This window comes from Pseudomonas sp. Tof1, assembly GCF_055390395.1.
Genome location: NZ_AP024344.1, coordinates 3,193,340 through 3,308,682, shown reverse-complemented (window position 1 = coordinate 3,308,682; position 115,343 = coordinate 3,193,340). Strand labels below are relative to the sequence as shown.

Sequence of the window (115,343 nt, the reverse complement as noted above, 5' to 3'; positions counted from 1 at the left end):
AGTCGAAGGGCTGATCGGCCTGTTCGTCAACACCCTGGCGATCCGCGTCGACCTCGGCGCGCAGCCGACCGCCGAGGCTTTGCTGGCCCGGGTCAAGACCACCACCCTGGGCGCCCAGATGCACCAGGACCTGCCGTTCGAGCAGGTGGTGGAAGTGGTCAAGCCGGTGCGCAGCCTGTCCCACAGCCCGATCTTCCAGGCGATGCTGAGCTGGCAGGACATGGGCGGCAGCGACCTGGCCCTCGGCGACCTGCGCCTGGAAGGCCTGGACGCGGGGCATACCCTGGCCAAGTTCGATCTCTCGCTGGACCTGGGCGAAGTCCAGGGCCGCCTGCTCGGTTCGCTGGAATATGCCACCGCGCTGTTCGATGAAGGCACCATGCGGCGTTACCTGGGCTACTTCCAGCGCCTGCTGGAAGCCATGGTCGCCGATGACCGGCAGGTGCTGGAAAGGGTGCCATTGCTCGATGACGCCGAGCGTGAACAGTTGCTGCGGGGCCTCAACGCCACCGAAGTGCCGTATCCGAGCCACAGCACGATTCACCAGTTGTTCGAGGAGAGGGTGCAGGCGCAACCGCAGGCCATCGCGGTGGCCTTCCAGGATCAGCGTTTGAGTTATGCCGAACTGAACCGCGAAGCCAACCGCCTGGCCCATCGACTGATCGGCCTGGGCGTCGGTCCGGACGACCGGGTGGCGATCTGCGTCGAGCGCGGGGTGGAAATGATGGTCGGCCTGCTCGGCGTGCTCAAGGCCGGTGCGGCCTATGTGCCGCTGGACCCGGCCTATCCGGCCGAACGCCTGGCCTACATGATCGAGGACAGTACGCCGTCGGTCCTGTTGACCCAGCGTGCATTGCAGGAACGCCTGCCGGCACTGGAACTGACGCGGTTGCTGCTCGACGCCGACCAGCGCCAGGCCTTCAGCGAGCGCGACGACAACCCGGTGGTCCCGGATCTGGGCGTACGCAACCTGGCCTACGTGATCTACACCTCCGGCTCCACCGGCAATCCGAAGGGGGTGATGATCGAACACCGCGGGCTGGTCAACTACAGCGTCGATGCCGCGCGCCTGTTCGGCCTGACCCCGGCGGACACCGTGCTGCAGCAGAACACGCTGAACTTCGACCTGTCGGTGGAGGAGATCTTCCCGGCCCTGTTGGCCGGTGCCACCCTGGCGCCAAGCCGGGAGATCTTTGGCAGCGAGGGGACGCAGGACTACGGCATCCGTCCGACCTTCCTGCACATGACCGCCGCCCACTGGCACACCCTGGCCGCCGAATGGCACAGCCAGCCGCAACTGGCCGCGCGCTGCCTGGCCGATGTCCGGCTGATCAACGTCACCGGCGATGCGCTGTCGGCGCAGAAACTCAAGCTCTGGGATGAAGTGCGCCCGACGCATACCCGGCTGATCAACACCTACGGTCCGACCGAGGCCACGGTGTCCTGCACCGCGGCCTACGTCAGCCATGATGCCGAGGCCGGCAGCGAGGGCAGCGGCAACGCCACCATCGGCAAGCCGATGGCCAACACCCGGATCTACCTGCTCGATGCCCATCAGCAGCCGGTGCCGTACGGTGTGGCCGGCGAGATCTTCATCGGTGGCGATGGTGTGGCACGCGGCTACCTGAACCTCGAACAGGTCAACGCCGAGCGCTTCCTGGTCGATCCGTTCAGCGACCAGCCTGATGCGCGCATGTACAAGACCGGTGACCTGGCCCGCTACATGACCGACGGCCGTATCGAGTACCTGGGGCGTAACGACTTCCAGGTCAAGGTCCGCGGTTTCCGCATCGAACTGGGCGAAATCGAGTTGCGCCTGGGCAACTGCGCCGGGGTCAAGGAAGCGGTGGTGATCGCCCGGGAAGACAACCCCGGCGAGAAGCGTCTGGTGGCTTATGTGGTCGCGCAACCCGAGGCAAGCCTGGACGCCGCCAGCCTGCGCGCGGAACTGGCGCCGCAACTGGCCGAGTACATGCTGCCAAGCGCCTTCGTGCTGCTCGACGCGTTGCCGCTGACCCCGAACCGCAAGCTCGACCGCAAGGCCCTGCCGGCCCCGGCGGAGGAGGCTTTTGCCAGCCGTGAGCAGGTCGCCCCGCAAGGCACTGTCGAAACGGTCCTGGCGCAGATCTGGCAGGACCTGCTCAACCTGGAACAGGTGGGGCGTCACGACCACTTCTTCGAGCGGGGTGGCCACTCGCTGCTGGCCATGCGCCTGATTTCCCAGGTGCGTCGACGCCTGGGCGTCGAACTGAACCTGGCGGACATCTTTGCCCAGCCGGAACTGGCGGCACTGGCCGAGGTGCTGGCGCACGCCGCCGGCAGCAGCCAGCTGCCGATCGTGCCGGTGTCGCGCGAGCAGGCCCTGCCGTTGTCGTTCGCCCAGCAGCGCCTGTGGTTCCTTGCGCAACTGGACGGTGGCAGCGCGGCGTATCACATCCCGGCCGGGCTGCGTTTGCGTGGCAGCCTGGACCGTGTTGCGCTCAAGCAGGCGCTGGATCGTATCGTCGCCCGCCACGAAGCGTTGCGCACCACCTTTATCCAGTTGCCGGGGCAACAGCCGGAGCAACGCATCGCCCCGGCCGACATCGGTTTCAACCTGCAATGGCAGGTGCTGACCGGGCAGGCCCAGGCGGAAGAAGAGCTGCGGTCCATCACCGCGCAAGAGGCTCGCGAGCCCTTCGATCTGGTGAACGGGCCGCTGGTGCGTGGGCGGCTGGTGCGCATGGCGGATGACGACCATGTGTTGCTGGTGACCCTGCACCATATCGTTTCCGACGGCTGGTCCGCCGGCGTCCTGACCCGTGAGCTGGGCACGCTCTACGAGGCTTTCCGCCAGGGCGCGGAAGATCCGTTGCCGGCCTTGCCGGTGCAATACGCCGACTATGCGCTGTGGCAGCGTCGCTGGCTGGAGGGTGAAGTCCTGCAACGGCAGGGGCAGTACTGGCAGCAGGCCCTGGCCGGGGCGCCGGTTCTTCTGACCCTGCCGAGCGACCGGCCACGGCCGGCACAGCAGGACTACAGCGGGCATACGGTGGGCCTGGCCCTCGACGCCGAGCTGACCCGCGACCTCAAGGCGCTGAGCCAGCGCCAGGGCAGCACCCTGTTCATGACGGTGATGGCCGCCTGGGCCGCGGTGCTCAGCCGCCTGTCCGGCCAGGACGACGTGGTGATCGGTACGCCGGCGGCCAACCGCCAGCAGGCCGAGGTGGAGGACCTGATCGGGTTCTTCGTCAATACCCTGGCGATCCGTGTCGACCTCTCGAGCGCACCGAGCGTCGAGAGCCTGTTGCAACAGGTCAAGCAGCAGACCCTGGCCGCCCAGGCGAACCAGGACCTGCCGTTCGAGCAGGTGGTGGAGGTGGTCCGGCCGCAACGCAGCCTGGCCCACAGCCCGATCTTCCAGGCGATGTTGTCCTGGCAGAACACCGAGGATGTCGATCTGGCGCTGGGTGACATGGCCCTGCAGGGCATCGGGGTGACCAGCAGCACGGCCAAGTTCGACGTGCTGCTGGACATGACCGAAGTGGGCGACCGCCTGTTCGGTACCCTGGAGTACGCCACGGCATTGTTCGACGAAGCGAGCATGCAGCGCTGCCTGGGTTACCTGGAAGCCATGCTGCGCGGCATGGCGGCCGATGAACGGGCGCTGATCGGCGAGATCGCCTTGCTCGACGAGGCGCAGCGCCAGGAACTGCTGGACGGTTTCAACGCCACGGCGGTCGACTATCCGCAAGACCTGACCCTGCACGGGCTGTTCGAGGCACGGGTCGCCGACTGCGGTGAAACGATCGCGGTGGTGGATGAGCAGGGCAGCCTGAGCTACGACGCGCTCAATCGCCAGGCCAACCGTATCGCCCACCGCCTGATCGGCCTGGGTATCGGCCCGGACGACCGGGTAGCGATCTGTGTCGAACGCAGTCAGGCGATGGTCGCGGGGCTGCTGGGGATTCTCAAGGCCGGTGCCGCCTATGTGCCGCTGGATCCGGACTACCCGATCGATCGCCTGACCTACATGCTCGGCAACTGCGCGCCGGCAGTGATCCTCACCCAGGAGTCGCTGCGGTCGGTGTTGCCACCGAGTGACGTACCGGTCCTGTTGCTCGATCCGGCCCAGGCCGAGCATGAGGGGTTGCTGGCCCAGCCAGACCATAACCCGCTGCGCGCGGACGTTCGTCCCGAGCACCTGGCCTATGTGATCTACACCTCCGGCTCCACCGGCCAGCCGAAAGGCGTGATGAACGAACACCGCGCGGTGGTCAACCGCCTGCTGTGGATGCAGGACGAATACGGCCTGGACGCCTCGGATCGGGTGCTGCAGAAGACCCCGTTCAGCTTCGACGTGTCAGTCTGGGAGTTCTTCTGGCCGCTGTTCAACGGTGCGCGGCTGGTGATGGCACGCCCCGGCGGCCATCGCGATCCGGCCTACCTGCGGCAGGTGATTGGCGAGCAGGGCATCACCACCTTGCACTTCGTACCGTCGATGCTCGACCTGTTCCTGGCCCACGGCCAGACGCAGCAGAGCGCTCTGCGGCGGGTCATGTGCAGCGGCGAGGCACTGCCAGGGCACCTGGTGCGGCGCTTCAAGCAGCAGTTGCCGCAAGTCGGCCTGTTCAACCTCTATGGGCCGACCGAAGCGGCGGTGGACGTGACCGCCTGGGATTGCGCCGGACCGCTGGAGCAGACCCCGGACAACACCCCGATCGGCAAGCCGGTGGCCAACACCCGGATCTACCTGCTCGACGCGTACCGTCAGCCGGTGCCGCGAGGCGTGGCCGGGGAGCTGTACATCGCTGGCGTGCAGGTGGCGCGTGGCTATCTGAACCGTCCTGAACTGAGTGCCGAGCGGTTCCTCGACGATCCGTTCGGTGACGGACGCCTGTATCGCACCGGTGATCTGGCCCGCTATCTACCGGACGGCAACATCGAGTACCTGGGCCGCAACGACGACCAGGTGAAGATCCGTGGCTTCCGTATCGAGCTGGGGGAAATCGAAGCGCGCCTGGCCGCTTGCGCCGGAGTCAAGGAAAGCGTGGTGCTGGCACGGGAAGACAACCCTGGCGAGAAACGCCTGGTGGCCTATGTCACGGCGCAACAGCCGGAAACCGTCCTGGCGGTCGAAGCGCTGCGTGGTCATCTGCAGGCCGTGTTGCCGGAATACATGGTGCCGGCGGCCTATGTGCAGCTCGATGCGTTGCCGCTGACCCCCAATGGCAAGCTGGACCGCAAGGCCCTGCCGGCCCCGGACGCTGGCGCGCTGATCAGCCGTGAGTACGAGGCCCCGCAAGGCGAAACCGAAAACCTGCTGGCGCAACTCTGGGCCGAACTGCTCAAGGTTGAGCGCGTCGGGCGGCATGACCACTTCTTCGAGTTGGGCGGCCATTCGCTGCTGGCGGTAACGCTGATCGAACGCATGCGCCAGATCGGCCTGAGCGCGGACGTGCGGGTGCTGTTCGGCCAGCCGACCCTGTCGGCCCTGGCGGCGGCGGTGGGTGGCAACACGGAAGTCGTGGTGCCGGCCAACCGGATCGCGGCCGGCTGCGAGCGCATCACGCCGGACCTGTTGCCCCTGGTCGACCTGACTCAGGAGCAGATCGACCGGGTGGTGGCGAGCGTGCCGGGCGGTGCGGCGAACGTGCAGGATATCTACCCGCTGGCGCCCTTGCAGGAGGGGATTCTCTATCACCACCTGGCGGCGGAGCAGGGCGATCTCTATCTCCAGCAGGCGCTGTTCCACCTGCGGGACCGCGAGCGGCTGTCGGCCTTTTTCGACGCCCTGCAGGGGGTGATCGGTCGTCATGACATCCTGCGTACCGCCGTATTCTGGGAAGGCCTGGACGAGCCGGTGCAGGTGGTCCTGCGTCAGGCACCGCTGGTGCTGGAGGAGTTGCCGCTGGCTGCGCAGGACGGCGATATCGACGAGCAATTGCGCAAGCATTTCGACCCGCTGCACTACCGCCTCGATGTGCGCCAGGCACCCTTGCTGCGCCTGGCCTGTGCCTACGACGCCAGTCGGCAGCACTGGGTGGCCGTGCTGCTGTTCCATCACATGGCACTCGACCATACCGCGCTGGAGGTGGTGCAGCACGAGATGCAGGCCTATCTGCTGGGGCAGCAGGCGCAGTTGGGCGCGCCAGTACCGTTCCGCAACTATGTGGCCCAGGCGCGCCTGGGCAGCAGCCAGGCCGACCACGAAGCCTTCTTCCGCGAGATGCTGGGCGATGTCACCGAGCCGACCCTGCCGTTCGGCCTGCAGGAGGTACAGGATGGCAGCGCCATCGAGCAGGCCCGCCGGGTGGTCGACCAGGCCTTGAGCCAGCGTCTGCGCCAGTGCGCCCGTCATCTGGGCGTCACTGTAGCCAGCCTGCATCACCTGGCCTGGGCCAGGGTGGTCGGCGGGGTCAGCGGTCGCGAGGACGTAGTGTTCGGTACCGTGCTGATGGGCCGGATGCAGGGCGGCGAGGGTGCCGATCGCGCGCTGGGGATGTTCATCAACACCTTGCCGCTGCGCATCGAGGTCAATGCCCGTGATGTCCGGGCAGGCGTCCGGGCGACCCATGACCGCCTGACGGACCTGCTCGCTCACGAGCACGCGTCCCTGGCCCTGGCCCAGCGTTGCAGCGGCGTGGCCGCGGCGACGCCGCTGTTCAGCGCGTTGCTCAACTACCGGCATAGCGCCGTGCAGGCCGACAGTCAGGCGCTGTCGGCGTGGAACGGGATCGAGGGGCTGGGCGGCGAGGAGTGGAGCAACTATCCGCTGACGCTGTCGGTGGATGATCTGGGTGAGGATTTCGTCCTGAGCGTCGCGGCCCTGGAGGGTATCGGTGCGCAGCGGGTCTGCGACTACATGCACACGGCCCTGGTCAACCTGGCGGCGGCCCTGGAGCAGGCGCCCCAGACGCCGTTGGCTGAACTTACGATCCTGCCCGATGCCGAGCGCGAGCAACTGCTGGTGAGCTTCAACGCCAGCCATCGCGACTACCCACGGACACAGACCGTGCACGGGCTGTTCGAGGCCCAGGTCCGTGCCCGCCCCGAGGCGTGTGCGGCGATCCACGACGGCGTGGCGTTGACTTACGCCGAGCTCAACGCCCGAGCCAACCGCCTGGCCCGGCACCTGCGTGGCCTCGGCGTGCAGCCGGGCGACAGCGTGGCGATCCTGCTGGCACGCAGCCATGACCTGCTGGTCAGCCAATTGGCGGCGCTCAAGTGCGCGGCGGTCTATGTACCGCTGGACATCAATGCACCGCTCGAACGCCAGGGCTTCATGATCGAGGACAGCCAGGCACGGGTCCTGCTGACCCATAGCCAGGTGTCGCTGGCGACCTCGGCACAGCGGGTGGAACTGGACCGTCTGGACCTGTCCGCTCTGGATCCGGATGACCTGGGGATCACCCAGTCCAGCGAAAGCGCGGCGTACATCATGTACACCTCCGGCTCCACCGGCACCCCGAAAGGCGTGCTGGTGCCGCACCGGGCCATCAGCCGGCTGGTGATCAACAACGGCTACGCCGATTTCAACGAACGGGATCGAGTGGCCTTCGCCTCCAACCCGGCCTTCGACGCCAGTACCCTGGATGTCTGGGCGCCGCTGCTCAATGGCGGCTGCGTGGTGGTGATCGGCCAGGACGACCTGCTGTCCCCGGCGAACTTCCAGCGCCTGCTGCTGGAACAGTCGGTGACGGTGCTGTGGATGACCGCCGGGTTGTTCCATCAATACGCTGCCGGCCTGGGTGAAGCGTTTGCCCGTCTGCGCTACCTGATCGTCGGCGGCGACGTGCTGGACCCGGCGGTGATCGCCCGGGTACTGGAAAACAGTGCCCCCGAGCATCTGCTCAACGGTTACGGCCCGACCGAAGCCACGACCTTCTCCGCGACCTACGAAATCACCGCGGTCGGCAACGGGGGCATCCCGATTGGCCGCCCCGTGGGCAACACCTGCCTGTACGTGCTCGATGCCCAGGGCCAGCCGGTGCCGGTGGGTGTGGCAGGGGAGCTGTATATCGGCGGACAGGGCGTGGCCCTGGGTTACCTGAACCGGGAAGAACTGACCCGGGAAAAATTTCTGGTCGACCCATTCGACAGCGAGCCGAATGCCCGCCTGTACCGCACCGGCGACCTGGTGCGCTGGCGCGCCGACGGCAACCTGGAGTACCTGGGCCGCAATGACGCCCAGGTGAAGATTCGCGGTTTCCGGGTCGAACTGGGCGAGATCGAAGCCCGCCTGGCCGAGTATCCCGAGGTCAGGGAAAGCGTGGTGCTGTGCCGCGAGGATGTTCCGGGCGACAAACGTCTGGTGGCTTATATCAGCTCGACCGGAGAGTCGATCCCGGCGGAGGCGCTGCACAGCTACCTGCAAGGTTTGTTGCCCGAGTACATGGTGCCGGCGGCCTACGTGCAACTTGATGCCTTGCCCCTGACCGCCAACGGCAAGCTGGACCGCAAGGCGTTGCCGGTGCCGGATGCCCAGGCGCTGGTCAGCCGCGGCTACGAGGCGCCGCAAGGCGAGGTCGAAAGCCGATTGGCGGCACTCTGGGCCGAACTGCTCAAGGTCGAACGGGTGGGGCGGCATGACCACTTCTTCGAATTGGGCGGTCATTCGCTGCTGGCGGTGCGGCTGGTCAGCCAACTGGCTGCCGTCGGCTTGTCCCTGTCGCTGGCCGAGTTGTTCCAGCACGCGACGGTCGCGCAGTTGGCTGCCCTGCTGGGCAGCCGGGCCGAGCCCGCAGGGGTTGAGCAAGTGGTGCCGGTACGCACCACCGGCAGTCAACGGCCGTTGTTCCTGGTACACGAGTTCACCGGCCTGGACCTGTATTTCCCAACCCTGGGCCAGCATATCGACAGCGATATCCCGGTCTATGGCCTGCCTGGCGTTCCCCTCGGGCAGCCGCAGTTGCAGACCCTGGAATGCCTGGCGAGCCGTCTGTTGAACCTGATGCGCAGCGTCCAGCCGCAAGGGCCTTATCGTCTGGCCGGCTGGTCGTTCGGCGGCTTGCTGGCCTACGAGATCGCCATCCAGTTGGAAAGCCTGGACGAGGAGGTGGAGTTTGTCGGCCTGATCGATACCTACATGCCGCGCCTGGTGGATCAGGGCCGCGAGCGCTGGAGTCCGCACAGCGCGCATCGCCAGCATCTGCTGGAACGCTGTGAATCGTTCTGGAATGCCCAGGGGGTGAGCGAGGAAACGCTGGCGGCACTGGACGTGGTGCGTTCAAGGCTGCAGGACTTCGATTTCGAAGGGCTCCTGCAACATTGCCGCGAGCAGGGCGTATTGCCGCCGGAACTCGCCGTGTACGAGGCCGAGTCTCTGTGGCGGTACCTGGATCGCGAGGTGGCCCACGGGCATGCCCAGGCCCACTACACCGTGTTCCCCACCAGCGTACCGGTGCACCTGTTCACCGCCACCGAGCTGGCCCACGATGCCGTGCCCCATGACGGTTACCTGGGGTGGGACGCTGTGCTGCCGCGCAGCCAGCTGCAGCGTATCGAGGTCGCAGGCGATCACCAGAGCCTGATGCAGGCACCGCATATCCAGGGCCTCGCAGGGGCGCTCAATACGGCGTTGGCTGCGCTGGCCGGGCGTTCGGCGCCAGTGCGCGCCAAGCACCAGCCGTTGCTGACGATCCAGGGCGGGCGCGGCGATCACACGCCGGTGTTCTGCGTACCGGGGGCCGGCGACAGCGTCACGGGCTTTATCGGCCTGACCGACGCGTTCGGTGCGCATTGGCCGATCCATGGCCTGCAACCGCGCGGGCTGGATGGCCGCACGGTGCCGTACGGTTCGGTGGAAATTGCCGCCGAGGCCTACCTGCGGGCGCTCGACAGTGTGCAACCCGAAGGACCGGTGCACCTGCTCGGCCATTCCTTCGGCGGCTGGGTGGTGTTCGAGATGGCCCTGCGCCTGGCGGCTCGGGGGCGCGAGGTGGCCTCGTTGACCCTGGTCGACAGCGAATCGCCAGGCGGCAACGGTGTGGTCGGCAGGCCCTACACGTCGATCGGTGTGCTGGAGCGCCTGATCGAGACTATGCAACTGGCGGCGGGCAAGTCGATGGAAATCGACCGGGCCGCCTTCGAGGCACAGGGCGATGCCGATCAACTGCAGCTGTTGCATGCCGGCATGGTTCGCGCCGGGCTGCTGCCGCAACGCTCGGCACCGGACTCGATGCGCGGGCCGGTACGGGCCTTCGGTTCGGCCTTGCGCACCCGCTACCAGCCGTCGGCGGTCTATACCGGCCCCGTGCGCCTGGTGCTGGCCGATGACCCGGTGCTGGACGCGGCGGGCAACCAGCGCGAGCAGCAGGCCATGGTCAACGGCTGGCGGCGTTGTGCCCCGGACCTCACCGTATGGCGTGGGCCGGGTAACCATTTCACCATCCTCAAGGCGCCACATGTGCAGCATCTGGCGAGTTGGTGGCGAAGCTTCCATTAACCCAACCTCTTGAAATCCGGCGGCGAGGTCGCCGGGTCAACCTCCAACGCATTCGTGGCTTTCTATGAAAAAGTTGAAGTTTCGCAAAGTGGTAATCGTGACAGTGCTGCTGGTCCTGGCGGCGATTGTGTTCTACAGCGTCCAGGCACCGGCCAAACCGCCGGAGTATCTGACCGCCAGTGTCGAGCGCACGGACATCGAGAACTCCGTCCTGGCCAGCGGGGTGCTGCAGGGCATCAGGCAGGTCGATGTCGGCGCGCAGGTGTCCGGCCAGCTCAAGTCCCTGAAGGTGAAGCTGGGCGACAAGGTCAAGGAGGGCCAGTGGCTGGCGGAAATCGACCCGGTGGTGCTGCAGAACGCCCTGCGCCAGGCGCAGGTCAATGAACAGAACCTGACCGCGCAGAAACAGGCGGCGGCGGCGCAGCTCAAGGATGCCAAGTCCACCTACGAGCGCTACAAGCAATTGCGCGAGGACGATGCGATTTCCAAGCAGGACTTCGAGACCGCGCAATCGAACTTCGAGGTCCGGACCGCCAACCTGCTGTCGTTGGAGGCCCAGATCAGGGATGCGCGGATCCAGGTGGAAACCGCCAGGGTCAACCTGGGCTACACCCGTATCGTCGCGCCCATTAGCGGCGACGTGGTGGGCATCGTCACCCAGGAAGGCCAGACCGTGATCGCCAACCAGCTGGCGCCGGTGATCCTCAAGCTCGCCGACCTGGACACCATGACCATCAAGGCCCAGGTCTCCGAGGCCGACGTGATTCATATCAGCCCGGGTCAGGAGGTGTATTTCACCATTCTGGGGGATGTCGACAAGCGCTACTACGCCAAGCTGAGGGGGACCGAGCCGGCACCGCAGAACTTCCTGGAAACCCAGACCGCCGGTACGCCCAAGCAGAATACCGCGGTGTTCTACAACGCCTTGTTCGATGTGCCGAACCCCGATCACCGCCTGCGCATTTCCATGACCGCCCAGGTGCATATCGTGCGTGACCGGGCCAAGGAGGTACTGACGGTGCCGGTAGCGGCCCTGGGCGAGAAGAACAAGGACGGCACGTTCCCGGTGCGGGTACTCGACGCGCAGGGCCAGGCCCAGGTGCGCAACGTACAGACCGGCATCAACAACAATGTCCGGGTGGAGATCAAGACCGGCCTGGCCGAGGGTGACAAGGTGGTCATTGGCGAGCCGTCCGCGACACCTGCGGTAGCGGGGGCCTGACCATGAGCCGGCCTCTGTTGGAACTCAAGGGGATTACCCGCCGTTTCGTCGCCGGCGAGAAGGACTTCGTCGCGCTCAAGGACATCAACCTGACGATCAATGCCGGTGAACTGGTGGCGATCACCGGCGCCTCGGGCTCCGGCAAGTCGACCCTGATGAACGTGCTCGGCTGCCTGGACCAGGCCAACACCGGCAGCTACAAGGTCGACGGGCGCGAAACCGGCAGCCTGACGGACGATGAGCTGGCGCAACTGCGTCGCGATCACTTCGGTTTCATTTTCCAGCGCTATCACCTGTTGCCGCACCTGGCGGCCAGCCAGAACGTGGAAATGCCGGCGGTCTACGCCGGCACCGGTGAGAGCAGGCGCAACAGCCGTGCCCATGAACTGCTTGAACGCCTGGGACTGGCGGCGCACCTGGAGCACCGCCCCAACCAACTGTCCGGTGGCCAGCAGCAGCGGGTCAGTATCGCCAGGGCCCTGATGAACGGCGGCGAAATCATTCTCGCCGACGAACCCACCGGGGCCCTGGACAGCGCCAGCGGCAAGGAGGTGATGAAGATCCTGCTGGAGCTGCATGCGGCCGGGCACACGGTGATCCTGGTCACCCACGATGACAAGGTCGCTGCCCATGCCGAGCGTATCATCGAGATCCGCGACGGCGAGATCGTCAGTGACCGGCCCAACCCGAATCGTCCGGTGGAGGGCGGGAAAACCGCGCAGCGCCCACCGGCCAAGCCCCGGCAGGGCAACCGCCTGATGGCCGCTCTCGCACTGTTCCAGGAGGCTTTCGTGATGGCCTGGGTGGCGCTGATCTCGCACCGCATGCGCACCTTGCTGACCATGCTCGGGATCATCATCGGCATCACTTCGGTGGTGTCGATCGTGGCGATCGGCGAGGGGGCCAAGGAGTACGTGCTCAAGGATATCCAGGCGATCGGCAGCAACACCATCGAGATCTTCCCCGGCAACGACTTCGGCGACAACAAGGCGGGGTCCATCGAAACCCTGGCGCTTTCCGATGTGGCGGCCCTCAACAGCGAGTACTACATCGACAGTGCCTCGCCGAACATCGGGCGCAGCCTGCTGGTGCGCTACCGCAATATCGATGTGACGGCGACCGTCAGTGGGGTCAGCCCCAGCTACTTCCAGGTGCGTGGCATCAAGATGGGCCTGGGGGTACCGTTCAACCAGGATGACGCAAGGCGCCAGGCCCAGGTGGTGGTGATCGATCACAACACCCGCATCCGCCTGTTCGGCGCCTCGGCGGACCCGCTGGGCCAGGTGATCCTGGTGGATAACCTGCCGTGCACGGTGATCGGCGTGACCGAGGACAGGAAGAGCATTTTCAACACCAGCAAGAGCCTGAACATCTGGATGCCCTTCGAAACCGCTTCCGGTCGCGTACTGGGCCAGCGCTTCCTGGACAGCATCACGGTGCGGGCCAGGGACGGGCAGCCGAGCAAGGTGGTCGAGGACAACATCAACAAGCTGATGGAAAGGCGTCACGGCACCAAGGACTTCTTCACCTACAACCTCGACAGCGTCATGCAGACCGTACAGAAGACCAGCCAGTCGCTGGCCCTGCTGTTGTCCTTGATCGCGGTGATTTCCCTGGCGGTGGGCGGTATCGGCGTGATGAACATCATGCTGGTGTCGGTGACTGAACGAACCCGCGAAATCGGCATCCGCATGGCGGTGGGGGCGCGCCAGTCGGATATCCGCCAGCAGTTCCTGGTGGAGGCGGTGATGGTCTGCCTGCTCGGCGGGATCATCGGCATCAGCCTGTCGTTCGGGATCGGCTATGTGTTCTCGCTGCTGGTCAAGGAATGGAAGATGGTGTTCTCGCTCAGCTCGATCGTCACCGCCTTCATCTGTTCGACGCTGATCGGCATCGTGTTCGGCTTCGTGCCGGCGCGCAATGCCGCCCGGCTCAACCCGATCGAGGCATTGGCACGCGATTGAGCGAACCGCAGGAGCTCGCGCGGCTCCTGCCCGGCGCCCCGGAATGTCCCCATTTCCCATGCCAGACAGGCCACTGTCGCTGGGGTTAAATGCAGGCCACGAAAGGGCGATGTGGCAGGGCGGGCGCGGTTCCCGTGCCCGTCCCCGTATTGACCCGATGTCCTCATTTCCCCTGACACCTGTGCTCGGAGTCTGCGAGAGCGTTATGCCTATCGCCAAACCTGCTGCCCGCTTGCTGCTGCCCGTGCTGTGCGCGGCGCTGCTGGGCGGCTGCACCCTGGGTCCGGACTACCAGCGGCCACAGGTGAAGGTGGCGAGCCGCTGGTATGCGCCGCTGCCCCATGGCGCTTCGGTGGTGGGGCTGGACGACTGGTGGCGGCAGTTCAATGACCCGGCACTGGCGGCGCTGCTGCGCCTGGCCGAGGCCGACAGCCCGTCCCTCGACCAGGCGTTGGCCCGCATCGCCCAGGCCCGTGCGACCCTGGACGGCAGCCTGGCCGATGGCCGGCCGCAACTCAACGGCGGCTTGAGCAAGGCGCGGGCCGGCGTCAGCCAGCGTGCCCTGAACAAGGTCGGCAGCACCTCCGGGGCGACCCTCGATGCGAGCTGGGAACTGGACCTGTTCGGCAAGCTGCGCCGCAGCGACGAAGCTTCGCGCCATCTGCTGCAGGCCCGGGTCGATGACTGGCATGACGCCAGGGTATCCCTGGCGGCTGAGGTCGGTGATGACTTCGTGCAGTACCGCGGCTGTCAGCTGTTGGTCAACGCCTACCGCGACCAGGCGCAATCCCAGGAACAGACCGCGCGCCTGACCCGGCTGTCGCACCAGGCCGGTTTCACCTCCGCCGCCGATGCCGCGCTGGCCGATGCCAGTGCCGCTGCGAGCCTCGCGACCCTGACCAATCAGCAAAGCGCCTGCGATGTGCTGCTCAAGAGCCTGGTGGCCCTGTCCGGCAGCAGTGAGGACAAGGTGCGTGAAGTGCTCGGCGATCTGCCGCCGCGCCTGCCGGAGCCGGCCTTGCTGGATGTGCGGGAAGTGCCCGCCAACCTGGTTCGCCAGCGTCCGGACCTGGCCGCCAGCGAACGCGAACTGGCGGCCGCCAATGCGCAGATCGGAGCCGCCCAGGCCGACCGACTGCCCAGTCTCGGCCTGGTCGGCTCCTTGGCCGTGGGCACCACCACCGGCCAATACAGCCGAACCTGGAGCCTGGGGCCGCAGCTCAGTGTCCCGCTGTTCGATGGCGGCAAGCGGCGGGCGGCCGTGGACTCGGCCCGGGCCGGCTATGACTCGGCCCTGGCAACCTATCGGCAGACCCTGCGCACGGCCGTGCTGGAGGTCGAACAATCGCTGGTGCGCCTGGACGCCGCGCGCCGCTCGGAGGCCGATGCCCGGCGCGCCACGCAAGGTTACGAGGCGTATTTCCAGGCCGTCGATCGCAACTGGCAGGCCGGCAACGCCAGCCTGCTCGACCGTGAGCTGGCACGACGCTCGGCGTTGTCGGCGCAGATCGAACTGATCACCCTGCAACAGAACCAGGTGCGCTACTGGATCGCCCTGTACAAGGCCCTCGGCGGCGGCTGGCAGGACCGCGACGGGCTGGCGGGCGAAGTGCCGAAGCGGGGTGGGGCATGAGGCTGACGGCAGGCCATGGCCTGCTGGCACTGGCTGGGCTCGCGCTCTCGGGATGGCTGCTCTTCGGTCGCGCCGCGCCGGCACCGGCGGCCACGCCCGTGGTGGCTACCAGCCTGAGCGTCGAGGCGGTGCAGCCGCGCCGTGAAGACTGGCCACAGGTGCTGGTGGCCAGCGGAGCCCTCGCGCCCTGGCAGGAGGTGCTGATCAGCGCCGAGACCGGCAGTTTGCGCATCGCCAGCCTGAACGCCGATATCGGCGACCGGGTGCGCAAGGGGCAGGTCCTGGCCACCCTGGCCGATGCCAGTGTGCAGGCCGACGAAAACAAACAGAAGGCCGCGGTGGCCCAGGCGGCCGCACAGTTGCAGGAGGCGCGCTCCAACGAGCGACGCGCGGCGGTGGTCGGGCAGAGCGGCGCCTTGTCGGAGCAGCAACTGGAGGAGTACCGGGTCAAGGTACAGACCGCCGAGGCCAACCTGGCGTCGGCGAACGCCGATCTGCGCAGCACCCGCATCCGGCTCGCGCAGACCCGTATCGTCGCGGTGGACGATGGCATCATCTCCGGGCGCAAGGCTTTGCTCGGCGATGTGGTGGCCGCCGGCAGCGAATTGTTCCGGATGATCCGCGCCGGTCGCGTCGAATGGCAGGCCGAACTCGATGCGCGGCAGTTGCCGCAGGTACGCGCCGGACAATCCGCCGAGCTGGAACTGCCGGATGGCACGCAGGTGCGGGGGCGGGTGCGCCTGGTTGCGCCGGTGCTGGACAGCAAGACCAGCCGCGCGCTGGTCTATGTCTCCTTGCCCGGCGACTCATCGGCACGGGCCGGCATGTATGCCAGCGGCCGCATCGAGCTGGCCGACCGCGCGGCGCTGACCGTTCCGGATACCGCCGTGGTCCTGCGCGATGGCCGCTCCTATGTGTTCGTGCTGGGCGAGGACATGCATGTCACCCAGCAGGGGGTGGAAGTCGGGCGCCGGCGCGGGCGGGCCGTGGAAATCGTCGCCGGGCTGACCGAGCAGGCGCGGATCGTGCGCAGCGGAGGCGCCTTCCTCAGCGACGGGGCCAGCGTGACCCTGGTCCACAAGGCGGACGAGCGATGAACATCTCCGCACTGTCGATCCGCTACCCGGTACCGGCGGTCATGCTGTTCGTGCTGCTGACCCTGTTCGGCGTGTTTGGCCTGGATCGGCTCGGCATCCAGGACTTTCCGGACACCGACCTGCCCACGGTGGTCATCAGTGCATCGCTGGAAGGGGCGGCGCCCGAACAACTGGAAACCGAGGTGGCGCGCAAGCTCGAAGACAAGCTGACGTCGCTGCGTCTGCTGCAACATGTGACGACCTCGATTACCGAAGGCAGCGTCAGCATCAACGTCACCTTTGCCATCGACAAGGACGGCAACGAAGCCCTCAACGAAGTGCGCAACGCAGTGGACAGCGCCAGGGCCGAATTGCCGGCGAGCCTCGACACGCCGTCGGTGTCGCGCCTGACCACCAATACCTCGGCGCTGCTGACCTACGTGGTCGATGCCCCGCGGATGAACGAGCAAGCCTTGTCCTGGTTCATCGACAATGAATTGAGCAAGCACCTGCTGGCCGTGCGGGGCGTCGCCAAGGTCGTCCGGGTCGGCGGGGTGGATCGGGAGATCCAGGTCGACCTCGATCCGGCCATGATGGCAGGGTTGGGGCTTGGCGTGACGGACGTGGCCGCTCGCCTGCGGGCGATGCAGAAAGACAACTCCGGCGGCCAGGGCGATCTGGGCAGCGGCCAGCAGGCCCTGCGCATCCTGGCGGCGATCGACGACCCGGCGCAGCTCGGCACCGTTCGCCTGCCCACCGGCGATGGACGCATGGTGGCTCTGCAGCAACTGGGCTCGGTCCGCGATACCCATGCCGAGCGCAGCACCCGGGCCTTTCGTGACGGCAAGCCGGTCATCGGCTTCCAGGTGATGCGTTCCCTGGGTTTCTCCGATATCGGGGTGACGGCGGATGTGCGTCGCGCGATCGACGAATTCGACGTCCAGCATGCGGATATCCGCATCCAAGAGGCGAGCAACAGCGTCGCGCCGGTGCTGGAGAACTATCGCGGCTCCATGACCCTGCTGTACGAGGGCATGCTGCTGGCCGTCCTGGTGGTCGGCTGGTTCCTGCGTGACTGGCGGGCCACCCTCGTCGTGGCGACCGCGCTGCCGTTGTCGATCATTCCCACCTTTGGCGTGATGTATTTTGCCGGTTTCACCCTCAATACCATTTCCCTGCTGGCCCTGGCGCTGGTGATCGGCATCCTGGTGGATGATGCCATCGTCGAAGTGGAGAACATCGCCCGGCACCTGCGCCTGGGCAAAAGCCCGCGCCAGGCGGCGATCGAGGCCTCCGACGAAATCGGCCTGGCGGTGGTGGCGACCACCGTGACCCTGGTGGCGGTGTTTCTGCCCACGGCGTTCATGGGCGGGATATCCGGCAAGCTGTTCCGCCAGTTCGGCGTGACCGCCAGCGCGGCGCTGCTGTTTTCCCTGCTGGTGGCGCGCATGCTGACGCCGATGATGGCGGCCCATGTGCTCAGGGCCAGGTCCCATGTAGAGCAGGATGGCGGCTTGATGATCCGTTACCTGGGCTGGATCCGCACCAGCCTGAGCCGACGCCGGACCACCATGGCCCTGGTCGGCCTGCTGCTGCTCGGCTCCCTGGCGCTGATCCCACTGTTGCCCACCAGTTTTCTGCCGGCCCAGGACAATGCGCGCAGCACCATCAGCCTGGAACTCGTGCCCGGCAGCAGCCTGGAGCAGACCGCCGCCATGGTCTTGCAGGCCGATGCCCGCCTGCGCACGATTCCCGAGGTGGCGCATGTTTTCGCCGCGGTGGGCAGCGGCGATATCTCCGGCGGCGGCAATCGCAAGGCGAGCCTGACGGTCGACCTGCTGCCACGCGACGAGCGCGCCCTCAAGCAGTCCGCGGTCGAGGCGAAGATGCGCGAGGCGCTGCGCAGCCTGCCCGGGGTGCGGGTCAATGTCGGCGGCGACCGCAGCGGGGAACGCCTGGACATCGTCCTGGCCAGTGACGATGGCGACCTGCTCGAACGCACCGCCAGTGCTCTCGAACCCCAGTTGCGCCAACTCAGGGGGATCGGCAACGTGACATCGAGTACCGCGGTGCAAAGGCCGGAGATCCAGATGCGCCCCGACTACGTGCGCGCAGCCGAGCTGGGTATCAGCAGCCAGGACATTGCCGACACCTTGCGCATGGCAACCTATGGCGAATATTCATCGTCCCTGGGCAAGGTCAACCTGTCCCAGCGTCAGGTCGACGTGCGGGTTCGCATGCAACCGCAGGTGCGCACCGACCTGGAGCGCATCGCCCAGTTGCGGGTCAGGGGCCACGACGGCCAGGTTGCGCTGGCATCCCTGGGCGAGATCGGCATGGGCAGCGGGCCGGCGCAGATCGACCGGCTGGACCGCCTGCGCAACATCACCCTGTCCATCGAACTCAATGGCCGCAATGTCGGCGAAGTGATGGATGAAGCCCGGCAACTGCCGGGCCTGCAGCACCTGCCCGGGCAAGTGAAGCTGGTGGAGCAGGGCGAGCTGCAACTGATGAGCGAACTGTTCGGCAATTTCAGCCTGGCCATGGCCGTCGGCGTGTTCTGCATCTACTCGGTGTTGGTGCTGCTGTTTCATGACTTCATGCAGCCTTTCACCATTCTTTCGGCCTTGCCTCTGTCGCTGGGCGGCGCCTTGTTGGCCCTGCTGCTGGGTGGCATGAGTTTTTCCATGGCGTCGGTCATTGGGCTGTTGATGCTGATGGGGATCGTGACCAAGAACTCGATCCTGCTGGTGGAGTACGCAATCATGGCCCGCCGGGACCAGGCCATGCGTCGCCACGACGCCTTGATCGATGCCTGTCACAAACGCGCCCGGCCGATTCTGATGACCACCATCGCCATGGGCGCGGGAATGTTGCCGACGGCATTGGGCTGGGGCGGGGAATCGGGCTTTCGCCAGCCGATGGCCGTGGTGGTGATTGGTGGCCTGCTGGCTTCGACGGTCCTGAGCCTGCTGGTGGTGCCGGTGATTTTCACCTATGTCGACGACGGGCTCGAAGGGATCAAGCGGCTTGTGCGTGTACCCCGATAGGCGGAATGGACCGCCATCGAGGTGCTTTCAATAACCGGGAAATGGATTCAGAGGGCATTTTGCAGCGTGTTGGAACTCTCCGGGGCAGCCTTGGCGTCGGCCGAATGCATCCAGCGGATCAGCGAACGGCGACCGCCGATGCCCATCTTGATGGAGGCGCGCTTGAGGTAGCTTTCCACGGTATTGACCCGCAGCGCCAACTGCTCGGCCAATTCCGGAGCGGTGCGCCCGGCGAGCAGGCCGACGCAGACTTCGGTTTCCCGGGAGGACAGGTTCACGCCGAACATTTCCAGGCGTTCGAGGAAGCGCTGGCGCAAGGCATCCAGACCGCTGCCATCCAGCTCCTCGGTCGCCGAAAGGTCTTGGGGGTGGCTCGGTGTCGGCAACAGGGCCTCGACATGTTCGCCGATTATCGGCAGCAGGACGCAGGAAAACTCCTGGAGGAACGCACATTCCTGCGGGGAAAAACCTGGCGATGGCGCGGGGCGGTAGAGGGACAGGGCGTAGCAACGACTCCGGGTACGACAGATCAGGTGCAGGTGGTTGGGGCGGGTGTGCATGGTGGAGGCGTGTTGGCAGCAGGTCAGTTCGGTTTGCGGCCACGCCCCGACAGCGTCATCGACGGGCGGCGCGGGCCATTTGACCGCAGCGGCGTTCATCAGGGTATCGGTGCAGATCGGGCTGATGCCCACGCCGCCGATGCTCGAACTGGTCGGATCGGCGGTATCGAGGCGCAGTTCGGTGATGTGCGTGGCATCGACCGGCAGTTGTGCCGTGATCAGGTCATGCAGCATGCGCGGAAAATGACGATTGCCAGTACTGGCAATCACCTTGCCGACAGAGGGGAAAAGCCATTGCAGATTCATCAGGTCTCCATTTTGCTGTTGGGCACAACCGCAGGGCGCCGCCCAAGGTTCCATGAGATTTTTCGGGTACGTATCAGTGGGTCGAGGTCATCAGTTGGCTGGGGCTGGGTGAACGCAGTGCGCCGTCGTCGAAAGTCCGCAGTGCGGCCATGGGTGGCGGTCTTTCGGTCAGGCGTTGCACATGATTGATCCTGAGTATTCGGTGGTAGATGGCTGGCGTGCATTCCAGCGTGCCGTAGATGACTTTTTCGCCTTTGCTGCCTTGCACGACATTGCGTCGGGCGACCGTCCAGCCGGAGCGTTTTAGAACTTTCTCCATCAGGGCGTCGACAATGACTTCATAAGTACCGATTTCTTGAGTGGAGGCGAACTGCAACATGGCCAGGAACAGCGCGACGGTGCGCAGGTCAACTTTGGCTTCGGTAAAGCCGCTGTCCGAAGTGTCGCTGTTCAACAAGGCAAAGCGACTGGCTTCCCAGCAGTCGATCAGGTTTGGCCTGGAGCGATCATCGCTCAGGACGAAGTTCAATGCACCACAGATCAGGGTCGGTTTATAGGAGGGGCGAAGTCTGACACAACCGGTCACTTGAACGCCTTTGTGGGTATAGAGGTAGAGGGCATCGTCATCGTCGTATTCGTCGAATTCATATTCACTGCCGCAGTAGCTTGCAATATGCCACTTGCGTCGATCGATAAAGGCGGCCTTACGAATACTGAGTATTTGCTCTAATACATGGGAGGGGAGTTCAGAGTAGCTGGCGACAGCGACATGCACCTTGGAAAAAATATAAGAGGTCCAGGAAAACAGGTACGAGTGAGGGGCATAACCAATCATAAATGCGTCGCGAGGAGGAGATAGATGCATATTGTTATTGATCCCGGGTAAGCGCGGCAACTGTACTTAAGTGCAGCTGCCGGCTGAAGGAGAACTGCTGTCTAATTACCATCGTCCGAATACCGAGCTCGCCGCTCATTATCAGGCTCGCACCGATCGCATGGCGGAATTTACGATTCTGTGACAGCGATCACGAATTGCTCGTGACTCGAAGTGCCGAGGGTGATTATTCATCAAATTGAAACAAAGGCAAGGTGCACCCGCCTTTAATCGGCGAGGCAGGGAAGAACGACTTTTCCAGACTGCGGAACAAGTCGAGCGGAAAATAAATCCATTGCGGAATTTTTAGGGGGCGTGTCATGTACTACGTTGTAATTGCGATGTTGACAGTATTGCTGGTACCAGGTCCGACGAACTCGCTGCTGCTGCAGTCGGGGGTCATTCGTGGTCTGGGGACTTATTCACTGAAGTTGGTTCTCGCCGAATGGACGGCCTACCTGATCCAGATCACCGCGTGGGGAGTCTTCATCGATGCGCTGACGCAGGATCACGCATGGGTGGTGGTGCTGACCAAGAGCCTGGCGGTGATGTTCCTGTTCTACATTTCCTTTAAGTTGTGGTTTTCGGCGCAGGTCGATGCCTCCGGAAAGCCTTCTGCCATCTCGGTTTCGGCTATGTTCGTGGCGACCCTGACCAACCCGAAAGGGCTGTTTTTCGCCTCATTCGTGGCCCCGCCAGGCACCTTCCTGCATCTGCAAAGCTACCTGGAATTCATGGCCGTCTTTTCCCTGGTGATTCTGCCCGTGGCTCTTGTCTGGGTGAGTCTGGGGGCGTTTTGCGAACGCAATTTCTCAGCGCTCCTATCGGGCAACAGGGTCAATAAATTCGTTTCATTGGTCATCGGGCTGTTTGCCAGCATGGCCTTTTACAACTTGGCCTCGAAAGTCATCCTGGCCTGAAAGATTCCTGGCGCAATGCTGGAAAAGATCAAGACGATAACCGGGTCGGCCTCGGCGGTGAGAGACCCGCGGGGAAGGAAAGAGGGGCTGACTCGGGACTATCGGTTAGAAAATATTGTAGCGAATGGCCTTGACCATGGCCTGTCTGATATTGGTGCAACCCAGTTTCTCGGTAATTTTCTTGGCGTAGAATTTCACCGTGCGTTCAGTGATATTCATGATCAGGCCAATCTCCTGATAGTTCTTGCCAAGGGCCAGCCAGTGTAGAAACTCGATTTCCCTGGGGCTCAGTGACAGCAACTCTTCCTGGTTCTCTTCAATTGGCCGATGCTGATGGATGATGGTACTGATTGCCTGGATCAGGAACAGATTCGAGTGAATGATGCGTTCAAAGTCAGGGTCGCCTTCGACACAGGGCAAGTGCAATGAACCGAAAGCACTGCCGGGCTCATGAGTGGGAATGCTGAAGCCCTGGTCGATACCATAACGGGCGGATTGCTCGAAGACTTTGTTGGGAGTACGGGCACGGTCGTGTATCGTCGCCCAGAAAAAAGGGGATGAGGTGATGGCGGCATTGGCCATGACCGGATCGGACTTGTAGAGTGCCTGTTTGCGATAGGTGTCGACCCATTCTTGCGGATAGTTTCCATGAATGGAAATTTCGCCGTTTTCGATTAAGTGCGAGTCGGCGTAGACATAGGCGAATCGTGTTATTTCCAGCTTTTGAAGTGCCCAGCTCAAGACTTCGACATAGGTTTTTTCGCTGGCCCCAGGCATGTTGTTTTCAACTTCTCTAGCCAGATCAAACGTATGTTTGATTGTGCGGAGTTTGGGCATGAGAAACGGGCTCCGGTCAGCTCAATGTGCGCCGATTTATGCATCCGTAGTGGGGGGTGACATCTGTTTTATAACATCGACGAAAAACCATTTCAACATGTGTCAAAGTGAAATCATCCAGGGTAAAAAACCGACTGAATCACTCATGTTTGACGTCATTCCCTTGCCTTGACCGGCCAGGGTGGTCAGGTCCTTCGCGACGATTCAGTCCGTACCGGAGGAACTGTGTGACCGCCCAGTCACGAACAAGTTCCTCGGCAGGGCGTCCCGGTTCATTCGCGAAGAACGGAACACGGCAGTTGGCTCCCTCCAAGGGATGACAGCGTCCTGGCCCAGGCTGAATCTTGCCAGCACACGGACGTTACGTTTGTATCGCTTCAGTTCTTTGGGCGGCATAATGCCACTGCCTTGGGCACACGGATGTGCCCGCTGTTTACCATCCCCCCGCGCTATCCGAGGTTCGCCAGTATGCAGTTCATTGACGATTCCGATGCCATGTACCGCCTGCTCATCCAGAGCGTGGTGGACTATGCCATCTACATGCTAACTCCCGAGGGCATCGTCGCGAACTGGAATCCCGGCGCCGAGCGCGCCAAGGGGTACACCGCCGGGGAAATCGTCGGCAAGAACTTCTCGCTGTTCTACAGCGAGGAGGAGCGTGAGCGCGACCAGCCGGCGCAGAACCTGGAGATTGCCCGGCGGACCGGCCGCTTCGAGGACCAGGGCTGGCGCCTGAAGAAGGATGGCAGCACCTTCTGGGCCCACGTGGTGATCGACGCGATTCATGATGACCACGGGCAACTGATCGGCTTCGCCAAGATCACCCGGGACATCACCGAGAAGCGCGACAACGAGCTGCAACTGATGGAAGCCAAGGTGCTGGCCGAGCAGTACAGCGCCGAGATGGCCTCGCTGTCGCGCTTCCTCGACTCGGTCATTTCCAATATTCCCGCCAGCGTCATCGTCAAGGACGTGCAGACCAACCGGGTGCTGCTGGCCAACGACCAGGCCGAGGCGCTGTTCGTGCCGAACGGCGGCAGCATGGTCGGCAAGCTCATGGCCGACTGCCTGCCGGCGGAGTCGGCCGCCTACATCGAACAGCAGATGAGCCAGGACCTGCGCATCGGCCAGGTCAGGACCGTCGAGACCCTGGTCAATACCAATCGCGGCCCCAGAACCCTCAGAAGCCGCACCGTGCTCAACCAGGACCCCGGCAATGCCTCCGAGTACGTGCTGTTCGTCGCCGAGGACGTCAGCGTCGAACTGGCCGCGAACGCCAAGATCCACCACATGGCCCACCATGACGCGCTCACCGGCCTGCCAAACCGCGTGCTGTTCCACGAGCGGCTGAGAAACGCGCTGCAGCAAGCCAAGGGCACGGGCAGGATCACTGCCACGCTGTGCCTGGACCTGGACGACTTCAAGAACGTCAACGACGCCCTCGGCCACGGTTTCGGCGACAAGCTGCTGCGGGTACTCAGCGCGCGCCTGCGGGCCGAACTGCGTGACAACGACACGCTGGCGCGGCTGGGCGGCGACGAATTCGCGGTGATCCTGCCGGATCTGGAGACGGCCGAGGTCGCCGAGATGACCGCGCAACGGCTGATCCAGGCGATTCGCCCGGCGTTCCTGATCGACGGCCACAGCTGCTCGGTCGGCATGAGTATCGGTATCGCCCTGTCGCCGCAAGACCACCATCATCCCGAGCAACTGATGGGCTACGCGGACATGGCGCTGTACGAGGCCAAGCGCAACGGCCGCAGTCGCTTCGAACGCTTCAGGCCGCAGCTGGACGAAGCGGCACGCTATCGTCGCACCATGGAAACCGACCTGCGCACGGCGCTGCACTTCGGTCATCTGCAACTGCACTACCAGCCGATCGTCACCCGGTGCGGCAAGGAGATCTCCGGCTACGAGGCACTGCTGCGCTGGCGGCACCCGACCAAGGGGATGATCATGCCGAGCGACTTCATTTCCATGGCGGAAGAGACCGGCCTGATCCACGAGGTCGGCAACCGGGCCCTGAACCTGGCCTGTCAGGAGGCGGCCAGTTGGGGCACGGAGCAGACCGTTTCGGTGAACCTGTCGCCGATCCAGTTCAAGAACCCTGGCCTGGTGGATTCGGTGGCGCTGGCCCTGGCGGACGCCGGCCTGGCACCGTCACGCCTGGAGCTGGAGATCACCGAATCGGTGCTGCTGGACAACAGCGAAGAGAACGTGAACATGCTCCGGGCCCTGAAGGCCCTGGGCGTGGCCATCTCCCTCGATGACTTCGGCACCGGCTACTCGTCACTCGGTTATCTGCGCTCGTTCCCGTTCGACCGGATCAAGATCGACATGTCGTTTGTGCGCGAGATGGCCCATAGCAAGGAAGCGCTGGCGATCATCAGGGCCATTACCGGCATGAGCAACAGCCTGCTGATCAAGACCACCGCGGAAGGGGTGGAGACTGCCCAGCAGGTGGAGCAACTGATCATCGAAGGTTGCTCGCACTTCCAGGGCTACTTCTTCGGACGGCCGATGCCGGCGGACGAGCGGCTGGGGAGCCTGTCCCCGGAGGCGGACGAACGCTTGTCACCAGCGGCCTCCCTGTAGGAGCGGGCTTGCCCGCGAAAGAGTCCTGAAGTCTTGCCGGCTGGCGGTGGTGCACGGCCCCGCGCTCAGCCTGCCGGGCTGTCTGCGTATCGTCTATGCGCTGGATGACGACTCGCTGCACACGCGCCCATGCGTAAGCTCCATCTGGCTCATTCACTCAGAGTGCGCCTTTCCACAACTCGTCAAGATGGCGAAAACCCCAGGCCTCGGGCGACTCCCGGCCCACGATCCTGTCCGCACCGCAGACCTTGGCAAGGTCGACGATTCGGGGCAGGATCGGCGTACGGCCCTTGGTCATGAAGAACACCTTGACCTTGGGCGTGAGCAAAGAGCGTTCATGCTGCTCCGTCACCACCCCCAGCGCGCCGCTTTCGAGCCGTACCAGGGAGCCGACCGGGTAGATACCGACCGTGCGAACGAAGGCCTTGAAAACGTTCTCGTCGAAATGTCCCTGCCATTCCGCCATCTTGTGAATCGATTCGGCAGGGCCCCAGCCTTTCTTGTAGGGGCGATCGGAGGTGATGGCATCGTAGACGTCACACACCGCGCCCATCCGGGCGAACAGGCTGAGTTGCTCGCCCTTGAGGTTGGACGGATAGCCTGAACCGTCGATCTTCTCATGATGGTGGAGGCAGACATCCACGGCCAGCGCACTGACGTGATGGCAGAGCACCAGAATCTCACCGCCGGCCTGTGGATGTCGACGGATCAATTCGAACTCGGCGTTGTCGAGCTTGCCGGGCTTGTTGAGAATCGCATCGGGTACCGAGGCCTTGCCGATGTCGTGCAATAGGCCGGCAATGCCCGCTTCGTGCACCAACGCCTCGGACAGTCCGAGTTGGCGGGCCAGGGCGATCATCAATGCGCACACCGCCACGGAGTGCAGGTAGGTGTACTCATCGGCCGTTTTCAGCCGGGCCAGGCTGATCAGGGCATTGGGGTGTCGATGAATGGAGTGGGCGATATCGTCCACCACTGTATCGACGTCATCGAGATCGATCACCGCCCCCATCCGTGCATGGCTGAACATCTCCACCACAGCCGCCTTTGACCGTTCGCAAATCCGCCGGGCCGAGGCCAGTTCATCCTCCATGCTCGAACGGATCACCACGGTTTTCTCGGCGATGTCCTCAAGGCGTTCATCAGCCTGTTGTGCCGCCTCCTCGGGTGAGAGGCTGAGCGCACCAGGGGGTATATCGAGTCCCTTGTCGGTATCGATCCAGACCTGAGAAACCGAAGAGTTCAGAATCTGCTTGAGATCCTGCTCACTACTGAGCAGAAATCGCCCCCTCAAGAAAGGATGGTCCATCCAGGAGCCGCACAGTTCCTTGATGTACATGCCAACACAAAGATCAGTGGTTTTTATACGTTTCAACATGGCAGACAGCCTGTATCCAGGTAAGCACTCAAGTCCTGCGATTGAAAGCAACTCTCATTCGATGGCCAGTATTACGCCATCTCAGTCCATTGTTTGGGCCAATGCCTGTTTATAGTCAAGATAGACGTTGGCTGCGCAGGTCAGGAACGCCTGCTCCCACAGAGGCCTGAGTTACGATCCTGGGCACGCTCGCCTTGCTGGCCTTCAATGAAATAAACCTTTTGCCATGTGGTGTAGTCAATTGGAATAAGGGCCCCGTTTTCAGTGGGCCAAGGCGTTGGCTGTGAAACTGCAAGCAGCCCGCCCACCCCGATTCATCCCTAGGAGGCAACCATGGCCCGAGCCCTCTGGAAAGGTGCGATCAGCTTCGGTCTCGTGCATATCCCGGTATCCCTGAACACTGCCGTGCATGCCCAGGGCGTGGATTTCGACTGGCTCGACAAGCGCAGCATGGACCCGGTGGGCTATAAGCGGGTGAACAAGGTGACCGGCAAGGAGATCGAAAAGGACAACATCGTCAAGGGCGTGGAGTACGAAAAGGGCCGCTATGTGGTGATCAGCGAAGAAGAGATCCGCCAGGCCCGACCCGCCGCAACCCAGACCATCGATATCTTCTCTTTCGTCGAGGCCAGCGAGATCCCCTTGCAACACTTCGATACGCCGTACTACCTCAGCCCGGACCAGCGCGGCGGCAAGGTCTATGCCTTATTGCGCGAAACCCTTCACAGCACTGGCAAGGTCGCCCTGGCCACGGTGGTGCTGCACACCCGCCAGCACCTGGCGCTGTTGCGGCCACTGGACGCGGCGCTGGTGCTGATCACCCTGCGTTGGCCCGATGAAGTGCGCGGGCTGGACACGTTGGAGCTGGACAGCAGTGTGACCGCCAGCAAGCTGGACAAACGTGAACGGGAGATGGCCAAGCGGCTGGTGGAAGAGATGAGCGGGCCCTGGACGCCTGACGATTACCATGATGCGTTTCGCCAGACCATTCTCGACCTGGTTCAGGAGAAAGCCAGCAAGGGCAGGATCGAGACCGTGGACAAGGGCGAGGAGGGCGGCGAGAAGGGGGCGGATATTATCGACCTGACCGAACTGCTCAAGCGCAGCCTGGCGGGGGGCGGTGGCGCCAGGACGAAGAAGAAGCCGGCGGCGAAACGACCCCGCCAGGCATCCTGAGGGTGAAGGCGCAGGCCCGCCGACCTGTTCGCGAATAAATGCGGCCCCCCGCTTTATCCGCGAACGCGCCTGTTGCCGCGAGCCGGCCGGCAGCCCCTCAGCCGATCCCCAGTTGCCGGCGCATACGCACAGTGATCGACTGGCGCACCTTGGCCATCTCCGCCCACGGGTCATCCACCTCGGCCAGGCGCTCATGCAGGTTGCCGATGTTCCACTGGTTGGCCCCCTTGAGCTGCGTCAGCTCCTCACGCCAGATCGGCACCGACACCGGCAATCCTTCGCGGGCGCGCAGCGAATAGGCGGCGACGGTGGTCGCCCCTCTGCCGTTGCGCAGATAGTCGATGAAGATCCGCCCGATCCGGTTCTTCGGCCCTGACACGGCACTGAGCCGATCCGGAAACAGCCCTGCCAGGTGCTCGACGATGGCGTGGCAGAAGTCTTTCACCTCATCCCATCCCGCTCGCCGGGTCAACGGCACCACCAGGTGCATGCCCTTGCCGCCACTGGTCTTGAGAAACACCTTCAGGCCCAGCTCGTCGAGCAGTGTCAGGGTCAACCGAGTGGCTTCGAGCATGGCCTTCCACGGCAGCGCCGGGTCGGGGTCGAGGTCGAGGACGAAGCGGTCCGGCTGGTCGAAGTCCTTGTCGGTAGCGTTCCAGGTGTGCAGTTCGAGCATGTTCATCTGCACCGCAGCCAGCAGACTGTCGGCGCGATCGAACACCATCGCCGCCTGTCCGGCCTGTTCCTTGCCATAGCTGACCACGCCGGGAAGGTGCAACTGCCCGGCATGTTTCTGGAAGAACATCTCGCCGCCCAGGCCATCCGGTGCGCGCACCAGCGCCACCGGCCGATCCTTGAGCTGTGGCAGCAGCCAGCCGGCGACCTGGGCGTAGTATTCGGCGATCTGCCGCTTGGTGGTGCCGGTGGTCGCGTCGATCACCCGGTCGGGGTGGGTCAGACGCAGGCTGCCCGTTTCTGCGGGCGGCGCCTGCACAGCCTTTTTGCCGGGCTGGGCCAGTTCCCGGTCGACGCCGCTGGCCGGTTTGTCATCGCGCAGGCCGTGAAAGACCGAATGACGCACCACGCCGTCCCGGGTCATCTGCGCATAGGCAACTTCCGCCAGCAACTGCGGCTTGAGCCAGTGCACATCGCAGGCTTCGGCGCCGGTCGGTGGATTGGCCAGCGCCGGCTTGCCGGTTTCCAGCGGCTTGAGACGCCCATGAATGCTCGCCAGCGTCACGGCGCTGAAACCGGTACCTACCTTGCCGGCGTAGCGCAGTTCGCCACTGTCGGGGTCGTGCAGGGCCAGCAGCAGGGCCCCGAAGGAGGTGCGGCGGCCCTTGGGCTCGGTATAACCCACGACCACGAACTCCTGGCGCCGCTTACACTTGAGCTTGATCCAGTCACTGCTGCGACGGCCCCGGTAAGGACTGTCGGCGCGTTTGCCAATCAGGCCTTCCAGTTCCAGGCGACAGGCGCTGTCGAGCAGCGCCTCGATCGGCTGATCGAAATCGGCGGAAAACTTCAGTCGTTCGGAGCCGTTGTGTTCGAGCAATTGCGCCAGGGTACCGCGCCGATCCTGTATCGGTAGCGGGCGCAGGTCCTTGCCGCCGAGGAAGGGCAGATCGAACAGGTAGTAGGTGATGCGCTCGTCACGCTCGGTGTCGAAAGCATTCTGCAACGCCTGGAAATCGGCAACGCCGTGACGGTCCAGGACGACCATCTCGCCATCGAGCCACGCCGAATCCAGGCCCAGTGCCTTGAGCGCCTTGACCTGGCGCGGCATTTTCGCGCTCCAGTCGTGGCCGTTGCGGGTGAACAGGCGAACGTCATCCCCGTCGATACGGGCCAGGATGCGGTAGCCGTCGAACTTGACCTCGTAGCGCCAGTCCCCGCTGGGTGGCGAGTCGACCAGGGTGGCAAGCTGCGGTTGCAGCGCCGCCGGCAGGCTGGCCGCCTGGGGCCGCGGCTTCGGTTTGGCTTCATGTTGGCGAGCAGGCGAGGCCGCCTGGCGTGGCACCAGGGTTCGATCGCTGAGCACGCTGTCGGGGAGAGCGGCGACGATGCTGTAATCCGCTTCGCTGCGGGCCTGGCCGTCGTGGGACTTGACCAGCATCCATTGCTCCTTCTTGCCCGCCAGGTGAGTGCGGAACAGGTTCCAGGTGCCCGACAGCTTCTCGCCTTGCAGGCGAAAACGCAGCTTGCCCTTGGCATAGGCTTCCCGAGGATCGCCCTCGGGCTCCCAGATGCCGCGGTCCCAGACGATCACGTCACCGGCGCCGTAATGCCCCTCGGGGATGTTGCCCTCGAAATCCGCATAGTCCAGCGGGTGGTCTTCGACATGAACCGCCAGGCGACGAACCTTGGGGTCGAGCGAGGGGCCCTTGGGTATCGCCCAGCTTTTCAGGGTGCCGTCCAGCTCGAGGCGAAAGTCATAATGCAGATGGCTGGCGTCATGCTTCTGAATGCAGTACTGCAGCGCGTGCGCCGTATCGGGGCGCCGACGCTTGCCGGCGGGCTCGGGCGTGGCATTGAAGTCGCGTTTGCGCTGATATTCCTCAAGAGGCTTGGCCATGACGGGCTCCGTAACGATTCACGAGGTCTCTCTGGTTGGGATGCGAGGGCCAATCCGGGAGTTCAAAAAAGCTCGTGGCTGCCGCCGAGCCTGTCTATAGCTGCACTTGCGGCTCCACGCCGGGCTCGGTGACCAGTTCGTCGTCCAGGCCGAGATCGGCCAGCAGGCGGCGGGCGTCGTACGGAGCGTGCACCTTCTGGTCGTTGTCGAAGTAGCAGTACACGTCACGCGAAGCCCGCCGGGCCGGTGCCCGCTGAACGATCAGCTCGGCATCCCGCGGCTGGCCACCCTCGCTCCAGGCCTGGATCCGCGAGCGCCAACGGTGCAGCGCCTTGGCGGTGTAGCCGCTGCTGTAGAGTTCGACGTCGCCGTGCAGGCGCAGGTAGACGAAATCGGCGGTGACATCCTCGACATACGGCCATTTACCGGCACTGTCGGAGACCACCAGCGCCACCTCGTGCTTGCGCAACAGGTCGACGAACGTCTCGCAGAGAAAACTCGGATGCCGGATTTCCACGGCATGGCGCAAGCGCGCGTTGCCGCGATTGGTGGTGCCGCCGTTGCCCTGCAGGCGCTCGGCGGCATGCCCGGCGCAAGCCCGGGCGGCCTGGCGGTCCTTGGGCAGTTTTTCCAGAAAATCGCTGAAGCGCTGCTCATCGAACGTCATCGACGGCGGAAACTGCCAGAGAAACGGCCCCAGCTTGTCCCCCAGCATCAGCGGGCCTGAAGCGAAGAAATTGGCCAGCGGCTCGTCGATCTCGCGAAGCCTGCGCACATGGGTGATATAGCGCGGCGCCTTGACCGAAAACACAAAGCCATCCGGCGTGCTGTCGCGCCACTGCACATAGCGTTCAGGCGTCTGCAGGGCATAGAACGAACCATTGATCTCGATGGTGTTGACCGCCCGCGAAGCGAAGGCCAACTCATCATCCTGGCGCAGCCCCTTCGGATAGAAATCCTTGCGCCACGGGCTGTAGCGCCAACCGGAAATACCAATGCGGATTTCGCTCATGAGTGCATCCATTCATTCGAGTCAATACATACTCATAGCGACCCTTGGGAATCCTGGAGGGTTCAGGGCGATGGACAAACGGCCTGGGTGATTGATGGCTGTTCTACCTACTGTCGTCGAGTGGTGAATCGGGATTCCCATCGGCCTCGATCTGACAGCTTCGGCCTTCTTCGCCTTATATCATCGCAGTGGATACACACTTTAAACTTCGCGCCGTCGTTAGTTATTACCCATGACGGCGATGATTGCTGCCTTCAGGTATCTTGCCAAATACCGGGCAAGATGTAGGAAGTTGAATAGAGCCACTGATGATATTAAGGAATTGCTGTGAGAAAGTTACTGATCCCCGCCTTGTTTGCAGGCTGTTTCGGAACCGGGGCACAGGCGGCGGAAATTTCCGCGGCCATCGGCGCTACAGGCCAGGGAGCCCCGGCCCTTCGCGCGGGCCTGGGCTTTGGCTGGGATCAGCAGTGGTTCAATACTTCCACAGGGCATCTGACCGGCTATTGGGATATGGGCTACACCTATTGGGGGGCCGGAGATCAGGCGGGAACGCGTCACACTCTTTCTTTCGCCCCGGTATTCGTCTACGAGTTCGGCAACTCGGGCGTAGTACCCTTTGTGGAGATCGGTGTAGGTGTCTCCACTTTCTCGGGCTCGAGAGTCGGCGACAAGAAACTGGGAAGTGCCTTCAACTTTGAAGACCGACTGGGCGCCGGTATCAAGTTGACGAACAATCAGCGCCTGGGTGTTCGCGTCATTCATTATTCCAACGCGAGTATCAAGAAGCCAAACCAGGGCATAGAGTCGTACTCGTTGTTCTATAGCCACGATATCTGACGGGCCTGGCGAGAGCGAATTCGGGCAAATGATTCTGAACACCCCGGCGACGGCAGCGGTCTACCCCTTCGTGTTCAACGTGGGCGGTAAGCTATCGGCGACTGTCAAGCGGGCGCCCGCATACCGCAAAGGCTAGGAGGCGACATGGAAAAAGACACGCAAGCACAGGCGAAAACCCAGGGTGAGCAAGAGCGGGATAACGATGCTCACCGGCCCGACGGCTCGTCCGGAACCGGGCACGACTCCACCGCACAGAAAACAGCCCGGGACCAGGGCCCGCATTCATCCGAACAGGCGAGTGTGAAGAACGACCTCGGCTTCGATCCGGACTCCCCAGACCTGGAGGACCCGCAAGTGGATCCCCAAGGGCCGGCAAAACCGCCCAGGGACGAGCGCCAGCACTAGGCTGTGTACGAAATTGTTTGAAACGCAGGTTAGGCAAGGCAAAAACCGGCGAGGAAGCGCAGTTGACTGGTTGTCAATGAGCATTCCGAGCCGGTTTTTAACGCCGCATAACCAAGTTTCAAGCGATTTCGTACATAGCCTAGATAAGACCGGGGCGGGGGCCATCCGGGAGCCCCTGGACCCGGCTCATCAACTACGGATGTCCGTCACTTGCCATGGCTGGCATGCAACGCCTTGACCTGCTCCAGGTGATGCTCGAGCGTCGGCAGGGTCTCGCTGGCGAACGCCTTCAGCTCGGCCTTGTCCGAGGAAGCCGCTTCCTTCTTGAACAGCTCCACGGCTTTTTCGTGAGCCTTGAGCTGGTTCTCGACATAGGACTTGTCGAAGGATTCGTCACGCCATTCCAGGATCATCTTCTTGACCTTGTCGGTCAGCGCCGCCTCGTCGGGCACCTCGATGTCCAGCTTGTGGGCGATCTCGGAGAGTTTCTGGTTGGCCTGGGTGTGATCGCTGACCATCTTTGCGGCGAACTGCTTGATGTCGGCGCTGTGGCTCTTCTCCTGGGCCAGCTTGCCGAGCACCACTTCGGAGATGCCCGATTCGGTGGCGGCATCGACGAAATCGTTGGAGGTCGCGGCCTGCACCTGCAGCGATGCCATGCCCAGTGCCAGCGCCAGGCCCGCGTATTTGAAGAATGGATTGCTCATCTTTCACTCCTTGCTCGTTGGTGCGACTTCAGTGTCGCGTTAGGTGCGACCCGGGGCCTGGGAAAAAGGTTTAGTTTTTTTGCGGGCGCGGGCGACCAATGACACGGGACGCAATTAAATAAAACCTTCACGGCAGCGACAGGTCAGTCTTTGTAAGGGCCTTCTTTCCAGGGCCAGGGAGGTGCCAGATGAAACTCGTCTGCCTGTTGTATGGATGCCAGTGGCGCAGCCTGCTGATCAGTGACGTCGCCGGGCACAAATGCGAATGCTGCGAGCGCTGCGGGGCCGTGCGCCACCGCCATGCCGACCAACCCATCCACCTGTAGAACCCGGCTTGCCGGCGAACCGCCGCAGGCGGCCATCCAAACGGAGAACCCTCATGCCTAAGCCAAACACCCAAAAGCCTCCACTCGATATCGACACCACCGAAGACCGCATGGGCAGCGTCCATGAACTGGACTTCAGCGAACGCCGCGACGAACGCCAGGGCCGCATCGGCGACGAACGCCCGGCGCGGGAAGTGGAAGAGGAGTATCCGGCCAGGCGCGTGGCCGAGAGCGGCATGACCGGCGGCGAGGCGCTGAGCGACAGCCCCCATGAAGACAACGTCACCCTCGATGACCTCAGCCCCGAGACGCTGTTCGACGAAACCGGCGCCCGCGGCCCGGACGAACCGGGTACCGGCGGCACTCCGGCGGACCAGAGCCTGCGCCGGGTCAGGGCCGCTGAGATCGGCGGCGGCATTGGCCTGGACGAGGCCGAACTGGCGCGCTCGGCACCGCTCGACGGCGAGCCGTGGACCGATGACGTCGTCCCCTCCAACAACGGGAGAACCTCCAAATGAACCCACAGCGCTGTGCCTGCAATCATTGTTCCTGCACCGTAGGGGCCAACGCCGTCATACGCGATGGCAAGGCCTATTGCTGCCAAGCCTGTGCATCGGGCCACCCCCAGCACCAGCCTTGCTGCAAGGGTGAGTGCAAATGTGGCGAGGCAAGTCATTCGACTTCACCTTGAGTTCCGTGGCCGGGCCTGGCTCGTGGCTGTAATGGCAGTTCCCCGCCAGGCTGAGTGTCCCTTTGGTCTTCCCACAGCCTGCTGTTGCGGGAGACGGTTCTTGACCCGCCAACCCTTTCCATCCCCAATAGGCTTCTCGTCGCGCAACCAGGGAACAGGACGCACATGGGGCTGCAGATTTCCGACACCGCCACCTTCATCACCTACCTGAATGCCGTGATAGCCGTGGCGGCGCTTTGCCTGAGCATCAGTAATCGAAGGACTCAACTGGCGACCTATCGCCTGACCCGCTCCAGCCACTGGAGCAGCACCAACGACCTGCACGTCATCAGCGCCGAGCAACTGGACGATTCCGTCCTGGTCAAGCTGGTGTTCTTCAATCCCGGTGCGATCGCCGCCTTGATCCAAAGCCTGGCCGTCTACGAAATTCCGCCGTCGGTCTGGTGGTGGCCACGCCGTTTGGACGGGCTACGGCGCAAGCGCATCGAATTCGCCCAATGGTGGCCAACGTGCGATGAAAACGAGAAGACACCGCGCCTGTTTGCAGACCGTTATCAGCAACTGCTGGTAAAGGAGAGCCGCGTCATCCTGGTGAGATTCCCCGGCAGGATCAATCGCCTTGTCCATGCCTTTGAGCTGAAGACCAATCATGGCCCGATCACTACCTGGTATGCCCTGGACTTCATCGAGAAGGGGTTTGCGTTTCAATCCTATCGGCGTTTCAAGTGAGGTCGGTCGGGTTTCATGCTATTCAGAAGGCATGGCGTTCAGCGTCGACACCGCCTTGATGTCTGCGGCGCAAGCGGTTGCGATGATCACACGCAGCGTGCTTCGGTACTGATCGGTAGCCGCATTGGCTACGGCTACCGATTGCGGTCCTCAGGCACCCGTTGGAGCGCAGGAGCCTTCGAGCAATGCATCCACGACCGTGCGAGACAAGATGATGGAATGAACCACCCCCAACAACAGGTCCCGTTCGAAACCATCCAGTTGCGGGCGGGTACTCTTGGACAATCCGTCAGTGGGAAGAGATTCTCAACGACATGCCTTGAGCACGGACGTCATCGCCCAGCTGTATGCAGAAACAACTGCAGGCTCATTCGCTGTTTGATCAAGAGCTCGACAGGAGTACATTTGTACTCCTTGCCGAATTTCCGGCTCCGACCTCACGGATTCTGCAACTCCTCAAACCCCAACTCCCGAATAAAAACCGAAAACAGCTCCGGCTGCGAGGAAATATCCAGCTTCGCGTACAAATGCCGCCGATGCGCCTTGATGGTCTCCGGTGAAATTCCCAGCCGCTGGGCCATGGCCTTCGACGAATACCCGCGCAGAATCAGCCGGGCGATTTCCAGTTCCCGCTCGGACAACACCCCCTGACCAAACTTCGCCAACGCATCGCCCACCGGCGGCTGTACCGGCACGGAGATGCCGATACGCGTCCAATTCTGATGGAGCAGGGCCAGCACCCAGCCACTGACCAGGCTCAACTTCCCCAACTCCGCCGAATCAAACGCCCGGCGCATGCCGAGCGACAGCGACAGCACTCCGTCCGGCAGTTGCAACAGGAACTGCACTTCATCCACCAGCACATGGTCCTGGAAGTAGTTCAGGTAGTAGTCCGTTTGCCAGAAGTGGTCAGGCGCGACTTCCTCGAGGTGATAGAAACCACTGGCCAAACCTTCGCGAGCGGCCTGGTAGAACGGGTCCAGCAGGTACAACCCATCGAGATACAGCTCACCCGCCGCCGGTGCCGGCGCCGCATCGTATTCCTCGAGCACATGGGGCGCGCCCTGGGCGGGGAAGTGAATCGCCAGGGCGTTGTCGAATGGCACCCAATGGCGCAGTACCAGGATCAGCTGTCGCCAGAAGCGCGGGCTGCCGATCTGTTCGATCGCGCGCGCCAGCGCGGTATGGCTGGCGACTTCCTTGAAGAGAATGTCCACGGCTGAGTCCTTGAAACGGGTAGGGCATTGGCGCCCGATTTAGCGCGCCTGTCAACGGGGGTACCCCATAGGGGGAATTGCCCGGCCGGGCGCATCTGCCTAGATTCCAGGCCTATCAAGCGAGCCGTCGAGCCCGCAACTTGTCGAATTCCAGTTCTGCCTCCCAACACCTAGAACAACGCGAGGATGAACCTATGACCGCTCCTTCCCCTGAACTCAAACCCACACTGAGCGTGCCCGATGTGGTCGCCATCACCGTCTCTTCGGTGACGCCCGCCAGTTCGGTGTTTGTCATTGCGCCGTTTGCGATCGCCCAGGCCGGCACCGGGGTGATCTGGGCGTTCATCCTGGGGGCGTGCTGGCGCTGATGTTCGCCCTTTGCTATGCGGAGCTGGGCCGGGCCCACAGTGCCGCGGGCGGCGAGTACGTGTTCGCCAAGCGCGTGTTTGGCGGCATGGCCGGCTACGCCACGTTCCTGACCGTGCTGGCGATGCTGCTGTTCATTCCGCCGGTGCTGGCGACTGGCGCGGCGACCTACCTCAACGCGGCACTGGGTACGCAGTTCGACGGGCAGACCGTCGCCCTGGTGATCGTGGCCCTGAGCTATCTGCTCGGTATCCTCAACATCAAGCTCAATGCCTGGGTCACCGGCAGTTGCCTGTTGCTTGAGGTGGCGGCGCTGATGGTCATCGTGGTGTTGGGCTTCGGCCATGCCCGGCAGCCGGTCGGCAACCTGCTCAACCCGCTCATGCTCGACAATGGTGTGTTGCACGCGGCGCCCTGGGCGCTGGTGATCGGTGCCGTCGGCACGGCGCTGTTCTCCTTCAATGGCTATGGCGGCGCCGTGTTGCTCGCCGAAGACATGAAGTGCGGCGGGCAGGGCATCGCCAAGGCCGTCCTGTGGTCGCTGGTGCTGGTGGTGGCTATCGAGTTGATTCCGCTGATTGCGCTGCTGATGGGCGCACCGTCGCTGGAAGCCATGCTGGCCAGCCCCGATCCGATTGGCTACCTGCTGACGGCCCACGGCAACGAAACACTGTCCCGACTGGTCAGTGCGGGGATTTTCCTGTCGGTGTTCAACGCCATCATCGCCCTGGTGATCCAGATCGGCCGGGTGATCTACAGCAGCGGGCGCGACGAGTTGTGGATGCCGTCCCTGAACGGGGCCTTCACCCGCATCCATCCCAAGTGGGACTCGCCCTGGCTGGCTACGCTGTTCCTGGCCGTGCCTTCGGCGGCGTTGACCTTCAGCTCCAACCTGTCGGAACTCACGTCCTTCACCGTGCTGCTGATCCTCTGCGTCTATCTGGTGGTCGGCCTGTGCGCGTTGTTCAGCCGGGTGCTGCGCCGTGACCGTGAGCACCCGTACCGGATGCCGCTGTGGCCGCTGCCGGCCCTGGTGGCCGTGATGGGCGCGGGGTATCTGCTGGTGACCTTGCTGGCTGGTGCCTCCACCCGGGATATCTTCATCATTCTGGGCATCCTGCTCGGCTCCGTGGTGCTATACGGCACCTACGGCAAGCTGAGCCCGGCTTTCCAGAAACTTTAAGCGAGAGAAACGATGCGAGCACGCGACTTTGGTATCACCCTGGGCCTTGGAAAGCCGGGCCCCCACAACGCAATCACTGACGTGCCGGGGGTGCGGGTCGGCCATGCCACGCTGGACAAGGTCCATGAGGGCAAGCCCGTGCGCACCGGTGTCAGCCTCATCGAGCCCCGTGCCGGCGCCGCGCGCTACGAGCCCTGCTTCGCCGGCTGCCATGTGCTCAACGGCAATGGCGATGCCACGGGCCTGGAGTGGATTCGCGAAGCGGGGCTGCTGACCACGCCCATTGCCACCACCAACACCCACAGCGTCGGTGTGGTGCGTGATGCGCTGATCGCCCATGAGCACGCGACCCTGGCGGACCCGTCGACCTACTGGTGCATGCCGGTGGTGATGGAGACCTACGACGGCGTGCTGAACGACATCTGGGGTCAGCATGTGAATGCCGGGCTGGTTGAACAGGCGCTGGCGGCGGCCAGCGGCGGGCCGGTGATTGAGGGCGCCGTAGGTGGCGGCACCGGCATGATCTGCCATGAGTTCAAGGGCGGGATCGGCAGCGCTTCTCGGGCCTTGCCGGCGGAGCAGGGTGGCTGGACCGTCGGCGCCTTTGTCCAGGCCAACCACGGCCAGCGTCGCGAGCTGCGGGTCGACGGCTACCCCGTAGGCCGGGTACTGCTGGATTTGCCCTCACCGTTTACCGAACAGGATACCCGGGCATGGGCTCGATCGTGGTGGTGTTGGCTACCGATGCCCCTTTGCTGCCGCATCAATGCCAACGCCTGGCACAACGCGCCTCGGTGGGCATCGCCCGCACAGGCGGGGGCACGGATGATTCCAGTGGCGATATCTTCCTGGCTTTCTCCACCGGTAACACGGGCTGGCGCCGGCCGATTACAATCGTCGTGATCTGCCTCGGACGGCCCAGGTCGCCATGGTCAATAACGACCATATCTCGCCGCTGTTCGCGGCGGCGGCCGAGGCGGTCGAGGAGGCGATTATCAACGCGCTACTGGCCGGGCGGCCGATGCGGGCCGGGGATGGGCGGGAGGTGCCAGCCTTGCAGGGCGCACGCTTGATCGAGGCCCTGCAGACCCTGGGCTGGCGAGCCGCAGTGGTATAAAGCCGCTCTGCAGGCAACAACACAATCGAATGATCGGGCCCGGCTGCGCGTGCTGCGCAGCCGGGCCTGTTGCAGGATAGCAGCAAAACAATGGCAATTTAATACTAACTTTCATCTCATCTTAGTTGCCCTCGATAAAAGGGACAGTCTGAAAAAATGTCTGTAGGACGGTTGCTTTGACTCGTACAGACGAGTATGTTCTTTACTAAATGTTACTCAGCGCCACCCATCAAATTTTCAAAACAAGATCCTGAAAAGGGAAGGGTAAAGAGCATGAGCCACCATCGCTGGAAAACCGTCCGTCCACCCCTGCATTTCCCGTCGCCACCCTGAACAATCCGCGCAGCCTGCAACTTGCTGGTCACATGGATGGCTGATTAATGGCCAAGGGAGAAGTGCGCCTGCAAAAGGCTATCTGAACGGGCACCTATCACCGAATCGACAATATCGGGATGACAACACGTCATTTCGTATCGCTATGCATTATTAAAAGCTGGTCATTTTATTCCATGAAGACCAATACATTTCTATTGGTTCGAGAGGTATTGCTATGCCTGCTGGAGCGATATTCATATCCTTCGATGCTGTTGCGGTTTCCGGCATCACCGTCGAAGCCTCGAAACTGGCGAAACATCTCCTGCACAAGGGGATAACTTCGTACCTCGACCTGGGTTATGAAATAAAGGTCGACAAGGGCAACTTCAACAAACCCTACGATCATGAAAAGGATATCTATCGGGATATCTTCAACCTGGTGCGGATCGAGGATATCGACACCGTGCCTTATTACAACGTGGACTTCATCGAGTACTCCCACAACATCCTCATTGCCCAGAAGGCCCAGGTATCCGCGCAGGAGCAGCAACACCTGCTCAAGGCCATTGGCGAGTCGGCCCAGGCCTTGTCCCTGCGGATCATCCAGTTGTGGGAGCAGCTCGATATCCGGCATGTCATCGTGGAAAACGCCACGCTGCCGGAAAACATTATCTACACCCAGGCGCTGTACCTGGCCATCGAGCGCTACGGCCGGCAGCATGGGCTGGGCAATTTTGTCATCTGGCGCGACCACGACCTGATGTGGAGCAGCGAAAAGTCCGTGATGAAATACGGGCCGGAGCCCTATCCCCATGCGGTCAAGCCGGTCAGTTCGCCCCATATCACCTATGTCACCCTCAACAACGACCTGAAGGACAAGCTCGAACACTGGTGCGATCACCGGGTACAGGTGCAGGTCCGCAGGAACACCTATGACTTCAGTGGCCAGGGCCGCTACCACTCTATCAAGGAGCGCCTGGATATCCGTGACAGCGACCTGCTGATCGCCCGCACCACGCGGATCATTCCGCAAAAGCGCCAGGATCGCGATATCCATCTGGTACAGCGCTTGAACCAGCGCTTCGCCCGGGACGGCAGCCGGCGCCGGGTGTACCTGGCACTGGCGGGCGACCCCGGCGAGCATCCGGCTTATTTCGCCGAATTGAACCAGTTGGCCCGGGAACTTGAGGTCGAGGCCTATATCAAGTTCATCGGCGCACTGTCCCACGACTATATGCCGTCGGATGAGCGGACAATCACGGTCGAGGATCTTTACCACTCCTGCGACCTGGTTTCATTCCTGACGTCCTGGGGTTACGACAGTTATGGCAACCCCGTGGGGGAGGCCATCAGCAGCCAGCGCTGCTATATCGCCAGCAACTATGAGTATTACCAGGAAGTCTATGGTCGACATGGCTTCGAGGCGCCGATCATGGCGATTTCGCAAGAACATGACGGACTGCCCGACGACAACTTCGTCGAGCAGGTCTACCAACTGCTGAACGACAAGGCGCTGATGGAGCAGATAGCCCAGCGCAACTTTGCCATTGGTCGGCGGGTGCTCTCCAACAATATCGTGGACATGCTTGACCTGAGCCCTTGCGGAGGAACTATGCGTGATACTGTTTTTGTTTCGGTGGTACTGCCGCTTTATAACGAAAGCGACCGAATCGATGTCGTACTCGACTCACTGTTCCACCAGAAAACCCGGGACAATCTGATTACCCATGCCAGTTATGAACTGATCATCGTCGATAACAATTCGACCGACGATTCAGTGGCCAAGATCAGGCGTTTCAGCGAGCGCCATCCTTCCCTGGATATCCATGTGATCCAGGAGCTTACCCAGGGGGTTTCCTCTGCCCGCAAGCGCGGCATGGACTATGCCTCGTTGCGCTCGAAAGAGCGGGATATCCGCCTGGGCGTCGACAACCGGCACTACATTGCCTCCGCCGACGCCGACTGCACCGTCGACCCGTACTGGCTGCACGCGCTGATTGCCAGGATGATCACCGAAAACGGTGACCTGGGCACCTGCAACTACTACTACAACGAAGCGCATTTCCGCCAGCGGCCGAACCTGTACAACGAGATCCAGAAGACCCTGCGTTGCCGCGAGATGTCCTTCTCGCTGTTCGGTGGCTTCCCGGACGGCAAGGGGTTCGCCGTCGAACGCCGGCTCTACGACCGGGTCGGCGGCATCGAGATCTTCTACCAGCTGGAAAACGGCCGTTTCGTCGAACACCTCTCCGATGACTGGGACTTCGGCATCCGGGTGATCGCCTGGGGCGGCAAGCCGGTCTACGCCCACGAATCACGGATCGAGATCAACAGCCGACGGGTGGACACCATTCTCGACGAGGTGATCACCGGTAATGCCTACGGCCAGGACGGCATCATCATCATGAAGGACGTGCGTCCGGAGGTTGAAGAGCAGGCTCCGACACTGCGCGACACCACGCCTGCCGAGTCGCGGCAGGCCTGGGAGTACTCGATCAAGGACTATGTGCCGAAGAACATCGTGCTGCCGGCGCTGCTCAACCCGCACATTCTGTTGGAGAATCCGGCGGTGCGGGCGTTCTTCGGCGAGCCGGTGGCGGACCGCCTGTACCAGCGCATCCACGAGATCAAGCAGCAGTCGCGGGTGATCGACTTCAAGCCGATCCACGCCTACAAGACCCCGTCCTATCGCCTGTACTTCGAGTTCCGCGAGGAAATCTTCAGCGCCCTGCGCCGCGCCGTGGGCGAGGACATCGGCTACCCACCGCCATTGCCGGCCTGTTTCGACAAGGTCAAGCCCGAGGATTTCCAGCGTTTCGTCTACTACTTCGCCGAGGACCGCGAGTCCGGCGAAGCCCATAACTACTTTGCCAACGGGGGGTGTTCTGATGAACGGCGAAGCCCTGTACTCACTGCACGATATCGACCCGAACTACCCGGTACCGCGGGTCCATGAGTTCCTCGCGCACCCGGACAACAGCGCCTTCCTTGAGTACGTGTTCAACGACCCGTTCGGCTGCCACGTGTTCCCCGGCGATATGCCCGGCTATCCGTTGCCGTCGTTCTTCGCGGACATGGACCGGGAAATCCGCCAGGCCAGGCAGATCCACCTGTGGGCCTACATTCCCACCTGTCGCTACCGCTGCCATTTCTGCCAGTACCCGACGGTGATCCTCAACCCCAAGGCGGCCTCGTCCCAGGTGGTGTTCCGCGACGTGGTGGACTACAACATCCGGGAAGCCGGCCTGTGGCTGCAGAAGGTGCCGAGCCTGGCCCGGGCCGAGGTCGGCGAGTTCAATATCTTCGGGGGGACGCCCTCGCTGCTGCCGGAGTCGGAGCTGCGCCGGTTGATGGCGTTCTACCGGAGCCACTTCAACTTCTCGGCCGCGACCCTGCGCTTCGAGGGCGAGCCGGGCACGCTGAACAGGGAATACCTGTCGCTGCTCAAGGAACTGGGTTTCACCAAGATCAGCTTCGGCGCGCAGTCCTTCGACGACCGCATCATTGCCGCCTGCGGGCGCATGCACTCGGCCGAGGAGTGCGTGGACACCATCCACCACGCCCGCGCCATCGGCCTGGAGTGGGTCAGTGTCGACCTGATCTACGGCATGCTCGGCCAGAGCGTCGATGATGTGAAGTACGACATGCAGAAGGCCCTGGAGCTGGAACTGTCCCATGTGGTCATCAGCAAGCTGCACATGGAGGAGTTCATGAAGACCCGCACCGGGGTCTCCGGCGAGAAGCAGAGCCACTGGCAGCGCAAGGGCCTGATCAGCATGAACGACATGACCTTCCCGGGCCTGGGCAAGCAGTACCAGATGCGCGAGCTGGTGGAGCAGTACCTGGCGCCCAGCTATCGCGAGCACCCGACCATGTACTTCCACCAGAACGACCTGCAGCCGGAAAAGTGGAAGGGCCTGATCACCGACCTCGAGACCCAGTACCCCGAGGTGGCGATCGGCCTGGGCGGCAGTTCCAAATGCACCCGCGCCGAAGCGATCAATATCACCGGCTATGCCAAATACAAGCAGGCGCTGGACGAAGGCCGCCTGCCCATCGACGAAAGCCGTGGCGTGTCGCCGCTGCAGCGGGAGGTGAACGCCTTCAAGATGGCCCTTTCCACCCTGGTGCCGGTGGACGACCAGGTGTTCCGCCAGCGCTTCGACGGACGCAGCTACCACGACAACCCGATCATCAGCGCAACCCTCAAGACCCTGGTGGACAAGGCGCTGGTCAGCGTCGAGGGCGACCGGGTGCGGCTGACGCCCAATGGCGTGACCCTGGTGGAAGCCATCATCAATACCCAGTTCACTGAGCCCCGGGCCTGAAGGAGCGCGTCGATGCAACAGCACAACACCCCCTCCACAGCGGTCTTCAGCCTCCACTACATCGCCATCGATACCGAGGCCGGGGTGACGCCGGAGCAGTTCGAAACCTTCGTGCGCGAGAAAGGCGTGCACCTTCCCTGTTACCCGGGCTGGAGCTGGACCCTGCTGCGCGGGCTGCGGGGCGAGCGGGCAGGGCAGTACCTGATGCTGTTCGAGATCGCCAGTGCCCAACAGCGTGACCTGTATATCACGGCCGATGGCAACAAGACCGAACGGGCCCGCCAGTTCTGGCGTGAGCGGCCGCAGGCCCTGGATATCCTCGGCGAATGGCGACGCTACGGCACCTACGCCGAACTGCCGACGCTCTATACCGACTACCGCCTGCTGGCCGAAAACCGCAAGAGCACGGTCGCGCCGGGCCCGCGCTACCAGGAGCGGGCAGGGCAGGCGCCCATCGCCCGGGTGATCGGCCTCCACAACCTGGCGTTGCGTGCGGATGTCCAGGCGCAGACCTTCGAGACCTTCATTGCCGAGAACCACCATCGCATCGAGGACTACCCGGACTGGAAGTTCCACCTGCTCAAGGGCGAGCGCGGCAATCGCCTGGACCAGTACGTGGTGATGATGGAGATCGCCAGCCTCCAGGCGCTGGATGTGTTCTACCCGGAGCCGGATATCGCCACCGACGAGGCGGCGAAATTCGCCCGGGCCCATCGCGACACCAAACAGATGTACGAGGAGTGGAAGCAACTGGCGTCGTTCTCCGGCTCGCCGCAGATCTACACCGACTACCTGTCGGTCGCGCAGAGTCTGAGCTGATGACGACTCAAGTGCTCGACTCACGACTGGCGGGCAATCTGCGCCAGCAGCAGGCTACTCGGCGGATTTTCCTTGTCGCCGGGCTGGGCATGGCCGCCTGGGCACCGCTGATTCCCTTCGTCAAGGGCCGGCTGGCCATCGGCGACGACACCCTGGGCCTGCTGCTGTTCTGCATCGCCGCCGGTTCCATGCTGGCGATGCCCTTTACCGGGTGGCTGATCGCCCGGTTCGGCTGCCGGGCCGTGATCCTGGCCTGCGCCACACTGTTGTGTCTGGTGCTGCCGTTCATGATGCATGCCAGCGCAACACTGGCGCTCGCCGCGGCCTTGCTGCTGTTTGGCGCGGTCAACGGCCTGCTCGATGTGTCGATGAACGCCCAGGCGGTGATTGTCGAACGCGACAGCGGGCAGGCGAAGATGTCCGGTTTCCATGGTTTCTACAGCATCGGCAGCGTGGCCGGGGCGGGTGGCGTCAGTCTGCTGTTGTGGGCGGGGCTGGCGCCTCTGCAGGCGATCCTGCTGGTGGTGCTGCTGATCGCGTTGCTGGTGATGCAGGCCTGCGCCCATCTGCTCGGCCGACAGCCCCGGGAGCCTGGTGAAACCGCTGGCCTGCTGCGGGCGCTGGTCCAGCCGAGCCTGCTGGTCATCGCGCTGCTGTGCTTTTTCATCTTCATGATCGAAGGGGCGATGCTCGACTGGTCGGCAGTGCTGCTGCACAGCGAGCGGGCATGGACAAGAGCCACGCCGGCTTCGGCTACACCCTCTACGCCCTGGCCGTGGCGCTATGCCGGCTGGGCGGTGACCGCCTGGTCAATGCCGTGGGGCACCGGCGCCTGCTGGCGGCCGGTGCCGGCTGCGCCGCCATCGGCCTGTTGCTGATCGTCTCGATCGATCGGCCGGGGGTGGCGCTGGGCGGCTTCGTCCTGGCGGGCATCGGCCTTTCCAACATCGTGCCGATCCTGTTCAGCACCGCCGGCAACCATCCGCGCGTGCCATCGGGCATGGCCCTGTCGGCCGTGACCCTGGTCGGCTACAGCGGCCTGCTCAGCGGCCCGGCGCTGATCGGCCTGGTCGCCCGGCATGCCAGCCTGACCAGCGCCTTTGGCGCCGGGGTGGTGATCCTGCTGCTGGTCTGCGCCAGCGCCTGGCGCATCACTGGCCGGGGCCGAAGGCTGTGCGCTAGACACCGGTTTGTTTCGTCCCGACGTTACCCCTCCATGGAGTCATCATGAATCAGGAATCCGCAGCGGTATTCAGCCTGCACTACATTGGTCTCAACCTGAAAAAGGGCGTCACTGCCGAGCATTTCGAGGATTTCGTGCGCCAGCGTGGCGTCGCCATCCCGGCGTATCCCGGTTGGCGCTGGACGTTGCTCAAGGGCCTGCGCGGCGAGCGACAGAACCAGTACCTGATGCTGTTCGAAGCGCCCAGCGCCGAAGAATATGCCCACTACATCGACCACAACGGCGACCAGACCGCCCATGCCCGCGAGTTCTGGCAGCAGCATGGCGAGGCGCTGGAACTGATCGCCGAATGGAAAACCTTCGCGACCTTCGCCGAACTGCCGACCCTTTTTTCCACCTATTCGCTGCTGGCGCAGAACAACCACAGTTCCCTGGCCGAAGGCCCCAACTACCGCGCCGTGGCCGGCGAGAAACCGGTGGCACGGGTGGTGGGCATCCATAACCTGGCGTTGCGCTCCGGCGTGTCGGCGCAGACCTTCGACGACTTCATCACCGGCAATATCCAGCGCATCGAAGACTACCCGGGCTGGAAGTTCCACATGCTCAAGGGGCAGGGCGGTAACCGCCTGGACCAGTACGCGGTGATGCTGGAGATCGAGAGCCTGGCCTCGCTGAATGCCTTCCACCCGGAACTGGACGTGTCGACGGAAAAGGCATTGACCTTTGTCCGCGAGCACCAGGAGAGCGAGCGCATGTACGAGGAATGGCGGCAACTGGCGTCCTTCTCCGGTGCGCCGCAGGTGTATACCGACTACATCACCATTGCCGGGAATGGCGACTGACATCAGCGGACTTCTGAGACGGCCGCTCCTACGCTACGCGTAGGAATGCCTCCCAGGACGCTTGTCGTCCGCTCTTGTGACGCAGGGCGTCACGGACTGCGTTTCCCACGCGGCACGTGGGAACGATCAGTAACGTCGTGTTGGTGTTCAGGCTCGAAAAGTCTAGAATCCGCGCTGTTGCAAGGCCCCAGCGAAGGAAAGCGAGACGGAACCATGCTCGAAGCCAACCCCAATTGCCCGATCCGTCGTCGGCTGGCCCATCTGCCCTGGGTCGGTGATAACCGCGCCGGCTTGCGCCATTGGCTGGAGATCCAGCGCGACCCATTGGCCTGGCTGCAGAAAATGCACGCGATGCAGCCGGACGTCGCCGTCATGCGCATGGGCCCGCAGCGTGTCTGGTGTCTGTTCCATCCGCAAGCCGTGCACGAGCTGATGGTCGAGCATCGCGACGACCTGCGCCGCTGGGCGCCAGCCCTGTGCATGCTCAAGCAATGGAACGGGCGCAGCTTCATGATGCGCGAAGGCGAGCCGGCCCAGGCACAGCGCAAGGCGGTACGTCCACACATTACTGCGCCAGCGGCCAGTGAGGTGCGCCACCTGGCCGCACAGTGGGCAGAGCGGATAGAGGAGGGGCGCGAGTACGATCTCGACCTGGAAATGGCCGCGTTCAGCGCCACCCTCAGCGGTCACGCGCTGTTCGAGGTGGACCTGGAGCCTTCGGCCTACCGGATCGCCAAGGCGGTGCGCCTGCTGTCGCGGGTGGCGTTGCTGGAAATGTCCACCGGTCTGCCCCTGGGGCACTGGTTCCCGAGCAAACTCTGCCCGCGCAAACGCTGGGCGCTGGGGCAATTGCGGGCGGTGGTCGACGAGGTTGCGCAGCAGTCGCCCAGGCCCCTGGTCGAATTGCGCGATGAACTCTGCACGCTACTGATGGCATCGCACCAGTCCACTGGCGTCACCTTGACCTGGTGCCTGTTGCTATTGGCGCAACGTCCGGACCTGTGCAAGCGACTGCGGGCCGAACTGGCCCCCATCGACTGGCCAGCCATCCGCTCGGTCAGTGACCTGCGCAACTGTCCCTTGCTGCGGGCGGTGCTGCAGGAATGCCTGCGCCTGTACCCACCAGCCTACGGCCTGGCGCCACGGCAGGTGACGGCAGACATCGAAGTGTCCGGGCATTCGCTCAAGCGGGGCGACGTGGTCATGGTCTCCAGTTGGATCACCCATCGCGACCCACGCTGGTTCGAGACGCCCCTGGAATTCCGCCCGGAACGTTTCCTGGACTCGGCAACGTGGCCGCGCGGCGCCTATTTCCCGTTCGGCCTGGGGGACCGTTCCTGCCCGGGAACCGCGATGGCGATGATCGATCTGGCGGCAGCGCTGGCCTACTGGGTGGAGCATTGGGACATCGTGTACGACGGCGAGCTGGCGCCACGGGGGTGGTTTTCCCTGCGGCCGCAGCGGGCTCGGGTTCGGTTCGTGCGGATAGCCGAGGGTTAGTCGAGTGGCTGGACTTCAGTGTATGACTGCGTAACCGGTTTTTCGTCCTCTTTAACCAGAATTTCGACACTGTATTCCTTTAGCGGAAGGATCTTTGGGCGGCCATCCTTATAGATGGCCAGCTTGGAGCCGGAGGTGGCCACCAGAAAGCCCGAGGCAATGATCTTCTCGCCGTCCCTGACCACGTAACAGCGCTTTTTTGCCTGCTCGGAGAAATCGCAACCCTTGGCAAAGATCTCGCGATCGCGCTTCAGTGTCTGTTTGGCGCCATATTCGCCAATGACTCCAGGGAGAAGCAATACCGGCAGCAGAATGAGCGGAATCAGCATCAACAAAGTCGTGATAACTGCGGAAAGCACCACGAGTCCACTGGTGAGCGCGACGTATCGATTGCGAGTGTATTTTTCAACAGTGCTCTTTATCCGAATACTGGTTTCGAATTTCTTGATAAGCACCCATTCAGTGGAAAGCCCCAGGATAGTGCCGGCGATGATTAGCCAGACCACCGGGTTGCGCACAATGCCGGTCCAGTTGCCAAGCGACTCGACCAGGGCCACGTAGGCGTAAACGAAATAATCGCGAGCTTCGACCTCGAATAGCCCAGAGGGAATATGCAGGCCACGCAAATAGTCCTGCCAGTAGATCAATCCAGTGACGTACGGCGCGGCATAACCGACGAAGCCAAGAAAAGGCAACGCGAGTACCCAAGGGAATTGACTGGTGGATTTGGCGATGACGGCAGGCGTAGTCGTGTCGATCTTTTCTTCAGCGCTCATTGGAATCCTTTCGTGTGGTGGCTGATCAAGCTGAAAGCGCAGGGCGTCCGAGCTGAATTGGAGCGGGCGACATTTTACGTTCCGGCAAACAGATTCGACGAGGGGCAGTGTGAACGCCATTACGCACATACACAATTTAACATAATATACATTATGCGTAGTATCATATGACTCGTTCAGTCCGCTTCTCCACAGAATTCATGAGCCGGACCTTACGCAAATCAAGACCTTGCGCTAACGTCTCGTTCCCGGACGTTTCGCTCATTGCATCGCCACATCATCCAAGGACGCTTCATGAAATGGATCATCACCGCAGCCATGCTGTTTGTCTGTAGCACAGGATCAGCCCAACCCATCACGCAACCGTTCACTGCTCAGGTTCAGAAAGTCTCGGACGCAGTGCTTTGCGGAGTCTACAAAGGTCAACGCTCGGAGTTCGCCAACGTAATGAACAAGCAATGTCGCGCTCAGGCACGCGCCGCGTTCGACGGTCTGCCAGATAAAAAGTCGCTCAAGGACTGCATCAAGCCTGGCAATGTGATCGACGATGACGTCAGGAAATGCATGAAAGGCCTTTGACTCGGCCAGACAAAGGCCCCAATGACGTATCCAGCCTCAGCATAAACAAGGGATCAGCATGCTTCGTGGAATGAAAGCACCACTCATGGCCTTACTCGACACTCTATCGCTCATTCAGGCATCGCCATCCCTGGCGGATAACATAAATGGGAAGAACCTCTATTTACAACGATGCGCCATGTGCCATGGTGCCGATATCAAGGGAACAGGCCCGCTGGCTAAAAAAAGCAATCCTCCCACGCCTGATCTGACGACGTCAGCCTTCAAAAAGCGGTTGAATGATTACCCGGGCGTTATTGTTTCATCGGTAATACTTCGCCCCAATGGGGATTTGATTCCAAGAACCTTGCAGGAGAACGGTGTAAAGCTGCCTTCGCACGCCTGGAGCGTTAAGGATTTTCGCGATTTGAACCAATACATGGTGGGTGCTATTTCAGGAAGTCGATAATCCCGCTTGACTGACATTCATCCCCTCACACTGCTGGGATACGACCTTCACGGGCAACTCATGAAATAACTCAACTAAATGGAGATTTAGTTGAGTTATCCAATTCCATTCATTTAACCGCCCGCTTCTCGGTTGATTCCGGCTGTGTTAAAACCACTCAAAACCTGAACCGGCGAGGACGTACACATGGGGCAACTCAAGGAAGCTTTGAAGCTGTTCAACGATGAGGAGCTTGAAAATGTGCGCGAGCATGTGAAAACGCTCTTCGATCTTGGCAAGGCACGCGCCACAGTCGCCGAGCTGGAGCTCACGAACCGCTTGAATACCTCCCTGGGCAGCGACAATCAGATAGTGCCCATTTCGAACATCATCGATACCTATTCAGAGGTGCATGCCTACAACCCTGCCGTGACCGATCGCCAGGTGCTCGGTGCGGTCATGGGGCCCCTGGAAAAAATCGTCGCAGGCGGTTCTGCCAGGATGCGCAATGTCATTGGCAGCCAGATAGCGGACATTATCAGGACCTTTCTCGCCCACGACGAAGAACTCACGGCAGGAAAGGACAGATACTTCGTCCTGACTGACGGCCCCTCCATCGTCAAGTTGGACCTCAGGATCTGGGCAACTTCTGTAAATGCCAGCGACATTCGTGAAAAGATCCAGAAAATCCTGGTGATCTCAGCCGTGAAGTCATCGATTGATATACAAAAAACCAATCTCAATACCTTTATCTCGCTCTACCAGAGTCAACTAAGCCGATCGTCTCTGAGCCCCATGAAGTCATCGAGGAAATCACTCAAGCCACAGAGATCATTCGTGCACTCAAAAGCTTTGCAGCGCCGATCTAATCGCCGCGCCACCGACTCTCACTCATAAAAGCAAGCGCCACTGCGCAACCGGGTGGCGCCCGACACGAATGCTCGATAGGCGTCCAGGGCACGTGCACAAAATTTGGGAACGATGCACCATCCGAGGGCTCTGATGCTACTCTGAAGCCGTTTGCTATCAGCCAGGCTACTGCCCCATGACATCCGCCGAGCTAGAGAGACCTGCCATGGAACCCGCCCCCCGCCCATCGACGGCCCGCCCCTGGCTGGCCCGGCTGTGTCTTTCCGTGTCGCTGCTGACTGCACAGGCCGCATTGGCCGCGCCCTCGCCCTCTCCTATCGATCTGTACATCCTCGATGCACCGCCGCTGACCTTTGTCGACGATTCCAACGGGCATGGCATCGTCGGCGATATTGCCGTGCAGGCCATCGCCAGGACAGGCCACACCGCCCATATAGAGGCATTGCCGTGGGCCCGGGCGCAGCGGCATGTCAGTGACAAGCAGGATCTGTTGATTGCACCACTGACGCGCACGCCGGAACGTGAGGATCGCTTCACCTGGATCGCGCCGATCATGAGCATGGACCGGGCGTTTTTCAGTCTCGACAAGCCGGTGACCAGCTTCGACCAGGCCAGGAAGACCTATCGGGTGATCGGTGTCGGGCTGGGCAGCGCGCAGGAGGAAATCCTGCGTACCCAGGGTTTTGACAAGGATCAGATCTACCCGCTGACCATCGGCGACAATCCCGCGCAGATGCTGCTCATGGGCCGGATCGATGCCTGGTTCAATGGCGTTCCGGAGAGCCGCTATATCTGGCCGAAGCTCTCCGATCGCAAGCTGTACATGAGCCCGGTGATGAGTTCGGCGCAGGTGTATCTGGCCTGCTCCAAACAGTGTTCCGCGGATCTGGTGAAGCGGCTGCGCAATGCCGTGGAGGCACTGCGTCGGGATGGGACCCTGGAGCGGTTGCGGGTGAGGTATATGCCGGAGTGATGATAGCTGCACTCCCCACCTGTTTGAGGTTACGGTGGGTCTGCCCGCCTTTCAGGGGGCAGTCCAAAGCCAGGCAAGGCTTGGCAGTGCCCTTTCTTGTTGTTGCATACCTTGTTTCCGCCTGATGGAACTGGCCCAATGTGGTTGTCCGATATCTACAAGACATCCGTAGGACTGAGCTCGTCGTCTCTACGAATTGCCTGACAACCCTCCCCACACGAGCCGGACAGGAGCCCAGATGCAGCTCAAACACAAAGTCGTCGCCTTGGGGATTCTGCCCCTGGCGCTGGCGATCGCGGTGATCTGCGGCCTGGTGTTTTCCCTCAACCGCCAGTTGGGCGACCAGCAGGCGCAACTGATCGAACACAGCATCCTGGCCAGCAAACGCGCCGAGCTGAAGAACCATGTCGCCCTCGCCCAGAGCCTGATCGCGCCGTTGTATAACGACGGCCAGGGCGATGAACAGGCCCGGCAGCAGGTGCTGGAGGTGCTGCGCAAGCTCAGTTTCGGCGTCGATGGCTATTTCTTCGTCTATGACCGCCAGGGGCGCAACCTGATGCATGCGCGGCAGGCGGAGCTGGTCGGCCGGGATCTCTGGGAGATGCAGGACCCCCACGGCCTGGCGGTGATCCAGGCACTACTGAAAACCGCACAATCCGGCACGGGTTTCCAGCGTTATGCCTGGAACAAGCCGTCCACCGGCCAGGTCACCGGCAAGTTGTCCTATGTGGTGATGCTCGATCGCTGGGGCTGGATGCTCGGCACCGGCATCTACCTGGAAGATGTCGACCAGGCCACCCGGCAGGCCCGCGACGAGGTGGCCCGTGGCATTCACGAAACCATGCTGGCGATCGCCCTGGTGGCACTGGTCGCGGTGCTGTTGGTGTTCGCCGGCGGCATGACCTTGAACTTCAGCGAGCAGCGCCTGGCCGACCGCAAGCTGCGGCAGTTGACCCGGCGTATCGTCAGCCTCCAGGAAGAGGAACGCTCACGGATCTCCCGCGAGCTGCATGATGGGATCAGCCAGTTGCTGGTGTCGATCAAGTTCAAGTTCGAGCTGGCCGGGCATGTCTTCGAAAAACAACAGTACGCCAAAGGCCTGGGCATCCTCAGAGAAGCCACCGAGCGCATGGGCGAAGCGATTGGCGAAGTGCGCAACCTGTCCCACGACCTGCGCTCGTCGCTGCTCGACAGCCTCGGCCTGCCGGCGGCGATCGGTCATCTTGCCGCGGAGTTCGAGCAGCGGACGGGGTTGCAGGTGAGTTGCAGCGTCAGTGACTTCGACAGCCGCCTGGCCGACGAGGCGGCGGTGTCGTTGTTCCGTATCGTCCAGGAGGGCCTGGCAAACATCGAACGGCATGCCCGGGCCCGTCACGTTTCGATCAACCTGTACAGCAGCGAAACCTCGATCCGCCTGCGAATGGTCGACGATGGGATCGGTTTCGACATCGCCCAGGTCACCCGCAGCCAGGCCGGTATCGGTCTGCGCAATATTCGGGAACGGGTCGAACAGCTCGGCGGACGCGTCGAATTGACCTCGATACCGGGTCGAAGTGAACTGGATGTACTGTTGCCGGCAGGCCAGCCAAGAGCGGAAACGGGCCGCTGACTACAGGCAATCCTGCGCGGCACGCTCGAACGGCGAGGCCTTGAAGGTCGATGCCAGCAGTTGCCGCTCGTAGAGGAACACTTTGCCACCGCTCGGCGCCTTGTAGGCCTCGAGCACATTGTCCGCGGCGAACTTGCTGGCCACGACGATCTTGTAGTGCCGCTGGCTCTGGGAAACCATCGGGGTCAGGGCGTTTTTCTGCAGTTTCGGCACCACGCACTCGGTGTACTCCTCCGGCGTCTTGCTGGTCTGCAGGGTCAGCGTCGGGTCGTTGGGGGCGGAGGCACACCCCTGGAGCAACAAGGCGGCGAAGGCCAGAACGGGAAGCAGTAAGCGGCGCATGGGCAAATCCTGGTTAAAGACGCGGTTCGTTGGAATGGCGGCAATTTTCCGGTGTGCCCCGGCAAAACGGAACTTGCGATGCTTGATGTTCACTATTACCGGAACCGATAGTTCACTGCCCTTGCCCTGCTCCACCGTGATTCAGCAACGGTATTTTCAAGGCGTTCAGCCGGTTGATCAGGCGGTCAGTCATGGCTAGACTCTGGCGGCCAGTCTGGAGACCGACAATGCCTGAACTACTCCCGCACTACTCGAGCCCCGATGCCCGCGACCTGATCCTGGATGCGGCGCTGAAGATATTTTCCGTCTCGGGTTTCGAGGGTGCATCAATTCGCCAGGTGGCCCTGGCCGCGCAGGTTTCGCCGCCGCTGATCCACCATCACTTCAAGGACAAGGAAACCCTCTGGGAACAGGTGGGCGAGCGGGTCACCGCCGATTTCCAGGTGTGGTTCAAGGACCTGTCGCTGACGGAAAACGCCATCGACGCCCAGACCATCCCGACCCTGGTCGGCGCCTACATGGATTACTGGAAATCCCACCCCAGCGCGCTGCGCTTCCAACTGTGGCGGATCATGGGCAAGCAGGACGAGGAACGCAAAAGACGCTCCGAACAGCTCAACAACCTGTTCGTGCCGATTTTCGCCAGGGCCCAGGAAGCCGGTTACGTGCGCAACGACATACCGCCCGGCCAGGCGATGATCACTGTCGGCGGGCTGATCCAGTACTGGCTGCACAGCCGGATCGAGGCCCAGGATGCCATCGCCGTGAGCGGCCACCCGGTGCCGGATGACCAGGCTTTCCTGGCCTATGCCCTGAGCCTGATCACCCGTCCCGCCTGATCAGCCGGTCAGGTACTGCTCACGCAGACGCTCGCGCAGCCCACGCTTGCTGATCTTGCCCACCGCGGTGGCCGGGAACACGTCAATGAAGCAGTACTGGTCCGGCTGCTTGAAGCTCGCCAGCCCCTGCTGCTGCAAGAAGTCACCGATTTCCCGCGATTCCATGGGCTGGCGCAGGATGATGAACGCGCAACTCTTTTCCCCCAGGTACTCGTCCGGCAGGCCGACCACCGCCGCATCATAGATCGACGGGTGGCTGATCAGCACACTCTCGACCTCGTCCACGGCGATCTTTTCGCCCCCCCGGTTGATCTGCTCCTTGTCGCGCCCGCAGAGACGCAGGTAGCCCTCGGCGTCACGCCGGGCCAGATCACCGGTGCGGTAGAAACCGTCGGTGCGGAAGGCGTGCCGGTTATGCTCGGGCGCACCGTAGTAGGCGCGCAGGGTGTACGGCCCACGCACGAGCAAATGGCCCTTCTCCCCCACCGGCAACTCCCGATCCTGGTCGTCGACGATCAGCACTTCGTCCGCCGGCGACAGCGGCCGGCCCTGGGTGGTGCAGACCCGATCGAGCGGATCGTCCAGGCGGGTGAAGCTCAGCAGCCCTTCGGCCATGCCGAACACCTGCTGCAGTCGGCAGCCGAGGGTCGGTTCGACGCGGCGCGCGACATCCTCGGCGAACGAGGCCCCGCCGACCTGCAGCACCTGCAGCGAGTCGAGTACCGGTGCCAGTTCCTGCGCGGCCTCCAGCCACAGCAGAACCAGGGTCGGAACCAGCGAGACATGGGTGACGCCATGGGCCTCGATCAGTTCGAAGCACTCGATCGGGCTCGGATCCCGGGCAATCACCACGCAGCCTCCGACACTGAGGGTGCCGATGAAGCCGGGACTGGCCATGGGGAAGTTGTGGGCCATGGGCAATACCGCCAACTGGCGCGAGTCACTGTCCAGGCCACTGACGTGGGCACTGGCATGGGCGTTGTACAGGTACTCGTTGTGCCGCCGTGGAATCAGCTTGGGGATGCCAGTGGTACCACCGGACAGCTGGAAGCAGGCGATATCGTCGGGGCTCGGCTGGGCGATGGTCGCCGCAGTGTCCTGCCCCGCCATCAGGTCGCGCCAGGACTCCTGCGGCTCGACCGCCATCACCAGGCGCAACGACGGCGAGCCGATACGGATGCGCTCGACCACCGCTTGCCTGGCGCTGTCATGGGGGTATTGCGGATGGAACCAGGCCACCGCATCGGTCAGGCCGACGAACTGGCCGATCTCCCGTTCGCCATGGGCCGGCAGGGCCATCACCGGGACCACGCCGAGGCGGAACAGGGCGAACACCAGTTCGACGACGGCCGCCTGGTTGTTCAGTTGCACGATCGCCACCTGGCCCGGCCGCAGGCCGCGGCTCCACAGTGCGGTGGCCAGGCGCTCGACACCTTCGTACAGTTGTCGATAACTGAGGCAGCGCTCGCCATCGACCAGCGCCGGGCGTTCCCCATGGCGCTCGGCCTGGGCCTTGAGCATCTGGCCCAGGCTCAGCTCCTGCCAGTACGGCAGACGACGGTACTCGCTGGCCAGGCCGGCGGGCGGCGCCACGCACTGCGCCCTCAGTTCACTCAGATTCTGATGCATGCTTGAAAATCCCTTTGGATGATTGGCTTCCTGTCAGGCCTGCAGCCGCGATGCCTCGACCAGGTTTTCACTCAGGCCCGGTGCCAGCGCATCGAGCATGGTCCGCAACTTGACGCAGGTTTCGCGGTATTCCAGTTCCGGCTCGGAGCCGGCCACCAGGCCGCAGCCGGCAAAGGCCCAGGCCTGCTCGCCGCGCACCAGTGCCGAACGCAGGGCCACGGCGAATTCGCCATCGCCCTCGCTGTCCAGCCAGCCGACCGGTGCGGCGTACCAACCGCGGTGCAGACTCTCGTGCCGGCGAATCCAGCGGATCGCCGCCTGACGGTCCAGCCCGCCCACCGCCGGCGTCGGGTGCAGCGCCTCGACCACCGCGAGCAGCGGCACTTCGGGCAGCAGACGGCCGTGGATCGGCGTCATCAGGTGCTGGATATGCTTGAGTCGGTGAACCACCGGGACCTCAGGCACCTGCAACTCGGCGGTGAAGCGCCTCAGGTCACTGCGCAGGGTTTCCACCACCAGCGCATGCTCATGGCGATCCTTGGCGCTGGCCAACAGACGGTCATGGTTGGCCCGATCACTTTGCGCGCAGGTGCCACGGGGAATGCTCCCGGCCAGTGCGGTGGTCCGCAGTTGCCCGGCCTGTTGCAGTACCAGGCGTTCCGGCGTGGCGCCGAGGAAGCAGCTGTCCCCACGGCGGAAGGCGAACAGATAGGCTCCGGGGTTGCCCTGCGCCAGGGCCTGCAGGATGCGTGGCAGGCTGAAAGGAGTGTCCGCCTGGATCCTGACCTCGCGCGCCAGCACCACCTTGTGCAACTGGCGGCTTTCGATATCGGCCAGGGCCCGCTTCACCCGGGCTTTCCATTCCTCCGCCGGCAGGCTTTCGCGAACCCGCGGATTGCGTCCCGGCTGCAAGGTCGTCACCGGCCTGCCCTGCTCCGTCTCCCACCAGTAATAAAGGTCGTCCAGCAGCTCCTGGCACAACGCCTGGCAGTCGGTCTGTTCGTCGATCTGGCTGGCCAGCAACAGATGCTCGCCCTGGCGGCTCAGCCGGGGCAGGACGAAAGCGGCCTCGGTAAATGCCCGCCATTGTTCCGAGCAGGGATTTTCCCGGTCGAAGGTGCGGCCGCCGAACAGCCGTGGCCGCTGTGGTCCGACGATGACCGCCTCGGCCATCCAGCGTTGCCAGGCCTGTTGCAGCTCGACCAGCGACTGGTCCTGCTGCAGCCCCAGTTCCAGGGCACGGCCGACGCCCACCATCGCCGGGCCCGATTCGGCGAACTGCCAGAGTACGGCCTGAGTGAAGCCCCAGGCGGCGGCAAAGGCCCGCAGGCCGTCACAGGCCGGCCAGGGGCAACTGAAACAGGCCAGGACCGGCCGTTGTTGGTCGGTGGCGCGTTGCCGGGCCTGCTCCAGGCAGTCGAGCAAGGCCGTGCGATCGATAAAGGGACTCATGCTTGCACCCGTTCAGGATAAGTGGCGCGCCAGTGCAGGATCTGCTGCTGGATGTTCCAGTGGATGATCTGCTCGTAGAGTTTTTCGATGAAACCGACCTCGAGGCCGGCCGCCTCCGCCCACTGGCGGCGCTCGGCAAGCATCGCCGCCACCCGCTCCGGCGCGGGGATGCTCTGCTCGCTCGGCTTGAATCGGGCGGCGGCCTTCACGTAGCGCAGCCTTTGTTGCAGGGTTTCGAGGATCTGATGATCGAGCGCATCGATACCGTCGCGAATGTCATTCAGGTCCAGGCAGGCTTCAGGTGTCTTGAGGTTCACAGTCGGCATGGCATTGATCTCGGTTAACGGAGGTGGACGTTGCGGGAAGCGGTACGGACCGCCAGGTTGGCAGGCGCGAGCGGCCCTACACTGCCGGCGAACTCGGCCACCTGCTGCAGCAGGTGAAAGTGCCCGCCCGGTTGCAGATGCAGCTGGTCGATGGCCGCCCAGTCGCGCCACCGCTCCAGGTCGGCCAGCGGCACATGCTCGTCATCACGCCCGTGAAACAGGCTGACGGCACAGTCCAGGGGCTTCGTCGGCTGGGCGCGATGGGCTTCGGCCAGGGCAAAGTCGGCACGCAGCATCGGCAGGAACAACGCCCGCGCCTCGGCATCACGCAGCAGTTGCGGGGCGATGCCTCCCAGTTCCAGCAGGGCCGTGGCGAACGCCTCATCCGAGTGCCCGGCCAGGCAGCGATGCGGCGTCAGGTGCGGCGCGCGGACCGACGACAACAGCAGCCGCGCCGGCGGCCGCCCCTGCTCGCAGAGCCGGGCCGCCAGCGCATGGGCAACGAAGCCGCCCATGCTGTGCCCCAGCAGTACCAGTTGCTGGTTGCGCGGCAGCGCCGCCAGGGCCTCTTCGGCCAGTTCGGCGATCGAGCCCGGCAACGGCTCGAACATCCGCCGTCCACGCCCGGGATAGAGCATGGCCGAGACTTGCACAGCGGTTCCCAGCTGTTCGGCCAGGGACCGGTAGGTCGCCGGCTGACCGCCGGCGTGTGGGAAGATGAACAGGTGCACGGGGCTGGGCGACTGACCGCCCAGCGCTTCGAAAGTCAGCTTCATGAACGTTCTCCAGGTCAGTCGCGGGTCAGGCCGAGCAAGGTTTCGGCAATGACCGCCAGCGACTCCTGATCACTCAACAGCTCCCAGTGCAGCGTCCACAGCGTCTGTGGCGCCGGCGCCTGCTCCAGCAGGTCCTGCCAGTCGTGCAACGGCTCGGACCAGCATTCGGCACTCGCCGCGCTTTGCAGGACGCGCACCGGCGCCGCCAGCCGTGGCGTCGGGTAGCCCGCCAGCCCGGCATGCAGGTTGCGACAACGCTGCAGCAGCGCCTGGAATGCATCGGGTTCCAGCCCATGGGGGATTCTCCCGGCCTGCCGCGCCTGTAGGTACAGATCGCCGGCGGGCACCGGCGGCAAGCCGAAGAAACGCGCTGGCTGCAGCACGCCATCCTGTTCGAAGCAGCGGGTGGAGAGCGGATCGAGCAGCATCAGCCCGGCCACCGGTTGGCCGCGGCGTTCCATCTCGCCGGCCAGCGCCGTGGCCAGTTTCGCCGCCACCGACCAGCCCAGCAGCAGGACCGGTCCGGGCAATGCCTTGAGGGTCTCGATAAAGCCGTGCAGTGCCGCAGGCAGCTCGCTGCCGCAGCGCCCCTGGGGATCGCGCAGGCCCACCAGGCTCAGTTGCCCGTCCAGGCGGACGGCCAACTGCCGATAGCTCTCGCACTCGCCATCAGCGGTCGGCAGGCAGACCACATTGACCCCACCCACCGGGCGATTGAGCATCACCAGTGGCTGTTCGGCCTTGGGCTGCCCCAGCCAGGCGACGAAATCCTGCAGGCGCGGATGCTGGAACAGGTCGCGCAAATGCACCTCGCACGCCAACTGCTGGCGCAGCAAGGCCATCAGCCGCGTGGCCAGCAGGCTGTCGCCGCCCAGGGCGAAGAAATCGCTGCGTCGGCCGACCTTGTCGCGCTTGAGCAACTGCGCCCACAGCGCCGCGACCTGGGTTTCCAGCCCCGGATGGGCCGGCTCGTAGTCATCGCTGCCGACCTTGTCGCCCAGCTTCAGGGCCGGCAGGCGGCCGCGATCGACCTTGCCGTTGCCGCTCAACGGCAAGCGCTGCAGGGTGACCCAATGCGCCGGCAGCATGTACTCCGGCAGGTGCCCCGCCAGATGCCGCCGCAGGCGCTCGGCATCGAGACGGACCGCCGGCTCCAGGTTCTGTGCCAGCAGCACATGCTGGGCAATCACCGCCGCCTCGCTGCCGGGCTCGGGGAACACCTGCTGCCGGGCGAAACCGCTGCCACGCAGTTCGGCCTCCCATTGCGGCAACGACAGGAACGGCAGGTTGTTCTCCACCCGCCAGTCGTCATAGTCGCTCATGCCTTCGATGAAACCGATGCTGACCATCTGCAGGCGACAGTTCTGCGTCGCCTCGATCACCAGCAACTGGCCGCCGGGGCGCAGGATCTGGCGCAGCGAGGCCAGGGTGTTGGCCAGGTTGCGCGCGTCGTGCAGCACGTTGACCGCCACCACCAGGTCCTGGGACCCCAGGCGTACGCCTTGCGGCTCGGGCTCGTCGTTGATGTCGAAGTGGCCGTAGTCGATGAAGTCCCAGCGGGCAAAGCGCTGGCGGGCGCGCTCCAGGAAGAAATCCGAGAGGTCGGTGAAGCGATAGCGCACATCGTGCCCCTCAAGGGCGGCAAACAGCGATTCGCTGGTACCGCCGGTACCGGCACCGACCTCGAGGACGTTCAGGGTGCCCTGGCGGTTGGCGGCCAGGTGCCCCACCAGTTGCGCCGCCACCCGGTTGAGGAAGGCATTGACCGGGTTGAACCGGTAGATGCCTTCGGCGACCCGGGTCGAGCCCTCGGGGAAGTAGATTTCCAACGGGTCGAGGGTGCCGCGGAACAGCGCCAGGTGGCCGTCGATGCTGCGGCGGATATAGGCCAGCACCTGTTCGGCATGGTCACCGAGCATGCCGATATCGCTCAGGGCCTGCCAGGCCGCCTCGAAGGCCTCGGCACCCAAGCCGCGGCGGGCGGTATAGCTATCACCGTCGCCCGCCTGCAGGAAACCGTCGTCGGCCAGGGTCTGCAGCCATTGCCCCACCAGCTTGGCATAACGCGGCAAGGCCTGCAGGCGCTGCATGACCTGCGCCTTGTCGTGGGTCATGCCCTCTTCGGTGAACAGGCCGGCCTCAGCCAGGGTCTTGGCCATGCCGAGCGCGGCCAGGCGTTCGATATCACGCCAGAAGGCATTGAAGCGTGGCAGGTCCAGATCGACCAGGGCCTGCTGCACCTCGTCCCGGCCGGCCTCGACAGTGGCCTGCCAGCGCTCCTCGACGTCCGCCGGCGGCTCCTGCCGGCAGCCGACCGGGTTGAGCGGGTCGTGCCGTTGCGCCGGGTCCAGGGTGACGTAAGCCACCAACTGACGGCTGCCGGCGCTGTCTTCCTGGACGTCCACCGCCGTACCCCGGATGCCGGGCTGGCGCGCCAGCACCGATTCGATCTCGCCCAGTTCGATCCGATGGCCCTTGATCTTGACCTGGAAGTCCTTGCGACCGAGGAATTCCAGGCGGGCGCCTGCGGTATAGCGCGCCAGGTCGCCGGTGCGATAGAAGCGTGCACCGGTCTGCGGGTCGAGGCTGAACTGCGCGGCGGTACGCTCGGGATTGTTCCAGTAGCCCAGGGCCACACCGATACCACCGATGTACAGGTCGCCCTTGACCCCTTCCGGGCAATCACGCCCCTGGCTGTCGAGCACCCGGTAATACTGGTTGGTCAGCGGGTAACCATAGGGAATCGAAGCCCAGCACGGGTCCACCTGCCCGACCTCGAACCAGTTCGACCAGATCGACGCCTCGGTGGCGCCCCCCAGGGCCACCAGGGTCAACTGCGGACCACAGGCCCTGGCCCGGGCCGGCAGGTCCAGCGGCACCCAGTCGCCGGACAACATCGCCAGGCGCAGGCTCTGCGGCAGACGGGCGCCCTGCCCCTGCAGTTCGGTCAGCAGCATGTCGAACAGCGCCGGCACCGAGTTCCACACGCTCACGTCGTGGCGTTGCAGGCTGGCCAGCCAGTGCCGCGGCTCGCGCAGGCTGTCGGCCGCCGGCAACACCAGCGCCGCGCCGGCCGCCAGGGCCCCGAAAATGTCGTAGACCGACAGGTCGAAACTCAGCGACGACAGGCCGAAGATCCGGTCGCGGGCATCCACCTGCCAACGGCGGTTGATGTCCAGCACGGTATTCAGCGCGCCGCGGTGGTCGATCATCACGCCCTTGGGCTGACCGGTCGAACCCGAGGTGTAGATGATGTAGGCCAGCTCTTCATCGCGGCCCATCCCCACTTCCGGCGACAGGCCTTGGGCGGTGCGGGTCGCAAGGTCCACGGCCAGGGTCGCGAACGGCCAGTCCCGTTCGGCACCGCCGCGCTCCACCAGCACCGCCCGAGCGGCGCAATCCTGGTGGATCAGACGCAGGCGTTCCAGCGGCCCATCGGCCGCCACCGGCACGTAGACCCCGCCGGCCAGTAGCACCGCGAGGGTCGCGGCGATCTGCACCGGGCCCTTCTCCAGGCAGACCATGACCCGGTCACCCGGCACCACGCCAGCCTCGACCAGGTGGCTGGCGATGTGCGCGGCCACTTCGAACAATTCGGCGTGACTCAGGCACACCGAGTCGCTGAGCAGCGCCGGCGCCTGCGGGGTTTCCTCGACCCAGCGCAGCCAGGGCTGATAGAGCACGCCTTCGGGCAACTCGCCGGCCGTGGCGTTGACCTGCTCGCGTTCCTGCTGCTGGCGCGGCGGCAATGGCAACGGTAGCGGCTGCTGCCAGTCCTGGGTGCAGAGCCATTCGATGGCCTGGCGATAACAGCCGAACATCTCATCCAGCAGCCCGGCGGGAAACAGCTCGTCGACCGCGTCCCAGTTGAGCATCAGGCCGTCGGCCAGCGGATAGGTCTGGTGATCGAGCCAGACCTGCGGCGTCTGCGACACCGACCAGCCGAGATCGCCCAGTTCCTGGCGGAACAACGGTGCCGGCATCGGCTTGTCCAGGTTGCAGGCGAACACCACCGGGGCGCTGCGGCGGGTTTCGTGGGCCATTTCCCGCAGCACTTCTAGGCCCGACCAGGCATTGTGCTGCAGGTCGTCATGCAACTGGCGCTGCAGGCGCCGGGTCTGCTCGACGAAACTCAGCGGCTGGCTGACATCCACTTCCAGCAGGGTCAGGTTGGTGAAATCGGCGATCATGTGCGCGACGTCCGGCGCCTGTTCCTGGCGGTCGAACAACGGCAGGTTGAGCACGAAGTGCCCGTCGCTGCTCCAGCGCCCCAGGACCTGGGCAAAGGCACTGGCCAGCACGCTGGCTACGGTCAAGCCGGCGTCGCGGGCGCGCGTTTGCAAAGCGGCCAGGGAGGCCAGGTCGAGGGTGAAGGCTCGTCGCGAAAAACGGGTGCGGGTCAGTTGTTCCGGCTGACGGGCCAGGGGCAGCGCCGGGCCGCCGGGCAGATCGGCGATGCGCTGGCGCCAGTAGTCCTGGGAGGCCGCCAGGCTCGCTGCACGCTGTTGCGTCTGGGTCGCCAGGTAGTCGGCGAAACCGGTGCTCAGGGCTGGCAATTCGCCGCCGCGGCCGACATAGAACATCGCCAGGTCGTGCAGGAAAATTTCGAAGCTCAGCACGTCGGCGACCAGCAGGTCGAGGTTCAGGTGAATACGGCTGCGCCCTTCGCCCAGCAGGCTGAGCTGCACATCGCAAACCTCACCCTCCTCGACCCGCAGGCGCCGATGCGACAGACGCTCGCGCAAGGCCAGCAGGCCGGCTTCGGCCTGCGCCGGGGCGGCGTCCCGCCAGTCGTGGCGTTGCAACGCGGCCCACGGGCTGCGTGGCAAAATCTGCTGCTCACCGCTGGGCAGGAAACGCGCCCGCAGCATCGGGTGACGCTGCAGCAGCTGGAACATGGCCTGTTCCAGCCTTGGGGCATCGACCGCCTGGCCATCGAACTCGGCATACAGGTGACAGCCGACACCGCCGAGGTGCTGGTCATCCTGGCGACCGATCCAGTAGGCCTGTTGAATCGGTGTCAGGGCAAAGGCGGCGTCCGGTTCGCTCTTCGCCACCGGCGCCAGTTGCGCCCGTGGCTTGCCCTGCCGGGCCTGGGCGGCCCAGTCCTGCAAGGTGGGGGCTTCCAGCAGGCGGGCCAGGCTCGGCAGCTTGATGCCCCTGGCGGCCATGCGGGTCTGCAGGCGCATCAGCTTGATCGACTCCAGGCCGTATTCGATCAGTGAGCGGTGCGGGTCCAGTTCCCGCGGGTCTAGGTCGAGCAGACTGGCGACTTCCTGGCGCAGTGGCTCGAGTAGAGAGGTCGCGCCGCTGGCGTCGACCGGGTCAAGTTCTCGTTTGGCATATGTCACTTAGAAACCTCCTGTTATCAAGTCAGTCAAGTGCCGTTCAATCACGTTCAGTTGCCGTCGGGTTGCTCCCGTAGGGTTCGACTCAGCAGGCTCACGGCCAGCGGCAACGCCAGCAGGCCAAGCCCGTAGAAAACCGGCCAGCCCAGTCGGGTCAGGCCTTGCATGAGGGTCATCAGCACGATCAGGGCGATCAGCCGGCTGATGCCATAGAGCGCCGCATAGTCGGTGGCGGCCTGGCGGCTGTTGGCCCAGCCGAGGATCACCGCGCAGATCACCACGTACAGGCCGCTGACGCCGAGGTTGATGGTGATGGCGCCGAGCATCGCCAGCGCCTGCCGGCCCTGCCAGGCGCCCAGCAGGAGCAGCATCACCGCCAGCAGGCCGAGCACGCAGAACACCGCCAGGCTGGTGCGCAGCCCGAGCCGGCGCAGGGTCCAGGGCGCCAGCACGGCGGCGAACAGGCCACATAGCGGCGACAAAAGCCCGACCACCGAGCCGACGGTTTCCAGGGGGACACCCAGGTCGATGAGCATCACCCGATTGAGGCTGAACAGGCTGATCAGCACGCTGGAAACCACGGACAGCAACAGCAGGCGCCGGCGCATCATCGGCTGGGCCAGGGCCCGGAACAGGCTGGCGGAAGGCTCGGCCGCATGCCGCTGGCCGACCGCCGGGCGCCAACCGAGGATCGGCAAGGTGGTCAGCGCCAGCAAACCGGCCACGGCGAGAAAGATCGCCTGCCAGCCGAGACGCTCGAACAGCATCACGAACACCCCGCCGCCGGTCATGGCGCCGATGCTCAGCGCCCCGACCTTCATCGCGCCGGCCAGGGCCCGGCTATGGGCCGGGGTGGTTTCGGTGACCAGTGCATCGAGGGCCAGGTCCATGGTCGCGGCGGCAAAGGCCACCAGCAGCCCCAGGGCCAGCAGCGCCACCGCAGGCCACTGCTGGCCGAGGCCGATGCTCACCACGGCGATGATCGCCACGGCCTGCATGGCCAGGATCCAGCCAACCCGATGTTCGCACCAGGGCCAGCGCCAGCGGTCGACCCACGGTGCCCAGAGGAACGTCATGCCGAACGGCAGCAGCAACAGGAACAGCCAGCCCATGCGCCCCAGTTCCAGGCCCTGGGCTCGCAGCAACGGCGGCAGGCCGCCCTGGACCAGGCCGAACAGGATGCCGAAGGCCAGGTACAACAGGCCGATGCGCGGCAGCAGGCGCCAGTAGTTCCGGTGCCCCTCGGAACGGACGACGGCGAGCGTGGAGAGGTCTTCAGACATTCGCGGCGCCCTCAGAAGTTCGCCGTCAGGCCGACGCCGACGACCCGGCCGCTGCCGATCTTCACCGCCTGGACTGAGGCGCTGTAGTAGGCCCCCATGGCCTCGTAGCGCCGGTCGAACAGGTTGTTGCCGAACAGGTAGACGCCATAGTCCTTGTTCTGCCAGCCCAGGCGGGCGTTGGTCAGGTCGTAGGAGCCGAGATTGAAGGTATTGGCGACGTCCGCCGCGCGCTTGTCGAGGTAGTGGTATTCGACATGGCCGTAGAACTCGCCGCTGATCGGCACGCCCCACTGCTCGGCCGGCACCCGGTAGTCGAGCCCCAGGTTGGCGGAGTACTCCGGTACGTTGGGCACCTGGTTGCCGTCACGGGCACCGCGGGTCAGCGCGGTGACCGTGGCGTCGACATTCTTCAGCTCGGCATGGGTGTAGCCCACGCCGGCGTTCACGCTCAGGCGCTCGGTCAACTTGAGCCGGGATTCCAGCTCGGCGCCGACCGAGTCGTAGTCGACGGTCACCGGCTGGTAGTTGACGCCGTTGTAGACATAGAGATGGCCGTCCTTGACGTCGTTGTAGAACACCGCGCCATTGAGGGCGATCCGGTCATCCCACCAAAGGCTCTTAAAGCCCAGCTCGTAGCTCCAACTCTTCGACGCATCGAAAGACTGCTCGTCACGACCGAACGGGGTATTGGAAGAGTTCCACGGATAGTCGGCACCGACCACGCCGCGCCCTACGCTGACGTAGGTCATCAGGCTGTCGGACCAGTCGTAGCTGAGGCTGCCGCGCCCGGTGAGGAAATTGTCCGACATCGAGGCGTTCTGGTGGTACTGGCTGACAGTGCCCAGGTCACCGCCGCTGTAGCGATAGGTCGCGTCCTTGCTTTCGTGGGTGCCACGCAGGCCGAGGGTCGCCTTCAGGCGCTCGGCCAGGGGCACCGTCGCCTCGCCGAACAGCGAGTAGCTGTCGGTGCTGAAATCGTTCTTCTGCTGGCCGCTGAACACCGCAAAGCGCGGCTGGGTAAAGGCTTCGCCGTCGGTATGGGCGGTGAACTGCGAGTGCCAGAGGTTGATCCCGGTGACCCACTGCACGTAGCTGTCTTCCAGGGACGCGAGGCGAAACTCCTGCATGTAGGCGATATCACGCAAGGTACCGCGATAACGGTCGGTATCGCCGTCGAACGCCGCTGGCGGGCTGCCGGTCAGCGCCGAGTAGAGCACGCTGTCGATCATGTCCATGCGCTGGTCGAAGGTCGAATACTGGACGCTCGACAGCGAGGTCAGTTGCGCCCAGCCCAGGTCGTGGGTGACCCGTAGGTTGACCGCCGAACTCTCCCGGCTGAAATCGTTGCGCGGGTTCAGCCCGCTGTCCGGCGTTCGCCCGCTGCGCAGAATGAAGCGCGGCGCATCGTCGTCATTGCGGTTGTAGGAGAACGTCAGCAGCGCCTGGGTGTCGTCGTTGGGCAGGAACAGCAGCGAACCGCGCATCGCGCTGATCTGCGAGGCACCGTCCTTGCCGCCGGCGGCGCGGTTGGAGATGTCGCCGCCCTGCTCGCTGTAGCGCAAGGCCAGGCGCCCGGCGACGTTGTCGCCCAGGGCCTCGTTGCTGATCAGTTCGCCCAGGGCGTAGCCCCGGCTGCCCCCTTCCACCCGCACCGAGCCTTCATGTTCGAATGACGGCCGATTGGGTACCACATTGATCGCCCCGCCCTGGGTGTTGCGCCCGTACAGGGTGCCTTGCGGGCCCCGCAACACCTCGACCCGCTCGATGTCCAGCAGCGCCGGCGGTACCCCGTAGGCGGAAACCGGCACTTCGTCGACGTTGAACACGATGGAGGTGTCGTCGGCCGACAACGGAGAAAACGAGCCGACCCCACGGATATTGCCGGAGTTGCTGTACTGGCCACCGGATTCCATGTAGTTGAAGTTGGGCACCTGACGCGCCAGGTCGGCGTTGCTCGACGCCGGGGCAATGTTCTGCCGGGCCTGTTCCGGGGTGATCACGTTCATGCTGACCGGGACCTGCAGTTCGGTTTCCTCACGCTTGCGGGCGGTAACCGTAATGTTCTGCAACTCGAGGGTGGGCCCACCGCCCTCCTCGGCAATCGCCGAAGACACGCTCAGCCCCGGGCTCAACATGGCGCCATAGACCAGGCCCAGCGCTGCCCTACCCTTAAACGATTGCCACATTGACCCGTCCTCTCCCTGAACCGCTGAGCATGCTTTTTAAGAATGAGATGCAATAATATTTATTGACTGAACGAATAGTCAATACGCTGAACATGTAAATAATAACGCCCACGGATGACACGGATGCAACACCGTGCGCGAAACATCTGAAGGAAAATGAGGGGAGAATCAGTGGAGACGGGGGGAGATGGTTCAGCGCTTCGCCTCGGCCAGGCTGGCGCACAGCCGGCTTACGCACACCGAACCGACCACCGCGAGAATGATCGGCACCAGGAAGTCATGGTCGATGCGGGTGAACTCGACCACCAGGACAATGGCGGTGAGCGGCATGCTCATGGAGGACGCGAGGAACGCCGCGGCGCCGACGATGGCAAAGGCACCCAGCGGAACGCCCGGCCAGGCCAGGCTCCACAGCCCGCCGAGAATGATCGCCAGCAACGCGCCGATGGCCAGCCCCGGCGTCAGCAGGCCGCCTTCGGCACCGGCACGCAGGCTGCTGCTGGTGATCAACACCTTGACCACCAGCAGCAACGCCGCCAGGCCGATCGTCAGCTCGCTGTCGAAGCCCAGTTGCGCGGGCCCCTTGCCGTTGCCGAGGATCTGCGGCAGGTAGACGGCAATACAACCGATCAGGGTAAAGTTGAGCAACGACAACAGCGGCAGTTGCCAACCCCGCGCCGCGTGGGTCCGTGCCTGCCCGGTGAGGCGCACGAAACCATGGGCGGCCAGCCCGAACAGCGGGCCGGCGAGCAACGCCCAGGCCAGCAGACCGGGACTCAACGGCAAGGCCGGCACCACGTACTGCACCTCGGCACCCAGGCCGATCCAGGCGACACAGGCGCCGATCGCCGAAGTCGCCAAAGCCATGATCGCCGCCGGCCAACTGAAGCTGCCGACCAGCACTTCCAGCACGAAGATGGCCCCGCCCAGCGGCACGTTGTACACCGCCGCCAATCCGGCGCCCGCGCCACAGGCGATCATCAGCCGCCGGGTTTCGGGCGACAGGCCGGCCTTGTGCGACAGCCAGGTGCCCACCAGGGCACCGACCTCGCGGGGCGCGACTTCGCGGCCCAGGGGGGAACCCAGGGCGACGGTGACGATCTGCAGCAAGGCATGGGCCAGGGTGGTTTTGCCCGGCATGTCGGCGGCACCCGGCGCCACGGCTTTCTTGACGCTCACCAATGGCCGGCCGAAACGATAGAGCAGCCACCAGCCCAGGCCGGCGACCAGGCCACAGAGGGCGAGCACCAGCACCCGGCGCTCGGGCGAGGCACTGCTGACGCCGACCAGGAAGCTTTCGTGACTGCTCAGGCTGTCCTGGCCGTAGCCATAGGCGAGGTGCTGGATGGCGTGCAACAGCATCGCCAGCAGCATGCCACCCAGGCCGGCACCGATGCCGGTGAGGATCACCACGCAGCCGAGGATCAGTCGTTGCCGCATGCCTGAACGGGTCTGTGGGCGTACGCCCTGCTGCTGTAGTCCCTGTTGCGCCAAAGCCATTGCAATCCCCGCACCGTCCAATACACCCGCAGGTCAGTATGTAGCGTGGGGACGGGCCTGCAAATCCTCGGATGGGATCGAGTCAGGCAGGGTTCAGGAAAGCCTGGCAGGCGTTGCTGCAAACGGACAAACAGGGCTGACAGCACCCCGTTTCTCTCCATGGGGCCACGCCTGATGCATGCCCTAGCTCTGCGCACGTCGCAATGCATTGAAGGCCAGCTCATCCTGCAATTCCTTGAGCAGGCGCACGGCATCCTCCCGCTGGCGCAAACCACCCAGGGCAATCCCCGCGACCATCAGGTCGACACGCCCGCTCTCGCGGTCATAGACCCGCACGCTCAACGAGGCATCGCCCAGCACACAGTCACAGGCCAGCGGCGCAAAGCCCTGTTCGAGCAGCGCTCGTAGATCCATTAAAGAAAACACCGGCGATATCCTTGAGCAGGTTGGCTGCGAGCCGGGCAACAGGCCCGACCGCCATGCCTCCATGCTGGGACGCCAGGCCGGCGCAGGAAACCCGAATATGAACTAATGGCACTGGTGCATTTGCACTAGCAGTCCTGGGAACGGGTGCCGAACAGGCCACGCTCACGGGCCCAGACAATCGCCTCACTGCGGCTGTGCACGTCGAGCTTGGAGTACACCGTCGCCACGTGATTGCGCACGGTATTGGGCGCCAGCTTCAGCCGCGCGGCGATTTCCTTGTCGGCCAGGCCTTCGCAGATCAGCTCCAGCACATCGCGTTCACGCGGCGTCAGGTCGGCGAAGGACAGGCCCGGCAGCTTGCGGGCGTTGACGTTCTTCACCGTCGCCAGCTTCTCGATCAGTTTCTGGCTGAACCAGGACGTGTCCTGCATCGCCGCCTCGATCGCCGCCACCAGTTCCAGCTCGGAGCGCTTGCGTTCGGTGATGTTCATCAGCACCAGCAGGTAACAGTGTTCGTCCTGGATCTGCACACTGTCGGCGGACAACGCACAGTCGATCAGTTCTCCGTCCTTGCGCCGGATGCGCAGGTCCAGGCTCTCCAGGCGACCGGCCTTGGCCAGGGCGGCGAACACCTGTTCGCAGAGTTTGCCGTCCTCGAACAGGCCGACCTCGTCGAGCCGCATGCCCAGCAACTCCTGCGCCTGGTAGCCAGTGGTACCGAGCAGCGCCTCGTTGACGTCCAGCAGTTGGCGACTGGCAACGCCACAGAGCAGGGTCGGCGCCGGCGCCAAACGAAAGGCCTTGGCGAAACGCTCCTCACTCTGGCGCAAGGCGGTTTCGGCACGGCGGCGCGGTTCCAGGTCCATGAAGGTGAACAGCATGCAGTCCTGCTCGTTGATGTCCAGCGGCTGGCCGGCCACGATCACCAGCTTGCTGCCGCCTTCGGCCAGCTTCAACTCGGCCTGCATCTGCGGAATGGTCGCCCCCTCCCCCAACCGCTGGATCGCCAGCTCGCGGCGCTCGGCGTCCTCCAGTACATCGAGCTCGTAGACCGAGCGACCGATCACCTGGTCGCGGCTGTAGCCGGTCATTTCGAGGAAGCCCTGGTTGACCTTGATGTAGCGCAGGTCGCTGAGCCGGCAGATCACTGCCGGTGCCGGGTTGGCACCAAAGGCCTTCTCGAAGCGCTGCTCGGCACTGGCGAGCTCCGTGGCGTCGCTGATGATCAGCACCAGGGATTCCGGTTCACCGGCGCGGTCGGTGAGGATCATGCTGCGGATATGGTGCACCCGGGTACGCTCCGGGTCGGCCTGGGCGGTGACCTCGACCACCAGGTCGCTGAAGGTTTCGCCATTGGCGACCCGGGCGATCGGGTAGCTGTCGGCACTCAGGGGGTGGTGATTGCGGTAACGCAGGGTAAAGCGCTCACGATACTGCTCGGCATTCGCCCCCAGTTCGCCGACCTCGCTGACACCATGCATGGCCAGGGCAGCTTCGTTGGCCCAGAGAATGCCCTGGTCGACTTCGATCAGGATCACTCCGTCGGACAGGCCGGCGATGATCTGTTGCAGTTGGCGGCGGTTGGTTTCGGTGGCGAGGACATCTTGGCTCATTGTTTCTCCCGAGGTGTCTGATGGCGCAAGGGCCGGCGTTCAAGCCGACCGTTGCAACATCTGACCCCCGCGAGGTTCGCAAGTGCCTGAAAAATGGAGGCCATACGCAGAACCCCACTACCTGTAGGAGCCGGGCTTGTCGGCAAGATCGGTGTCAGGGCTTGAGCGACGCGGCGATCCAGTTCGCCAGGTCGATGACCTCGGTGGCGCTGATGGTATGTACCACACCGGGGTATGAATGAAACTGCGGCTCGATGGACAGGCTCTTGAGGTACGTCAGCGCATCGGTCGCTCCGGCGTAGGGAACCTGCGGATCCGCCGTCCCATGCCCGATGAACACGCTCAGGTTGCGGTAGTTCGCCGGCGTCCTGGCCTGGGTGCGCACCACCGGCAACAGCCGTCCGCTCAGCGCCGCGATGCCGTGCAGCACCTCGGGATGCCGCAGCGCCACCTCGTAGGTCATCATCGCGCCCTGGCTGAAGCCGACCAGAAAGACCTTCTCCGGCCGGGTGTGATACTTCTCGGTGACCCGCTGGACGAAGTCGGTCAGCGCCTCGGCGCTCAGCTTCAGGTCATCGCTGTTGCCATCGTACTGCGCCGCATCGGTACGCTTGTGGAACCACTGGTAGCCACCCGAACTCAGTTCCAGCCGGCCGCGCACCGACAACACGGTGTAGTTGTCCGGCAGGCTCTCGCGGATGCCGAACAGGTCGTCCTCGTTGCTGCCATAGCCATGGAGGAAGATCACCAGCGGCTGGTCGCGGGTATCGGGCTCGGCCTGTTCCAGGTAGGTCAGTGGCATGTCGGCCAGCAGCTCGGGTTCGGCTGCCTGGGCCAGGGAACAGGTCAGCAGCAGTGCGAGGGCCAGGGGTTTGAACATGGTCGATCCTTTCGGGTAAGCGGGCGATAAGGTGTTCAGAGCAGGAAACGATCGGTGACATTGCGCCGCTCGTTGTCGTCGCGCATGTCGTAGCCGGCCGTGGTGGCGATATTGGCGTGGTGCGCCAGCTTCTGGGCAATCGACACATCGTACTCTTCGATCACCCGGGTGATAAAGGAACGCCGGAAGTCATGGGGCATGATCTCGACACCCACCTGCCGGCCGCGTTGCTTGGCGATGTAGTAGATCGCGTGCTTGGTCAGCCGTTCGCGGGTGATGTGGTGGCCGCGACGAATCCGGTTGAACAGGAAGCTGTCGTCGGCCACACCCGCGGGCAGTTGCTCGCGACGAAAACGCAACCAGGCGTCGAGCTTGTCGAAGGCCCAGGCCGGGGCGAACTTGATCAGTTCACGGTTGCCCTTGCCGATCACTCGCAGGCTGCGCTCGGCGGCGTTGACCTGGTGCAGTTCGATATCCACCGATTCGGACTTGCGCATGCCGGTGCCGTAGAGGATCGCGATGATGGCGGCATCGCGCAGGCCCTGGGGCCGCGGGTCGGCGGCGCAGACGTCCATCAGGTCACGGATCAGCGTGCGGCGCAGGTTTCGCCCGGGGCTCAGACGCGAGCCGCCGGCGGCCTTGACCGCGCGGATTTTCATCAGTTGCTCGGGGGTGATCAGATCCTGTTGCCAGGCCTGGTTCATCACGCCGCGGATGGCGTTGACGTAGAGCGACGAGGTATTGGGCGCGAAGCCGTCTGCCCGCAGGGCGGCCACCAGCGCGGTGAGATGGGCCGGTTGCAACTGGTGCCAGGCGATCTCGTCGATCGGCGTGTCCTCCAGACCCAGGCGATCGGCGGCATCCTGCAGCACGTAGCGCATGGTCTGGCGGCTGGAGGGCGCCAGGCGGGCCAGGTACAGCGTGACCGGCGCAAGCGTCCGGGCCAGAGCGGTGGGTGCGGTGATCGGCGGTGGAGAAGACAAGACCTGCACTCGAACGGGGGTGAGGTCGCCACTATACCGCGACTGGATGGTTATACAGTAGCGGATGCTGATTGGGGTGAAGTGATGGGTCGACCGGCCCTTTCGCGGGCTCCTGCTGATACACAAAGCCGAGGCGACGGTGGCAGCGGGCTCGCCCGCGAAAGGGCCGGCACAGGCGCGCCAGAAACCGGCTCAGGACTCGGGAACGCCCTGCTCCCATTCGGACCAATGGCCGACGATCTCCTGCACCAGGGTGCTACCCACCCGGTAGAGGTTCTCCAGCGCAGGGGCGAAGCCACCCTGCTGGGCATAGTCGAGCAGGTTGTCGGCATCGCTGTAGCCCGGATACGGCCGGTCGAAGTTCGAGCCGGCGCGCAGCACCGCCAGGCGCCCGATGTCCAGCAGGCCGGCCCTGGCCGCCCGCGACAGCGCTTCATAGGTGGAGTTGTCTTCCTGCTGGGTGGTGCAGTAGACCCCCTCGCCGTCGGTCAGCAACCGGGTCCACACCTCTGCCCGCTCGCCCAGGCGCGTACCGGAAAACCAGGTACAACTCGAAGCGGTATCGCCACAGATCACCTGCGGCGGCTGGTTGGCCGGCGCATGGGGATACTTCGTCCGCCAGAGCGCCGACTCGGCGCTTTCGCTCAGGACGACATGGCGGGTCAAGGCATACGCCTTGGCCTGCAACCGCGCATTGAGCTCGAAGACTTCGGTGCGATAGTCCAGCGGCGGCTTTTCGTCCGGCCCGCGGGTGTTGATACCGATGTAGCCGCTCGGCCAGTGCGGCGGCGCATCCCGCGAGTCGAGCCCCCACTGGGTACCGAAGTCCACCAGGTAGCGGGCCCAGGCCGCGGTACCGAGAGTGCCCCGGTGCGGGTTGATGCCGGCAATGCCGACGATCAGGAAATAGGTCTGGCGCAGGTCGAAACGGTTCGACAGGGCCAGCGCCAGGGTCGAGGCCGTCGCATTGGTCTGGCCCATGCCGGTTACCAGCAGGCAGACGCCCTGGTCGTTGCAGAGAATGTTCGGGTAGTCGGCACTCAATCCCGGCAGCGGGATTTCCTGGTTGAACGCCAGGCGCTCGATCCAGCTTTGCGCTTCGGGCGCGAACATGCTGATCAGCACGACTTTCGGCGTGATCGGCAGCTCGGCCGTGGATGACATCGTCGAGGACATGAAAACTCCATTCAGGGGGCTGCGGGCTCCGGTGCCCGCAGCGCGGCTCAAGCGGCTCGCCGAATCAGTGCGGCAGTTCAAGCTGGCGGACGATCCGGTCCTTGACCAGCAGCCGTTTTTCCTTGAGCTTCCTCACGTCGTCATCCTCTGCCAGCGCCGCCTCGGCTGCCAGCACCTGCTTGTCGATCTCGTCGTACTCGTCGAGCAGGTGGTTGAGCTTGCTGTCCTGGGCCCTGCGCTCCGTGACCTGCTCCCGGGTCAAATGCAAATCTGCGAACAAGTCGTGCTTAACTGGCATATCGTCACCTCGTAAATCTTGAAACCGATGGCTGTTCAGGGAGTTACCGCCTATCAATAGCATGCCCGGGCGCCGATTGCCTCACTGCTTTGCCTTGCGACGGCGAATCCACAGCCAGCCAAGACCACCCAGCAACGCCGCCGCACCCGCCAGCACCAGCCCCTTGTAGGGGCGCAACGCCGAACGCATGGCGTTGAGCGGTTGGGTCAGGTAGCGCCGATTGGCCTGGTCGAACCGCGGCTCCTGGCACTGCTGGCCGAAATTCCCGGCCCAGCTGACATAGGGACCCTGTTCGACATAACGCTGGTACAGCGAGATTTCCTGATCGCTACCGGCAACCCAGCCGGCGGCCTTGCACAGTACCGCGGCAAACGCCTGGCTGCTGTGGGGCAACTGGTCGGCCGCCCGGCTGGCCAGGTCGGCAGCCACATAACGATAGTGATAACGCTGGTTGGGCGTGGCCTGCGCACCCTGCTGGCGCTTGACTTCCGCCTCCTCCAGGAACGGCCCCGCCTGCACTTCGACGGTGCCCAGGCTGTAGCTGCCTCCCAGCCAGCGGTAGTCCGGCGACATTTCATAGCCGAGGATTTCCATTCCCGACTGGCGCGCCAGCTTCGCCGCGGCATACAGCGCCTCGGCACGGCCGGTGGCGGTCCAGCGCGAGGCGCCGTCCTTGCGGTCCTGGCCATAGGCCTGGGCGGCGGCCTGCAGTTCAGGGCTGTCGAAGTACGCCGGGGCCTCATCGTAACGGCCCTCGCGCAACAGCCGGCGCCCGAGCAATTCGCGCAACTGCGCCGCCACCGGGCGGCGTACGTAGTTATCCTTGTCCTGCTGGGTGGCCGGCGGCGGCGCCGTCACATGGGCATCGACATAACCTTTCAGCTCATCGAGGGTCAGCACCCGCTCGGCCACGGTCGCCGCGTCCGGCCAATAGATGTCCTGGCTGCGATAGAGCTGGTCGAACGCCTGCAGGTAATCGCCACGGTCCAGGGCCAGGATCGCGCTTTCGCCTTCGACCCGGCAGCCGGGCTGGACCGTTTCGTAGGCCCAGTCCGGCGTGCGTCGCGAGCCCCAGACCTCGTCCTTGGGGAACGCTGCCGCGGCCTTGGCATAGGCCGCCGCAGCCTGGACCTTGTCGCCGTCACGCAGGGCCAGCTTGGCCCGCAGCCACCAGGCCAGGCCGCCATCACCGGCATGTTCGAGATAGCCCTTGGCGGCGGCGAAATTCCCCTTCTGGTAACTCAGCGCCGCCAGCCGGTCGGCGTTCTCCAGGCTGTCGCCGACACTGGCGAGCAGCAGTTGGGTCAGGCGTTGCTCCTGTTCCGGCTGTTCGTCGAAGAACCAGCCGACACGGCTCAACAGGTAGGCGGTGAACAGCTTCTGCACCGTCGGATGGGTCAATTGTTCCTTCAACGGCTCATCGGGCAGCGCCACCAGTTCGGCGGCGACCAGCCTGAGCGAGGCGTAGCCACTGGCCGAGCCCAGGCGGCTCTGGCTGGCATACAGCTGGATCGCATCCTCCCAGTTGCCCTTGAGCTTGGCCAGGCGGGCCTCCTCGCCCAGGCTGGCGATTCCCAGTTCCAGCGGATCGCTGAAGTCGCCGGCACTGAACTCGCGCGCCTGCTCAAAGGCCAGCCGTGCCTGGGCCTGCAAGGCCGCCGGCGTCTGTTGCGGATCGTCGCCGGCCTCGGCGCTCAGCGCCACCAGCGCCCGTCCCAGGGAATAGGCTGCCCAGGTGCTGCGCAGCTTGCGCTGTTCGGCGGGCAGCGCCAGCACCTTGCGGAAATACTCCGCCGCCAGGGCCTGGCTGCCAGCGTCAAAGGCTACCGCACCGGCAATATACAGGCGCAACTCATCGGGCAGATCGGCCCCCTGGGCCTCCACCTGCTGCGGATCCTGCAGGGTGCGCAACTGGGCGACCCTGGCCCGCAGATTTTCCGGCAGTTCGCTGGCCTCGACCTTGTCGCGCTGCTCGCGGTAGGCGTTGGTATTGTCATCGCTGTACCAGTACATCCTCAGGGTCGCCTCGGTGGCGGGCTTGAGGCCGGCGATCACCTGGCCGAGACGGTTCACTTCGAAGGCAAAGTTGGTTTCCGGCAGGTCGGCCAGTGTCTGCGCCCGGTCGTCCAGCAATCGCAGCGGAAAGTCCGGGCCGCAGGCCAGTGCCGAACCGAGCGGCAGGCTGAGGGACAGGCACAACAGGTGCCGGGGCCAGTTACGGGTAAACATGCCACGCTCCTTGATCGATACGGATACAGCGCGCCCAACCCAGGGCACGCCGGCCGCCAGCGGCGATACGGACGCTGGACTGGCGGCTGAAGACGAGATGTTGCGGTGATGCCTGCAAGCTGTAGCCATTGAGCCCATCGGCGCCATCGCAGTGTTCGGCGCTCAGTTCCACCCGTTCGGGCAGCGGCTGGTCGAGGTTGCCGACGTTGGCGAGGCTGATGTCATAGAGTCCGTCCTTGAACGACAGTTCGACCTGCCACCGGGCGGACAATGCATCGCCCCGGGCCACCGCAGCCAGGGTGGTCAGGCTCCAGGCCCGGCGGTCGCCCGGCAAGGGCAGGCGGAACCAGATCAGCCCGGCCAGGTGCGCCGGTGGTTTGTCCCGCAGTTGCCGGCTCAGTTGCGCCAGTTGCTGCGGATCGGCCAGCAGCTCACGGCGCTCGCCGCCACGGTTCAACGGTGCTTCACCCTCCACCAGCGGCGCACCGCCGCTGTCCGGCAGCAGCGCCACCCCATAGGCGGGCAAGGCGAGATAGAACGGCTTTTCGCTGATGCGGCTCCAGCGTTCGGCCCATTGGCGGGCCTGAACCGGGTCGAACAGGCCCAGCCGTGGATGGCTCACGGCGTGAACCTGCAACACGCTGCTGTCCACGACCTGCAACAACCCGGGCAGTTGCGAGCTGTCGAGCCAGGCGGGCAAGGCGGTGATACTCAGTTTCAAGCCGGAGGGCAGTTGCCCGCGCAATTTCAGCAGGAAGTCGGTATAGCCGACAAGCGGGCACTGGCGCTGTCATGGTCGATTTCCAGCCCGGTCAGCTTGACGCCGGCGGCCTGCCAGTCGGTCAGCATCTGCCCGATCTGCACGCGCGCCCCCTCCAGGTCCAGTGCCGGCAGTTGACCGTCCAGGCGCACCACCGCGATCAATGGCCGGCCATCCGCCTCGAGCCGCGGCAGATCGACCAGCGCCCGGCTCCACCCTGCACCGGGCTGTGCCTGCAACGCCAGCACCCGCAGGGTCGAGAAATCCGCCCGGCTCTCGGCCAGGGCCTGCTCATGGGCGGGCCGCCACTGGCGCTGCCAGACATACAGTTGCTGGTCGAGGGGCGTTGCCGGGTCGGGCTGGCAGCCGGCAAGCAGCCCCAGCATCAGGCATGAACACAAGCGGCGAAGAAATGTGGCGGGCATACAATCCTTTGTCGGGCGCATGCGAGCGCCGTTTCGAGGGGCGATATTACCTCAACGCGGTGGCCGCCGGCACGCGCAGGCTGAAGCAGCCGGCTGGGAAATGGACGACAGATGGCAGGGCAGAATGACAGTGGTTCGCTTGCGTCTGGAAAAACGCGATCTAGTCTTTCTCATAACCTTGAGTCAATGCCCTCAACCGAAGTCTGGTCAGCCGTTTTGCCCAGTGACAACGACACAGTGGAGTCCGAGTCATGGAGGAAACCCTCATCCTGGTCGATGAGGATGATTGCGAGACCGGCAGTGCGCAAAAGCTGTTCATCCATCAACAGGGCCTGCGGCACCGGGCCTTCTCGATCTTCATCTTCGATGAACATGGCCGCTTGCTGATGCAGCAGCGGGCCATGGGCAAGTATCACTCCCAGGGATTGTGGAGCAACACCTGCTGCGGACACCCGCGCCAGGGCGAGCAGACCCGGGCCGCCGCGCAACGGCGGCTGTTCGAGGAAATGGGCCTGAGCTGCCCGCTGCGCGAAGTGGCCTCGCTGCTCTACCGGGAACAGGTCTCGAACCAGTTGATCGAGCACGAATTCGATCACCTGTTCGTCGGCCTCAGCGATATCCCCCCGCTGGCCAACCCCGACGAAGCCATGGCCTGGAACTGGCTGCCGCTGGCCGAGATCCCCGGGCACATCGCGGCCGCGCCGCAGCAGTACACGGTATGGCTACGCCGGATCTTCGAGACCTACCCGCTGTCGACCCTGCGTTTCTGGTACGAAGTCGCCCTCACCGCGCCCCTCTCCCCTCATTCGTCACGCTGAGAGGAGCGGAGCATGAACACAGACACGCACTGCGCGGTGGCGGGCGGCCTGCCCAACGAAAAAGCCTGCCGCCCCCTTGATGACTGGCGCCGCGCCGTACTGGCACGCCTCGAACAACGGCTCGATGCGCAACTGCCACCGGCGCACACCGTGCCCTCACGCCTGCACGAGGCCATGCGCCATGCCCTACTGAACCCGGGCAAGCGCCTGCGTCCGCTGCTGTGCCAGGCCAGCGGCCTGGTGGTAGGCGCCGATCCGCAGGCCCTCGACGTGGTGAGTGCCGCCCTGGAAATGGTGCATGTCAGCTCGCTGGTCCACGACGACCTGCCGGCCATGGACGATGACCCGTTGCGCCACGGGCAGCCGACCGTCCATGTCCGGTTCGACGAAGCCACCGCCATTCTCACCGGCACGGCCCTGCTCACCCAGGCCTTCCTGACCTTGCAGCACGCCCCGCTGCCCAGCGCCCGCCGACTGCGCCTGGTAGCGGAACTGGCCCAGGCCACCGGCTCGCTGGGCATGTGCGGCGGGCAGATGCTGGACCTGCAGCCGCCGGCAAAGCCGATGGACCTCGACACCCTGGAGCGTTTGCAGCAGCTCAAGACCGGCGCGCTGATCAGGGCCGCCGTGCGCATGGGCGCGTTGTGCGGCCGCCCGCTGCGGGCCGAGGTCGAGGCGCTGGAGCGCTATGCCGCCGCCGTCGGCCTGGGCCTGCAGGTGGTCGACGACGTGCTGGATGTCACCCAGGACTCGGCAACGCTGGGCAAGACGGCCGGCAAGGACGTCCGCGATGCCCGCTCGACCTACGTCTCGCTCATCGGCCTGGCCGACTCGCAAGCCCTGGCCCGGCAACTGAAGCAGCAGGCCCATGCCGCCCTGGCCCGCTTCGACAGCCGCGCAGACTGCCTGCGGGCCCTGGCCGACCAGGTCATCGACCGCCAGCGCTGAGCGGTGGAGGCAACTACGCCATGTTCGAACTACTCAATACCATCGACAGCCCGCGCGATCTCCGGGCCCTGCACCGGCAGGCCCTGCCGTCACTCGCCGACGAGTTGCGGGCGTTCATCCTGCACAGCGTCTCCCGAACCGGCGGGCACCTCTCGGCAAACCTGGGCAGTGTGGAAATCGCCATCGCCCTGCACTATGTCTTCGATACCCCGCACGACCGGATCGTCTGGGACGTGGGGCACCAGTCCTATCCTCACAAGATCCTCACCGGTCGGCGCCAGGCCATGGCCGGTGTTCGCCAACAGGGCGGCATATCCGGTTTTCCACGGCGGCAGGAGTCCGAGTACGACAGCTTCGGCACGGCCCATGCCAGCACCTCGATTTCCGCCGCGCTGGGCATGGCGCTCGGCATGCGGATCAAGGGCCGGCGGCGCCACTGTGTCGCGGTGATCGGCGACGGTGCCTTGAGCGGTGGCCTGGCCTACGAGGCGCTGAACAATGCCGGGGTGCAGGCGGACCTGCCGCTGCTGATCCTGCTCAACGATAACGACATGTCGATTTCCCCGGCGGTCGGCGCGCTGCGCAACCACCTGGCCGGGCTCACCACCTCGACAGCCCGGCCCGACGCGGCCAGCCTGTTCGAGGCCCTCGGCGTGGAGTACAGCGGCCCCATCGACGGACACGATCTCGACGCGCTGATCCCCGCCCTGCAAGCGCTGAAAGGTCGACCCGGCCCGCAACTGCTGCACGTCATCACCGAAAAGGGTCACGGCTACAGCCCGGCCGCCAGCGACCCGGTGCAGTATCACGCGACGGGCAAATTCAATGCCCAGGAAGGTCTCCAGGCCGTGCCCGCCGCTCGGCAGAGCTACGCCCAGGTGTTCGGCAACTGGCTGTGCGACGAAGCCGGGCAGGACCGGCGCGTTGTCGCCATCACCCCGGCGATGCGCGAAGGTTCGGGTCTGGTGGAGTTCGAGCGGCGCTTTCCCGATCGCTACTTCGACGTCGGCATTGCCGAGGCGCATGCCCTGACCTTTGCCGCCGGTCTGGCGACCGAAGGCCTGAGGCCCGTGGTGGCGATCTACTCGACCTTCCTGCAGCGGGCCTACGACCAGTTGATCCACGACATCGCGTTGCAGAACCTGCCCGTGCTGCTGGCCATCGACCGCGCCGGCCTGGTCGGTGCGGACGGTGCCACCCATACCGGAGCGTTCGATCTGGCCTACCTGCGCTGTGTCCCCAACCTGGTGATCATGGCGCCGGCGGATGAGAACGAATGCCGGCAGATGCTGCACACCGGCCTGTGTCACAACGGACCGGTAGCGGTGCGCTACCCGAGAGGCAGCGGCTGCGGCGTCCCGCTGCAGGCCCGGCTGACGCCCCTGCCGATCGGTCGCGGCGAGATTCGCCGACAGTCGACCCAGCCGGCAGGCCGGCGAGTGGCCATACTGGCCTTCGGTTCGCTGTTGTCAGCCAGCCTGGAGGCTGCCCGGCGCCTGGATGCGACGGTGGCCAACATGCGTTTCGTCAAGCCGCTGGACATGAACCTGATAGAACACCTGGCCAGCAGTCACGACCTGCTGGTAACGGTGGAGGAAGGCTGCGTCAAAGGTGGTGCCGGGGCCGCCTGCCTCGAATACCTGTCCGCCTCGCTCAGTGGCCGGCCGACCCTGCAACTGGGCCTGGACGACCACTTCATCGAACACGGGACGGTCGAGCAGTTGCTGCAAGCCTCGGGCCTCGATGTCGAGGGGATCGTCACCTCGGTCCAGGTCTTTCGCGAGCAGGTCCGCTCGCGCGACGCGCCAGCCCGGGTCGCCCCGCCATGAACACAGTCACTGTGGTGACCGACATCAAAGCTGCCACCAGCGCGGCAACAACTGCCGGACCCGGGCCTCGGCGAACCGGTCATCGATCAGTACCACCACGCCGCTGTCCTGCTGGCTACGGATCACCCGCCCCGCCGCCTGCACCACCTTCTGCAGGCCCGGGTAGAGGTAGGTGTAGTCGTACCCCGAGCCGAACAGCGCCGCCATGCGCTGCTTGATCTGCTCGTTGAGCGGGTTCAGTTGCGGCAGGCCGAGGGTGGCGATGAAGGCCCCGATCAGCCGCTGGCCGGGCAAGTCGATGCCCTCGCCGAAGGCACCGCCCAGCACCGCGAAACCGATGCCCTGGCTGTGCTCGGTGAACTGTTCGAGAAAGGCCTGGCGCTGGCTCTCCTCCATGCGCCGCGACTGCAGCCACAAGGGGATATCCGGGTGGGTGTCGGCCATCAGTTGCGCCACCTGTTGCAGGTAGTCGAAGCTGCTGAAGAACGCCAGGTAGTTGCCGGGACGCTGCCTGAACTGCCCGGCCAGCAGCTCGACGATGGGCGCCAGCGACGCCTGGCGATGGACGTAACGGGTGGAAACCTGGCTGACGATGCGCAGGTCCAGTTGTTCACGCCGAAACGGCGACTCGACGTCGATCCAGGCCGTGTCGGCGGGCAGCCCCAGCAGGTCGGCATAATAGTGCCGGGGGCTCAGGGTCGCGGAAAACAGCACGCTGCTGCGCGCCGCCGTCAGGCGTGGCCGCAGGAACGCTGCCGGCACCACATTGCGCAGGCACAGTTGCGACAAGCGTCGGCGGCCCACATCGCGCACACTGATATCGAACAGGAAATGCTCGTCGAACAGCTCGCCTACCCGGGCGAACTGCAACAGTTCGAAGTAGAACGCCTGAAGCTCGCCATCCAGACCCTGGGGGTGGTCATTGAGATAGTCGCCGATGGCTGCGGTGCACAGGGTCATCGCCGACAACAGCTTGCCCGGCGCCTGGTCGTAGGCCTGGTAGTTGGCGACCTGCTCCTTGTGCAGCGCATTCCATTCGCGGTTCAACCGCTGCAGGGCCTTCTGCAATGGCTGTGGCGCCGTCTTGCGCACCTGCCCGAGCACGTGCTGGTCGAGGCCGGCGCTGTACATCTGGCGACCGCGCTCGACCAGGTTGTGGGCCTCGTCCACCAGGGCTGCGACCTGCCACTGGTTGGCCTGGGCCAGGCCGAACAGCAGCGCGCTGAAGTCGAAATAGTAGTTGTAGTCGGCAACCACCCAGTCGGCCCAACGGGCCATTTCCTGGCTCAGGTAATACGGGCAGATGTCGTGGGCCAGGGCGATCTCGCGCAGTGCCTGGCGATCGAGCAGGGTCACTGCGGCGGCGGCCTCGCGCGCGGCCGGCAGGCGATCGTAGAAGCCGTGCGCCAACGGGCAGGCCTCGCCATGGCAGGCCTTGTCCGGATGCTCGCAGGCCTTGTCCCGGGCCACCAGCTCCAGCACCCGCAACGGCAGGCCTGGCTGGCTGGCGTGCAGCACTCGCGCGGCGTCCAGGGCCAACTGGCGCCCCGGCGTCTTGGCGGTGAGAAAGAACACCTTGTCCAGCCGCTGCGGGGCCAGGGCCTTGAGCATCGGAAACAGCGTACCAAGGGTCTTGCCAATGCCGGTCGGTGCCTGGGCCATCAGGCACCGACCGGTGCTGACCGCCTTGTACACGGTCTCGGCCAGGGCGCGCTGGCCGGGGCGGAACTCGCCATGGGGGAATGCCAGCTGGCGGGCGGCCTGGTCGCGGGCGCTGCGATGGGCCATTTCCTGTTCGGCCCAGTGCAGGAAGCATGCACACTGCCCCTCGAAGAACGCCTTGAGATCGGCGGCACTCCAGGTTTCACGCAGCAGGGTTTCCTTTTCGCTGACGATATCGAAGTACACCAGCGCCAGATGGATTTCGCTCAGTTGCAGGTGCTCGCACGCCAGCCAGCCGTAGATCCGGGCCTGGGCCCAATGCAGTTGGCGGTGGTTGGCCGGCTGTCTGGCGAGGTCGCCACGGTAGGTCTTGATTTCCTCCAGTTGGTTTTGTGCCGGATCATAGCCATCGGCCCTGCCCCGAACCCGCAACTGCTGGTAATGCCCCTCCAGGGCCAGTTCGGCGCGATAACCCTCGCTGCGACGCGCGGCCACGGTGCGGTGGCCGGTGATGCCCTCCAGGGCGGTCGGCGACGGCGTGAAACGCAGGTCGAGGTCGCCGGCCTTGGCGGTGAACTCGCACAGGGCCCGCACGGCGATGCTATAGCTCAAGCGACCGGCTCCGCCCATTGCACGTAGCAGACCGCGACCGGCATCTGGTGCCGGTGACAGAACTCCAGCCAGCGCAACTGGTTGTCCTGCAGGCGGTCGCCGGGGCCCTTGACCTCGATCATCCGGTAGGTTTTCTGCGCAGGCCAGAACTGGATCAGGTCGGGCATGCCGGCGCGGTTGGCCTTGATGTCGAGCAGCAGCCGTTCGAACCAGTGCCGCAGGTGCGCCGCCGGCAGGCACTCAAGCGCCTGTTCGAGCAGTTCCCCGCTGAGCACGTTCCAGAACACGAAGGGCGACTGCAGCCCCCACTTGGCGACGAAGTTGTGTCGGATGGTCTGCTTGTAGCGCTCATCCGCCAGTTGCTCCAGGCACGCGGCAAACAGCTCGGCGCGGCGGGCATGGAAATCCTCGCTGTGCAGGTCGGCCGGCCCGCTCTGGAAGGGGTGGAAGAACGCACCGGGCAGCGGCGCGAAGATCGCCGGCCAGCACAGCAGGCCGAACAGCGAATTGATCAGGGTGTTTTCGACGTAATGCACCGGCCCCTGCTCTTCCCACAGGTGCCGGGCGACCCGCTGCTCGACCGACTCGTGCGGCTCGCAACTCAGGCTGAAGTCCAGGCGCGTCACCGGCACCGGTGCACTTCGGGCAACCGCCGGCAGCCCGAGCCGGCGCCGCAATCGCGGCAGAATGCGCTGCAGGTGCTGTTCTTCCCCGGCGCTCTCCGGCGCCGCCAGGGCCTCGTCGGCCAGGGTCATGGCCAACCCGTGCTCGCCCAGGCGCTCCAGCACCCGGATACGCCGCAACCGGGCGCCGGGGTAGCGGCAACCCTGGTAGATCGCCAACGCGCCGGCCAGGTCTTCCAGGCGCTCGCTGTGCTGGCCCAGTTGAAACAGCAGCTTGCCGCGCCGACGCTCCAGCCAGGGGTTGTCGGTTTCCAGCCGGTTGACCTGCTCCAGCACCCGGCCCACCTCCTCCCCGACCTCCAGGGCCTGCCGCGCCGCCTGCAGGTGCAGGTAGCCGTCCACGTCGGCGCGGCTGCGCAGGCCACGGGAGTCGGCATGGAACTCGACCTTTTCGTAGCTGAAGATGCCGAGGTCGGCCAGCACGAACTCCGACCAGTCCTGGTACAGGTTGCCGAAGAACATCAGCCGCAGGCGGTCGCACAGGTCCATCACCTGCAGGCTGTAGAGCCGGTCGGGCACCTGCGGGCACCACTGGGCGAACGGCCGCGGTTCGACGTGCAACGGCGCCAGCCGCTCGTACAGCTCGGTTTTCTTCAACCTGGACGGGGCCTGGAACGCCTGGACGATCTCGGCCTTCTGCAATACAGCGAACAGGCTCTCCAACGCCAGCGGCAGGTCATCGCGGACCCAGCCAAGGGCCAGCAGCGGCTGTACCGCAGCGGTAGTATCGCCAATCTCGTCGTAGTTCAGCCGGCTGCCGCGAAAGTGCTCGCCCTTGCGCATGACCATGCGCACCAGCAGCGCCTGCGCGGCCCTGGGCAGTCTGGCGAAGTCGTCGATGAACGCCCGCTCCCGCGCATCCAGCAAATCGGCATAACGCTGCGTCAGCCAATCGAGCACACAGTGGAAGTTGTTCAGGTAGTAAAACGGATCGTCGAGGGGCGCAGTTGTCACGGGCAGGCAGGACCACGGTTGTCGAATGCTGGTTATGCATACAGATAACAGCCCGCCCCGCGTCTGGCAAACACAATTGGACAAAGGGTTGCCCGGTACGGGGTTTCAGGGCCCGGACTCCAGGCGCAGGGCATTGCATAGCGCGCCCAGGGCCGGCTCCAGGTGGCGGTGACCGTTGGAGGTGCTGCTCAGGCGCAGGCAATCGCGGTGCAGGCCGTGCAGGCTGAACAGTTCACCGGGGGCGATGACGATGCGCTGTTCCAGCAGGTGCTCGAAGACCTTGCGCATGTCCACTTCACTCCGGGCCCGTGCCCAGACCGTGGCGCCGCCCTGGGGCGGGACGAAGTCGAGGCTGTCGGGCAGGCGTTCCTGCAACAGTTGGCAGACCTGCGACATGCGCTCCTGCAGCAGGCGGCGCAGGATACCCAGGTGCTGGTCGAGACGCCCGCTGCCGTACAAGCGGGCAATCGCCTTCTGCCGGGTCGGCGACATGCGGAACGAGCGCAGCAGGAAATGCCGTTGCAGTTCCACCCCGAAGTGTCGCGACAGCAGGTAGCCGAATGGCGCCTCGCAGCCCATGAAACGCTCGAAGCCGGCCAGCACCAGCAGGCGATCCGGGTCGACCAGGTCACGCATGCGCGCGCCGGCGGGCTGGTAGGCCAGTTCACCGTGGCTGTCGTTCTCCAGCAACCACACGCCAAACTGTTCCAGCAGCCGGGCGATCTGCTGGCGATGCTCGGCCGGCATCAGGCTGCCCCGGGGCATGTTGACCGCGGAAGACATCAGCAGCAGCTTGACCGGCTGTGTGCGCAACAGCTGTTCGAGCTGTTCCAGGTCGAACAGCCCGTTGCCGCCCAGCGGCAATTCGACCACGTCGACGCCTCCGGCCTGCAACAGGCGCAGGATCACCCAGTCGCAGGGCGACTCCACCAGCACAGTGGTGTGTTTCAACGCCAGGGCCGCCATCAGGGTTTCCAGCACACTGCGCAGGTCGGCACCGATATAGACGTCGTCGGCATGCCAGTAACGCTGGGCCGAGGTGGTGTAGCGCACCGCCAGGGCGGCTCGCAGCTCCATCTCGCCAAAGGGTTGCAGTTGCGGCTGCTGTTGCCGCGGGTACTGGCGTACCAGTTCACGTTCGAGCAGCAGCAGCGGGTTGTCCAGCGACAGCAGCAACGCCGGCTCGTCATTGCCCAGCACCAGGGTGCCGGGCCTGCGCGAATGCACGTAGATGCGCTCCAGCAGATCGGCCCCACCACTGACGAACGAGCCGCCGGGTACCGGCAAGGCGTAATAGCCCGACTTGGCCTGGGAATAGACCCGCCCCTCCTTCTCCAGCAGGGAATAGGCGTACTGGACGGTGGAAATCGACACGTTCAGGCGCTCGGACAACTGGCGCAACGAGGGCAGCTTGACCCGGGCTTCGGTTTCGACCTCGTTGATCAGGCTGACCAGGTAACGGTAGACCGCCTGGTAGGCAAAGCCCGCAGGCTTGCCTTCCGGGGTCGTTCGCGGCGTCCGGCCGCTCGGTCCGGTCGGGGTCGAAGCGGGTTCGGGAGTTTTCGAGGCAGTCAATCGCAAACCCTTTAGCGTCCCGACAGGACTTCCTTGCGGACTTCGCCACTGTCGGGATGGATGATATCGACACGGTGCTTGTCCGGGTCGCTGGCCCGGACCCGGGCAATCAGCGAGGCGGCGGCACTGAAGTCGACCTGTTTTTTCTGGTAGAGATCCTGCAGGCGTTCAAGGGGCAAACCGCTGACCTCGCTCAGCCACTGCTCAACCTGCTCGCCGGCCGGCTTGCCCGACAGCGCCTTGTGCAGCTCCGGCAAAGCCACCAGCATGCCCGGGTGGCAGCGGCGCAGGAACGGTTCCAGGCCACGGCCCTGATTGACGAAGGGCGCGAACAGCAGGCAGATCAGTTGCCCCTCGCTCAGGCCATAGGCTTCCTGGGCGTAGACCCGGGCCAGCGCCCGGCGGCCGAGGAGTTTCTCCGAGCTGTCGTAGGCCGCCATGGCCTGCTCGATCAGGCGTGCCGACATGCGTTTCTTGCGCATCATCACCACGGCCAGTTGCAGGTATTCGGTGATCCCCGTCTGGTAGCTCAGGCCCCTGACATACTGCGCCTGCAGACCGCGCATATGCGCCATCAGCAAGGGGTTGGCGCAGTCGGATTCACTGAAGTGAAACGCCAGGTCGTCGAAGCGGAAACCGAGGAACTCGGTCAGCAACGGCCAGCGCTGCTCGATGTCGCTGCCCACCAGGTCATGCACGCCGACCAGCATCGGCGGCTGGCTGCGACTGGAGCGACTGATGGCCGGCCCCTGGGGCTGGGTCGCGGCGTCACCGTAAAGCTCCCGGTAGTATTCCAGGCTGAGTTCGTTGCAGGTCCTGACCGCCTCCTCGAATTCCAGCGCGCGCCCGCCGAGCGGGCTGCGCTCGGGCGTTTCGGTCGAGCGCAGCAACCATGTCAGGTACTGTTTCTGCTCGCGGGGCGGATCGCCGATGATCAGCGCATCGATGCCCTGGTCCCAGGAACTGGCCCGCTCGTAGAAATCGGCCATCGACAGGTAGCAGTTGTTGCAGAAGGTCGTGCGGCCATCGCCCGCCGTCAGATGGCCGTTCATGAGCAGGTCGCGCCGATTGAGGTCGCGCCCCAGGTCGGACAACGGCGTGCGATGGTGGAACGGGCGCACGTGCCGGTTGTCGACCATCAGCAATTCCACCCGCGGATCGTCATAGACGAACAGGGCGCAATACCCCTGATGGATGTTGTTCATCACCGTGGACGTCAGGCCCGCATGACGCGAGGTGGCGATACGCAGGTTGAAGGTGGCCGGCGAGCGGCCGGCGATGCTCAACTGCGCGGCCCTCAGGAAGGCCAGCGTGTAGCTGCTGTCCTTGCCGCCACCATGCGCCACCATGACCTTGAACTCACCGATCCGCTCGATACCGCCGGCAGCGACGATCAGGCGCTGGATCAACAACTGCAGGGCGATCCGTTCGGCACGGGTGAAGTAACTCATCAACCGTTGTAGGACCTGTTGATATACATAGTTCATTGCCTGCTCATGAATAGAGCTCATAGCCTTTACACCTGGATTGGGTTCAGTGTCGGGCCAACGGCGCTCGTATTATCCGCGCTTGCCAGGTCTTGCCATGTTCAGGTGCCTGTTTGGCGTCCGCCACCGGAACATGTCGGGCAACAACAAGAGTATTACCCCGAGCCTGCAACATCCATAGCAGGATATACGAGAGTGCCCTGATTACTGATTGCCGGTTAGCGTTGGAAATTTTCGGAGAAAGAACTTCCTAGGAATATTCTTACATCAACTTACAAACTTCGATTACATGCAATTTCTTAGCTGGCAGCACCCCGCCGCACGGGCGCTGCCTGGCCCTGCCTATGCTCTGCAAACTCGGCGCCCAAAGCTTGTGCAACTGGACCACTGCGGTACAACAACTGAAACTCGACCATGACTCATTCCTTGAGCTGAAAGTTACCGGTTAATTATCAGTGCTTAGAGCACGATTAACAGATACAGAATTTCTGAAAAAACCAGTTCAGTTGCAGTAAAACAGGCATTCCGGAGAAGTTCATCCGCGATAAAATATTGGACAAAATAAAAAGCCCCGTATCAGTCGCCTGATACGGGGCTGATGACACCTTGACCGGCGTCAGGCCGGATCGAGCTGTAACGCCACGCGACCACGACATGGACAGGCGTCCATGAAACGATGGGCCTCGACGAACTCGTCGAAGGGAAACGCGCGAATCTCCATCGGCGGCAACACACGATCGGCCGTCAACTGGTTGATATCGCGCAGGGCCCGTTGCACTGCCGCCTGGTCCTGCACAATGCCCAGCTCCGGCTTGCCGGTGAAGTTGCCGATGCAGTGCACGAAGAACTGGATGTTCTTCTGGAACGCCGCGCAGGCCGGGAACGGCGTCTGGTTGCCGCCCTGCAGGCCATAGAGCACCAGGCTGCCACGCGGCGCCAGCACATCGCCGAGCATCGACATCTGCGGGCCGCCCAGGCCGTCGAAGACCATGTCGACACCCCGTCCATCGGTGTACTTGTTGATCTGCATCAGCAGATCCTGCTCCTCGGTGACCACCACCTTCTCGGCGCCCAGGGCCAGCAGGCATTCGCGCTCCTCGGCGGTCTTGGTCGCGGCGATCACCTTCACGCCCAGGGCCTTGCCCAGTTGCACGAAGGCCGGGCCGGCGCAGTGGCTGGCATCGGTGATCAGGGCGAACTGCCCCGGCTTGACCCGCGCCAGGTCGACATAGGCGAAATAGGCGATCAACAGCGGGGTGTAGTGAACGCTGGCCTGGACCGGCGTCAGCACATCCGGATAACGGGTCAGGGACGAGCGCGGCATGAGGATCACTTCGCCGTACACCGGATAGTCGTTGGGGCTCTGGGCCGGGAAGCTGGCGACCTTGTCACCGACCGCCAGGTCATCCACGCCATCGCCGACCGCCGTGACCACGCCGGCCATCTCATGACCGATACCGGCCGGCAGACGGGCGTGGGAGGACGCCAGGTTCTGCCGCCAGAGCACGTCGTACCAGCTGATACCGATCGCCTCGACACGCACCTGCACTTCGCCCGGTGCGGGCAAGGTCGTCGCATGCTCTTCGCACTTGAGCACCTCGGCCGAACCAAACTTGTGAAAACGGATCGTGCGGGACATCGCAAACCTCGCCAAATGAACTTCTAATGACACGAACTCTATCCGGGCTTTGTGGGGAACACTATCCGTGCCCGTTAATAGTCGACATGCCTGTCATTGATTCGGGGGCATTGTACACAATGTCAGCCGCAGCGGGCCGCAGCTGTGAGAAAAGCCGCTTTTGCCGGCCGGACAGGCCCCGAAATCGGGGACCAGACGCCGCCATTCCCCGGCGAAATAGGAAAGTTCATTTTTCCAGTGCGAATCAGACGGTTTTGCCCGTAAGATTCACCTCTTACGTTATTGACCCTCCTGTGAAGCGAGCCCGATGAACCGTAACGACCTGCGCCGCGTCGACCTGAACCTGTTGATCGTGTTCGAGACCCTGATGCACGAGCGCAGCGTCACCCGGGCCGCGGAAAAGCTGTTTCTCGGCCAGCCGGCGATCAGTGCGGCGCTGTCGCGCCTGCGCAACCTGTTCGACGATCCGTTGTTCGTACGTACCGGCCGCAGCATGGAACCTTCGGCCCGGGCCGAGGAAATCTTCGCCCTGCTCTCGCCGGCCCTGGACTCGATCTCCACGGCAGTGAGCCGCGCCGCCGAGTTCGACCCGGCCACCAGCACCCAGGTGTTCCGTATCGGCCTGTCCGACGACGTCGAGTTCGCCCTGCTGCCGCAGTTGCTCAAACGCCTGCGCGCCGAGGCGCCGGGCATCGTGCTGGTGGTGCGCCGGGTCAACTATCTGCTGATTCCGGCCAAGCTCAGTTCCGGCGAAATCTCCATTGGCGTGTGCTACACCTCCGACCTGCCCGCCAATGCCAAGCGCAAGGTGCTGCGCCGCAGCTCGCCCAAGGTGCTGCGCGCCGACACCATGCCCGGCCCGCTGACCCTCGATGACTTCTGTTCGCGCCCCCATGCGCTGGTGTCCTTCGCCGGCGACCTGAGCGGCTTCATCGATACCGAGCTGGAGAAACTCGACCGCAAGCGCCATGTGGTGCTGGCGGTCCCGCAGTTCAACGGCCTGGGTACGCTGATCAGCGGCACCGACATCATCGCCACCATCCCCGACTACACCGCCGATGCCCTGACCGCCGCCGGTGGCGTGCGGGCCGAGGACCCGCCGATTCCGGTGCAGAGTTTCGAGCTGCACATGGCCTGGCGCGGTTCGCAGGACAACGATCCGGGCGAACGCTGGCTGCGTTCGCGGATTCAGATGTTCTGCGGGGACCCCGATAGCCTCTAAACGCTGCAAGTCCCTGCGCCAGGTGCAACCGCCCTCCTCCGGCGCGCCATTTTGGTGCGCAACCCTGTGTCGCGGGAACAGCCCCGGCGCCTGGTCTTCCCGCATCATCCGGCCCCGGCGCCGAGAACCGATATAAAGGCCGCAAAATCGATCATCCCACCCGGGAAAAGCGGTCGATTTCTGCACTTGCGGTTTTCCGGCATCGTTATTGCTAAAGCTTGCCTACCAGCGCAAGTCTTCGTTCACCAAAGAAAAATGTGAGCCAGGCCACCAGCATGGAAAGGCAAGCGGCGCCGATCCGAAGCGCCGCTGGAAGTCGATAACGCACACTGAGGTGCCCCCACAGCCAGTACTCGATCATCTCTCGCAGGGTCTCGCATCGTGAAATAGCCAGGTAGAAGGAAAATGCCGTCGTCTTGAACGGCAAGGAGTGCGATATGTCCCGAGATTTTTTCAACGAAATGTATGACGCGGACGGTGCCTGCCGCCCCCATTACCAGCCGTTTGCACACTGGCTGGCGGATACACCGCCCGAACTTTTGGAGCAGCGCCGTCGCGAAGCCGACCTGCTGTTCCACCGCGCCGGTATCACCTTCACCCTCTACGGGGACGAACAGGGCACCGAGCGCCTGATCCCCTTCGACATCATCCCCCGCAGCATCAAGGCCAGCGAATGGCAAATGGTCGAACGCGGCTGCATTCAACGGGTGCAGGCGTTGAACCTGTTCCTGGCCGACGTCTATCACGACCAGCGCATTCTCAAGCAAGGCATCATCCCGCCCGAACAGGTGCTGGTGAACGAGGGTTATCAGATTGCCATGCAGGGCCTGGACCTGCACCGCGACATCTATGCGCACATCGCCGGGGTCGACCTGGTGCGTGACGGCGATGGCAGCTACTACGTGCTCGAAGACAACCTGCGCACCCCAGCGGCGTGAGCTATATGCTCGAGGACCGCAAGATGATGATGCGGCTGTTCCCCGAGCTGTTCGCCAGCCAGCGCGTGGCGCCCATCGACCACTACCCCAACCTGCTGCTCGACACCCTCAAGAGCGCCAGCCCGCTGGACAACCCCACCGCCGTGGTGCTGACCCCGGGTCGTTTCAACAGCGCCTATTTCGAACACGCGTTCCTGGCCCGGGAGATGGGCGTGGAACTGGTCGAAGGGGCCGATCTGTTCGTGCGCGACGACCATGTCTTCATGCGCACCACCGCCGGCCCGAAACAGGTGGACGTGATCTACCGGCGCCTCGACGACGCCTACCTCGACCCATTGTCCTTCACTCCCGACTCGTTGCTCGGGGTGCCCGGCCTGATTGCCGCCTACCGCTCGGGCAACGTGGTGCTGGCCAATGCCGTGGGCACCGGCCTGGCCGACGACAAGTCGATCTACCCCTACGTCGGCGACATGATCCGCTTCTACCTCGACGAGGAACCGATCCTCAAGAACGTCCCGACCTGGCAATGCCGCAACCCCAAGGAGCTGTCCCACGTGCTGGCGCACCTGCCGGAACTGGTGGTCAAGGAAACCCAGGGCTCCGGCGGCTACGGCATGCTGGTCGGGCCGGCCGCCACGGCGGCGGAAATCGAAGACTTCCGCGCGCGGCTCAAGGCCCGCCCCGAGGCCTACATTGCCCAACCGACCCTGAGCCTTTCGACCTGCCCGACCTTCGTCGAGAACGGCATCGCGCCGCGTCATATCGACCTGCGGCCGTTCGTCCTGTCGGGTAGCGAAACCCGCCTGGTCCCCGGTGGCCTGACGCGGGTGGCCCTGCGTGAAGGCTCGCTGGTGGTGAACTCGTCCCAGGGCGGCGGCACCAAGGACACCTGGGTAGTGGAGGACTGACACATGCTTTCAAGAACCGCTGCGGACCTCTACTGGATGTCCCGTTACCTGGAGCGCGCCGAGAACCTGGCACGCATGCTCGAAGTCAGCTACTCGCTGTCGCTGATGCCCCAGGCCGGCCGCACCGACGGCCAGGCCGAGCTGGCCATGTCGCTGCTGGCGGCAGGCACCCTGGATGACTACAACCGGCGCCACGACGCGCTCGACACCGCGCGCATGCTGCATTTTTTCGCCTTCGACGAAACCAACCCCGGCAGCATCTACTGCTGCCTGCAGGCGGCGCGCACCAATGCCCATGCGGTGCGCGGGCGGATCACCGCCGACATGTGGGAGAACATCAACGCCACCTGGCTGGAAATGCGCAAGATCGCCAGCAATGGCCTGGCCCGCTACGGCATGAGCCAGTTCTGTGACTGGGTCAAGGAGCGCTCGCACCTGTTCCGTGGCGCCACGGCGGGCACCATCATGCGCAACGATGCCTACTGTTTCATCCGCCTGGGAACCTTCATCGAGCGGGCCGACAATACCCTGCGCCTGCTGGACGTGCGTTACGAGATGTTCGGCGAGGCGTCGGAGGAAGTCAGCGACCATTCGGCCCGCGGCTACTACCAGTGGAGCGCCCTGCTGCGCGCCCTGTCGGCGTTCGAGGCCTTCAACGAGATCTACCGCAATGCCCCCAGCGCCAGGCAGGTGTCCGAACTGCTGCTGTTGCGCGCCGACGTGCCGCGCTCACTGCATGCGTGCATCGAAGAACTGGACCACATCCTCGCCGGCCTGCCCAGCAACAGTGGCCGCGCCTCGCAGCGCATGGCCGCGGAACTCAACGCGCGCCTGCGCTACACCGACATCGACGAGATCCTGGAGGCCGGCCTGCACCCCTGGCTGACCGATTTCATCGAATGCATCCGCCAACTCGGCCAGACGGTTCACCACTCCTACCTGGAGGTCGTATGAAGCTCGCCATACACCACGACACTCGCTACACCTACGCCAACCCGGTGAGCGCAAGCATCCAGTTCCTGCGCCTGACGCCCAAGAGCACCGAGCGCCAGCAGATCCTCGACTGGCGCGTGCAGATGCCCCGCCAGGTACGGAGCCAGATCGACCCCTATGGCAACGTGCTGCACGTCCTGACCCTGGAAGAGCCCCACAGCGCCCTGGCGCTGAGTGCCTGCGGGCAGGTGGAAATCGACCAGTCGCTGGAAGTCGAACACGACAGCCAGTCGCCCTTGCCGTTCCTGCGTACCAGCCGCCTGACCCTGGCCGACGCGGCCCTGATCGACTTTGCCACACAACGTTGCGGCCGCCGCCGTGATCGTGCCGCCCTGATCGAACTGATGGCGGGCCTGGCCGAGCGCATGCCGTACAGCCCTGGCACGACCGCGGTCGACAGCACCGCGGCCGAGGCGTTCGCCGCCGGGGTGGGCGTGTGCCAGGACCATACCCATGCATTTCTTGCCTGCGCCCGCAGCCTGGGGATCCCGGCCCGGTACGTCTCCGGCTACCTGTGCACCGAGGATGAAAACCACCTGGCCAGTCACGCCTGGGCCGAGGCCTGGCTGGAGGATGGCTGGTACAGCTTCGACGTGACCAATCGGCTGGCCAGGCCCGATCGTCACCTGAAACTGGCGGTGGGCCTGGACTACCTCGATGCCTGTCCGGTACGCGGCATGCGCCGCGGAGGCGGAGCCGAGTCGATGCTGGCGCAGGTCAAGGTCACCTCGCTCCCACAGGGGCAACAGCAACAGTAGGCCCCTCCACTTCAACCCGCGCGCCCCGCCGTCGCCATGACGGCGGGGCATCCAACGTACACAGGTAAAACACATGACGTACTGCGTGGCCATGCACCTTGCCGACGGGCTGGTGTTTGTCTCCGATTCACGCACCAATGCCGGGATCGACCAGATCTCGACGTTTCGCAAACTGTTCATTTTCAGCACGCCGGGCGAGCGGCTGCTCGTTCTGCAGAGCGCGGGCAACCTGGCCACCTCGCAATCGGTGGTCAACCTGCTCAGACAGCGTTGCAACGGCACGGGCAACCACCTGTTGAATGTCCGTACGCTTTATGACGCAACGGTGCTGGTGGCCGAAACCATCCGTGAGGTCGTCATCCGCGATCGCAGCAAACTGGCGAGCAAGGTCGACCTGAGCTGCTCGTTTCTGGTCGGTGGGCAGATTGCCGGCGGACCGATGGGCCTCTACAGCATCTACCCGCAAGGCAATTTCATCCAGGCCACCGAGGACACGCCGTTCCTGCAACTGGGGGAAAGCAAGTACGGAAAACCGATCCTCGATCGCAACCTGACGTACCAGACGTCATTGGGCGAGGCGTTGCGTTGCGGCCTGATCTCGTTCGATTCGACCATCCGCAGCAACCTGTCGGTGGGCATGCCCCTGGACCTGCTGGTGTATCGCAAGGACGCTTTCGGGCCGGCGCAAAGCTATCGCATCACCCAGGACGATCCCTACTACGCCCAGATCCGCAACCAGTGGTGCACCGGGCTCAGGGACCTGCTAGCCGATCTGCCGGCACCGCCCAAAGACTACATGGCCTGACGTCCCCCGTAACCGGACCTTTCGTTCATCGAGGTTTTTCCTGGCAGGTGCCCCTTGTCCGTGCGGTGCGCCTGCGACTCGAGTGCAAGCGGGCGCAGTCCCCCTTGCAGGCGCCTGCCACCGACTGGCTACTGCATCCCGACCCGAGTCCCTGTATCCTTTGCCCGAAACCAGGAATGGCTTTGTGCTATGCCCCCTTCGGAAAGGGTCGCCGGCCCAGGAATTCGGACTCCTATCAGGTATTGACGTGAAGCGTGACATCCACCTCGTTGTCCTTCTGCTATCGATCATCGGTTGCTCACTCGCCTCGTTGACGCTCTGGAAAGTGATGGCCTCCCGCGAGCGGGCGCTGGAGGAAATCAACACCCACAGCCTGAACCTGACCCAGGCGTTATCCACCTATTCCGAAGGCATCGTCAGGCAGAGCTCACTGCTGCTGCTCGGCCTGGTCGAGCGCCTGGAAACCGAAGGCAGCGGGCCCGCCCAGATCGAACGCCTGAGCCAACTGGTCAGCCGCCAGCAGCCCCTGATGCCGCAGATGAGCGGCATTACCGTGTACGACAGGCACGGACACTGGCTGATGTCGTCCAACCGCCCGATACCGGTCGGTGCCAACAGCAGCGACCGGGCCTACTTCATCCATCACCGCGACGACCCATCGCGCGAGCCGTTCATCGGCCTGCCCATCCGCAGCCGCACCAACAATGAATGGGTGATCACCATCAGTCGCCGTTTCAACGACGCCGACGGCGGGTTCGCCGGCGTGGTGGCCGTTACGCTGGGGGTGGAGAACTTCCTGCGCCTGTTCGGCCAGATCGACGTGGGCCAGGAGGGCGCCATCGGTCTGTCCTACACCGACGGCTCGATGCTGGTGCGCTACCCGTTTCGGGAGCAGGACATGAGTCGCAACTTCTCCAAGTCGCCGATCTACGCCAAGTACCTGATCGACAAGACGGTGGGCACCGCCTCCTTCACCTCCAGCCTGGACGGGGTGGAGCGCCTGTACGCGTTTCGCAAGAGCGACAAGCTGCCCCTGGTGACCACCGTGGCCCTGGGCAAGCGTGAAGCCCTGGCGGCCTGGCAACTGGAGGCACTGCTGTCGTTGCTGGTGGTGTGTGGTCTGCTGGTGGTCACAGGCACCATCGGCTGGATGCTGATACGCAATATCAACCGCCGTATCGCGGTGGAAAACGAACTGCGGCTGACCCAGCAACAGTTGCTCGACAGCAACCAGCAACTCGAACGCCTGGCGATGCACGATGCCCTGACCGGCCTCGCCAACCGGCGCTGCTTTGACGAAGCCCTGGAGCAGGAAGTCGGCAGAGCCCGTCGTAACGGGACATCGCTGGCGTTGCTGATGATCGATATCGATCATTTCAAGCGCTACAACGACACCTACGGCCACCCCGCCGGCGACGCCTGCCTGCAACAGGTGGCCCGGCTGCTCTCGACCTGCATTCGCCGTCCACCCGACCTGCTGGCGCGCTACGGCGGTGAAGAGATGGCCGTGATCCTGCCCGATACCGACAGCGCCGGCGCCACCGTGGTCGCGCGCCTGATGCTCGAACGCCTGGCTCTGGAACCTATCGCTCACCCGAGCAGTCCCTTTGCACAGGTGACCGTCAGCATTGGCATTGCCTGCGCCACGAAAACTGACCTCGACAACTGGCAGCCACTGCTCGAACGTGCCGACCAGGCGCTCTACATCGCCAAGGAGGCCGGGCGCAACCGCCTGCATGTCGGCTGAAACAGGCCGGCAAGGCACATGCTGATGGTGTCCCCCTCCTCTGGCCAATCGAGATCGCATCCTTGAACGACTTCCGGCAAACCGCTTCCTCCAACCGTGCGCTTGACTGGCTGAACTTTTTCCTAGCGGACGTGCGCGACGGCCTCGGGCCTTACCTGGCGATCTATCTGCTGGCCGTGCACCAATGGCAGCCGGCGAGCATCGGCCTGGTCATGACCCTGGCCGGCATCGCTGCACTGCTGGCCCAGACGCCGGCCGGCGCGCTGATCGACAGGACGCCAGCCAAGCGCGCGGTGGTGGTGATCGCCGCCCTGCTGGTCACCGGCAGTTGTCTGTTGCTGCCGATGGTCTCGTCGTTCGGGCTGGTGGCCCTGACGCAGACCGCCAGCGCCCTGGCCGGCTCGGTGTTCGCCCCGGCCATTGCCGCCATTTCCCTGGGCCTTACCGGCCCCAAGGCCTTTACTCGGCGCGTGGGCCGCAATGAAACCTTCAACCACGCCGGCAATGCCTGCTCGGCCCTGCTGGCCGGTGGCCTGGCCTACCTGTACGGGCCCGTGGTGGTGTTCTACCTGATGGCGGTGATGACGGTGGCCAGCCTCATCGCGGTCAGTCGGATACCCGGCGCGGCCATCGATCACCAGGTGGCACGTGGCCTGGCCCATCTGCCAGCGGGCGACGCTCACCCGGCCGGCCTTGCGCTGTTGCTGCATAACCGCACCCTGCTGCTGTTCGCCGTGTGCTGCGCCCTCTTCCACCTGGCCAACGCGGCGATGCTGCCGCTGGTGAGCCAGAAGCTGTCGCAGGTCGATCTGCACCTGGCCACGCCGCTCACTTCCGCCTGCATCGTCGCGGCGCAACTGGTGATGGTACCGATGGCACTGCTGGTGGGCGCCAAGGCCGAACAATGGGGGCGCAAGCCTTTCCTGCTCGCCGGCTTTCTCATCCTGCCGCTGCGCGGCGCACTCTACGTGGTCTCCGACAACCCGTTCTGGCTGGTCGGCGTGCAACTGCTCGACGGCATCGGCGCGGGGATCTTCGGCGCATTGTTCCCGATCGTGGTCAAGGACCTGACCGAGGGCAGTGGCCGCTTCAATGTCAGCCTGGGTGCGCTGAGCACGGTGTTCGGCCTCGGTGCGGCGCTGAGCCCGGGGCTCGCCGGGCTGGTGGTCCAGTCGGCCGGCTACGATGCCGCCTTCCTGACGCTGGCCGCCATCGCCGCGGCCGCCTTCATGCTGGTGTTGCTCGCCCTGCCGGAAACCCGCGCTCGAACGGCCCCGCAAGTGGCCTTTTCATAACACCTCGGCACTGTCCAGGCGCTGCAGCAAGGTCTCGCCACGCTGCCACAAGGCCTCACGCCGTGCCTGCGACATGCCGTCGAGGCTGCGATAGACCAGGGCCAGCCGCGGGTTGGCCGCCAGCGGCTGGCGATGGCGGATGAGGAAATGCCAGTACAGCGCATTGAATGGGCAGGCATCCTCCTCCACCGCCCGCTCGACCTTGTAGCTGCACGCCTTGCAATGGTCGGACATGCGCTGGATATAGCGACCACTGGCGCAATAGGGCTTGGACCCCAGGTAGCCGCCGTCGGCATGCATCACCATGCCCAGGGTGTTGGGCAGTTCAACCCAGTCGAAGGCATCCAGGTAGACGGCCAGGTACCATTCGCAGATCGCAGGCGGCGCGATCCCGGCCAGCAGCGCAAAATTGCCGGTGACCATCAGCCGCTGGATATGGTGGGCGTAGCCCAGTTCCAGGGTCTGGCCGATGACCTGGGCCATGCAGCGCATGCGGGTCTTCCCCGTCCAGTAGAACTCCGGCAATCCACGCTCGTTACCCAGGTAGTTGAGCCCGGCGTATTCGGGCATGCGCAGCCAGTAGATGCCCCTCACGTACTCGCGCCAGCCGATCAATTGGCGAATGAAACCCTCGGCGGCGTTGAGGGGCACCCGCCCCTCGCGCCAAGCGCTGTCGACGTCTTCGCACAGCTGGCGGACATCCAGCAGGCCGATGTTCAGCGCGGCACTGATACGGGCATGGAAAAGATAGGGCTCGCCCTCGGCCATCGCATCCTGATAGTCGCCGAAGGCCGCCAGGCCGAACTCGAGGAAATGCGCCCACAGCTCCCGTGCCTGGTCGTGGGTCACCGGATAGTCGAAGGTGTCGAGCGCGCCGTAGTGCTCAGGGAAACGCTCACGGACCAGGTCCACGACCGCCGCCGTGGTCGCATCCCGGGCAAAATGTGCCGGGAATGGCCCGCGCAAGCCCCGGGGCAACGCTTTGCGGTTGTCGCCGTCGAAGTTCCAGGCACCGCCCACCGGGCGACCGTCGGGCTCCAGCAACAGGTTGCAGCGTTTGCGCATGCCCCGGTAGAAGTGCTCCATGCGCAATTGCTTGCGGCCGGCAGCCCAGCGCGCGAAGGCTTCCCGCGAGCACAGGAAGCGGGTATCACGGTGCCAGACCAGGGGCAACCCGGAGTCGCGCAGGGCCTGTTCCAGGCGCCATTCGCCGCACTCGGTCACGTGCAGTTCCTCAACGCCCAGCCCGGCCTGCCAGCGGCGCAGCTCGCCGGCGATGCTGCCCGTATTGCCCGGATCGTCCAGCGGCACGTAATGCACCCGCCAGCCACGCTCACGCAGGGCCTGGGCGAAATGGCGCATGGCGCTGAAGATCAGCACGATCTTCTGTGGATGATGGGGCACGTAGCGCGCCTCACCCTCGACCTCGGCCATCAGCAGGACATCGCGCGTCGGGTCCAGTGCGCGCAGTACCGCCAAATCGAACGAAAGCTGGTCGCCCAGCACCAGGCCCAGCCGCACCGCCTGCGCTACCACTGGTTGGCCAGCGTCACCGGCACCCGCAGGGGTTCGATCGGGCCGCTGCGCTGCCCGCACATCTCATCGTGCACCACGTGCTGCACCAGCGTGCAGCGCAACGGCGGTACATCGGCGAGCAATTGTCGCAGTTCGGTGGTCGAGCGCAGGTGCATCACCTCGCCTCGGGCATCGCACAAGGTTTGCGGCCCGGTCCCGGTCAGTGCGCGCAGGACATAGAAACCGCCCTCCAGGGACAGCAGTTCAAGCTCATCGATGGCGCCGGCGTGGGCCAGCTCGGTCAGGTGTTGCAGGTTCATGGTGTGCCCTCCGGCAGGCGGCGGAAGAACAGGGTGATCTGCCCGATCTCCACGCCGAGTTTGCTCATGCTCGAGCGGTTGATGAGGGTGTCGTCATCCATGCGGTACATCCAGTCGTCCAGGTCGACTGCCCAGTGCCGGCCATCGACCGGCAGATCCAGGCGATAACGCCAGCGCAAGGCATTGCCGGCGACCTGCCCCCGTGCCTCGCCGATCACGTCACCGGCCGTCCCGCGCCAGCGACCGGGGCCATCCGGGGTGAGCGTCCAGGTCCGCTGCTGGCGGGTCCCGTCGCTGTAGAGGAAATGCTCGTCGAGAATCAGGCTCTGCCCTTCACGGCGGCTGTCGATGCGCACCTGGAAGCGCTTGACCACTTCGCCCGAACGCTTCTGGAACATGCCCCAGGCCTGCACCGGTCGGGAAAAGAACTCCACCAGGTCCAGGCGCGGCTGCTCCCCGGCATAACGATCGACATCAACGTTGCCGCAACTGCCCAACAGCAGGCAGCAGATCAACAGCAGACTTCTGTACATGCTCACTCTCCTGACGAATTCCCCGCCAGGCCGAGCAGGCGCTGGCGCAGTTGTGGGTCACGGGCGCGCGGGTCGAGCCAGATGGCGAAGAACGACCGGGCAAAGGCCGGGTCGGCGATTTCCCGGCTCAGTTGATCGTCGACATAGAAACGACAGCCCTGGCCCGGCAGATACAGCCCGGTGATGCGCATGCCCGGGCGGACATCGACGAATGCCTCGCGCATTGCCTGCGCCCAACGCGCCTCGGTGGCAGGGGGCAGCGGCCCGTCGGCCAGTCGGCGGATTTCATCCAGGCTGGCCTGTACCAGCGTGTCCCGGGACAACGACCGGTGGTAGATCAGATCCAGGGCGAACGGCTGTTGCCAGCCCTGTACCGGCCCCGCACTCCAGACCTGGGCGCTGTACAGGCGCAGGCCGAACCAGGTGAACTCGCCCGTGCCGATCAGCCGCGCTCCCGGCAGCCCGGAGCGCCAATCCGCCCAGGCGGGGGCGTGATCGTCAGCAGCAGGCCGAGGACGAACAGGCTGAGCGCCGAGGTTCTACATGTCATGACCAGGACACCGGAAGCGGAGAATATTGTACAAGCATATATCCTTGTACAAGTTTTTGTATAAATTTCCGAAGCCCTGGGCAGGTTCGGATCGCCCTGCCCTCGACACCGCGAAAATCAGGACGGCGTGGCGGGCACAGCGTGCCAACGAGAGCTAATCTGCGTTTGTCAAGGCAGACCCTTGCGAAATTTTGTCGCATTATTTCAAATTAACTATTCAGTTAATTAGCAAGCTAAGGGTATAGTCGCCCGCATTCACACAGCGAGACGTTCTTGTATGACACAACCTTCTCAGGCCCGCGGCCTCAGCAGATTCATCCTTTCCGGTCTGGGCATCGTCATCGCCCTGCTCGGCCTTGCCCTGGCCGCTGGCGGCGTGCGCCTGGTCACCCTGGGCGGTAGCGGATACTTCCTGATCGGCGGCCTGGTCATGGCCAGCGCCGGGCTCCTGATCGCCCGCCGCAAGCCGGGTGGCGCCTGGCTGTTCGCCGCGTTCCTGATCGGCACCGCGATCTGGGCACTGGTGGACACCGATCGCAGCTTCTGGCCAATGTTCTCCCGCCTGTTCATGTTCAGTGTCATCGGCCTGGTGGTCGCGCTGGTCTACCCGACCCTGGTGCGGGCCTCCGGCCGCACAGCCGGACGCGGCGCCTACGGCGTGGCCGGGGTACTGGCGATCGCTCTGGTCTGGGCGGTGGGCAACATGTTCGTCGCTCACCCCACCGTGCCGGCCACCGGTAACGGCCCGGCACTGACACCGGTCGATCCGGCCAAGGCGCAGAAGGATTGGGCGCATTACGGCAACACCGAGGGCGGCAGCCGCTTCGCCGCGCTGGACCAGATCAACCGTGCCAATATCAATCAGCTGAAGGTGGCCTGGACCTACCACACCGGCGACGTGGCCATCAGCGACGGCAACGGTGCCGAGGACCAGCTGACCCCGCTGCAGGTCGGCGACAAGGTGTTCATCTGCACCCCGCACAACAACCTGATCGCGCTGGATGCCGACACCGGCAAGGAACTGTGGAAGAACCAGATCAACGCCCAGACCAAGGTCTGGCAGCGTTGCCGCGGCATGGCCTACTTCGATGCGACCCAGCCGCTGGTCCAGCCGTCCCAACCCAACAGCGTGCCGGTGATCGCCGCCAGCGTGCCGGCCGGCGCCAACTGCCAGCGTCGCCTGCTGACCAACACCATCGATGCCCGCCTGATCGCGGTGGACGCCGACACTGGCGCCTTCTGCGAGGGCTTCGGCAACCATGGCCAGGTCGACCTGAAAGCCGGTCTCGGTGATGTACCGGACTCCTACTACCAACTGTCGTCCGCGCCGCTGATGGCCGGGACCACCGTGGTGGTCGGCGGCCGTGTCGCCGACAACGTCCAGACCGACATGCCCGGTGGCGTGATCCGTGGTTTCGACGTGATCACCGGCGCCATGCGCTGGGCATTCGACCCGGGCAACCCGCAGGACAGGCAGGCACCGGCCGAAGGCAAGACCTACGTGCGCAGCACCCCCAACAGCTGGGCGCCGATGTCCTACGACCCGGCGATGAACACCGTGTTCCTGCCGATGGGCAGCTCGTCCACCGACATCTATGGCGTCGAGCGCACCGCGCTGAACCACAAGTACGGCGCCTCGGTCGTCGCGCTGGATGCCAGCACCGGCGCCGAGAAGTGGGTCTACCAGACCGTGCACAACGACCTCTGGGACTTCGACCTGCCGATGCAGCCGAGCCTGATCGACTTCACCCGGGATGACGGCAAGCAGGTGCCGGCCGTGGTCATCGGCACCAAGGCCGGGCAGATCTACGTGCTCGACCGCGCCACCGGCAAGCCGCTGACCAAGGTCGAGGAAGTGCCGGTCAAGGCCGCCAACATCCCCAACGAGCCCTACTCGCCGACCCAGCCGAAATCGGTGGGCATGCCGCAGATCGGCGCCCAGACCCTGACCGAGTCGGACATGTGGGGCGCGACCCCGTTCGACCAGTTGCTGTGCCGTATCGACTTCAAGAAGATGCGCTACGACGGCCTCTACACCGCGCCGGGCACCGACCTGTCGCTGAGCTTCCCGGGTTCCCTGGGCGGCATGAACTGGGGCAGCCTGTCCACCGACCCGGTCAATGGCTTCATTTTCGTCAACGACATGCGCCTGGGCCTGTGGATCCAGATGATTCCTTCGGCCAACAAGGGTACCGCCGCAGGCGGTGGTGAAGCGCTGAACACCGGCATGGGCGCGGTACCGCTCAAGGGCACGCCGTATGCGGTGAACAAGAACCGCTTCCTGTCGGTCGCCGGCATTCCGTGCCAGGCCCCGCCCTACGGTACCCTGACCGCCATCGACATGAAGACCCGCCAGATCGCCTGGCAGGTCCCGGTCGGGACCGTCGAAGACACCGGCCCCCTGGGCATCCGCATGCACCTGCCGCTGCCGATCGGCCTGCCGACCCTCGGCGGCACCCTGTCGACCCAGGGCGGCCTGGTGTTCATCGCCGGCACCCAGGACTTCTACCTGCGCGCCTTCGACAGTGGCAACGGCAAGGAGATCTGGAAATCCCGCCTGCCCGTGGGCAGCCAGGGCGGCCCAATGACCTACGTGTCACCGAAGACCGGCAAGCAGTACGTGGTGATCACCGCCGGTGGCGCGCGGCAATCGACCGACCGCGGGGATTATGTGATGGCGTACGCCTTGCCGTGACCCTGGAGCCCGCCTGCGGGTGGGCGTTCCATTCGCCTGACGGGGCCAGCTCGAACCAGCCCCGTTCGGCATCCATGTCCAGATGGACACAAAGCTTCACAATCCCTCACATTCCTCTCGACCGTTGCGAGGCACACTAGGACCTTGCGCAATGATTCCGTCGAGTGCCCATGCCTCTTTCCCCTTCCTCGGCCAAACGCTGGCTGATCCTGTTTGCCGTGATGCTGGCCTTCCTGCCGGTGGTGATCGACATGACGATCCTGCACATCGCCATTCCGCCACTGACCCTGGCACTGGGCGCCTCCGGCACCGAAGTGCTGTGGATCATCGACATCTATCCGCTGCTGATGGCCGGCCTGCTGGTGCCCATGGGCACCCTGGCCGACCGGATCGGCAACCGACGCATTCTGCTGACAGGGTTGCTGGTGTTCGGGATCGCTTCCCTGCTGGCGGCCTTTGCCCCGAGTCCGGCCATGCTGATTGGCGCCCGCGTGCTGCTCGCCCTTGGCGGTTCGATGATCATGCCTTGCGTGCTGGGCATCATTCGCAGGACCTTCGAGGATGAAAGGGAGCGAGCGATGGCCTTGGGCCTATGGGGTACCGTCGGTGCCGCAGGGGCGGCGGTCGGGCCGCTGATCGGCGGTATGCTGCTGGAGCACTTCTGGTGGGGCTCGGTGTTCCTGATCAACGTGCCGGTGGTGCTGGTCGTGGTGCTGTCCGCCTTCGTGCTGTTGCCCCGCCGCGAGATCACCACGCCCGGCGGTTGGGCCTTTGGCCAGGCGCTGGTGTTGATCGCCGGCATCATTGCGCTGGTGTATGGCATCAAGACCGGGGTCGCCGGGACACAACCGCTGGTGCTCACCCTGTGGATCCTGGCTTTCGGCCTGCTGTTGCTGACGCTGTTCGTCCGCCTGCAACTACGCGCCGAAAGCCCGATGCTGGACCTGTCGCTGTTCTCGCATCCGGCGATCCTGGCGGGCATGATCATGGCCCTGGTCGCCTGCGGGGCGCTGGCCGGGGTGGAACTGACCCTCGCCCAGGAACTGCAGTATGTGCTGGACAAGACGCCGTTGCAGGCCGGGATCTTCATGATCCCGATCATGGCGGCCGCAGCGATCGGCGGCCCCTGCGCGGGCCATCTCACCCACCTGTTCGGCCTGCGCCTGGTGGCGAGCCTGTCATTGGCCCTCTCCGCGCTGGTGCTGGCGCTGCTGGCCAACGCCGACTTCCATCATCCCGGTCTGTGGGTACCGGCCCTGCTGGGAATGCTGGGCCTGGCCCTGAGCATCGGGCTGACCGCCTCTTCCATCGCGATCATGGGTTCGGTCGACGCCAGCAAGGGCGGTGCGGCGGGATCGCTGGAGGCCACCGGCTATGAACTGGGCAGTGGGCTGGGCATCACCTTTTTCGGCGTGTTCATGTCCAGCGTGTTCGGGCGCACGCTCGAACTGCCGGCCAGCCTGGCCCAACCGCTGGCGACCCAGGCCAGCCGTTCGATCGGTGACGCCCATGTCGTGGCCCGGCAGTTGGACGCGCAGCAGGCCGGTGCGGTGATCGAAGCGGCAAAAGCGGCCTTCTCGACCACGCACTCGGTGCTGCTGACCACCTCGGCCGTGCTGATCGGCCTGCTGGCGGTCGCGGTGTTCTTCATGCTTGCCGGCCATGCCCCCAGGGACATGTCCCCGGCCTAGGCCATCGGGATCACTTGGCTGCGTGCCTGGCCTGCAGTTCCGGCATCGCCGAAGAGTGATGGTTGAGGATCTTCCACTGACCGTTCAGTTGCTCATAGACGAAGGTGTAGCGGGCCTGCACCTGACGGGTCGAACCATCGGTCCCGGTCAGGGTGAAGGTGTAGACGCCGCTGTCGATCGCCACATCGTTGCCCAGGCGATGGATGTCGCGGTAGTTGATCTGTCCGATCGGCTTGAGCGCCAGGAAGTGGTCGAAGTAGTCCTTGATCTGCGCCGGCGTGGTGCGCACCTGGTTGGAGACCGTCGGCTGCAGCATGGCGTCCGGCGCATAGAGGTCCACCACCGCCTGGGCGTTGCCGCTCTTGAGGGCCGCGTTCCAGCGATCGAACAGGCCGGCGATCTCGCGGTCCTTCTGGTTTGCCGGCTGCGCGGCGACGTCGTGGTAGACATAGGGGGCCGTTTGCGCAGCCTGGGCAAACGGGGCGCTGAGGGCTGCCAGCAGTACCAGGGCCGAAGTCTTCATGTGCATTGCAACTCTCCAGTGATGTCCGATGGCTGCACTTTGCCCGGCGCCGCCCCGGCCGCCATCGGCCAACCGGAGCCTTTTACCTATGCCATTCGGCAGATAGCCCACGGCCCGGTTACACGGTTTAATAGCCCCCTCGCCCGTACGGGCACGCCTCTCGAAGCGTCGGAGCCCGACCATGCAAAACCTGCCTCATGATCCGGGCAGCGCCCTCGCCATCCGCACCCAGTACCGGCAGTCACAAAGTCGCGCGGCGCGCCTGCGCCTGCTGGTCGACACCGGCCAGGAACTGACCCGGCTGTCCCCGGCGGCCATGCGCGAACGCGTGCTTGTCCGCGCCTGCGCGTTTCTCGCCATGGATCACGGGGTTCTGCTGGAGCACGCGGCCGATGGCCGGGTCCACAGCAGCGCGAGCCTGGGCAGCCAGGAGCGCCTGAACAGCCTGGAGCAGCAGATCGATACCTCGCTGCGCAGCCCCTGCTGGCAGGAACAGCCCGGCGCCCTGCTGTCCCGGGTGCTGCGGGTGCCATTGCGCGGAGGCGACGACCGGGCCTTCGGCCTCCTGGTGCTGGCCAACAGCACCGGTATTGCCGCGCCCGATAACGAAGACCTCGAATCCCTGCAACTGCTCGCCACCCTGCTGGCCGCCCACCTGGAAAACGACCGCCTGCTGAGCACGCTGATCGTGCGCGATCGCACCCTGTCGGATCTGGTCAGCCGACTGTTCCGCGCCCAGGAAGACGAACGCCGGCGCGTGGCCTACGACCTGCATGACGGCCTGGCCCAGACCCTCGCCGGGCTGCATCAACGTCTGCAGGGTTTCGCCGGCCGGTGCCCGACACTGCCGCAGGCGCTGGATGCCGACCTGCAGGCGATCCTGAACCTGGCCCAGCATTGCGTGGTCGAGGGGCGCCAGTTGATCGCCGGACTGCGCCCCAGCGTACTCGACGATTTCGGCCTGCTCACTGCTCTGGACAAGGAAGCCGACCGCCTGCGTGACGCCGGCATCCAGGTGCAGTGGACAGCCCGCGACCCGGCGCGCCTGTCGAGCCCGGTGGAGATCGCCCTGTTCCGGATCGCCCAGGAAGGCATCAACAACATTCTCAAACATGCCCGGGCCAGCCAGGTGCAACTGGCCCTGGAAGTGCGCGACGGCCAGGCTCTGTTGCGGGTGGCCGACAATGGCGAAGGTTTTACCCCGGCCCTGGCGCTCGCGGCCCACGACGCCCGCCACCTGGGGCTGGCGACGATGCAGGAACGCGCCAGCCTGCTCGGCGGCACATTCACCTGCATCAGCAGCGCACAGCGCGGCACGCAACTGTCGATCAGCGTGCCCTGCACCCTGGAGGAAACCGCACAATGACAGCCGCCCTGCGCCTGGTCCTGGCCGACGACCATGAGGTCACCCGTACCGGCTTCGTCGCCCTGCTCGCCGGCCATCCGCAATTCGACGTGATCGGCCAGGCCTGCGACGGCCAGCAGGCCGTGGAGCTGTGCGAACGGCTACAGCCCGACATCGCCATCCTCGACATCCGCATGCCGGTGCTCAACGGCCTGGGCGCGGCGCGGATCCTGCAACAGAAAATGCCGGCGCTGAAAGTGGTGATCTTCACCATGGACGACAGCCCGGATCACCTGGAGGCGGCCATGCAGGCCGGCGCCGTGGGCTACCTGCTCAAGGACGCACGCCGTGACGAGGTGATCGATGCCCTGCAACGGGTCGCGCGCGGCGAGGAGGCGCTGAACAATGCGGTCAGCGCCCGTCTGCTGCGGCGCATGACCGAACGCCACGGCCAGGGTGCGGCGGCCAGCGAAAACCTCACCGCCCGCGAGCGGCAGGTGCTCGGGCTGGTGGCCGGCGGTCTGAGCAACCGTGAAATCGGCGAAAGGCTGGGCATTACCACCGGGACCGCCAAGGCCCATGTCGAACGGGTCATCGGCAAGCTCGGCGCAGCGGACCGCACCCAGGCCGCGGTTCGCGGCATCGCCCTGGGCCTGGTGGCGCAACCGTGAGGCTGCTTTCCGCCCGACGCTGGATCGACCTGCCGCTGCGGGGCAAGGCGCTGGTGGCGATCTCCCTGCCGCTGGTGATCCTGCTGATGTCGCTGGTGCTGATCTACATCACCGAACGCCAGACTGCCCACGCCGAAGAGGACGTACGCCGGGTGCTGCGCGTCCAGGGCGATATCCAGACCGTGCATACCCTGCTCGCCGAGGCGGCCGCCAGCGTGCGCGGCTACCTGCTGACCGGGCGCGAGGACTTCCTGCCGGGCTACCTGAAAGCCCGCCCGCTGATCGACGACGCCCAGCAACGGCTGAACCGGAACGTGCGTGATGAACGGGTGCGCCGGCACCTGGAAGCCATCGAACCGCTGATCGACAGCAAGGTAGCGGGCCTTGAGGAAATGCTCGCCGGACACCGCGCCAACCCGGCGGCGATCACGGCGATCCTGATCAGCAACAAGCACATTCTCGACGAACTGCGCGAACATATCGGCACCATCCTCACCCTGGAGGACACCCTGCTGGCCGAGCGTACCGCCGCCGCGGTCGCGACCCGTCAGCGACTGCTGCTGTCGACGCTGCTGGCGGCCTTCTGCGGCCTGTTCGGCGCCATCGTCGCGGTGCTGTTCCTGTCCAGGGGCATCGTCGCCCGGGTGCAGCAGGTCAAGGGTAATGCGCAGCGCCTGGCACTCGGCCAACCACTGCAGCCGCAACCGCCGGAAAACGATGAAATCGGCCAGCTCGGCACCCGCCTGGTGGAAGCCGGGCTGCTGCTGGCCGAGCGCGAGCGGGCCCTGCGCGACAACGAGGAACGGCTGAGGCTGATCATCGACGGCGTGAAGGACTATGGCATCTTCGCCCTCGACACCCGCGGTTTCGTCACCAGCTGGAACGCCGGCGCCGAGCGGATCAAGGGCTACACCGAGCAGGAAATCATCGGCCAGCACTTTTCGCTGTTCTACCTGCCCCAGGAATGCCCGGAACATCCCGAGCATGCGCTGCGCGAGGCGACCCGCGATGGTCACTACATGGAAGAGGCCTGGCGTATCCGCAAGAATGGCAGCCGCTTCTGGGCCAGCGTGGTGATCACCGCCCAATACGACAGCCGCGGCGCCTTGCGCGGCTTCTCCAAGATCACCCGCGACATCACCGACCGCCGCACGGCCGAAATCGCGCTGCGCACCGCCCGCGAGGAAGCCGAGCGCGCCAGCCGCGCCAAGAGCGAGTTTCTCTCGCGCATGAGCCATGAACTGCGTACCCCGCTCAACTCGATCCTCGGTTTTGCGCAATTGCTGGAGATGGATGCGCAGCCGGGGCAGGAAGCCAACGTCGGGCACATTCTGCGCGGAGGCAAGCACCTGCTGGGGCTGATCAACGAGGTGCTGGACATCGCCCGGATCGAAGCCGGGCACCTGCAGTTGAACCTTGAGCCCGTGCCCCTGGCACCGGCCCTGCAGGAGGCCCTGACACTGGTCTCGCCAATGGCCGCCAGTGCCGGCATCCGCCTGTTGCCATTGCCCGCGCTACCGGCGGACAGCGGCCTCATCGCCGACCGGCAGCGCCTGACCCAGGTGCTGCTCAACCTGCTGTCCAACGCCATCAAGTACAACCGGCCCGGGGCCAGGTCAGTATCGAGGTCAGGATCGATCAGCCACGGGTCGCGGTATCGGTCAGCGACACCGGCAAGGGCATTGCCGCCGAGCGCCTGGGGCAACTGTTCAAACCGTTCGAGCGCCTGGATATCGACCCGAACATCGAAGGCAGCGGCCTGGGCCTGGCGCTGAGCAGGAACCTGCTGGAAATGATGCAAGGCCGCCTGACGGTGCACAGCCAGCCCGGCCTGGGCTCCCGATTCACCCTTGAACTGCCGTTCGTGCGCCTGCAGGAGAACCCGCAGCCCGGTACCGCCGCCCTCGAGCGCCCGGTCGAGCCGCCGGCGCCCTGCGCACCGACCTGGCGCGGCCAGGTGCTGTACATCGAGGACCATCTTTCGAGCCTGGCGCTGATCGAAACCCTGTTGCAACGACGCCCGGGTATCAGGCTGCTGTCGAGCATGCAGGGACAACTGGGGCTTGACCTCGCCGCGCAGCATGCGCCACAGCTGATCCTGCTGGACGCGACGTTGCCGGACAAGGAGGGGCTGGCCATCCTGCGCCTGTTGCGCGAATCGCCTATCACCCGCTCGACCCCGGTGCTGCTGATGACCGCAGACGCCAGCGAGACCACCCGCCAGGCGCTGTGCGAGGCCGGAGCCACGGCGGTGCTGGGCAAGCCGATCCACATCCCCACATTCCTCGCCCACCTTGACCAGTACCTTGCGGAGCCCGCGTGAACAACGACCTGCGTATCCTGATCATCGACGATCAACGCCCCAACCTCGACCTGATGGAGCAACTGCTGGTGCGCGAGGGGCTGAGCAACGTCCTGAGCAGCACCCAGCCGTTACGAACCCTGGACCTGTTCAACAGCTTCGAGCCGGACCTGGTGATTCTCGACCTGCACATGCCGGAGTTCGACGGCTTCGCGATCCTCGAACAATTGAATCGGCGCATTCCGGCGGGCGAGTACCTGCCGATTCTCGTACTGACCGCCGACGCGACCCGCGACACCCGCCTGCGCGCCCTGGCGCTGGGCGCGAAGGACTTCATCAGCAAGCCCCTGGATGCCCTGGAAACCATGTTGCGGGTGTGGAACCTGCTGGAAACGCGTGCGCTGTACAAGACCCTGCGCACGTTGGTGCCCGCCGAACGGATCGAGCTGCTGCGTCAGGCGGGGACGCTCTAGACAGACCGCCAGACGTGGTCCGTACCGAGGCTCAGTGACCGCGTCCAGAGGCCTTGCCGGTCGATGGGCCGGCAGGCGCTCACGAACCGGTCCCTATCCCACCCAGCCAACCGCCGTCTTCGGAATGATGTCGGACTCCTCCAGCTTGGACGCGAACATGCTCACCGCCTCCACCGCATCGCTGGTGCCGCTGCGGATCTGCAGAATCACCGAGCCGGCCTGGTCGGCCAGGGTGACGCCACGTTGTGCCCCCTCCTGGGTGACATGCATGCTCGCCACCGCATCACGGGTTTCGGCGAGGATCTTGCCGATCACCTCGGCGATCTCGGTGGTCGAACGGCTGGTGCGTCCGGCCAGTTGTCGCACCTCGTCCGCCACGACGGCAAAGCCCCGCCCCTGATCACCGGCCCGCGCCGCTTCGATGGCGGCGTTGAGGGCCAGCAGGTTGGTCTGTTCGGCGATGCCGCGGATGGTATTGACGATGGCCGTGATCTCCTCGGAACGGCCGCCCAGTTGCCCGACCAGGCGCGACGAATTGCCGATGTTGTCGGCAATCAGGCGCATCTCCTTGGCCGTCTGCTGGATGACCTGCTCACCCTGTTCCGCGACGCGCTCGGTCTCGGCGGAAATATGGTAGGCCCGCGCCGCGCCGAGGGAGTCCGCCTCGAATTTCTCGACACGCTCGGTGATGTCGCTGGCGAACTTGACGATCTTGCTCAATTTGCCAGCGGCATCGAAGACCGGGTTGTAGGTGGCTTCGAGCCAGACGGTCTTGCCGTGCTTGCCGATGCGCTTGAACTGGCCACTGAAGAACTCGCCGGCGTTGAGCCGACGCCAGAAATCGCTGTACTCGCTGCTGTTGACCAGGCTGGACTCGCAAAACAGCCGGTGATGCTTGCCCTTGAGGTCGCTCAGGGCATAGCCCATGGTGCTGAGGAAATTGTCATTGGCCCAGAGGATATTGCCACTCAGGTCGAACTCGATCACCGCCATCGCCCGGTCGAGTGCCGCCAGCTTGGCGCCGGTGTCGGCCTCCCTGACCACCTGGCTGGTGACATCGAGGGCGTATTTGACCACCTTGCAGACCTGGCCCTGCTCATCCAGCACCGGGTTGTAGCTGGCCTCCAGCCAGACATTCTGGCCCTGGGCGTTGACGCGCTTGAACGTGCCGGAAACGAAATTCCCGGCGTGCAGCTGGGCCCAGAACTCGCTGTACTCGCGGCTGCGGACCAGCTCGGGGTCACAGAAGTCCTTGTGGGACTTACCAGGCAGTTGGTCTGCACGGTAGCCCATGGTTTTCGAAAAATTCTCGTTGGCGCGGATGAGCTTGCCATCCAGGCTGAACTCCACCACCGCCATGGAGCGGTCGAGCGCGGCAACCAGTCCCTTGTAGTTCTCCATCTCGGCCGTCCTGGCCGCCAGTTCATCTTTGAGTTTTCTATTGAACATGACACACCTCGGCAAAGGACGCACACCCTTAACCGCTTATCGGCCGATAAGGGTATGGCTGAAGGCCCATCGAAAGAATTAAGGGTATGCCTGATTCTGGATGCGCAGATGGATGAGTGGAGGGCTGGGGTGAGGCGGTTGGCGTATCCGCGGGCAAGCCCGGTTCTGCAAGGACGCGGCATACACGAAACTTGTGTACGACACCTTCCTGTAGGAGCCGGGCTTGCCCGCGAAGCTTTTACCCTTGAGCCCGCGGGCGAACGCCAGTGGGTCTAGAGCGTGTAGGAAACGCCAACCTGAACGGTGCGCGGTGCACCCGGATAGGCATAGACGTTACCGAACGCGCCCTCTTCATAGTCACGGTCAAGCAGGTTCTTCACATCCAGGTTCAGCCGCACCTTCTCGTTGACCTTATAGAAGCCGAGCAGGTCGACGACCGTGTAGCTGCCCATGGAGAAGCCGGTCGCGGCAGTCTGGCCGGCACGCTCGGCGACGTATTTGCCCCCGACCCCCAGGCCCAGCCCCTTGAGCGCACCCTCCTGGAACTCATAAACGTTGAGCAGGCTGAAGCTGCTGCGCGGGATGTTCATCAAGCGGGTTCCCTTGGGAATCGTGGTGTCCTTGGTCACCTCGGCATCGACATAGGCATAGCCGCCGATCACCCGCCATTGCGGCGTCAGGTTGCCGGTCACGTTCAGGTCGAAACCGCGGCTGCGGACCTCACCTGCTGCGACCTTGAAGGTGATGGGGTCAACCGGATCGGCGGTCAGCACGTTGCGCTTGTCGATCTGATAGATCGCCGCATCGACGCTCAACTGACGATCGAGCGCTTCCCACTTGATCCCCACTTCATAGGATTTCCCCTTCTCCGGGTCGAAACCGCCGCCCTGGCGGCTGGCGCCACTGTTGGGTTTGAAGGAACGCGCAGTGTCGGCATACACCGCCAGCGTGTCGGTCAGGTCATAGATCACCCCAAGACGCGGGGTCACGCCGTTTTCGCTCTTGGTCCAGCTCGGCACGCCCGTCACAAAAGACTCATAGTCATCTTCGAAACGCTCGAAGCGAGCCCCTGCCAGCACCTTCAGGCGCGAGGTCAAGGCCACCTGGTCCTGCACGAAGGCCGCGTAGGTCTTGAGGTTTTCCTTGTCATGGGTCGGCGTGCGGGTCAGCGCCGGCCGCGCCTGACCGTACACCGGGTTGAAGAGGTCGACCGTATAGGAACCCACGGCACCGCTGGAGCGCCGGATGATCGACTTGTAGTCGTAGTCCTCGTACTCGACACCGGTCAGCAAGGTGTGCTCCAGGCCCCAGGTGGCGAAATGCCCGGTCAGGTTCAACTGGGCGTCCTTGTCCGTCCACTCCAGCTTGCGGTAGTTGAAGTTGCGGCCCAAGGTGCGCCCATCGGTGCCGATGCCGTTGGCCTCGACCGCATTGCCCTGCAAGGTCCCGTCCAGCCACTGGAAACCGCCGCCCAACGTCCAGTTCTCGTTGAGCAGATGCTCGAAGCGCACCTGCGCCATGTTGTTGTCGTTGTGCAGCTTGCCCGCGTCCTTCTCACCGAAGAAAGTCTCGCGCGAAGCCGTGCCAACCTGCTTGGCATAGTGCGTCACACCGCGATCCAGCGGGTGGTTGTTGCGCATGAAATCACCCTCGAAGGTGATTTTGGTATCGTCGGTGGCCTGCCAGGCGATCACCGGCGTCACGCCATAGCGTTCAGTCTCGACGTGATCACGAAAGGTGTCTCCGCCCTCGCCGATCACGTTCAGGCGATAGGCCAGGCGCCCTTCCTCATCCAGCGGGCCCGAGGCGTCCAGGGTCCCGCGCTTCATGCCCTGATCATCCAGTTGGCTGCCCAGCGTGACGGTGCGCTCGGCCAGCGGCTGCTTGGACACCACGTTGAAGGTACCGCCGGGATCACCGCGGCCGTAGAGCGTGGTGGCCGGCCCGCGCAGCACTTCCAGGCGTTCGATGGTGTTGGCATCGGGCATGTTCGGGTAGCCGCGGTTGATCGGGAAACCATTGCGGTAGAACTCCCCCGTGGTGAAGCCGCGAACCGTAAAGGTGGTCAGCCCCTGCCCGCCGAAGTTGTTGGCCCTTCCCACGCCGCCGGCATAGTCGAGCGCGTCCTGCAGGCGGGTCGCGCCGATATCCTCCACGGCATCCTTGGGCACCACGCTGATCGACTGTGGCGTCTCGTGAATCGCGGTATCGGTGCGCGTCGCACTGGCTGAGCGTGTAGCACGATAGCCCTTGACCGGCCCCTGTGCGGTTTCATAGTCCGCAGTACCGACGACATCGGTGGCTTGCAATTCCAGGGTGGTCTCTTCCGCGGCGTTCTGCTCTGCCCAAACGGACGAGGCAAACGCCTGAAGCACGCAAATCGAAATCAGGGTGCGACGCATTAACAATGAATCCTAGTAAAAGAGCCAAATGAGAGGGTATAGGCGCCAAAAAAGCCGGCGCATGGTATGCCATCTCATTAGCTTTTGATACTGATTCTCATTAAATATTTTTGCAGCGAGGCGA

The 115,343-nt window shown here is 64.3% G+C and carries 77 protein-coding genes and 9 pseudogenes (1 of these 86 cut by a window edge); 47 read left to right on the top strand and 39 right to left on the bottom strand.

Translation table 11 applies throughout. The annotated features are described in order from the left end of the window. The 7 genes and pseudogenes from ACZ5KU_RS15050 to ACZ5KU_RS15020 all read left to right on the top strand — a co-directional run. Window positions 1-5,479 (top strand): annotated as a pseudogene (locus ACZ5KU_RS15050) (non-ribosomal peptide synthase/polyketide synthase) (its annotated part extends 20,429 nt beyond the left edge of the window); the annotation flags it as partial. Window positions 5,480-5,485: 6 nt separating this feature from the next. Further along, a complete protein-coding gene (locus tag ACZ5KU_RS15045; protein WP_464737412.1) occupies window positions 5,486-10,426 on the top strand; it encodes a non-ribosomal peptide synthetase in 4,941 nt (1,646 codons plus the stop codon). Window positions 10,427-10,490: 64 nt separating this feature from the next. Beyond that, window positions 10,491-11,648 (top strand): macrolide transporter subunit MacA, encoded by a 1,158-nt coding sequence (gene macA, locus ACZ5KU_RS15040; RefSeq protein WP_054064595.1) that lies wholly within the window; start codon window positions 10,491-10,493, stop codon window positions 11,646-11,648. A gap of 2 nt (window positions 11,649-11,650) precedes the next feature. After that, window positions 11,651-13,612, top strand: a complete 1,962-nt coding sequence (locus ACZ5KU_RS15035; protein ID WP_054064594.1) for a MacB family efflux pump subunit — start codon at window positions 11,651-11,653, stop codon at window positions 13,610-13,612. A gap of 205 nt (window positions 13,613-13,817) precedes the next feature. Next, on the top strand, window positions 13,818-15,245 hold the full coding sequence (locus ACZ5KU_RS15030; RefSeq protein WP_416768982.1) for an efflux transporter outer membrane subunit: 1,428 nt from the start codon (window positions 13,818-13,820) through the stop codon (window positions 15,243-15,245). Next, complete coding sequence (locus tag ACZ5KU_RS15025) at window positions 15,242-16,342, top strand: efflux RND transporter periplasmic adaptor subunit (RefSeq protein WP_054064592.1); 1,101 nt, start codon at window positions 15,242-15,244, stop codon at window positions 16,340-16,342. The genes ACZ5KU_RS15030 and ACZ5KU_RS15025 overlap by 4 nt, the downstream gene beginning before the upstream one ends. After that, window positions 16,339-19,371 carry an efflux RND transporter permease subunit gene (locus ACZ5KU_RS15020; RefSeq protein WP_416768981.1) on the top strand — a complete coding sequence of 1,011 codons (3,033 nt, stop codon included), beginning with the start codon at window positions 16,339-16,341 and terminating at the stop codon, window positions 19,369-19,371. Before ACZ5KU_RS15025 ends, ACZ5KU_RS15020 begins: the two co-directional genes overlap by 4 nt. A 47-nt stretch (window positions 19,372-19,418) precedes the next feature. Here ACZ5KU_RS15020 and ACZ5KU_RS15015 read toward each other — a convergent pair whose 3' ends face one another. Together ACZ5KU_RS15015 and ACZ5KU_RS15010 are read right to left on the bottom strand one after the other, a co-directional pair. Beyond that, complete coding sequence (locus ACZ5KU_RS15015) at window positions 19,419-20,237, bottom strand: helix-turn-helix domain-containing protein (RefSeq protein WP_054061015.1); 819 nt, start codon at window positions 20,235-20,237, stop codon at window positions 19,419-19,421. Window positions 20,238-20,310: 73 nt separating this feature from the next. Then, on the bottom strand, window positions 20,311-21,072 hold the full coding sequence (locus ACZ5KU_RS15010) for an acyl-homoserine-lactone synthase (protein WP_160320672.1): 762 nt from the start codon (window positions 21,070-21,072) through the stop codon (window positions 20,311-20,313). Window positions 21,073-21,431: 359 nt separating this feature from the next. Between ACZ5KU_RS15010 and ACZ5KU_RS15005 the strand changes: the two genes are divergently transcribed. Next, the gene (locus tag ACZ5KU_RS15005) at window positions 21,432-22,031 is read left to right on the top strand and encodes a LysE family translocator (protein ID WP_416768980.1); all 600 of its coding nucleotides are present in this window, start codon (window positions 21,432-21,434) and stop codon (window positions 22,029-22,031) included. 105 nt (window positions 22,032-22,136) lie between these two features. Here ACZ5KU_RS15005 and ACZ5KU_RS15000 read toward each other — a convergent pair whose 3' ends face one another. Further along, a complete protein-coding gene (locus ACZ5KU_RS15000; protein ID WP_081006095.1) occupies window positions 22,137-22,868 on the bottom strand; it encodes a LuxR family transcriptional regulator in 732 nt (243 codons plus the stop codon). 468 nt (window positions 22,869-23,336) lie between these two features. On the opposite strand from ACZ5KU_RS15000, the gene ACZ5KU_RS14995 reads away from it, so the two are divergent. Continuing rightward, window positions 23,337-25,463, top strand: a complete 2,127-nt coding sequence (locus ACZ5KU_RS14995; RefSeq protein WP_416768979.1) for a sensor domain-containing protein — start codon at window positions 23,337-23,339, stop codon at window positions 25,461-25,463. 157 nt (window positions 25,464-25,620) lie between these two features. Here the strand turns inward: ACZ5KU_RS14995 and ACZ5KU_RS14990 are convergent, their stop codons facing one another. Then, window positions 25,621-26,841: an HD-GYP domain-containing protein gene (locus tag ACZ5KU_RS14990; protein WP_054061027.1), complete on the bottom strand. Its 1,221-nt coding sequence runs from the start codon at window positions 26,839-26,841 to the stop codon at window positions 25,621-25,623. A gap of 333 nt (window positions 26,842-27,174) precedes the next feature. On the opposite strand from ACZ5KU_RS14990, the gene ku reads away from it, so the two are divergent. Further along, a complete protein-coding gene (gene ku, locus ACZ5KU_RS14985; RefSeq protein WP_054061028.1) occupies window positions 27,175-28,017 on the top strand; it encodes a non-homologous end joining protein Ku in 843 nt (280 codons plus the stop codon). Window positions 28,018-28,114: 97 nt separating this feature from the next. Here the strand turns inward: ku and ligD are convergent, their stop codons facing one another. Both ligD and ACZ5KU_RS14975 read right to left on the bottom strand, forming a co-directional pair. Further along, complete coding sequence (ligD, locus tag ACZ5KU_RS14980; RefSeq protein WP_416768978.1) at window positions 28,115-30,592, bottom strand: DNA ligase D; 2,478 nt, start codon at window positions 30,590-30,592, stop codon at window positions 28,115-28,117. 94 nt (window positions 30,593-30,686) lie between these two features. Further along, window positions 30,687-31,604 carry a DUF72 domain-containing protein gene (locus ACZ5KU_RS14975; protein ID WP_416768977.1) on the bottom strand — a complete coding sequence of 306 codons (918 nt, stop codon included), beginning with the start codon at window positions 31,602-31,604 and terminating at the stop codon, window positions 30,687-30,689. A gap of 327 nt (window positions 31,605-31,931) precedes the next feature. Between ACZ5KU_RS14975 and ACZ5KU_RS14970 the strand changes: the two genes are divergently transcribed. Next, window positions 31,932-32,444, top strand: coding sequence for an acyloxyacyl hydrolase (locus ACZ5KU_RS14970; RefSeq protein ID WP_054061031.1), 513 nt, complete (start codon window positions 31,932-31,934; stop codon window positions 32,442-32,444). A 264-nt stretch (window positions 32,445-32,708) separates the two neighbouring features. After that, window positions 32,709-32,849 (top strand): annotated as a pseudogene (locus ACZ5KU_RS14965) (DUF6021 family protein); the annotation flags it as partial. Between the two features lie 206 nt (window positions 32,850-33,055). On the opposite strand, the gene ACZ5KU_RS14960 reads toward ACZ5KU_RS14965, so the two are convergent. Next, entirely contained in the window at window positions 33,056-33,556 is a 501-nt protein-coding gene (locus ACZ5KU_RS14960) for a DUF4142 domain-containing protein (protein WP_054060850.1), read from the bottom strand. A gap of 188 nt (window positions 33,557-33,744) precedes the next feature. Between ACZ5KU_RS14960 and ACZ5KU_RS14955 the strand changes: the two genes are divergently transcribed. The 4 genes from ACZ5KU_RS14955 to ACZ5KU_RS14940 all read left to right on the top strand — a co-directional run bounded on the left by ACZ5KU_RS14955 (window position 33,745) and on the right by ACZ5KU_RS14940 (window position 35,302). Continuing rightward, window positions 33,745-33,882 (top strand): PSPA7_2676 family Cys-rich small protein, encoded by a 138-nt coding sequence (locus tag ACZ5KU_RS14955; RefSeq protein ID WP_192842800.1) that lies wholly within the window; start codon window positions 33,745-33,747, stop codon window positions 33,880-33,882. A gap of 53 nt (window positions 33,883-33,935) precedes the next feature. Beyond that, window positions 33,936-34,400: a hypothetical protein gene (locus ACZ5KU_RS14950; RefSeq protein WP_054060851.1), complete on the top strand. Its 465-nt coding sequence runs from the start codon at window positions 33,936-33,938 to the stop codon at window positions 34,398-34,400. After that, window positions 34,397-34,573, top strand: a complete 177-nt coding sequence (locus tag ACZ5KU_RS14945; RefSeq protein ID WP_081009937.1) for a metallothionein — start codon at window positions 34,397-34,399, stop codon at window positions 34,571-34,573. Before ACZ5KU_RS14950 ends, ACZ5KU_RS14945 begins: the two co-directional genes overlap by 4 nt. Before the next feature lie 165 nt (window positions 34,574-34,738). After that, window positions 34,739-35,302, top strand: coding sequence for a hypothetical protein (locus tag ACZ5KU_RS14940; protein WP_273822861.1), 564 nt, complete (start codon window positions 34,739-34,741; stop codon window positions 35,300-35,302). 437 nt (window positions 35,303-35,739) lie between these two features. On the opposite strand, the gene ACZ5KU_RS14935 is transcribed toward ACZ5KU_RS14940, so the two are convergent. Then, entirely contained in the window at window positions 35,740-36,519 is a 780-nt protein-coding gene (locus ACZ5KU_RS14935) for a helix-turn-helix transcriptional regulator (protein ID WP_054060853.1), read from the bottom strand. A gap of 194 nt (window positions 36,520-36,713) precedes the next feature. Here ACZ5KU_RS14935 and ACZ5KU_RS14930 point away from each other — a divergent pair. From ACZ5KU_RS14930 to ACZ5KU_RS14890, 9 genes and pseudogenes are all read left to right on the top strand, one after another. Continuing rightward, window positions 36,714-38,068 (top strand): annotated as a pseudogene (locus ACZ5KU_RS14930) (APC family permease). A gap of 12 nt (window positions 38,069-38,080) precedes the next feature. Beyond that, window positions 38,081-39,185: pseudogene (locus tag ACZ5KU_RS14925) on the top strand (DmpA family aminopeptidase). 550 nt (window positions 39,186-39,735) lie between these two features. Then, on the top strand, window positions 39,736-42,456 hold the full coding sequence (locus tag ACZ5KU_RS14920) for a glycosyltransferase (RefSeq protein ID WP_464737375.1): 2,721 nt from the start codon (window positions 39,736-39,738) through the stop codon (window positions 42,454-42,456). After that, window positions 42,389-43,828 (top strand): radical SAM protein, encoded by a 1,440-nt coding sequence (locus tag ACZ5KU_RS14915; RefSeq protein ID WP_464737374.1) that lies wholly within the window; start codon window positions 42,389-42,391, stop codon window positions 43,826-43,828. The genes ACZ5KU_RS14920 and ACZ5KU_RS14915 overlap by 68 nt, the downstream gene beginning before the upstream one ends. Window positions 43,829-43,840: 12 nt before the next feature. After that, window positions 43,841-44,647: a hypothetical protein gene (locus ACZ5KU_RS14910; protein WP_054060858.1), complete on the top strand. Its 807-nt coding sequence runs from the start codon at window positions 43,841-43,843 to the stop codon at window positions 44,645-44,647. Then, window positions 44,647-45,525 carry an MFS transporter gene (locus ACZ5KU_RS14905; protein WP_464737373.1) on the top strand — a complete coding sequence of 293 codons (879 nt, stop codon included), beginning with the start codon at window positions 44,647-44,649 and terminating at the stop codon, window positions 45,523-45,525. Before ACZ5KU_RS14910 ends, ACZ5KU_RS14905 begins: the two co-directional genes overlap by 1 nt. Further along, window positions 45,417-45,878 (top strand): hypothetical protein, encoded by a 462-nt coding sequence (locus tag ACZ5KU_RS14900; RefSeq protein ID WP_464737411.1) that lies wholly within the window; start codon window positions 45,417-45,419, stop codon window positions 45,876-45,878. Before ACZ5KU_RS14905 ends, ACZ5KU_RS14900 begins: the two co-directional genes overlap by 109 nt. After that, window positions 45,875-46,672, top strand: a complete 798-nt coding sequence (locus tag ACZ5KU_RS14895; RefSeq protein ID WP_054061418.1) for a hypothetical protein — start codon at window positions 45,875-45,877, stop codon at window positions 46,670-46,672. Before ACZ5KU_RS14900 ends, ACZ5KU_RS14895 begins: the two co-directional genes overlap by 4 nt. 213 nt (window positions 46,673-46,885) lie before the next feature. Beyond that, window positions 46,886-48,172, top strand: a complete 1,287-nt coding sequence (locus ACZ5KU_RS14890) for a cytochrome P450 (RefSeq protein WP_416768971.1) — start codon at window positions 46,886-46,888, stop codon at window positions 48,170-48,172. On the opposite strand, the gene ACZ5KU_RS14885 is transcribed toward ACZ5KU_RS14890, so the two are convergent. Beyond that, window positions 48,169-48,948, bottom strand: coding sequence for a hypothetical protein (locus tag ACZ5KU_RS14885; protein ID WP_416768970.1), 780 nt, complete (start codon window positions 48,946-48,948; stop codon window positions 48,169-48,171). The genes ACZ5KU_RS14890 and ACZ5KU_RS14885 overlap by 4 nt on opposite strands. Before the next feature lie 294 nt (window positions 48,949-49,242). Here ACZ5KU_RS14885 and ACZ5KU_RS14880 point away from each other — a divergent pair, with 294 nt between their 5' ends. From ACZ5KU_RS14880 to ACZ5KU_RS14860, 5 genes are all read left to right on the top strand, one after another. After that, entirely contained in the window at window positions 49,243-49,527 is a 285-nt protein-coding gene (locus ACZ5KU_RS14880) for a hypothetical protein (protein ID WP_416768969.1), read from the top strand. A 70-nt stretch (window positions 49,528-49,597) separates the two neighbouring features. Then, window positions 49,598-49,975, top strand: coding sequence for a c-type cytochrome (locus ACZ5KU_RS14875; protein ID WP_464737372.1), 378 nt, complete (start codon window positions 49,598-49,600; stop codon window positions 49,973-49,975). A 186-nt stretch (window positions 49,976-50,161) separates the two neighbouring features. Beyond that, window positions 50,162-50,851 carry a hypothetical protein gene (locus tag ACZ5KU_RS14870; RefSeq protein ID WP_464737371.1) on the top strand — a complete coding sequence of 230 codons (690 nt, stop codon included), beginning with the start codon at window positions 50,162-50,164 and terminating at the stop codon, window positions 50,849-50,851. A gap of 178 nt (window positions 50,852-51,029) precedes the next feature. Continuing rightward, window positions 51,030-51,797 (top strand): substrate-binding periplasmic protein, encoded by a 768-nt coding sequence (locus tag ACZ5KU_RS14865; RefSeq protein ID WP_054061424.1) that lies wholly within the window; start codon window positions 51,030-51,032, stop codon window positions 51,795-51,797. 238 nt (window positions 51,798-52,035) lie between these two features. Further along, on the top strand, window positions 52,036-53,406 hold the full coding sequence (locus tag ACZ5KU_RS14860; protein ID WP_464737370.1) for a cache domain-containing protein: 1,371 nt from the start codon (window positions 52,036-52,038) through the stop codon (window positions 53,404-53,406). Here the strand turns inward: ACZ5KU_RS14860 and ACZ5KU_RS14855 are convergent, their stop codons facing one another. Further along, on the bottom strand, window positions 53,407-53,748 hold the full coding sequence (locus ACZ5KU_RS14855; protein WP_054061426.1) for a hypothetical protein: 342 nt from the start codon (window positions 53,746-53,748) through the stop codon (window positions 53,407-53,409). Between the two features lie 227 nt (window positions 53,749-53,975). On the opposite strand from ACZ5KU_RS14855, the gene ACZ5KU_RS14850 reads away from it, so the two are divergent. Further along, window positions 53,976-54,587 (top strand): TetR/AcrR family transcriptional regulator, encoded by a 612-nt coding sequence (locus tag ACZ5KU_RS14850; protein ID WP_464737369.1) that lies wholly within the window; start codon window positions 53,976-53,978, stop codon window positions 54,585-54,587. On the opposite strand, the gene ACZ5KU_RS14845 is transcribed toward ACZ5KU_RS14850, so the two are convergent. The 16 genes and pseudogenes from ACZ5KU_RS14845 to ACZ5KU_RS14770 all read right to left on the bottom strand — a co-directional run bounded on the left by ACZ5KU_RS14845 (window position 54,588) and on the right by ACZ5KU_RS14770 (window position 77,877). Next, window positions 54,588-56,216, bottom strand: coding sequence for a (2,3-dihydroxybenzoyl)adenylate synthase (locus ACZ5KU_RS14845; RefSeq protein WP_464737368.1), 1,629 nt, complete (start codon window positions 56,214-56,216; stop codon window positions 54,588-54,590). It abuts the gene before it with no gap. Between the two features lie 33 nt (window positions 56,217-56,249). Further along, window positions 56,250-57,668: an isochorismate synthase gene (locus ACZ5KU_RS14840; RefSeq protein ID WP_464737367.1), complete on the bottom strand. Its 1,419-nt coding sequence runs from the start codon at window positions 57,666-57,668 to the stop codon at window positions 56,250-56,252. Then, window positions 57,665-57,994, bottom strand: a complete 330-nt coding sequence (locus tag ACZ5KU_RS14835; RefSeq protein WP_054061580.1) for an isochorismate lyase — start codon at window positions 57,992-57,994, stop codon at window positions 57,665-57,667. The genes ACZ5KU_RS14840 and ACZ5KU_RS14835 overlap by 4 nt, the downstream gene beginning before the upstream one ends. Before the next feature lie 14 nt (window positions 57,995-58,008). After that, window positions 58,009-58,770: a thioesterase II family protein gene (locus ACZ5KU_RS14830; RefSeq protein WP_464737366.1), complete on the bottom strand. Its 762-nt coding sequence runs from the start codon at window positions 58,768-58,770 to the stop codon at window positions 58,009-58,011. Between the two features lie 14 nt (window positions 58,771-58,784). Beyond that, complete coding sequence (locus ACZ5KU_RS14825) at window positions 58,785-64,121, bottom strand: non-ribosomal peptide synthetase (RefSeq protein ID WP_464737365.1); 5,337 nt, start codon at window positions 64,119-64,121, stop codon at window positions 58,785-58,787. Window positions 64,122-64,168: 47 nt separating this feature from the next. Then, complete coding sequence (locus ACZ5KU_RS14820; RefSeq protein WP_054064569.1) at window positions 64,169-65,401, bottom strand: MFS transporter; 1,233 nt, start codon at window positions 65,399-65,401, stop codon at window positions 64,169-64,171. Window positions 65,402-65,412: 11 nt separating this feature from the next. Next, a complete protein-coding gene (locus ACZ5KU_RS14815; protein ID WP_464737364.1) occupies window positions 65,413-67,587 on the bottom strand; it encodes a TonB-dependent receptor in 2,175 nt (724 codons plus the stop codon). A 192-nt stretch (window positions 67,588-67,779) separates the two neighbouring features. Then, the gene (locus tag ACZ5KU_RS14810; RefSeq protein WP_416768961.1) at window positions 67,780-69,087 is read right to left on the bottom strand and encodes a chloride channel protein; all 1,308 of its coding nucleotides are present in this window, start codon (window positions 69,085-69,087) and stop codon (window positions 67,780-67,782) included. Window positions 69,088-69,270: 183 nt separating this feature from the next. Next, window positions 69,271-69,501, bottom strand: coding sequence for a DUF1652 domain-containing protein (locus tag ACZ5KU_RS14805; protein ID WP_054056722.1), 231 nt, complete (start codon window positions 69,499-69,501; stop codon window positions 69,271-69,273). Between the two features lie 137 nt (window positions 69,502-69,638). After that, window positions 69,639-71,126: a helix-turn-helix transcriptional regulator gene (locus tag ACZ5KU_RS14800; protein ID WP_054056721.1), complete on the bottom strand. Its 1,488-nt coding sequence runs from the start codon at window positions 71,124-71,126 to the stop codon at window positions 69,639-69,641. 154 nt (window positions 71,127-71,280) lie between these two features. Continuing rightward, window positions 71,281-72,006, bottom strand: a complete 726-nt coding sequence (locus ACZ5KU_RS14795) for an alpha/beta hydrolase (protein ID WP_273822820.1) — start codon at window positions 72,004-72,006, stop codon at window positions 71,281-71,283. 35 nt (window positions 72,007-72,041) lie between these two features. Then, window positions 72,042-72,953, bottom strand: coding sequence for a site-specific integrase (locus ACZ5KU_RS14790; protein ID WP_054056754.1), 912 nt, complete (start codon window positions 72,951-72,953; stop codon window positions 72,042-72,044). Between the two features lie 228 nt (window positions 72,954-73,181). Continuing rightward, window positions 73,182-74,165 (bottom strand): purine-nucleoside phosphorylase, encoded by a 984-nt coding sequence (locus ACZ5KU_RS14785; RefSeq protein ID WP_054064565.1) that lies wholly within the window; start codon window positions 74,163-74,165, stop codon window positions 73,182-73,184. 64 nt (window positions 74,166-74,229) lie between these two features. Beyond that, window positions 74,230-74,463 carry a DUF465 domain-containing protein gene (locus ACZ5KU_RS14780; protein WP_054056753.1) on the bottom strand — a complete coding sequence of 78 codons (234 nt, stop codon included), beginning with the start codon at window positions 74,461-74,463 and terminating at the stop codon, window positions 74,230-74,232. 81 nt (window positions 74,464-74,544) lie between these two features. Further along, entirely contained in the window at window positions 74,545-76,692 is a 2,148-nt protein-coding gene (locus tag ACZ5KU_RS14775; RefSeq protein WP_054064564.1) for a hypothetical protein, read from the bottom strand. After that, window positions 76,679-77,877, bottom strand: a pseudogene (locus ACZ5KU_RS14770) (DUF3142 domain-containing protein). The gene ACZ5KU_RS14775 and the pseudogene ACZ5KU_RS14770 overlap by 14 nt, the downstream one beginning before the upstream one ends. A gap of 251 nt (window positions 77,878-78,128) precedes the next feature. Here ACZ5KU_RS14770 and idi point away from each other — a divergent pair. Genes idi through dxs form a run of 3 tightly spaced genes read left to right on the top strand, consistent with a single transcriptional unit; the run spans window position 78,129 to window position 81,472 of the window. Further along, window positions 78,129-78,695: an isopentenyl-diphosphate Delta-isomerase gene (gene idi, locus ACZ5KU_RS14765; RefSeq protein WP_054056717.1), complete on the top strand. Its 567-nt coding sequence runs from the start codon at window positions 78,129-78,131 to the stop codon at window positions 78,693-78,695. A 12-nt stretch (window positions 78,696-78,707) separates the two neighbouring features. Beyond that, a complete protein-coding gene (locus tag ACZ5KU_RS14760; protein WP_464737363.1) occupies window positions 78,708-79,643 on the top strand; it encodes a polyprenyl synthetase family protein in 936 nt (311 codons plus the stop codon). Window positions 79,644-79,663: 20 nt separating this feature from the next. Beyond that, entirely contained in the window at window positions 79,664-81,472 is a 1,809-nt protein-coding gene (dxs, locus tag ACZ5KU_RS14755) for a 1-deoxy-D-xylulose-5-phosphate synthase (protein WP_416768957.1), read from the top strand. Window positions 81,473-81,496: 24 nt separating this feature from the next. Here dxs and ACZ5KU_RS14750 read toward each other — a convergent pair whose 3' ends face one another. From ACZ5KU_RS14750 to ACZ5KU_RS14730, 5 genes are all read right to left on the bottom strand, one after another. Then, window positions 81,497-83,746 carry an ATP-dependent DNA helicase gene (locus ACZ5KU_RS14750; RefSeq protein WP_464737362.1) on the bottom strand — a complete coding sequence of 750 codons (2,250 nt, stop codon included), beginning with the start codon at window positions 83,744-83,746 and terminating at the stop codon, window positions 81,497-81,499. After that, window positions 83,743-85,383, bottom strand: a complete 1,641-nt coding sequence (locus ACZ5KU_RS14745) for a VRR-NUC domain-containing protein (RefSeq protein WP_054064559.1) — start codon at window positions 85,381-85,383, stop codon at window positions 83,743-83,745. The genes ACZ5KU_RS14750 and ACZ5KU_RS14745 overlap by 4 nt, the downstream gene beginning before the upstream one ends. 105 nt (window positions 85,384-85,488) lie before the next feature. After that, window positions 85,489-86,958, bottom strand: a complete 1,470-nt coding sequence (locus tag ACZ5KU_RS14740; protein ID WP_081009935.1) for an aminotransferase-like domain-containing protein — start codon at window positions 86,956-86,958, stop codon at window positions 85,489-85,491. Window positions 86,959-86,969: 11 nt separating this feature from the next. Further along, window positions 86,970-88,469: a hypothetical protein gene (locus ACZ5KU_RS14735; protein WP_054057370.1), complete on the bottom strand. Its 1,500-nt coding sequence runs from the start codon at window positions 88,467-88,469 to the stop codon at window positions 86,970-86,972. Window positions 88,470-89,061: 592 nt separating this feature from the next. Beyond that, complete coding sequence (locus ACZ5KU_RS14730; protein ID WP_054057369.1) at window positions 89,062-90,084, bottom strand: zinc-dependent alcohol dehydrogenase family protein; 1,023 nt, start codon at window positions 90,082-90,084, stop codon at window positions 89,062-89,064. A gap of 307 nt (window positions 90,085-90,391) precedes the next feature. Here ACZ5KU_RS14730 and ACZ5KU_RS14725 point away from each other — a divergent pair, with 307 nt between their 5' ends. The 7 genes and pseudogenes from ACZ5KU_RS14725 to ACZ5KU_RS14695 all read left to right on the top strand — a co-directional run bounded on the left by ACZ5KU_RS14725 (window position 90,392) and on the right by ACZ5KU_RS14695 (window position 98,750). Further along, window positions 90,392-91,306 (top strand): LysR family transcriptional regulator, encoded by a 915-nt coding sequence (locus ACZ5KU_RS14725; protein WP_054057368.1) that lies wholly within the window; start codon window positions 90,392-90,394, stop codon window positions 91,304-91,306. Between the two features lie 437 nt (window positions 91,307-91,743). Beyond that, window positions 91,744-93,152: pseudogene (locus tag ACZ5KU_RS14720) on the top strand (circularly permuted type 2 ATP-grasp protein). 3 nt (window positions 93,153-93,155) lie between these two features. Continuing rightward, window positions 93,156-94,106: an alpha-E domain-containing protein gene (locus tag ACZ5KU_RS14715; RefSeq protein ID WP_054057366.1), complete on the top strand. Its 951-nt coding sequence runs from the start codon at window positions 93,156-93,158 to the stop codon at window positions 94,104-94,106. After that, a complete protein-coding gene (locus ACZ5KU_RS14710) occupies window positions 94,103-94,903 on the top strand; it encodes a transglutaminase family protein (protein ID WP_054062221.1) in 801 nt (266 codons plus the stop codon). The genes ACZ5KU_RS14715 and ACZ5KU_RS14710 overlap by 4 nt, the downstream gene beginning before the upstream one ends. A gap of 73 nt (window positions 94,904-94,976) precedes the next feature. After that, window positions 94,977-95,708 carry a proteasome-type protease gene (locus tag ACZ5KU_RS14705; RefSeq protein WP_054057364.1) on the top strand — a complete coding sequence of 244 codons (732 nt, stop codon included), beginning with the start codon at window positions 94,977-94,979 and terminating at the stop codon, window positions 95,706-95,708. Between the two features lie 247 nt (window positions 95,709-95,955). After that, window positions 95,956-97,455, top strand: a complete 1,500-nt coding sequence (locus tag ACZ5KU_RS14700) for a sensor domain-containing diguanylate cyclase (protein WP_192842671.1) — start codon at window positions 95,956-95,958, stop codon at window positions 97,453-97,455. Window positions 97,456-97,508: 53 nt separating this feature from the next. Then, complete coding sequence (locus tag ACZ5KU_RS14695) at window positions 97,509-98,750, top strand: MFS transporter (protein ID WP_416773493.1); 1,242 nt, start codon at window positions 97,509-97,511, stop codon at window positions 98,748-98,750. Here ACZ5KU_RS14695 and ACZ5KU_RS14690 read toward each other — a convergent pair. From ACZ5KU_RS14690 to ACZ5KU_RS14675, 4 genes are read right to left on the bottom strand one after another with little or no spacing between them, the layout of a single operon-like run. Continuing rightward, window positions 98,745-100,271, bottom strand: a complete 1,527-nt coding sequence (locus ACZ5KU_RS14690) for a cryptochrome/photolyase family protein (protein ID WP_464737410.1) — start codon at window positions 100,269-100,271, stop codon at window positions 98,745-98,747. The genes ACZ5KU_RS14695 and ACZ5KU_RS14690 overlap by 6 nt on opposite strands. A gap of 8 nt (window positions 100,272-100,279) precedes the next feature. Beyond that, on the bottom strand, window positions 100,280-100,585 hold the full coding sequence (locus tag ACZ5KU_RS14685) for a DUF6482 family protein (protein WP_054057362.1): 306 nt from the start codon (window positions 100,583-100,585) through the stop codon (window positions 100,280-100,282). Then, the gene (locus ACZ5KU_RS14680; RefSeq protein WP_054057361.1) at window positions 100,582-101,118 is read right to left on the bottom strand and encodes a DUF3833 domain-containing protein; all 537 of its coding nucleotides are present in this window, start codon (window positions 101,116-101,118) and stop codon (window positions 100,582-100,584) included. Before ACZ5KU_RS14680 ends, ACZ5KU_RS14685 begins: the two co-directional genes overlap by 4 nt. 2 nt (window positions 101,119-101,120) lie before the next feature. Continuing rightward, entirely contained in the window at window positions 101,121-101,579 is a 459-nt protein-coding gene (locus ACZ5KU_RS14675; protein ID WP_464737409.1) for a chalcone isomerase family protein, read from the bottom strand. Between the two features lie 366 nt (window positions 101,580-101,945). Between ACZ5KU_RS14675 and ACZ5KU_RS14670 the strand changes: the two genes are divergently transcribed. Next, window positions 101,946-104,363: a glucose/quinate/shikimate family membrane-bound PQQ-dependent dehydrogenase gene (locus ACZ5KU_RS14670; RefSeq protein ID WP_464737361.1), complete on the top strand. Its 2,418-nt coding sequence runs from the start codon at window positions 101,946-101,948 to the stop codon at window positions 104,361-104,363. Between the two features lie 170 nt (window positions 104,364-104,533). Further along, window positions 104,534-106,054, top strand: a complete 1,521-nt coding sequence (locus ACZ5KU_RS14665) for an MFS transporter (RefSeq protein WP_054062224.1) — start codon at window positions 104,534-104,536, stop codon at window positions 106,052-106,054. Between the two features lie 10 nt (window positions 106,055-106,064). Here ACZ5KU_RS14665 and ACZ5KU_RS14660 read toward each other — a convergent pair whose 3' ends face one another. After that, window positions 106,065-106,583 (bottom strand): SgcJ/EcaC family oxidoreductase, encoded by a 519-nt coding sequence (locus ACZ5KU_RS14660; protein WP_054057357.1) that lies wholly within the window; start codon window positions 106,581-106,583, stop codon window positions 106,065-106,067. 175 nt (window positions 106,584-106,758) lie between these two features. Here ACZ5KU_RS14660 and ACZ5KU_RS14655 point away from each other — a divergent pair, with 175 nt between their 5' ends. From ACZ5KU_RS14655 to ACZ5KU_RS14640, 4 genes and pseudogenes are all read left to right on the top strand, one after another. Then, window positions 106,759-107,943, top strand: coding sequence for a sensor histidine kinase (locus tag ACZ5KU_RS14655; RefSeq protein ID WP_054057356.1), 1,185 nt, complete (start codon window positions 106,759-106,761; stop codon window positions 107,941-107,943). Beyond that, a complete protein-coding gene (locus ACZ5KU_RS14650; RefSeq protein ID WP_054062227.1) occupies window positions 107,940-108,593 on the top strand; it encodes a response regulator in 654 nt (217 codons plus the stop codon). Before ACZ5KU_RS14655 ends, ACZ5KU_RS14650 begins: the two co-directional genes overlap by 4 nt. Next, a pseudogene (locus ACZ5KU_RS14645) lies at window positions 108,590-110,916 on the top strand (ATP-binding protein). Before ACZ5KU_RS14650 ends, ACZ5KU_RS14645 begins: the two are co-directional and overlap by 4 nt. After that, complete coding sequence (locus ACZ5KU_RS14640) at window positions 110,913-111,368, top strand: response regulator (protein ID WP_054060049.1); 456 nt, start codon at window positions 110,913-110,915, stop codon at window positions 111,366-111,368. The pseudogene ACZ5KU_RS14645 and the gene ACZ5KU_RS14640 overlap by 4 nt, the downstream one beginning before the upstream one ends. Window positions 111,369-111,461: 93 nt before the next feature. On the opposite strand, the pseudogene ACZ5KU_RS14635 reads toward ACZ5KU_RS14640, so the two are convergent. The 3 genes and pseudogenes from ACZ5KU_RS14635 to ACZ5KU_RS14625 all read right to left on the bottom strand — a co-directional run. Then, a pseudogene (locus ACZ5KU_RS14635) lies at window positions 111,462-111,935 on the bottom strand (methyl-accepting chemotaxis protein); the annotation flags it as partial. Between the two features lie 117 nt (window positions 111,936-112,052). After that, window positions 112,053-112,769 (bottom strand): annotated as a pseudogene (locus ACZ5KU_RS14630) (PAS domain-containing protein); the annotation flags it as partial. A gap of 320 nt (window positions 112,770-113,089) precedes the next feature. After that, complete coding sequence (locus ACZ5KU_RS14625; protein ID WP_054062229.1) at window positions 113,090-115,219, bottom strand: TonB-dependent siderophore receptor; 2,130 nt, start codon at window positions 115,217-115,219, stop codon at window positions 113,090-113,092. Between the last annotated feature and the right edge of the window lie 124 nt (window positions 115,220-115,343).

Excerpts from the sequence above, each read along its gene's own strand:
- ACZ5KU_RS14715 (WP_054057366.1), top strand. The coding sequence starts at position 93,156 with ATGCTTTCAAGAACCGCTGCGGACCTCTACTGGATGTCCCGTTACCTG.
- ACZ5KU_RS14905 (WP_464737373.1), top strand. The coding sequence starts at position 44,647 with ATGACGACTCAAGTGCTCGACTCACGACTGGCGGGCAATCTGCGCCAG.
- ACZ5KU_RS14800 (WP_054056721.1), bottom strand. The coding sequence starts at position 71,126 with ATGAGCCAAGATGTCCTCGCCACCGAAACCAACCGCCGCCAACTGCAA.
- ACZ5KU_RS14775 (WP_054064564.1), bottom strand. The coding sequence starts at position 76,692 with ATGTTTACCCGTAACTGGCCCCGGCACCTGTTGTGCCTGTCCCTCAGC.
- ACZ5KU_RS14730 (WP_054057369.1), bottom strand. The coding sequence starts at position 90,084 with ATGTCCCGCACGATCCGTTTTCACAAGTTTGGTTCGGCCGAGGTGCTC.
- ACZ5KU_RS14820 (WP_054064569.1), bottom strand. The coding sequence starts at position 65,401 with ATGTCTGAAGACCTCTCCACGCTCGCCGTCGTCCGTTCCGAGGGGCAC.
- ACZ5KU_RS15025 (WP_054064592.1), top strand. The coding sequence starts at position 15,242 with ATGAGGCTGACGGCAGGCCATGGCCTGCTGGCACTGGCTGGGCTCGCG.
- ACZ5KU_RS14915 (WP_464737374.1), top strand. The coding sequence starts at position 42,389 with ATGAACGGCGAAGCCCTGTACTCACTGCACGATATCGACCCGAACTAC.
- ACZ5KU_RS14665 (WP_054062224.1), top strand. The coding sequence starts at position 104,534 with ATGCCTCTTTCCCCTTCCTCGGCCAAACGCTGGCTGATCCTGTTTGCC.
- ACZ5KU_RS14855 (WP_054061426.1), bottom strand. The coding sequence starts at position 53,748 with ATGCGCCGCTTACTGCTTCCCGTTCTGGCCTTCGCCGCCTTGTTGCTC.
- ACZ5KU_RS14990 (WP_054061027.1), bottom strand. The coding sequence starts at position 26,841 with ATGTTGAAACGTATAAAAACCACTGATCTTTGTGTTGGCATGTACATC.
- ACZ5KU_RS14955 (WP_192842800.1), top strand. The coding sequence starts at position 33,745 with ATGAAACTCGTCTGCCTGTTGTATGGATGCCAGTGGCGCAGCCTGCTG.
- ACZ5KU_RS14655 (WP_054057356.1), top strand. The coding sequence starts at position 106,759 with ATGCAAAACCTGCCTCATGATCCGGGCAGCGCCCTCGCCATCCGCACC.
- ACZ5KU_RS14945 (WP_081009937.1), top strand. The coding sequence starts at position 34,397 with ATGAACCCACAGCGCTGTGCCTGCAATCATTGTTCCTGCACCGTAGGG.
- dxs (WP_416768957.1), top strand. The coding sequence starts at position 79,664 with ATGTTCGAACTACTCAATACCATCGACAGCCCGCGCGATCTCCGGGCC.
- ACZ5KU_RS15005 (WP_416768980.1), top strand. The coding sequence starts at position 21,432 with ATGTACTACGTTGTAATTGCGATGTTGACAGTATTGCTGGTACCAGGT.
- ACZ5KU_RS14940 (WP_273822861.1), top strand. The coding sequence starts at position 34,739 with ATGGGGCTGCAGATTTCCGACACCGCCACCTTCATCACCTACCTGAAT.
- ACZ5KU_RS14650 (WP_054062227.1), top strand. The coding sequence starts at position 107,940 with ATGACAGCCGCCCTGCGCCTGGTCCTGGCCGACGACCATGAGGTCACC.
- ACZ5KU_RS14670 (WP_464737361.1), top strand. The coding sequence starts at position 101,946 with ATGACACAACCTTCTCAGGCCCGCGGCCTCAGCAGATTCATCCTTTCC.
- ACZ5KU_RS15000 (WP_081006095.1), bottom strand. The coding sequence starts at position 22,868 with ATGCCCAAACTCCGCACAATCAAACATACGTTTGATCTGGCTAGAGAA.
- ACZ5KU_RS14835 (WP_054061580.1), bottom strand. The coding sequence starts at position 57,994 with ATGCCGACTGTGAACCTCAAGACACCTGAAGCCTGCCTGGACCTGAAT.
- ACZ5KU_RS14785 (WP_054064565.1), bottom strand. The coding sequence starts at position 74,165 with ATGTCCTCGACGATGTCATCCACGGCCGAGCTGCCGATCACGCCGAAA.
- ACZ5KU_RS14895 (WP_054061418.1), top strand. The coding sequence starts at position 45,875 with ATGAATCAGGAATCCGCAGCGGTATTCAGCCTGCACTACATTGGTCTC.
- ACZ5KU_RS15030 (WP_416768982.1), top strand. The coding sequence starts at position 13,818 with ATGCCTATCGCCAAACCTGCTGCCCGCTTGCTGCTGCCCGTGCTGTGC.
- ACZ5KU_RS14660 (WP_054057357.1), bottom strand. The coding sequence starts at position 106,583 with ATGCACATGAAGACTTCGGCCCTGGTACTGCTGGCAGCCCTCAGCGCC.
- ACZ5KU_RS14995 (WP_416768979.1), top strand. The coding sequence starts at position 23,337 with ATGCAGTTCATTGACGATTCCGATGCCATGTACCGCCTGCTCATCCAG.
- ACZ5KU_RS14845 (WP_464737368.1), bottom strand. The coding sequence starts at position 56,216 with ATGCATCAGAATCTGAGTGAACTGAGGGCGCAGTGCGTGGCGCCGCCC.
- ACZ5KU_RS14910 (WP_054060858.1), top strand. The coding sequence starts at position 43,841 with ATGCAACAGCACAACACCCCCTCCACAGCGGTCTTCAGCCTCCACTAC.
- ACZ5KU_RS14830 (WP_464737366.1), bottom strand. The coding sequence starts at position 58,770 with ATGAAGCTGACTTTCGAAGCGCTGGGCGGTCAGTCGCCCAGCCCCGTG.
- ACZ5KU_RS14625 (WP_054062229.1), bottom strand. The coding sequence starts at position 115,219 with ATGCGTCGCACCCTGATTTCGATTTGCGTGCTTCAGGCGTTTGCCTCG.
- ACZ5KU_RS14875 (WP_464737372.1), top strand. The coding sequence starts at position 49,598 with ATGAAAGCACCACTCATGGCCTTACTCGACACTCTATCGCTCATTCAG.
- ACZ5KU_RS14710 (WP_054062221.1), top strand. The coding sequence starts at position 94,103 with ATGAAGCTCGCCATACACCACGACACTCGCTACACCTACGCCAACCCG.
- ACZ5KU_RS14815 (WP_464737364.1), bottom strand. The coding sequence starts at position 67,587 with ATGTGGCAATCGTTTAAGGGTAGGGCAGCGCTGGGCCTGGTCTATGGC.
- ACZ5KU_RS14850 (WP_464737369.1), top strand. The coding sequence starts at position 53,976 with ATGCCTGAACTACTCCCGCACTACTCGAGCCCCGATGCCCGCGACCTG.
- ACZ5KU_RS14975 (WP_416768977.1), bottom strand. The coding sequence starts at position 31,604 with ATGAGCGAAATCCGCATTGGTATTTCCGGTTGGCGCTACAGCCCGTGG.
- ACZ5KU_RS14870 (WP_464737371.1), top strand. The coding sequence starts at position 50,162 with ATGGGGCAACTCAAGGAAGCTTTGAAGCTGTTCAACGATGAGGAGCTT.
- ACZ5KU_RS14705 (WP_054057364.1), top strand. The coding sequence starts at position 94,977 with ATGACGTACTGCGTGGCCATGCACCTTGCCGACGGGCTGGTGTTTGTC.
- ACZ5KU_RS14810 (WP_416768961.1), bottom strand. The coding sequence starts at position 69,087 with ATGGCTTTGGCGCAACAGGGACTACAGCAGCAGGGCGTACGCCCACAG.
- ACZ5KU_RS14890 (WP_416768971.1), top strand. The coding sequence starts at position 46,886 with ATGCTCGAAGCCAACCCCAATTGCCCGATCCGTCGTCGGCTGGCCCAT.
- ACZ5KU_RS14950 (WP_054060851.1), top strand. The coding sequence starts at position 33,936 with ATGCCTAAGCCAAACACCCAAAAGCCTCCACTCGATATCGACACCACC.
- ACZ5KU_RS14725 (WP_054057368.1), top strand. The coding sequence starts at position 90,392 with ATGAACCGTAACGACCTGCGCCGCGTCGACCTGAACCTGTTGATCGTG.
- ACZ5KU_RS14795 (WP_273822820.1), bottom strand. The coding sequence starts at position 72,006 with ATGTTCAAACCCCTGGCCCTCGCACTGCTGCTGACCTGTTCCCTGGCC.
- ACZ5KU_RS14880 (WP_416768969.1), top strand. The coding sequence starts at position 49,243 with ATGAAATGGATCATCACCGCAGCCATGCTGTTTGTCTGTAGCACAGGA.
- macA (WP_054064595.1), top strand. The coding sequence starts at position 10,491 with ATGAAAAAGTTGAAGTTTCGCAAAGTGGTAATCGTGACAGTGCTGCTG.
- ACZ5KU_RS14920 (WP_464737375.1), top strand. The coding sequence starts at position 39,736 with ATGCCTGCTGGAGCGATATTCATATCCTTCGATGCTGTTGCGGTTTCC.
- ACZ5KU_RS14805 (WP_054056722.1), bottom strand. The coding sequence starts at position 69,501 with ATGGATCTACGAGCGCTGCTCGAACAGGGCTTTGCGCCGCTGGCCTGT.
- ACZ5KU_RS15015 (WP_054061015.1), bottom strand. The coding sequence starts at position 20,237 with ATGAATCTGCAATGGCTTTTCCCCTCTGTCGGCAAGGTGATTGCCAGT.
- ligD (WP_416768978.1), bottom strand. The coding sequence starts at position 30,592 with ATGGCCAAGCCTCTTGAGGAATATCAGCGCAAACGCGACTTCAATGCC.
- ACZ5KU_RS14885 (WP_416768970.1), bottom strand. The coding sequence starts at position 48,948 with ATGAGCGCTGAAGAAAAGATCGACACGACTACGCCTGCCGTCATCGCC.
- ACZ5KU_RS14840 (WP_464737367.1), bottom strand. The coding sequence starts at position 57,668 with ATGAGTCCCTTTATCGATCGCACGGCCTTGCTCGACTGCCTGGAGCAG.
- ACZ5KU_RS14860 (WP_464737370.1), top strand. The coding sequence starts at position 52,036 with ATGCAGCTCAAACACAAAGTCGTCGCCTTGGGGATTCTGCCCCTGGCG.
- ACZ5KU_RS14780 (WP_054056753.1), bottom strand. The coding sequence starts at position 74,463 with ATGCCAGTTAAGCACGACTTGTTCGCAGATTTGCATTTGACCCGGGAG.
- ACZ5KU_RS15035 (WP_054064594.1), top strand. The coding sequence starts at position 11,651 with ATGAGCCGGCCTCTGTTGGAACTCAAGGGGATTACCCGCCGTTTCGTC.
- ACZ5KU_RS14685 (WP_054057362.1), bottom strand. The coding sequence starts at position 100,585 with ATGAACCTGCAACACCTGACCGAGCTGGCCCACGCCGGCGCCATCGAT.
- ACZ5KU_RS15020 (WP_416768981.1), top strand. The coding sequence starts at position 16,339 with ATGAACATCTCCGCACTGTCGATCCGCTACCCGGTACCGGCGGTCATG.
- ACZ5KU_RS14735 (WP_054057370.1), bottom strand. The coding sequence starts at position 88,469 with ATGAGCTCTATTCATGAGCAGGCAATGAACTATGTATATCAACAGGTC.
- ACZ5KU_RS15010 (WP_160320672.1), bottom strand. The coding sequence starts at position 21,072 with ATGATTGGTTATGCCCCTCACTCGTACCTGTTTTCCTGGACCTCTTAT.
- ku (WP_054061028.1), top strand. The coding sequence starts at position 27,175 with ATGGCCCGAGCCCTCTGGAAAGGTGCGATCAGCTTCGGTCTCGTGCAT.
- ACZ5KU_RS14680 (WP_054057361.1), bottom strand. The coding sequence starts at position 101,118 with ATGTACAGAAGTCTGCTGTTGATCTGCTGCCTGCTGTTGGGCAGTTGC.
- idi (WP_054056717.1), top strand. The coding sequence starts at position 78,129 with ATGGAGGAAACCCTCATCCTGGTCGATGAGGATGATTGCGAGACCGGC.
- ACZ5KU_RS14865 (WP_054061424.1), top strand. The coding sequence starts at position 51,030 with ATGGAACCCGCCCCCCGCCCATCGACGGCCCGCCCCTGGCTGGCCCGG.
- ACZ5KU_RS14960 (WP_054060850.1), bottom strand. The coding sequence starts at position 33,556 with ATGAGCAATCCATTCTTCAAATACGCGGGCCTGGCGCTGGCACTGGGC.
- ACZ5KU_RS14760 (WP_464737363.1), top strand. The coding sequence starts at position 78,708 with ATGAACACAGACACGCACTGCGCGGTGGCGGGCGGCCTGCCCAACGAA.